This window comes from Paraburkholderia podalyriae, assembly GCF_014397785.1.
GTDB classification, from domain to species: domain Bacteria; phylum Pseudomonadota; class Gammaproteobacteria; order Burkholderiales; family Burkholderiaceae; genus Paraburkholderia; species Paraburkholderia podalyriae.
In genome coordinates this window covers 1-111,665 of the sequence record NZ_VZQQ01000017.1, presented here as the reverse complement: position 1 = coordinate 111,665, position 111,665 = coordinate 1, and the positions used below count along the sequence as shown (strand labels likewise).

Annotated in this window: 111 protein-coding genes, 1 tRNA gene, 2 pseudogenes and 1 riboswitch (1 of these 115 running past the window's edge); of the genes and pseudogenes, 71 read left to right on the top strand and 43 right to left on the bottom strand. The window is 64.5% G+C overall.

Annotation, left to right across the window (positions count from 1 at the left end):
• Positions 1–284: the beginning of a penicillin-binding protein 1A gene (locus F6X42_RS21225; RefSeq protein WP_187636095.1), read on the bottom strand. It extends 2,113 nt beyond the left edge of the window; only the first 284 of its 2,397 coding nucleotides appear in the window; it begins with the start codon at positions 282–284; its stop codon lies off the left edge, out of view.
• A gap of 270 nt (positions 285–554) precedes the next feature.
• On the opposite strand from F6X42_RS21225, the gene pilM reads away from it, so the two are divergent.
• The 7 genes from pilM to F6X42_RS21190 all read left to right on the top strand — a co-directional run bounded on the left by pilM (position 555) and on the right by F6X42_RS21190 (position 7,969).
• Positions 555–1,544 carry a pilus assembly protein PilM gene (gene pilM, locus F6X42_RS21220; RefSeq protein WP_187636094.1) on the top strand — a complete coding sequence of 330 codons (990 nt, stop codon included), beginning with the start codon at positions 555–557 and terminating at the stop codon, positions 1,542–1,544.
• Entirely contained in the window at positions 1,541–2,236 is a 696-nt protein-coding gene (locus F6X42_RS21215) for a fimbrial assembly protein (RefSeq protein ID WP_187636093.1), read from the top strand. Before pilM ends, F6X42_RS21215 begins: the two co-directional genes overlap by 4 nt.
• On the top strand, positions 2,233–3,165 hold the full coding sequence (locus F6X42_RS21210) for a hypothetical protein (protein ID WP_187636092.1): 933 nt from the start codon (positions 2,233–2,235) through the stop codon (positions 3,163–3,165). Before F6X42_RS21215 ends, F6X42_RS21210 begins: the two co-directional genes overlap by 4 nt.
• The gene (locus F6X42_RS21205) at positions 3,162–4,880 is read left to right on the top strand and encodes a type IV pilus secretin PilQ (RefSeq protein ID WP_187636091.1); all 1,719 of its coding nucleotides are present in this window, start codon (positions 3,162–3,164) and stop codon (positions 4,878–4,880) included. The genes F6X42_RS21210 and F6X42_RS21205 overlap by 4 nt, the downstream gene beginning before the upstream one ends.
• A 114-nt stretch (positions 4,881–4,994) precedes the next feature.
• Complete coding sequence (locus F6X42_RS21200; protein ID WP_090802131.1) at positions 4,995–5,546, top strand: shikimate kinase; 552 nt, start codon at positions 4,995–4,997, stop codon at positions 5,544–5,546.
• Entirely contained in the window at positions 5,546–6,631 is a 1,086-nt protein-coding gene (aroB, locus tag F6X42_RS21195) for a 3-dehydroquinate synthase (RefSeq protein ID WP_187636090.1), read from the top strand. Before F6X42_RS21200 ends, aroB begins: the two co-directional genes overlap by 1 nt.
• A gap of 114 nt (positions 6,632–6,745) precedes the next feature.
• Positions 6,746–7,969 carry a deoxyguanosinetriphosphate triphosphohydrolase gene (locus tag F6X42_RS21190; protein ID WP_187636129.1) on the top strand — a complete coding sequence of 408 codons (1,224 nt, stop codon included), beginning with the start codon at positions 6,746–6,748 and terminating at the stop codon, positions 7,967–7,969.
• Between the two features lie 112 nt (positions 7,970–8,081).
• On the opposite strand, the gene F6X42_RS21185 is transcribed toward F6X42_RS21190, so the two are convergent.
• Positions 8,082–8,462 (bottom strand): ElaB/YgaM/YqjD family protein, encoded by a 381-nt coding sequence (locus F6X42_RS21185; RefSeq protein ID WP_187636128.1) that lies wholly within the window; start codon positions 8,460–8,462, stop codon positions 8,082–8,084.
• 365 nt (positions 8,463–8,827) lie between these two features.
• Positions 8,828–9,553 (bottom strand): OmpW/AlkL family protein, encoded by a 726-nt coding sequence (locus F6X42_RS21180; RefSeq protein ID WP_187636089.1) that lies wholly within the window; start codon positions 9,551–9,553, stop codon positions 8,828–8,830.
• Positions 9,554–9,739: 186 nt separating this feature from the next.
• Here F6X42_RS21180 and F6X42_RS21175 point away from each other — a divergent pair, with 186 nt between their 5' ends.
• The 4 genes from F6X42_RS21175 (at position 9,740) to F6X42_RS21160 (ending at position 18,367) form a co-directional block, all read left to right on the top strand.
• Entirely contained in the window at positions 9,740–10,447 is a 708-nt protein-coding gene (locus tag F6X42_RS21175) for a transposase (protein WP_013090727.1), read from the top strand.
• Between the two features lie 340 nt (positions 10,448–10,787).
• Positions 10,788–15,491: a glutamate synthase-related protein gene (locus F6X42_RS21170; RefSeq protein ID WP_187636088.1), complete on the top strand. Its 4,704-nt coding sequence runs from the start codon at positions 10,788–10,790 to the stop codon at positions 15,489–15,491.
• A gap of 107 nt (positions 15,492–15,598) precedes the next feature.
• Positions 15,599–17,068, top strand: a complete 1,470-nt coding sequence (locus F6X42_RS21165; protein WP_187636087.1) for a glutamate synthase subunit beta — start codon at positions 15,599–15,601, stop codon at positions 17,066–17,068.
• Between the two features lie 423 nt (positions 17,069–17,491).
• Positions 17,492–18,367, top strand: a complete 876-nt coding sequence (locus tag F6X42_RS21160; RefSeq protein ID WP_187636127.1) for a tyrosine-protein phosphatase — start codon at positions 17,492–17,494, stop codon at positions 18,365–18,367.
• A gap of 212 nt (positions 18,368–18,579) precedes the next feature.
• Here F6X42_RS21160 and F6X42_RS21155 read toward each other — a convergent pair whose 3' ends face one another.
• Both F6X42_RS21155 and F6X42_RS21150 read right to left on the bottom strand, forming a co-directional pair.
• A complete protein-coding gene (locus F6X42_RS21155) occupies positions 18,580–19,887 on the bottom strand; it encodes an ATP-binding protein (RefSeq protein WP_187636086.1) in 1,308 nt (435 codons plus the stop codon).
• Positions 19,884–20,624, bottom strand: coding sequence for a response regulator (locus F6X42_RS21150; protein ID WP_187636085.1), 741 nt, complete (start codon positions 20,622–20,624; stop codon positions 19,884–19,886). Before F6X42_RS21150 ends, F6X42_RS21155 begins: the two co-directional genes overlap by 4 nt.
• A 393-nt stretch (positions 20,625–21,017) precedes the next feature.
• On the opposite strand from F6X42_RS21150, the gene F6X42_RS21145 reads away from it, so the two are divergent.
• The 4 genes from F6X42_RS21145 to F6X42_RS21130 all read left to right on the top strand — a co-directional run bounded on the left by F6X42_RS21145 (position 21,018) and on the right by F6X42_RS21130 (position 22,930).
• Positions 21,018–21,215 (top strand): hypothetical protein, encoded by a 198-nt coding sequence (locus F6X42_RS21145; protein ID WP_187636084.1) that lies wholly within the window; start codon positions 21,018–21,020, stop codon positions 21,213–21,215.
• A gap of 54 nt (positions 21,216–21,269) precedes the next feature.
• The gene (locus F6X42_RS21140; protein ID WP_187636083.1) at positions 21,270–21,428 is read left to right on the top strand and encodes a DUF6726 family protein; all 159 of its coding nucleotides are present in this window, start codon (positions 21,270–21,272) and stop codon (positions 21,426–21,428) included.
• A gap of 3 nt (positions 21,429–21,431) precedes the next feature.
• On the top strand, positions 21,432–22,145 hold the full coding sequence (locus tag F6X42_RS21135; RefSeq protein WP_187636082.1) for a hypothetical protein: 714 nt from the start codon (positions 21,432–21,434) through the stop codon (positions 22,143–22,145).
• Between the two features lie 113 nt (positions 22,146–22,258).
• Positions 22,259–22,930, top strand: a complete 672-nt coding sequence (locus F6X42_RS21130; protein WP_187636081.1) for a flagellar basal body L-ring protein FlgH — start codon at positions 22,259–22,261, stop codon at positions 22,928–22,930.
• A gap of 130 nt (positions 22,931–23,060) precedes the next feature.
• Here F6X42_RS21130 and F6X42_RS21125 read toward each other — a convergent pair whose 3' ends face one another.
• The 4 genes from F6X42_RS21125 to F6X42_RS21110 all read right to left on the bottom strand — a co-directional run bounded on the left by F6X42_RS21125 (position 23,061) and on the right by F6X42_RS21110 (position 27,251).
• The gene (locus F6X42_RS21125; protein WP_187636080.1) at positions 23,061–23,804 is read right to left on the bottom strand and encodes a response regulator; all 744 of its coding nucleotides are present in this window, start codon (positions 23,802–23,804) and stop codon (positions 23,061–23,063) included.
• 100 nt (positions 23,805–23,904) lie between these two features.
• Positions 23,905–24,582 (bottom strand): hypothetical protein, encoded by a 678-nt coding sequence (locus tag F6X42_RS21120; protein ID WP_187636079.1) that lies wholly within the window; start codon positions 24,580–24,582, stop codon positions 23,905–23,907.
• 64 nt (positions 24,583–24,646) lie between these two features.
• Positions 24,647–25,120: a hypothetical protein gene (locus F6X42_RS21115; RefSeq protein ID WP_187636078.1), complete on the bottom strand. Its 474-nt coding sequence runs from the start codon at positions 25,118–25,120 to the stop codon at positions 24,647–24,649.
• 379 nt (positions 25,121–25,499) lie between these two features.
• On the bottom strand, positions 25,500–27,251 hold the full coding sequence (locus F6X42_RS21110; protein ID WP_187636077.1) for an ABC transporter ATP-binding protein/permease: 1,752 nt from the start codon (positions 27,249–27,251) through the stop codon (positions 25,500–25,502).
• 431 nt (positions 27,252–27,682) lie between these two features.
• Positions 27,683–27,806, top strand: a riboswitch (TPP riboswitch).
• A gap of 222 nt (positions 27,807–28,028) precedes the next feature.
• Here F6X42_RS21110 and F6X42_RS21105 point away from each other — a divergent pair.
• The 28 genes from F6X42_RS21105 (at position 28,029) to tatC (ending at position 49,823) form a co-directional block, all read left to right on the top strand.
• Positions 28,029–29,159, top strand: coding sequence for an FAD-dependent oxidoreductase (locus F6X42_RS21105; RefSeq protein ID WP_187636076.1), 1,131 nt, complete (start codon positions 28,029–28,031; stop codon positions 29,157–29,159).
• A gap of 65 nt (positions 29,160–29,224) precedes the next feature.
• On the top strand, positions 29,225–29,422 hold the full coding sequence (thiS, locus tag F6X42_RS21100; protein ID WP_187636075.1) for a sulfur carrier protein ThiS: 198 nt from the start codon (positions 29,225–29,227) through the stop codon (positions 29,420–29,422).
• A 110-nt stretch (positions 29,423–29,532) separates the two neighbouring features.
• Positions 29,533–30,348, top strand: a complete 816-nt coding sequence (locus F6X42_RS21095) for a thiazole synthase (RefSeq protein WP_187636074.1) — start codon at positions 29,533–29,535, stop codon at positions 30,346–30,348.
• A complete protein-coding gene (gene thiE / locus F6X42_RS21090) occupies positions 30,345–31,448 on the top strand; it encodes a thiamine phosphate synthase (protein WP_187636073.1) in 1,104 nt (367 codons plus the stop codon). Before F6X42_RS21095 ends, thiE begins: the two co-directional genes overlap by 4 nt.
• Positions 31,449–31,539: 91 nt before the next feature.
• The gene (locus F6X42_RS21085; RefSeq protein ID WP_222945662.1) at positions 31,540–32,364 is read left to right on the top strand and encodes an ABC transporter ATP-binding protein; all 825 of its coding nucleotides are present in this window, start codon (positions 31,540–31,542) and stop codon (positions 32,362–32,364) included.
• The gene (mlaE, locus tag F6X42_RS21080) at positions 32,361–33,128 is read left to right on the top strand and encodes a lipid asymmetry maintenance ABC transporter permease subunit MlaE (protein ID WP_187636071.1); all 768 of its coding nucleotides are present in this window, start codon (positions 32,361–32,363) and stop codon (positions 33,126–33,128) included. The genes F6X42_RS21085 and mlaE overlap by 4 nt, the downstream gene beginning before the upstream one ends.
• An 88-nt stretch (positions 33,129–33,216) precedes the next feature.
• Positions 33,217–33,747: an outer membrane lipid asymmetry maintenance protein MlaD gene (mlaD, locus tag F6X42_RS21075; protein ID WP_187636070.1), complete on the top strand. Its 531-nt coding sequence runs from the start codon at positions 33,217–33,219 to the stop codon at positions 33,745–33,747.
• A 19-nt stretch (positions 33,748–33,766) separates the two neighbouring features.
• Positions 33,767–34,825: an MlaA family lipoprotein gene (locus tag F6X42_RS21070; RefSeq protein WP_187636069.1), complete on the top strand. Its 1,059-nt coding sequence runs from the start codon at positions 33,767–33,769 to the stop codon at positions 34,823–34,825.
• Between the two features lie 114 nt (positions 34,826–34,939).
• Positions 34,940–35,572, top strand: coding sequence for an MlaC/ttg2D family ABC transporter substrate-binding protein (locus F6X42_RS21065; protein WP_187636068.1), 633 nt, complete (start codon positions 34,940–34,942; stop codon positions 35,570–35,572).
• A complete protein-coding gene (locus F6X42_RS21060) occupies positions 35,569–35,889 on the top strand; it encodes an STAS domain-containing protein (RefSeq protein WP_187636067.1) in 321 nt (106 codons plus the stop codon). The genes F6X42_RS21065 and F6X42_RS21060 overlap by 4 nt, the downstream gene beginning before the upstream one ends.
• Positions 35,890–36,079: 190 nt before the next feature.
• The gene (locus F6X42_RS21055; RefSeq protein WP_187636066.1) at positions 36,080–37,012 is read left to right on the top strand and encodes an ABC transporter ATP-binding protein; all 933 of its coding nucleotides are present in this window, start codon (positions 36,080–36,082) and stop codon (positions 37,010–37,012) included.
• The gene (locus tag F6X42_RS21050) at positions 37,009–37,773 is read left to right on the top strand and encodes an ABC transporter permease (RefSeq protein ID WP_187636065.1); all 765 of its coding nucleotides are present in this window, start codon (positions 37,009–37,011) and stop codon (positions 37,771–37,773) included. The genes F6X42_RS21055 and F6X42_RS21050 overlap by 4 nt, the downstream gene beginning before the upstream one ends.
• 15 nt (positions 37,774–37,788) lie before the next feature.
• On the top strand, positions 37,789–38,028 hold the full coding sequence (locus F6X42_RS21045) for a BolA family protein (protein ID WP_187636064.1): 240 nt from the start codon (positions 37,789–37,791) through the stop codon (positions 38,026–38,028).
• 111 nt (positions 38,029–38,139) lie between these two features.
• Positions 38,140–39,402 (top strand): UDP-N-acetylglucosamine 1-carboxyvinyltransferase, encoded by a 1,263-nt coding sequence (gene murA, locus F6X42_RS21040; RefSeq protein ID WP_187636063.1) that lies wholly within the window; start codon positions 38,140–38,142, stop codon positions 39,400–39,402.
• Entirely contained in the window at positions 39,399–40,100 is a 702-nt protein-coding gene (gene hisG / locus F6X42_RS21035) for an ATP phosphoribosyltransferase (protein ID WP_187636062.1), read from the top strand. Before murA ends, hisG begins: the two co-directional genes overlap by 4 nt.
• Before the next feature lie 58 nt (positions 40,101–40,158).
• Positions 40,159–41,493 carry a histidinol dehydrogenase gene (gene hisD / locus F6X42_RS21030; protein ID WP_187636061.1) on the top strand — a complete coding sequence of 445 codons (1,335 nt, stop codon included), beginning with the start codon at positions 40,159–40,161 and terminating at the stop codon, positions 41,491–41,493.
• A gap of 135 nt (positions 41,494–41,628) precedes the next feature.
• On the top strand, positions 41,629–42,699 hold the full coding sequence (hisC, locus tag F6X42_RS21025) for a histidinol-phosphate transaminase (RefSeq protein ID WP_187636060.1): 1,071 nt from the start codon (positions 41,629–41,631) through the stop codon (positions 42,697–42,699).
• A gap of 102 nt (positions 42,700–42,801) precedes the next feature.
• Positions 42,802–43,389, top strand: a complete 588-nt coding sequence (gene hisB, locus F6X42_RS21020; protein ID WP_187636059.1) for an imidazoleglycerol-phosphate dehydratase HisB — start codon at positions 42,802–42,804, stop codon at positions 43,387–43,389.
• Between the two features lie 160 nt (positions 43,390–43,549).
• Positions 43,550–44,191 carry an imidazole glycerol phosphate synthase subunit HisH gene (hisH, locus tag F6X42_RS21015; RefSeq protein WP_187636058.1) on the top strand — a complete coding sequence of 214 codons (642 nt, stop codon included), beginning with the start codon at positions 43,550–43,552 and terminating at the stop codon, positions 44,189–44,191.
• 181 nt (positions 44,192–44,372) lie between these two features.
• A complete protein-coding gene (hisA, locus tag F6X42_RS21010) occupies positions 44,373–45,125 on the top strand; it encodes a 1-(5-phosphoribosyl)-5-[(5-phosphoribosylamino)methylideneamino]imidazole-4-carboxamide isomerase (RefSeq protein WP_027199018.1) in 753 nt (250 codons plus the stop codon).
• Positions 45,126–45,372: 247 nt separating this feature from the next.
• Positions 45,373–46,146 carry an imidazole glycerol phosphate synthase subunit HisF gene (gene hisF, locus F6X42_RS21005; protein ID WP_187636057.1) on the top strand — a complete coding sequence of 258 codons (774 nt, stop codon included), beginning with the start codon at positions 45,373–45,375 and terminating at the stop codon, positions 46,144–46,146.
• Position 46,147: 1 nt separating this feature from the next.
• Positions 46,148–46,558, top strand: coding sequence for a phosphoribosyl-AMP cyclohydrolase (gene hisI, locus F6X42_RS21000; RefSeq protein WP_187636056.1), 411 nt, complete (start codon positions 46,148–46,150; stop codon positions 46,556–46,558).
• On the top strand, positions 46,555–46,950 hold the full coding sequence (locus F6X42_RS20995; protein WP_187636055.1) for a phosphoribosyl-ATP diphosphatase: 396 nt from the start codon (positions 46,555–46,557) through the stop codon (positions 46,948–46,950). Before hisI ends, F6X42_RS20995 begins: the two co-directional genes overlap by 4 nt.
• A gap of 90 nt (positions 46,951–47,040) precedes the next feature.
• On the top strand, positions 47,041–47,436 hold the full coding sequence (locus tag F6X42_RS20990) for a DUF4870 family protein (protein WP_187636054.1): 396 nt from the start codon (positions 47,041–47,043) through the stop codon (positions 47,434–47,436).
• 93 nt (positions 47,437–47,529) lie between these two features.
• Positions 47,530–47,895 carry a histidine triad nucleotide-binding protein gene (locus tag F6X42_RS20985; RefSeq protein ID WP_187636053.1) on the top strand — a complete coding sequence of 122 codons (366 nt, stop codon included), beginning with the start codon at positions 47,530–47,532 and terminating at the stop codon, positions 47,893–47,895.
• Positions 47,896–48,166: 271 nt separating this feature from the next.
• Positions 48,167–48,412, top strand: coding sequence for a Sec-independent protein translocase subunit TatA (gene tatA, locus F6X42_RS20980; protein ID WP_187636052.1), 246 nt, complete (start codon positions 48,167–48,169; stop codon positions 48,410–48,412).
• A gap of 48 nt (positions 48,413–48,460) precedes the next feature.
• Positions 48,461–49,006, top strand: coding sequence for a Sec-independent protein translocase protein TatB (tatB, locus tag F6X42_RS20975; protein ID WP_187636051.1), 546 nt, complete (start codon positions 48,461–48,463; stop codon positions 49,004–49,006).
• 34 nt (positions 49,007–49,040) lie between these two features.
• Positions 49,041–49,823 (top strand): twin-arginine translocase subunit TatC, encoded by a 783-nt coding sequence (gene tatC, locus F6X42_RS20970; protein WP_187636050.1) that lies wholly within the window; start codon positions 49,041–49,043, stop codon positions 49,821–49,823.
• A gap of 91 nt (positions 49,824–49,914) precedes the next feature.
• Here the strand turns inward: tatC and F6X42_RS20965 are convergent, their stop codons facing one another.
• Positions 49,915–51,135 (bottom strand): Do family serine endopeptidase, encoded by a 1,221-nt coding sequence (locus tag F6X42_RS20965; RefSeq protein WP_187636049.1) that lies wholly within the window; start codon positions 51,133–51,135, stop codon positions 49,915–49,917.
• A gap of 19 nt (positions 51,136–51,154) precedes the next feature.
• Between F6X42_RS20965 and F6X42_RS20960 the strand changes: the two genes are divergently transcribed.
• The 8 genes from F6X42_RS20960 (at position 51,155) to F6X42_RS20925 (ending at position 57,789) form a co-directional block, all read left to right on the top strand.
• Positions 51,155–51,901: a Nif3-like dinuclear metal center hexameric protein gene (locus tag F6X42_RS20960; protein ID WP_187636048.1), complete on the top strand. Its 747-nt coding sequence runs from the start codon at positions 51,155–51,157 to the stop codon at positions 51,899–51,901.
• A 220-nt stretch (positions 51,902–52,121) separates the two neighbouring features.
• Positions 52,122–52,742: a ubiquinol-cytochrome c reductase iron-sulfur subunit gene (petA, locus tag F6X42_RS20955; protein WP_187636047.1), complete on the top strand. Its 621-nt coding sequence runs from the start codon at positions 52,122–52,124 to the stop codon at positions 52,740–52,742.
• A complete protein-coding gene (locus F6X42_RS20950; RefSeq protein ID WP_187636046.1) occupies positions 52,742–54,121 on the top strand; it encodes a cytochrome b in 1,380 nt (459 codons plus the stop codon). Before petA ends, F6X42_RS20950 begins: the two co-directional genes overlap by 1 nt.
• A gap of 23 nt (positions 54,122–54,144) precedes the next feature.
• Positions 54,145–54,900 (top strand): cytochrome c1, encoded by a 756-nt coding sequence (locus F6X42_RS20945; RefSeq protein WP_187636045.1) that lies wholly within the window; start codon positions 54,145–54,147, stop codon positions 54,898–54,900.
• Positions 54,901–54,994: 94 nt separating this feature from the next.
• On the top strand, positions 54,995–55,606 hold the full coding sequence (locus F6X42_RS20940) for a glutathione S-transferase N-terminal domain-containing protein (RefSeq protein WP_006052302.1): 612 nt from the start codon (positions 54,995–54,997) through the stop codon (positions 55,604–55,606).
• Between the two features lie 66 nt (positions 55,607–55,672).
• Positions 55,673–56,170 (top strand): ClpXP protease specificity-enhancing factor, encoded by a 498-nt coding sequence (locus F6X42_RS20935; RefSeq protein WP_187636044.1) that lies wholly within the window; start codon positions 55,673–55,675, stop codon positions 56,168–56,170.
• A gap of 19 nt (positions 56,171–56,189) precedes the next feature.
• A tRNA-Thr gene (locus F6X42_RS20930) sits at positions 56,190–56,265 on the top strand.
• Between the two features lie 399 nt (positions 56,266–56,664).
• The gene (locus tag F6X42_RS20925; protein WP_187636043.1) at positions 56,665–57,789 is read left to right on the top strand and encodes a methyltransferase; all 1,125 of its coding nucleotides are present in this window, start codon (positions 56,665–56,667) and stop codon (positions 57,787–57,789) included.
• Between the two features lie 15 nt (positions 57,790–57,804).
• Here F6X42_RS20925 and F6X42_RS20920 read toward each other — a convergent pair whose 3' ends face one another.
• The gene (locus tag F6X42_RS20920; protein WP_187636042.1) at positions 57,805–59,076 is read right to left on the bottom strand and encodes a TIGR03862 family flavoprotein; all 1,272 of its coding nucleotides are present in this window, start codon (positions 59,074–59,076) and stop codon (positions 57,805–57,807) included.
• 453 nt (positions 59,077–59,529) lie between these two features.
• On the opposite strand from F6X42_RS20920, the gene F6X42_RS20915 reads away from it, so the two are divergent.
• Positions 59,530–59,739: a DUF1059 domain-containing protein gene (locus tag F6X42_RS20915; RefSeq protein WP_187636041.1), complete on the top strand. Its 210-nt coding sequence runs from the start codon at positions 59,530–59,532 to the stop codon at positions 59,737–59,739.
• Between the two features lie 40 nt (positions 59,740–59,779).
• Here F6X42_RS20915 and F6X42_RS20910 read toward each other — a convergent pair whose 3' ends face one another.
• Entirely contained in the window at positions 59,780–60,100 is a 321-nt protein-coding gene (locus F6X42_RS20910; protein ID WP_026225718.1) for a type II toxin-antitoxin system HicA family toxin, read from the bottom strand.
• A 388-nt stretch (positions 60,101–60,488) separates the two neighbouring features.
• Between F6X42_RS20910 and F6X42_RS20905 the strand changes: the two genes are divergently transcribed.
• Positions 60,489–61,331, top strand: a complete 843-nt coding sequence (locus tag F6X42_RS20905) for a class I SAM-dependent methyltransferase (RefSeq protein WP_187636040.1) — start codon at positions 60,489–60,491, stop codon at positions 61,329–61,331.
• An 8-nt stretch (positions 61,332–61,339) separates the two neighbouring features.
• On the opposite strand, the gene F6X42_RS20900 is transcribed toward F6X42_RS20905, so the two are convergent.
• Both F6X42_RS20900 and F6X42_RS20895 read right to left on the bottom strand, forming a co-directional pair.
• Positions 61,340–61,894: a DUF1415 domain-containing protein gene (locus tag F6X42_RS20900; RefSeq protein ID WP_187636039.1), complete on the bottom strand. Its 555-nt coding sequence runs from the start codon at positions 61,892–61,894 to the stop codon at positions 61,340–61,342.
• A gap of 58 nt (positions 61,895–61,952) precedes the next feature.
• Positions 61,953–62,600, bottom strand: a complete 648-nt coding sequence (locus F6X42_RS20895) for a TetR/AcrR family transcriptional regulator (RefSeq protein ID WP_187636038.1) — start codon at positions 62,598–62,600, stop codon at positions 61,953–61,955.
• A gap of 164 nt (positions 62,601–62,764) precedes the next feature.
• Here F6X42_RS20895 and F6X42_RS45940 point away from each other — a divergent pair.
• Together F6X42_RS45940 and F6X42_RS20885 are read left to right on the top strand one after the other, a co-directional pair.
• Positions 62,765–64,047, top strand: a pseudogene (locus tag F6X42_RS45940) (MFS transporter).
• Between the two features lie 191 nt (positions 64,048–64,238).
• A complete protein-coding gene (locus tag F6X42_RS20885; RefSeq protein ID WP_187636037.1) occupies positions 64,239–64,832 on the top strand; it encodes a nitroreductase family protein in 594 nt (197 codons plus the stop codon).
• A 102-nt stretch (positions 64,833–64,934) separates the two neighbouring features.
• Here F6X42_RS20885 and F6X42_RS20880 read toward each other — a convergent pair whose 3' ends face one another.
• Complete coding sequence (locus F6X42_RS20880) at positions 64,935–66,428, bottom strand: MFS transporter (RefSeq protein WP_187636036.1); 1,494 nt, start codon at positions 66,426–66,428, stop codon at positions 64,935–64,937.
• A gap of 187 nt (positions 66,429–66,615) precedes the next feature.
• On the opposite strand from F6X42_RS20880, the gene F6X42_RS20875 reads away from it, so the two are divergent.
• Positions 66,616–67,866: an Hsp70 family protein gene (locus F6X42_RS20875; protein ID WP_187636035.1), complete on the top strand. Its 1,251-nt coding sequence runs from the start codon at positions 66,616–66,618 to the stop codon at positions 67,864–67,866.
• A 133-nt stretch (positions 67,867–67,999) separates the two neighbouring features.
• Here F6X42_RS20875 and F6X42_RS20870 read toward each other — a convergent pair whose 3' ends face one another.
• Complete coding sequence (locus F6X42_RS20870) at positions 68,000–68,203, bottom strand: cold-shock protein (RefSeq protein WP_007180251.1); 204 nt, start codon at positions 68,201–68,203, stop codon at positions 68,000–68,002.
• A gap of 429 nt (positions 68,204–68,632) precedes the next feature.
• On the opposite strand from F6X42_RS20870, the pseudogene F6X42_RS20865 reads away from it, so the two are divergent.
• Positions 68,633–70,228 (top strand): annotated as a pseudogene (locus F6X42_RS20865) (APC family permease).
• A gap of 113 nt (positions 70,229–70,341) precedes the next feature.
• Here F6X42_RS20865 and F6X42_RS20860 read toward each other — a convergent pair.
• The 7 genes from F6X42_RS20860 to F6X42_RS20830 form a co-directional block, all read right to left on the bottom strand.
• Entirely contained in the window at positions 70,342–71,127 is a 786-nt protein-coding gene (locus tag F6X42_RS20860) for a DODA-type extradiol aromatic ring-opening family dioxygenase (RefSeq protein ID WP_187636034.1), read from the bottom strand.
• Between the two features lie 133 nt (positions 71,128–71,260).
• Complete coding sequence (locus tag F6X42_RS20855; RefSeq protein ID WP_187636033.1) at positions 71,261–71,863, bottom strand: UbiX family flavin prenyltransferase; 603 nt, start codon at positions 71,861–71,863, stop codon at positions 71,261–71,263.
• Positions 71,864–71,903: 40 nt separating this feature from the next.
• Entirely contained in the window at positions 71,904–72,215 is a 312-nt protein-coding gene (gene grxD, locus F6X42_RS20850; protein ID WP_187636032.1) for a Grx4 family monothiol glutaredoxin, read from the bottom strand.
• 112 nt (positions 72,216–72,327) lie between these two features.
• Positions 72,328–73,215, bottom strand: coding sequence for a peptide chain release factor N(5)-glutamine methyltransferase (gene prmC, locus F6X42_RS20845; protein ID WP_187636031.1), 888 nt, complete (start codon positions 73,213–73,215; stop codon positions 72,328–72,330).
• Positions 73,216–73,224: 9 nt separating this feature from the next.
• Positions 73,225–74,307, bottom strand: a complete 1,083-nt coding sequence (gene prfA / locus F6X42_RS20840) for a peptide chain release factor 1 (protein ID WP_187636030.1) — start codon at positions 74,305–74,307, stop codon at positions 73,225–73,227.
• Positions 74,308–74,426: 119 nt separating this feature from the next.
• The gene (hemA, locus tag F6X42_RS20835; RefSeq protein ID WP_187636029.1) at positions 74,427–75,713 is read right to left on the bottom strand and encodes a glutamyl-tRNA reductase; all 1,287 of its coding nucleotides are present in this window, start codon (positions 75,711–75,713) and stop codon (positions 74,427–74,429) included.
• A 78-nt stretch (positions 75,714–75,791) separates the two neighbouring features.
• Positions 75,792–76,502: a response regulator transcription factor gene (locus tag F6X42_RS20830; protein WP_187636028.1), complete on the bottom strand. Its 711-nt coding sequence runs from the start codon at positions 76,500–76,502 to the stop codon at positions 75,792–75,794.
• Between the two features lie 230 nt (positions 76,503–76,732).
• On the opposite strand from F6X42_RS20830, the gene F6X42_RS20825 reads away from it, so the two are divergent.
• From F6X42_RS20825 to F6X42_RS20815, 3 genes are read left to right on the top strand one after another with little or no spacing between them, the layout of a single operon-like run.
• Complete coding sequence (locus F6X42_RS20825) at positions 76,733–77,011, top strand: hypothetical protein (RefSeq protein WP_187636027.1); 279 nt, start codon at positions 76,733–76,735, stop codon at positions 77,009–77,011.
• Between the two features lie 18 nt (positions 77,012–77,029).
• The gene (locus F6X42_RS20820) at positions 77,030–78,844 is read left to right on the top strand and encodes an aminopeptidase P family protein (protein ID WP_187636026.1); all 1,815 of its coding nucleotides are present in this window, start codon (positions 77,030–77,032) and stop codon (positions 78,842–78,844) included.
• Between the two features lie 34 nt (positions 78,845–78,878).
• Complete coding sequence (locus F6X42_RS20815) at positions 78,879–79,502, top strand: HAD family hydrolase (protein ID WP_187636025.1); 624 nt, start codon at positions 78,879–78,881, stop codon at positions 79,500–79,502.
• Between the two features lie 8 nt (positions 79,503–79,510).
• Here the strand turns inward: F6X42_RS20815 and F6X42_RS20810 are convergent, their stop codons facing one another.
• From F6X42_RS20810 to ugpB, 6 genes are all read right to left on the bottom strand, one after another.
• On the bottom strand, positions 79,511–80,635 hold the full coding sequence (locus tag F6X42_RS20810; RefSeq protein ID WP_187636024.1) for a DUF748 domain-containing protein: 1,125 nt from the start codon (positions 80,633–80,635) through the stop codon (positions 79,511–79,513).
• Between the two features lie 201 nt (positions 80,636–80,836).
• Entirely contained in the window at positions 80,837–82,501 is a 1,665-nt protein-coding gene (gene ettA / locus F6X42_RS20805; protein WP_187636023.1) for an energy-dependent translational throttle protein EttA, read from the bottom strand.
• Positions 82,502–82,734: 233 nt separating this feature from the next.
• Positions 82,735–83,823 (bottom strand): sn-glycerol-3-phosphate import ATP-binding protein UgpC, encoded by a 1,089-nt coding sequence (locus F6X42_RS20800; protein WP_187636022.1) that lies wholly within the window; start codon positions 83,821–83,823, stop codon positions 82,735–82,737.
• 50 nt (positions 83,824–83,873) lie between these two features.
• Entirely contained in the window at positions 83,874–84,719 is an 846-nt protein-coding gene (gene ugpE / locus F6X42_RS20795) for a sn-glycerol-3-phosphate ABC transporter permease UgpE (RefSeq protein WP_187636021.1), read from the bottom strand.
• The gene (gene ugpA, locus F6X42_RS20790) at positions 84,716–85,600 is read right to left on the bottom strand and encodes a sn-glycerol-3-phosphate ABC transporter permease UgpA (RefSeq protein ID WP_187636020.1); all 885 of its coding nucleotides are present in this window, start codon (positions 85,598–85,600) and stop codon (positions 84,716–84,718) included. The genes ugpE and ugpA overlap by 4 nt, the downstream gene beginning before the upstream one ends.
• 72 nt (positions 85,601–85,672) lie before the next feature.
• Positions 85,673–86,998 carry a sn-glycerol-3-phosphate ABC transporter substrate-binding protein UgpB gene (gene ugpB, locus F6X42_RS20785; RefSeq protein WP_187636019.1) on the bottom strand — a complete coding sequence of 442 codons (1,326 nt, stop codon included), beginning with the start codon at positions 86,996–86,998 and terminating at the stop codon, positions 85,673–85,675.
• Between the two features lie 467 nt (positions 86,999–87,465).
• Between ugpB and F6X42_RS45935 the strand changes: the two genes are divergently transcribed.
• From F6X42_RS45935 to F6X42_RS20770, 3 genes are read left to right on the top strand one after another with little or no spacing between them, the layout of a single operon-like run.
• Positions 87,466–88,026, top strand: coding sequence for a PAAR domain-containing protein (locus F6X42_RS45935; RefSeq protein ID WP_187636018.1), 561 nt, complete (start codon positions 87,466–87,468; stop codon positions 88,024–88,026).
• An 11-nt stretch (positions 88,027–88,037) separates the two neighbouring features.
• On the top strand, positions 88,038–88,760 hold the full coding sequence (locus F6X42_RS44125; RefSeq protein WP_246530164.1) for a peptidoglycan recognition protein family protein: 723 nt from the start codon (positions 88,038–88,040) through the stop codon (positions 88,758–88,760).
• Positions 88,757–89,068: a hypothetical protein gene (locus F6X42_RS20770; protein WP_187636017.1), complete on the top strand. Its 312-nt coding sequence runs from the start codon at positions 88,757–88,759 to the stop codon at positions 89,066–89,068. Before F6X42_RS44125 ends, F6X42_RS20770 begins: the two co-directional genes overlap by 4 nt.
• A 526-nt stretch (positions 89,069–89,594) precedes the next feature.
• Here F6X42_RS20770 and ychF read toward each other — a convergent pair.
• Entirely contained in the window at positions 89,595–90,689 is a 1,095-nt protein-coding gene (gene ychF / locus F6X42_RS20765; protein ID WP_187636016.1) for a redox-regulated ATPase YchF, read from the bottom strand.
• Between the two features lie 263 nt (positions 90,690–90,952).
• Between ychF and F6X42_RS20760 the strand changes: the two genes are divergently transcribed.
• The 5 genes from F6X42_RS20760 to F6X42_RS20740 all read left to right on the top strand — a co-directional run bounded on the left by F6X42_RS20760 (position 90,953) and on the right by F6X42_RS20740 (position 96,285).
• A complete protein-coding gene (locus tag F6X42_RS20760; protein WP_246530163.1) occupies positions 90,953–91,321 on the top strand; it encodes a hypothetical protein in 369 nt (122 codons plus the stop codon).
• Positions 91,322–91,487: 166 nt separating this feature from the next.
• Positions 91,488–92,660 (top strand): UbiH/UbiF family hydroxylase, encoded by a 1,173-nt coding sequence (locus F6X42_RS20755; protein ID WP_187636015.1) that lies wholly within the window; start codon positions 91,488–91,490, stop codon positions 92,658–92,660.
• A 215-nt stretch (positions 92,661–92,875) separates the two neighbouring features.
• Complete coding sequence (locus F6X42_RS20750) at positions 92,876–93,601, top strand: DsbC family protein (protein ID WP_187636014.1); 726 nt, start codon at positions 92,876–92,878, stop codon at positions 93,599–93,601.
• A 142-nt stretch (positions 93,602–93,743) separates the two neighbouring features.
• Entirely contained in the window at positions 93,744–95,534 is a 1,791-nt protein-coding gene (locus F6X42_RS20745) for a M61 family metallopeptidase (RefSeq protein ID WP_187636013.1), read from the top strand.
• A gap of 154 nt (positions 95,535–95,688) precedes the next feature.
• Positions 95,689–96,285, top strand: coding sequence for an FMN-dependent NADH-azoreductase (locus F6X42_RS20740; protein ID WP_187636012.1), 597 nt, complete (start codon positions 95,689–95,691; stop codon positions 96,283–96,285).
• Between the two features lie 121 nt (positions 96,286–96,406).
• Here F6X42_RS20740 and F6X42_RS20735 read toward each other — a convergent pair whose 3' ends face one another.
• The 8 genes from F6X42_RS20735 to rpe all read right to left on the bottom strand — a co-directional run bounded on the left by F6X42_RS20735 (position 96,407) and on the right by rpe (position 103,787).
• Positions 96,407–97,228: a uracil-DNA glycosylase gene (locus tag F6X42_RS20735; RefSeq protein ID WP_187636011.1), complete on the bottom strand. Its 822-nt coding sequence runs from the start codon at positions 97,226–97,228 to the stop codon at positions 96,407–96,409.
• Between the two features lie 98 nt (positions 97,229–97,326).
• A complete protein-coding gene (locus F6X42_RS20730) occupies positions 97,327–97,953 on the bottom strand; it encodes a CYTH domain-containing protein (protein WP_187636010.1) in 627 nt (208 codons plus the stop codon).
• A 69-nt stretch (positions 97,954–98,022) separates the two neighbouring features.
• Positions 98,023–98,808 (bottom strand): indole-3-glycerol phosphate synthase TrpC, encoded by a 786-nt coding sequence (trpC, locus tag F6X42_RS20725; protein WP_187636009.1) that lies wholly within the window; start codon positions 98,806–98,808, stop codon positions 98,023–98,025.
• 18 nt (positions 98,809–98,826) lie between these two features.
• Positions 98,827–99,858: an anthranilate phosphoribosyltransferase gene (trpD, locus tag F6X42_RS20720; RefSeq protein WP_187636008.1), complete on the bottom strand. Its 1,032-nt coding sequence runs from the start codon at positions 99,856–99,858 to the stop codon at positions 98,827–98,829.
• A gap of 19 nt (positions 99,859–99,877) precedes the next feature.
• On the bottom strand, positions 99,878–100,495 hold the full coding sequence (locus F6X42_RS20715; protein WP_187636007.1) for an aminodeoxychorismate/anthranilate synthase component II: 618 nt from the start codon (positions 100,493–100,495) through the stop codon (positions 99,878–99,880).
• 13 nt (positions 100,496–100,508) lie between these two features.
• On the bottom strand, positions 100,509–102,002 hold the full coding sequence (gene trpE / locus F6X42_RS20710; RefSeq protein WP_187636006.1) for an anthranilate synthase component I: 1,494 nt from the start codon (positions 102,000–102,002) through the stop codon (positions 100,509–100,511).
• Positions 102,003–102,379: 377 nt separating this feature from the next.
• Positions 102,380–103,096, bottom strand: coding sequence for a phosphoglycolate phosphatase (locus F6X42_RS20705; protein ID WP_187636005.1), 717 nt, complete (start codon positions 103,094–103,096; stop codon positions 102,380–102,382).
• 7 nt (positions 103,097–103,103) lie between these two features.
• Positions 103,104–103,787 carry a ribulose-phosphate 3-epimerase gene (rpe, locus tag F6X42_RS20700; protein ID WP_035494955.1) on the bottom strand — a complete coding sequence of 228 codons (684 nt, stop codon included), beginning with the start codon at positions 103,785–103,787 and terminating at the stop codon, positions 103,104–103,106.
• 325 nt (positions 103,788–104,112) lie between these two features.
• Here rpe and apaG point away from each other — a divergent pair, with 325 nt between their 5' ends.
• A complete protein-coding gene (apaG, locus tag F6X42_RS20695; protein WP_187636004.1) occupies positions 104,113–104,487 on the top strand; it encodes a Co2+/Mg2+ efflux facilitator ApaG/CorD in 375 nt (124 codons plus the stop codon).
• Positions 104,488–104,627: 140 nt separating this feature from the next.
• Here apaG and F6X42_RS20690 read toward each other — a convergent pair whose 3' ends face one another.
• The gene (locus F6X42_RS20690; protein ID WP_187636003.1) at positions 104,628–104,789 is read right to left on the bottom strand and encodes a hypothetical protein; all 162 of its coding nucleotides are present in this window, start codon (positions 104,787–104,789) and stop codon (positions 104,628–104,630) included.
• A 28-nt stretch (positions 104,790–104,817) separates the two neighbouring features.
• Between F6X42_RS20690 and mltA the strand changes: the two genes are divergently transcribed.
• Entirely contained in the window at positions 104,818–105,936 is a 1,119-nt protein-coding gene (gene mltA / locus F6X42_RS20685; RefSeq protein ID WP_222945661.1) for a murein transglycosylase A, read from the top strand.
• Positions 105,937–106,050: 114 nt separating this feature from the next.
• Here the strand turns inward: mltA and paaK are convergent, their stop codons facing one another.
• The 4 genes from paaK to paaN form a co-directional block, all read right to left on the bottom strand.
• Entirely contained in the window at positions 106,051–107,355 is a 1,305-nt protein-coding gene (gene paaK / locus F6X42_RS20680; RefSeq protein ID WP_187636002.1) for a phenylacetate--CoA ligase PaaK, read from the bottom strand.
• 112 nt (positions 107,356–107,467) lie between these two features.
• The gene (gene paaI / locus F6X42_RS20675; protein ID WP_187636001.1) at positions 107,468–107,929 is read right to left on the bottom strand and encodes a hydroxyphenylacetyl-CoA thioesterase PaaI; all 462 of its coding nucleotides are present in this window, start codon (positions 107,927–107,929) and stop codon (positions 107,468–107,470) included.
• A 1-nt stretch (position 107,930) separates the two neighbouring features.
• Positions 107,931–108,722 (bottom strand): 2-(1,2-epoxy-1,2-dihydrophenyl)acetyl-CoA isomerase PaaG, encoded by a 792-nt coding sequence (paaG, locus tag F6X42_RS20670; protein WP_187636000.1) that lies wholly within the window; start codon positions 108,720–108,722, stop codon positions 107,931–107,933.
• Between the two features lie 169 nt (positions 108,723–108,891).
• Complete coding sequence (gene paaN, locus F6X42_RS20665) at positions 108,892–110,592, bottom strand: phenylacetic acid degradation protein PaaN (protein ID WP_187635999.1); 1,701 nt, start codon at positions 110,590–110,592, stop codon at positions 108,892–108,894.
• Positions 110,593–110,726: 134 nt separating this feature from the next.
• Between paaN and F6X42_RS20660 the strand changes: the two genes are divergently transcribed.
• Positions 110,727–111,503 carry an enoyl-CoA hydratase gene (locus F6X42_RS20660; RefSeq protein ID WP_187635998.1) on the top strand — a complete coding sequence of 259 codons (777 nt, stop codon included), beginning with the start codon at positions 110,727–110,729 and terminating at the stop codon, positions 111,501–111,503.
• The last annotated feature ends 162 nt before the right edge of the window (positions 111,504–111,665 follow it).

Sequence of the window (111,665 nt, the reverse complement as noted above, 5' to 3'; positions counted from 1 at the left end):
ACGTCCTGGATGTGCACGATGTCGCGCCGCTCCTCGCCGAATTCGCCGATCAGCACATGGTCGGCCGTGTAGATTCGCAGCGGCACCTTGGGCTGATAGTCGGTCAATGCGTCGAGCGACGGCAGGTTCGGCGTCGCGACGACGAGCGCATAGCCGAGCAGCAGCGCCACGCAAACGATGCCCGCGACGATCAACCCGACAAAGCCGAGGATGAGCTTCAGCCACAACGGGCGTTTGGGCTTTTTCGGCGCGGGCGGCGGGGACGTAGCAGACGTGGCTTGCATAGGAGTACCGGAAAAACAGTCCCGCGATTATAGCCGCCAGGGTTTTCCTGCTTTCGACAAGCTTACGAATGACGTGCAATCAGCGCACGCCGTGCGGCGCGGAAACGACTTCGCTGTAGTCCCAACTGTAGTCGCTTTGATATCGCTCGGGGCGGCTTCGCATCTGCGCTAGCCATTCGGCTGAATGTCGCTAGGACGTGCGTCTGCCGACAATGATCCCTCGTTACTCGCGTTCGAATGGTTCGTCGCGTGAGTCTGAGGGAGGGAGTAATGGCCAATAAAAATTCATGGCTTCAGGCGGTGCGGGAGGGCCGGCAGCGTTTTGCCGCCGGCATCGACGTCGGTTCGCACAACGTGCGTCTGGTGGTACTGAGTCAACGCGCACGGGGCGCGCTGCATCTCGAATATGTGAGCACGGTGGCGCTCGCGGCCGGCGCAATGGCGGGCACCGAGATCGTCGACCGGCAAGCCGTCGGGCGTGCGTTGCGCGATGCGTTCGCCGATTTGCCGCGGGTATGCGCGACGCACGCGCTGCGCTGCGCGATGGCCGTGCCCGCGTCGGCCACGCTGACGGCCACTGTACCGCTCGCGCGGCTCGCCGCGCAGAGCGACTGCGACGAAGAGGACGGCGGCGTCGCGCTCGCCGGACTCGCACCCGCGGTGATGGGAGAGGCGGAGCGCATCGCCGGGCTCGAGCGTCATGCGCTCGCGGTCGACTGGTATGTCGACGAGACACCGTCGCCGGTGCGCTCGGTGAAGATCGCCGCGACCGCGCGTCAGCATCTCGAAGCTCGGATCGAATGCGCGGCGACCGCCAGCATTTCGCTGTCCGCGATCGATGGCGAGCCTCATGCGGCATTACGCGCGCTGCGCTTCGCAGCCAGCCGCGAGCTCGACCCGAACGAGCCGTACGCGGCGGTGTGGGTCGGTACGGACGGCGTGTACGGCTGGAGCGTCGTCGATGGCGCGAGCGTCGGCGAGGTGCGCTATCCGGCGCCCGAGCATGCCGATCTCGGCGACGCGTTGCGCGATCTCGTGCGGGGTCCGGAGTTCGACTGCGCGCTGATCGGCGGCGAAATCGGGCTGCTCGACGGCGTCGGCTTTTCGCTCGCCGATATGGGCGACGTGCTTGGCTGCTCGGTGCTGCCGTTCGAGTGCACGCTGCTGGGCAGCCACGCGCGGCCGCTCGACGACGCGTTGCTGCACGAGCCGGCTGGCGCGGTCGCTTTCGGGCTAGCGTTACGCGGGGTGCTGGAATGATGCGCGGTCTGTCGTTTTCCCCGGGCGCGGCCGCGAGTCTGGATCGGTGTGATCTGCGAGCCACTGTGGGGTGGCTCGGCGGCTTCAATCTGCTGCCGTATCGGCAACGCAATGCGCGACTCGCGCGACGCCGCTGTATGCGCGACTGGGCTGTGGCGACTTGCGTCGGCGCCGCGGGGGTGTTGCTCGTCGCGGGCTGGCAGACCTTCGCCGCAGCGCGGCTCGATGCGCGGCGCGCGGCGGCCGGGCAGGCGCTGACGCGGCTTGCCGCGCCGCTCGCGGAGCACGCGAAGCTGTCGCGGGCCGAGCAGGAGCAGCGCGAAGCCGCGGCGCGCGCAGCGGACCTCGCGACGCCGCTCGCGCATCTGCGCGATCTGCTCGAAGCGCTGAGCTTCGAGCCGGGCGATCGCGTCGTGTTGCGGCAGTTGCGCCAGCGTGAGTACGAGACCGAACTGCTGGCGACTTCGAGCGGCCATCTCGCGTCGGCTGAATGGCTCAAGCGGCTCGGCGCGATTCACGGGATGCAGGGCGCGGAGATGCGCGATCTGCATCGACCGCAGCAGAAGGGCGGCCCGTCGACGGAACCAGCGATTGGCGGACCGGTGGAATTCGATGCGCGCCTGCGCTGGGGCGATCCTCCGCCCCAAGCGACGCGCGCCTTGAAGGCCGCAAGACCGGGAGGAGCACGATGAGCACGACTTTTTTCGAGCCGCGCGGCGCGGCGCACGTGTCCGCCGGTTTTTCGCGCTGGGTCAAGTGCGCGCGTACGCCGTTCGAGGCCTGGAGCCGGCGCCGTCGCTGGCTCGTCGCGGTGACGCTTGCCGTGCTCGTGTTCGGCCTCGGCGCGTACGGCTGGACCGCGGCCGATCTCGCCGGACTGGTAGCGAGCCGCGCGGCGCTCGCCGTGAGCACGCAGCGTCTCGCCGATGCGCGGCACGCGCTCGCGCAGCTGCCGTCGCTGCGCCGCGCAACCGAGGCGATGCCGGCCACGGCGTCGAGCGCTGTGCCGTGGAATTCCGCCGACGACGTGCGCATCGTCTCCGAGCTGGCCACGCAGAGCGGCGTCGCGTTGCTCGCGGTGGAACCGGGCACGGCGAGCGGCGAGGGCGTCGAGCGGATGCGCGCGCTGCAACTCACCGCGCGCACGGACTTCGTTCACCTGATGGCATTTTTCCATGGGCTCGCGCAACTGCCGGTGCTGATCGTTCCCGGCGACGTGACCGTCAAGCAGGATGGCAAAGGGCTGGCGGTGGCCGCGACGCTGCAGGTGTACGACGCGCTGCGGCCGGCGCCCGAGATCGCGCTGACGAGCGCCCACGCGAGCCCTGACGCCGACGAGGCCGCCAACGATGACGACGAAGATGTCGTATTCTTCGATCCGTTTGCGAAACCGCGAATCTCCACGAGCGGCGAGCCGGGCGATGGGTCGCAGTTGCGGCTTGTCGGCTTGCTGCGCGATCGCACCCGCGGGCTCGCATTGATCGATACGCCGGATGGCGCAACGACGGTCGCGGCCGGGCAGCAACTGGGCGTCGAGCGGGTTACGCAGCTCGACGCGCTCGGCATTACGCTCGCGAATGGCGGCGCGACGCGCCTGCTGACGCTGACGGAGGCGTCATGATGCGCCCGCTCGAGCGATGGAGCACGGCAACGTCGGGTGTCGGACGTGAGATCCGCGTCGGCTTCGGGCTGTGTGTCGGGCTCTACGTCGCTGCGACGCTGGGCGCCGGGCTCGCGCAGGCAGCGACGCCACCGCTGCTGCCGCCGTTGCCGGCTTACGCGGCGCTCGACGACCTTCCCGCATCGGCCAATCCCGCCCACGAGATCGCGCCGCTGCCGGGCGGCAGCGTCGGGCAAGCGGCGAATCCGTTCGGCGACGTTTCTGCGCAAAACGCGGCCCAGGATTCGGACGCCCTGCCCGGGACCCCGCATTCCGCGACAGCGCCCGACGCTTCCGCGGACGACGTCGCGAGCGACCCGATCCCGCCGCCGTCGCCTAAGCAACCCGGCGCCACGGCTCGCGACGACAGCGCCGGCACGCCCAGTCTCGAAGGCCCGCCGGTCCCGCTGCCGCCGCAGCGGCGCCTCGCCGACGCGTCGGCCAGTGCCGACTCGGGCCTTCCCGCGGGCAACAAGCCGATCTCGTTGAACTTCCAGCGCGCGCAACTCGGCGCGGTCCTGAAAGCCTTCGCCGAGTTCACCGGCCTAAACATCGTCGCCAGCGACAAAGTGCGCGGCGCCGTGTCGATACGTCTCGACAAGGTGCCGTGGCGCACCGCGTTCGACACCTTGCTCGACGTCAACAATCTGGCGATGGAGCGCCACGGCAACGTGATCTGGGTTGCGCCTGCCGCCGAACTCACCGCGCGCGAACGTCAGCGCTTCGAAGCCCACGCCCGCGCCGCGGACCTCGAGCCGCTCGCGAGTCGCACGTTCGAGCTGCACTACGCGCACGCCGAGGACGTGCGGCGTCTGCTGACCGGTTCCGGCACCCAGCGCGTGCTGTCCAAACGCGGCGCAGTCACTGCGGATCCGCGCACCAACCTGCTGTTCGTCACCGATCTCGCGGGGCGGCTCGAGCAGATCGCGGCGCTGATCGCTTCCGTCGATCGTCCGACCCGCCAGGTGCTGATCGAGGCTCAGATCGTCGAAGGCGACCAGGGCTTTTCACGCAATCTCGGCGTACGGCTGTCGCTCGCTGGCACGAGCGCGGACGGTACGGCGAGGGGGCTGACGGGAGGAACGGACGGCTCCGTGTACGATCTGTCGGCCCGTCCGATCTCCGGGTTCGATGCCGCGACCGCCGGCCTCACGCTGTTCGCGGCGCGCGCGACGCGGCTGCTGAATCTCGAGCTGTCGGCGCTCGAGTCCGAGGGACATGGGAAAATCGTGTCGAGCCCGCGAGTCGTCACCGCGGACCGGATGAAGGCGATCGTCGAGCAGGGCACCGAGCTGCCGTATCAGGCGAAGGTCGGGCAGGGCGTATCGGGCGTGCAGTTTCGCCGCGCGACGCTCAAACTGGAGGTCGAGCCGCAGATCATGCCGGATGGCCGCGTGGTGCTCGATCTCGATGTCGCGAAGGACAGCGTCGGCGAGCAGACCGACGCCGGGCCCGCGATCAACACCAAGCACGTGCAAACGCGCGTCGAGGTCGAGGATGGCGGTACGGTGTCGATCGGCGGAATTTACGAGACCGACGACCGGGACGACGTCGAGCGCGTGCCCATCCTCGGCAAAATACCGGTTCTGGGCGCGTTGTTCCGCCATCGGACTCATCGCGACACGCGCAGCGAACTGGCTGTTTTCATCACACCTCGCGTGGTGCGAGAGAATTAGGGCGCATAGGGCGAGATGGCGCCGCCCTTCCCCGGTGGCGCGCAGGCTCGACAAGGCAGCCGCTTTGCCAGTAAGCTGCGGCACGAACTACACCGGATTAGCCAGAGGACACCGTTGCAAGCGCGGGACGCACACGCCAATGTTTTTTTCGTAGGGCTCATGGGGGCAGGAAAAACCACTGTGGGTCGGGCGGTTGCGCGCCGTCTCGAGCGCCCGTTCTTCGATTCCGATCATGAAATCGAGGCGCGCACGGGCGCGCGCATTCCCGTGATCTTCGAGCTGGAGGGCGAAGCGGGCTTTCGCGATCGCGAAGCGAGCGTGATCTCCGAGCTGACCGGGCGCGACAATATCGTGCTCGCGACGGGCGGCGGTGCCGTGCTGCGGCCGGAAAACCGCGAAGCGCTGAAAAGCCGCGGCCTCGTGATCTATCTGCGCGCCAACCCGCATGACTTGTGGCTGCGCACGAGGCGGGACAAGAATCGCCCGCTGCTGCAAACGGAAGACCCCAAGGCGCGTCTCGAAGCGCTCTATGAAGTGCGCGACCCGCTGTACCGCGAATGCGCGCACTTCGTGATCGAAACCGGCCGGCCCTCGGTCAACGGGCTCGTCAACATGGTTCTCATGCAGCTCGAGATGGCCGGCGTCGCCAAACATCCTGCGTCATAATGGACCGTATGATTACCGTCAACGTCGAACTGGGCGAGCGCGCCTATCCCATCCATATCGGTGCCGACCTGATTGGCCAGACCGAGTTGTTCGCGCCGCATATCGGCGGCAACTCGGTCACGATCGTCACCAATACCACCGTCGATCCCCTCTACGGCGACAAGCTGCGCGCGGCGCTCGCGCCGCTGAACAAGCAGGTCTCCACGGTCGTTTTGCCGGACGGCGAAGCGCACAAGAATCTGCATACGCTGAACCTGATCTTCGACGCGCTGCTCGGCTCGCGCGCCGACCGCAAGACTACGCTGATCGCGCTCGGCGGAGGCGTGATCGGCGACATGACCGGGTTTGCCGCCGCCTGCTACATGCGCGGTGTGCCGTTCATCCAGGTGCCGACCACGTTGCTGTCGCAGGTGGATTCGTCGGTCGGCGGCAAGACCGGCATCAATCATCCGTTGGGCAAAAACATGATCGGCGCGTTCTACCAGCCGCAGGCGGTGATCGCTGACATCGGCGCGTTGCGTACGTTGCCCGGACGCGAACTCGCGGCGGGCATCGCCGAGGTCATCAAGACCGGCGCGATTGCCGACGCCGGTTTCTTCACCTGGATCGAGGCCAACATCGAGGCTTTGAACCGCTGTGAATCGAAGGTGTTGGCCGAGGCGGTCAAGCGCTCATGCGAGATCAAGGCGTCGGTGGTGGCGCAGGACGAGCGCGAAGGTGGTCTGCGCGCGATCCTCAACTTCGGTCACACGTTCGGCCACGCGATCGAGGCTGGGCTCGGCTACGGCGAGTGGCTGCACGGCGAGGCGGTCGGCTGTGGGATGGTGATGGCCGCGGATCTGTCCGTGCGCCTCGGCCATCTCGACGAAGCGTCGCGCAAGCGGCTCGTCGATGTGGTGCTTGCCGCGCGTCTGCCAACTCGTGCACCTGCGCTCGGCGCGGACCGCTACGTCGAGCTGATGCAGATCGACAAGAAAGCGGAAGCCGGCGCGATCAAGTTCATTCTGCTGAAGCGTTTCGGTGAGACACTGATCACCCGGGCGCCCGACGCCGACGTGCATGCGACGCTGGCCGCCGCCGTCTAGATCCTCGACGGCCCTGCAGCCACGCTTCACGCACCTGCGTCACGCGGCGCCGCCCATGTTTCGGAGAACCCGGTGACTGACAGGCGCAGCGACGATATCCAGCATGACCCGAGCTTGCGCGCAGCCGCCGGGAATGGTGCCATCGCCCCGGATGCCGCTGCCGCCGCACCCGCCGTCGCCGCGCCCGCGGTCGCCGTGCCGACCCAGCAGGCGCTCGAAGTGCATCTCGCGCCGTACGCCGCGCATTCGAGCCAGTCACGCGGGCGTCGCTATGCGGAATCCGCGCCGAGCGCGCGCACCGAGTTTCAGCGCGACCGCGACCGCATCGTCCACTCGACCGCATTCCGGCGGCTCGAATACAAGACTCAGGTATTCGTCAATCACGAGGGCGACCTGTTTCGCACGCGCCTCACTCATAGCCTCGAAGTTGCGCAGATTGCGCGCTCGGTCGCGCGTAATCTGCGCGTCAACGAAGATCTCGTCGAAGCGATTTCGCTCGCGCACGATCTCGGCCATACGCCGTTCGGCCATGCCGGCCAGGATGCGTTGAACGAATGCATGCGCGAGCATGGCGGCTTTGAGCACAACCTGCAGAGTCTTGCGGTCGTCGACGAACTGGAAGAGCACTACGGAGCTTTCAATGGCCTGAACCTGTGCTTCGAAACGCGCGAGGGCATTCTCAAGCATTGCTCGCGTGATAACGCGCGCCGGCTCGGCGCGTTGGGCGAGCGTTTTCTCGAAGGACGGCAGCCGTCGCTCGAAGCGCAGATCGCCAACGTCGCCGACGAAATCGCGTACAACAATCACGACGTCGACGACGGTTTGCGCTCCGGCCTGTTGTCGCTCGAGCAACTCGCCGAAGTAGAACTCTGGCAGACGCACTGTGAGGCGGCGCGTGGCGACTATCCGCGGATCGAAGGGCGTCGGCTGATTCACGAGACGGTGCGGCGCGTGATCAATACGCTGATCGTCGATCTGATCGAGACGACGCGGACCAATCTCGCGCGCTACGCGCCGGCGTCACTCGACGATGTGCGCGCGGCGCCCCCGCTCGTCGCGCACAGCGATGCGATCGCCGCGCAGGCCGCGGCGCTCAAGCGCTTTCTGTTCAGGAACATGTACCGGCACTATCGCGTGATGCGCATGGCCAACAAGGCGCGCCGCGTCGTCGTCGGCCTGTTCGACGCGTTCACCGACGACCCGAGGCTGCTGCCGCCGGACTATCAGTCCGCGGATGCGGCGCGCCAGCCGCGTCTGATCGCGCATTACATTGCGGGGATGACCGATCGCTACGCGCTGAAGGAGTATCGGCGGCTGTTCGTAATCGACGAAAACTAGGCGCTAGCGGTTAGCCGCGTGCGAGGCGCGGCAAGGAGTGACGTTCGGCCGCGCGGCATCGAATGCGGCCGTCGAGCCCCCTGCCAGCACCGTCAAGCCGCGCCGGCCCGTGTCACCGCGAGCGGGACGCCAGCAGCGCCCCCACCACCAGCGCAAGTCCGCCGACGATCGCAATCGTCTGCCAAGGATTTTCATGCACGTAGTGGTCGGCGTCCGAGATCGCGACGCCCGCACGGTCGCGCATTGCATCACGCGTGTCGTTCAGCCGCTCGCGCGCGGCGTCCAGCTGTTTACGCAGCTTGCCGCGCAGCGCCACGGCATCGGCCTGCGTGCCGTCGGTCAACGTCGATTCGAGTTCCGACAGCAGGGTGCGCAACTCGACCGCGATATCTTCTGCCGCATGGCGGCTATGGCGAGCGATGCGCCGCGCGCGGCGACTCGCGCTGGTCCAGGATTCGCCGAGGGCGTCTCGCGTATTTGGAAGTGCTGTCATGGTCGCTCCGTCGATGAGTTGAAAGGCCCCGCGCATCGTCGCGCGGACACGCTATGCGCAGACGCGGGATTACGCTGCAGCACAGGAAACGCCATCTAAACGCAACTTCGATGCCAAGCGCTGCATCGCCCGCAACGTTGCACGCGCGCGGCTCGCGCCAGCACGGGTGGACGCGTATCGTCGCCAGATTTTGCACACAGGCGAGCCGAATCCGCGTCAAATTTACAAACGCTCACGTCGCATGGCGCGGCCATCCCGATGCAACAGAGACGCCAAATCAAAACGCCGTCATCGACTCGATGACGGCGTTCCCCAAGGCGCGAAATTCGACTACCCTAATTCAAGCCACCCGCTCTCGCGAGGCGTTAGAAACGGTAACCGACGTTGACGTAAGTGACGATCGGGTTCAGCTTGATCTTGGTCTGCGATTGCACGGTCAGCGTGCCGACCGGCGTCGTCGACGCCGAACTGAGCTTTGCGGTCGTGCTGAGCGGCAGGTATGAGATCGACACGCCGGCGAACCAGTGTTGATTGAAGGCGTACGTGAAGCCCGCATTAAACACGGGTTCCCACGAACTATCCGTCGACACACTGGTCGGACCATGCAGAACGTTGGCTTCGAATGCGCTGTTGGAAATGTGTTCGTCGGTGAACCAGATGCGGCTCACACCGACACCGAGATACGGGCGGAACGAAGCGGTCGGCGCGTTGAAGTAGTACTTGAAGAGCAGCGTCGGGCTCCACTGTTTGGCCTGCCCGAGCTTGCCGAACTGCTCGAAGCTGCCCGTGCCGTACAGGTCGAAAGTAGGGGGGACGCCAATGACGAACTCGGCTGCGATGTGGTCGGTGACAAAATAGCCGGCGGTAAAACCGATGGTATCGGCCGAACTCAGCGAGGCGCCGGTGTTGGGTTCGGTGATGTTGGTTGGGCTACCGCCAATGCTGGTCACTCTCAGCGGGTCGCTGCTCGATTGGGGCGCAAGATGGAACCAGCCGGTCGTGAAGTAAATGGTGCCGGCCGATTGGGCGTGCGCTGCCGTACTCATGCAGGCTAGCACCGCCATCCCCGTTACGGCCTGTTTTAATTTCATATGTGCTCTCCAAAAAAGGCCCGCTCATTATGACTACAACGTTTGAAACAAACCAGACGCGGCGGTTAGAGTTTTCTCCCTAAGCGCCGCGTGGTTTCTGGCTTGGCCGCATGGCGCCGAACCTTGCGCCCATGCGGCTCTTCGGACCTTCGGGTATATACCAACGCGACTATTGGACACTCCAGCATGGCACGGCTTGCACGTCTTTATGTCCCCGACCAGCCGCAGCACGTCATCCTCCGCGGGCTCGACCAGCAGCCCGCCTTCGTCGACGACCAGGACTACGAGCTTTTCATCGACTGTCTGAAGGCGGCTTCCCGGGACCATCACCTCTCCATCCACGCTTATGCCCTGATGCCGGGCGCCGTGCAACTGCTCGTCACGCCCACCGAGGAGTCGAGCCTGCCCAAGGCGATGCAGGCTGTCGGGCGGCGCTACGTCGCGCACTTCAACCGGCGCTATGCGCGTCGCGGCACCTTGTGGGAAGGCCGTTACCGGGCGACGGTGATCGAAGGTGAGCGCTACTTTCTGCTTGCGAGCCGGGTCGTCGAAATGTGTCCGGTGCGTTTGCAACTGGTGAATGCGGCCGAGGATTATCGCTGGTCGAGCTATCGTCATCACATCGGCCTTACTCTTGACAGCTTGATCACGGATCATCCTCTGTATTGGTCGCTCGGCAACACGCCGTTCGAGCGACAGCGCGCTTATCGCGAACTGTGCGAGCAGCCACTCGACGAGCGCGAGGCGAGTCAGCTCCAGCAAGCTACGTTGAAAGGCTGGGTGCTGGGCAGCGACACCTACCGCGAATGGGCGGCGCGAGCCGCGAACCGGCGTGTGTCGCCGCTGCCGCGTGGCCGGCCTCGCAAGGTGCGCGAGACGCCGCATACGCAGTGAGGCGCCGCGAGGTGACACCTGCCCCGCATTAGCGCTGCTTCAGATCGGAAGAAAGAGTTTTACATCAAGGGACTGTATGAAGACGGCATCTGAAATGCCGTTTTCTTTGCCCCAAAATAGATATGACACCAATAAAAATTAGCCGCAATGCACCAATTTGATAATCGGTGTCAGATCATCACGTTTTATTTGCTATTTCATTGATTCGTCGCGTATATTCCGATTTCCGACGCATTTCGCCCTGCGCTGCAAGAAGAGCGTCGTCGTGGTTGCGAAGCGCACTGCGGCAAAAAAACAATGGTTTAACGGCCTGTCCGGCCTCCTCACAGACGGTGTCCCTATGAACGACCACCAGCAACCGATTCACCCGGTTCCCGCCGCCCAAGGTCTGTACGACCCGCAAAACGAGCATGACGCCTGCGGCGTCGGCTTCGTCGCCCATATCAAGGGACACAAGAGTCATGAAATCATCCAGCAGGGCCTGAAGATTCTCGAGAACCTCGACCACCGGGGCGCCGTCGGCGCTGATCCGCTGATGGGCGACGGCGCGGGCATCCTGATCCAGATTCCGGACGGCTTCTATCGCGAAGAGATGGCCAGGCAGGGCGTGACGCTGCCGCCGGCTGGCGAATACGGCGTCGGCATGATTTTCCTGCCGAAGGAGCACGCGTCGCGCATCGCCTGCGAACAGGAGCTCGAGCGAACGGTGAAGGCCGAGGGCCAGGTCGTGCTCGGCTGGCGCGATGTGCCGGTCGACCACGCCATGCCGATCTCGCCGACCGTGAAGGCGAGCGAGCCGCTGATCCGCCAGATCTTCATCGGCCGCGGCAAGGACATCATGGTGACCGACGCGCTCGAGCGGAAGCTGTATGTGATCCGCAAGACCGCGAGCCATCGCATCCAGGCGCTGAAGCTCAAGCACGGCAAGGAATACTTCGTGCCGTCGATGTCGGCGCGCACCGTCGTCTACAAGGGTCTGCTGCTCGCGGGCCAGGTCGGCGTGTACTACCGCGACCTGCAGGACGACCGCACTGTCTCGGCGCTCGCGCTTGTGCACCAGCGCTTCTCGACCAACACGTTCCCGGCGTGGGAACTGGCTCACCCGTACCGTATGATCGCCCACAACGGCGAAATCAACACGGTGAAGGGCAACGTCAACTGGCTGAACGCGCGTACCGGCGCGATCGCCTCGCACGTGCTCGGCGACGACCTGCCGAAGCTGTGGCCGCTGATCTATCCGGGCCAGTCGGATACGGCCTCGTTCGACAACTGTCTCGAACTGCTCGTGATGGCCGGCTACCCGCTCGTCCACGCAATGATGATGATGATCCCGGAAGCCTGGGAACAGCACACGCTGATGGACGATAACCGCCGCGCATTCTATGAATACCACGCCGCCATGATGGAGCCGTGGGACGGCCCGGCCGCGATCGCGTTCACCGACGGCCGCCAGATCGGCGCAACGCTCGATCGTAACGGCCTGCGTCCGGCGCGCTACATCGTCACCGACGACGACCTCGTCATCATGGCGTCGGAGGCCGGCACACTGGCGATCCCCGAATCGAAGATCGTCAAGAAGTGGCGTTTGCAGCCGGGCAAGATGTTCCTGATCGACATGGAGCACGGCCGCATCATCGACGACAAGGAACTGAAGGACAACCTCGCGAACGCCAAGCCGTACAAGAGCTGGATCGACGCGGTGCGCATCAAGCTGGACGAGATCGAGGCGAAGGCCGAAGACGTCGTGACGGAACGCCGCGAAGCGGCTGCTTTGCTGGATCGCCAGCAGGCGTTCGGCTACACCCAGGAAGACCTGAAGTTCCTGATGGCGCCGATGGCGCAAGCAGGCGAGGAAGCCGTCGGTTCGATGGGCAACGACTCGCCGCTCGCGGTCATGTCCAACAAGAACAAGACGCTCTATCACTACTTCAAGCAGCTGTTCGCGCAGGTCACGAACCCGCCGATCGACCCGATCCGTGAAAACATGGTGATGTCGCTCGTGTCGTTCATCGGCCCGAAGCCGAATCTGCTCGACACGAACAACATCAACCCGCCGATGCGTCTCGAAGTGTCGCAGCCGGTGCTCGACTTCAAGGACATCGCGAAGATCCGCGCGATCGATCAGTACACCGGCGGCAAGTTCAGTTCGTACGAGCTGAACATCTGCTATCCGGTCGCTTGGGGCAAGGAAGGCATCGAGGCACGCCTCGCGTCGCTGTGCGCAGAAGCCGTGGATGCGGTCAAGTCCGGCTACAACATGCTGATCGTGTCGGACCGCAAGACCGATCGCGACAATGTCGCGATTCCAGCGCTGCTCGCTACCGCCGCGATCCACACGCACCTCGTGCAGCAGGGTCTGCGCACGAGCACGGGTCTCGTCGTCGAAACCGGTTCGGCGCGTGAAACGCACCACTTCGCGCTGCTCGCGGGCTATGGCGCGGAAGCCGTGCACCCGTACCTCGCAATGGAAACGCTGAGCCAGCTCGCGGCAGGGCTGAAGGGCGACCTGTCGGCGGAGAAGGCGGTCTACAACTTCACGAAGGCAGTCGGCAAGGGCCTGCAGAAGGTCATGTCGAAGATGGGCATTTCGACCTACATGTCGTACACCGGCGCGCAGATTTTCGAAGCGGTCGGTCTCGCCGCGGATCTCGTGTCGAAGTACTTCCACGGCACGTCGTCGAAGGTCGGTGGCATCGGTCTGTTCGACGTCGCGGAAGAAGCGATCCGTCTGCACCGCGATGCGTTCGGCGACAACCCGGTCCTCGCCAATATGCTCGACGCGGGCGGCGAGTACGCCTACCGCGTGCGCGGCGAAGAACATATGTGGACGCCGGATGCGATCGCCAAGCTGCAGCACTCGGCGCGCAGCAACTCGTACCAGACGTACAAGGAATACGCGCATCTGATCAACGATCAGACCAAGCGTTACATGACCTTCCGCGGCCTGTTCGAGTTCAAGTTCGATCCGACCAAGGCGATCCCGCTCGACGAAGTCGAGCCGGCGAAGGAAATCGTCAAGCGTTTCGCGACCGGCGCAATGTCGATGGGTTCGATCAGCACCGAAGCGCACGCCACGCTCGCCGTCGCGATGAACCGGATCGGCGGCAAGTCGAACACCGGTGAAGGCGGCGAAGATGCGAACCGTTACCGCAACGAACTGCGCGGCATTCCGATCAGGAACGGCGACACGATGAAGTCCGTGATCGGCGACGAAGTGGTCGTCGACATTCCGCTCAAGGAAGGCGATTCACTGCGCTCGCGCATCAAGCAGGTCGCGTCGGGCCGCTTCGGCGTGACCGCGGAGTACCTCGCGTCGGCCGATCAGATCCAGATCAAGATGGCGCAAGGCGCGAAGCCGGGCGAAGGCGGTCAGCTGCCGGGCCACAAGGTGTCGGACTACATCGGCAAGCTGCGTTACTCGGTGCCGGGCGTCGGCCTGATCTCGCCGCCGCCGCACCACGATATCTACTCGATCGAAGACCTGGCGCAGCTGATTCACGACCTGAAGAACGTGAACGCGTCGTCGAGCATCTCGGTGAAACTCGTGTCGGAGTCGGGCGTCGGTACGGTTGCCGCCGGTGTCGCGAAGGCGAAGGCCGATCACGTCGTGATCGCCGGTCATGACGGCGGCACCGGTGCGTCGCCGCTGTCGTCGATCAAGCATGCGGGCACGCCGTGGGAACTGGGTCTCGCCGAAACGCAGCAGACCCTGGTGCTGAACCAGCTGCGCGGCCGTATCCGCGTGCAGGCCGACGGTCAGATGAAGACCGGCCGCGACGTCGTGATCGGCGCGCTGCTCGGCGCGGACGAGTTCGGCTTTGCGACGGCGCCGCTCGTCGTCGAAGGCTGCATCATGATGCGCAAGTGCCACCTGAACACGTGCCCGGTCGGCGTCGCGACGCAAGATCCGGTGCTGCGCGCGAAGTTCCAGGGCCAGCCCGAGCACGTCGTGAACTTCTTCTTCTTCGTTGCCGAAGAGGCGCGCGAAATTATGGCGCAACTCGGTATCCGCAAGTTCGACGACCTGATCGGCCGCGCGGAACTGCTCGACACGAAGAAGGGCATCGAGCACTGGAAGGCGAAGGGCCTCGACTTCTCGCGTGTGTTCTACCAGCCGCAAGTGCCGGCGGAAGTCGCGCGCAAGCACGTCGACGTGCAGGATCACGGCCTCGACCGCGCGCTCGACCACACGCTGATCGAGAAGGCGAAGGCCGCGATCGAGAAAGGCGAGCACGTGTCGTTCATCCAGCCGGTGCGCAACGTGAACCGCACGGTCGGCGCGATGCTGTCGGGCACGATCGCGAAGAAGTACGGCCACGAAGGTCTCGCGGACGACGCGATCCACATCCAGCTGAAGGGCACCGCGGGTCAGAGCTTCGGCGCGTTCCTCGCGAAGGGCATCACGCTGGATCTGGTCGGCGACGGCAACGACTATGTGGGCAAGGGCCTGTCGGGCGGTCGCATCATCATCCGTCCGACCAACGATTTCCGCGGCAAGTCGGAAGAGAACATCATCTGCGGCAACACGGTGATGTACGGCGCGATCGAAGGCGAAGCCTTCTTCCGCGGCGTGGCCGGCGAGCGGTTCTGCGTGCGTAACTCTGGCGCGACGGCGGTCGTCGAAGGCACGGGCGACCACGGTTGCGAATACATGACGGGCGGCACGGTCGTCGTGCTCGGCGAGACGGGCCGTAACTTCGCGGCCGGTATGTCAGGCGGCATCGCGTACGTGTTCGATCCGGACGGCATGTTCGCGAGCAAGTGCAACAAGTCGATGGTCGCGCTCGAACCAGTGCTGCAACAGGCCGAACAGGAGCGCACGATCGACCAGGGCGTATGGCATCACGGCACGACCGACGAAGCGCTGCTCAAGGGGATCATCGAGCGTCACTTCCAGTTCACGGGCTCGACGCGTGCGAAGGCGCTGCTCGAAAACTGGGACGCGGCGCGCCGTCAGTTCGTGAAGGTGTTCCCGACCGAATACAAGCGCGCGCTCGGCGAACTCGCCGCGAAGAAGGCGAACAGCGAAGTGCTCGCCGCCTGAGCTGCTTTCACGGAAGTCACCTTTAGACGACGTACCCGCCGCGTTCCGACCAATCGACGCGCGGCGGGTCCAGATTACCCCTAGATACAGATAGAGAAGAGAACCACATGGGCAAGGCAACCGGTTTTCTCGAGTTCGAACGTCGCCACGAGACGTACGAGGCTCCGCTCACGCGTGTGAAGCACTACAAGGAATTCGTCGCGGCACTGACCGATGACGAAGCGAAGATTCAAGGCGCGCGTTGCATGGACTGCGGCATTCCGTTCTGCAACAACGGCTGCCCGGTCAACAACATCATCCCCGACTTCAACGACCTGGTGTTCCGTCAGGACTGGAAGAACGCGATCGAAGTGCTGCATTCGACCAACAACTTCCCCGAGTTCACGGGCCGCATCTGCCCGGCACCGTGCGAAGCGGCATGCACGCTCGGCATCAATGACGACCCGGTCGGCATCAAGTCGATCGAGCATGCGATCATCGACAAAGCCTGGGCCGAAGGCTGGGTCGCGCCGCAGACGCCGAAGCACAAGACCGGCAAGAAGGTCGCCGTGGTCGGCTCGGGCCCGGCGGGTCTCGCGGCCGCGCAGCAGCTCGCGCGCGCCGGCCATGACGTGACCGTGTTCGAAAAGAACGACCGCATCGGCGGCCTGCTGCGTTATGGCATCCCCGACTTCAAGCTGGAGAAGTGGCAGATCGATCGCCGCATGCGGCAGATGGAGGCCGAAGGCGTGACGTTCCGCACCAACGTGTTCATCGGCAAGCCGGACTCGCTGCCGGCGCACATCGGCAACACCGCGAAGGAAACCATCACGCCGGTGGAGCTGAACGAGCAGTTCGACGCGGTCGTGATCGCCGGTGGTTCGGAAACGCCGCGTGATCTGCCGGTGCCCGGCCGCGAACTCGAAGGCGTGTACTACGCGATGGAATTCCTGCCGCAGCAGAACAAGGTCAACGCCGGCGACAAGATGCCGAACCAGTTGGTCGCGAAGGGCAAGCACGTCGTCGTGATCGGCGGCGGCGATACCGGTTCGGACTGCGTGGGCACGTCGAACCGTCACGGCGCGAAGAGCGTCACGCAGTTCGAATTGCTGCCGCAGCCGCCGGAAGAAGAGAACAAGCCGCTCGTGTGGCCGTACTGGCCGATCAAGCTGCGCACGTCGTCGTCGCATGAGGAAGGCTGCGAGCGCGATTGGGCGGTTGCGACCAAGCGCCTCGAAGGCAAGAACGGTAAGGTCGAGAAGCTGATCGCCGCGCGTGTCGAATGGAAGGACGGCAAGATGGTCGAAGTGCCGAACTCCGAATTCGAAATGAAGGCCGACCTCGTGCTGCTCGCGATGGGCTTCACGCAGCCGGTTTCGCCGGTGCTCGAAGCGTTCGGCGTCGACAAGGATGCGCGCGGCAACGTGCGCGCCGCAACCGAGGGCGACAAGGCGTACTGCACATCGGTGGACAAGGTGTTCACGGCGGGCGACATGCGCCGCGGCCAGTCGCTGGTGGTGTGGGCGATCCGCGAAGGCCGTCAGTGCGCGCGTTCGGTCGATGCGTTCCTGATGGGTCATTCGGAACTGCCGCGTTAAGCGTCTTCAGCGGGTGCGTGCGCAGCGTGTTCCAGGTCGCGCGCTCCGGCCACGATTTGCAGGAAGACGTGGAGACGACAAGGCGCCCCATGAAGGGCGCCTGTAGCGGTAAAGCGATGCGGTAAAACGAGAAGCCGGGCTCGCCTGTCAGGGGAGCCCGGTTTTCTTTTGCCTCGTCGCCGGATGGAAATCGGCGCCGCGGCCCGATCCTTTCGGCATTCATTGGCGGGCAAACCGTCCCTCTTTTTTCTTACTAACCCCTACGATGTAATGCAAAACTTATCCGGTCAACGTTAAACTGCGTCTGCAGCCCGGCTGCCCAACCATTCCTCCTATGCACCCGTCGCCCCGATGTCCGTTACCGCGAAAAACCGTTCGCCTTTCCGCGCCCTTGCGAGCACGACCGTGCCCGTGGAACGCGGCATGCCGGGCGAACCGTCGGCGGCGCGGCGACGCTTTCTGAGGAACTCGGCGGGTGCAATGCTGGCCGCGGGTTTCGGCAGCTCGCTGCTGTCCGCGTGTGGCGGCAGTCTCGAAGCCGATCAGCCGAACACGCCGCGCCTCGTGTCGGTCAGCAATTTCCGCGATGTCGGCGGCGCGGGCGCCGGCTATCTGACCGTCGACGGCAAGCAGATGCGGCGCGGCGTGTTCTATCGCGCGAACGCGCTGACGCTGAGCGGCACGGACGCGGCGACGCTCGACAAGCTCGGCATCGTGTCGGTCTACGACCTGCGCACGCCCGCCGAAATCGCGCGCACCGCCGACGTGCTGCCGGGCGGCGCGACATCCTCCACGCTGAACGTGCTCGGCACGAACGACTTCGTCGCACCCCCGTTCGATGCGGCCGCCGACGCCGTCGCGTTCATGCAGGCCGAGGCGCGCGCGTATGTGACGGGCGGCCCGCAGCGAGCCGCGTATGGCGGCTTGCTCGGCGCGCTCGCCAATGGCACGGGCGCGCAGCTATTCCATTCGAGCGCGGGCAAGGATCGAGCGGGCTGGGTCGCGGCGCTTTTGCTCAGCATCGCCAATGTGCCGCTCGACGTGATCATGCAGGACTATCTGCTGAGCAACGTCTACCTCGCGCCATCGATTGCCGCGCAAACCACCAGCTTGCGCGCACAGGAAGGCGCTGCCATCGCGACGGCGAGAGCGCCGTTGTTCGACGTCGACGACAATTATCTGCAGGCGGGCTTCGACCAGGTGCAGGCGAGCTACGGCACGATGGCGAGCTACCTGACGCAAGGCCTCGGCCTTTCTACCGCGACGGTCGACGCGCTGCGCAATCGGCTCGTGCATTGACGCGCTTTGCTGTCGCGCTTCACTGCCGCGCTTCACTGCCGCTTCGCTCGCCTTGCGACAGCAAAAAAAAAGTCCGCCCCAGGGGCTGGCGGACCGAGAAGGGCGGCATCGAGAAATGCCAGGCGCGACTATAAGGCCGCTGCCCGCGCGATAGAGGGTGCGGTAAGGGCGGGTAAGTGGCCCGGTCCGCGCACCGTTGCCTGCACGCATCCTCACGTCAGCGCCGGGTCCACCGGCAATTCGATGCGTACTTCGAGCCCGCCCCGCGCATGATTGCGCACGAGGCAGCGTCCGCCGCGATCGTGCGCGAGCCGCGCGACGATCGCCAAACCGAGCCCGCAATGGCCCTCCCCGCCGCGCGCGGCGTCGAGCCGCACGAACGGCTTCATCGCCGCGGCGATCCGATCGTCGGGAATGCCGGGGCCGTGGTCGCGCACGCTGATCGTCCAATGACGGTCGTTGCATGCGGTTGAGATTTCCACCGGCGACATGCCGTGTTCGAGCGCATTGTCGACGAGGTTCGTCACGAGCCGGTCGAGCAGCGTGCGCGGCAGCGTGAACGAAGGTCCGGCGCGCAGGTCGAGCGCGAACAGCGGGGTGTCGGCGGGGTCCGCGGTTTCAGTGGTTTCAGCGGCCTGCGCGTCATCGCCGGAGGAAAACTGCTCGCGTAGAAACTCGTCGACTTCGACAGGCGGTCCGGCGTCCGCCGATTGGCCAGCAAATTCGAGGAACTGCTGGACGATGTTGGTCAGCGAATCGACGTCGCGGATCAGGCCCGCGCGCTCGTTTTCATCGACCAGCACGCTCGCGCGCAGCTTCAGGCGCGTGAGCGGCGCCTTCAGATCGTGCGCGACGCCGGCCAGCATCACCGCCTGGTCGTCGCCGGCTTCGTTCAGTCGCCGCATCATGTCGTTGAACGAGCCGATCAGATCGCGCAGTTCGCGCGGGCCCTGCACCGGCACGGGTTCGGGCCGCCCGCCCGAGCCGAACGCGCGCGACGCATCGGCGACGCGCGACAGCGGCCGCTGCATCTGCCACACCGCGAACAGCGACAGGATCAGCCCCGCGATCAGCATCGATACCGATTCGATCAGAAAGCGCGGCGGCGGCGGTAGGTCGACCGGCACGACGACCCAATTCGATTTGCCCGGAAACAGCACCCACAGTTGCGTCGGACGCAGATCGTCGACGGCGATCTGCGTACCGGCCGGCAGGTTCTGGCGCAGATGCCGGCTCAGCTCGACCAGCATATGCTCGCGCGGCTCGCGCAGATGCACGCTGGTCGGCATGTTCCACGTGGGCACCAGATGCACGCGCATCGCGGGCGCGAGCGCGGCACCCTTCATCGGCTCACCGTTGATCGCCTGCAGCACGAGCAGAATGCCGCGCGCGAAGCCGTCGATTTCATGACGCGGCGGCTGCATCGTCACCAGCACGAACCAGCTCGCCTGAATCGCGAACAGCACCGCCGCCGACAGCAACGCCATTCTGCCGAACAGTGTGTTCAGCGGATTCTTCATGCGCTGGGTGCGGCCTCGTCCTCGAAGGGCGCGCCGTTGGCGTCGGGTACGAACACGTAGCCCTTGCCGCGCACCGTTTGCACGTAGCACGGGTTCGACGGGTCGTCCTCGATCACGCGGCGCAGGCGCCAGATCGGCACGTCGAGGCTGCGGTCGCGGAACGCGAGGTTGTCGCGATGCACGAGATCGTGAATCAGCACGCGCGACAGCACCTTGTACGGATTGTTGACGAAGATCTTCAGCAGCGCGAATTCGCTGTCGCGCAGCGGCAGCTTGGCGTCGTCGCGGCTCAGCGAGCGCGTGGCGAAGTCCAGTTCGAACGGACCGAAGCGATAGCGCTTGCGTGCTTCGGGCGCGCTCGTGGTGGACGGCCCGCGCCGGCGCAGCACGGTCTGGATGCGCACGAGCAACTCGCGCGGATCGAACGGCTTGGTCAGGTAGTCGTCCGCGCCGAGCGACAGACCGACGATGCGATCGGCCACCGTGCCGCGCGCGGTCACGAAGATCACCGGGATGTCGTCGCCGGCGGCGCGCAACGCGGTGAGCGCGCGCAGGCCGTCGGTGTTCGGCATCATGATGTCGAGCACGACGACCGACGGCCGCTCACGCTCGAGACGACGCTGCAAATGAGTGCCGTCATGCAGCACGGACGCATCGAAGCCGTTCGACTGCAGGAACTTGCAAAGCAGATCGCGTACGACCGGATCGTCGTCGACGATAAGGACCTGTGGATTCATGGCGAAATTCTAGACTGGCGGGCCCGATGCGCGACCGCGGATTTCCTTACCAACGCTTACTGTGTGCCGCGTGGCGCTGGCGGGCTCGCGCCGGAGGCAGGTCGACAAAGGTTTAGCGGCTACTTTAGCACTGCCTGATCCGGCGATCCGCAACGACCGGCACGCGATGACAACAGTTGGCAAGCACTCGAAAGCGCCCGCAAGCGCGCGGAACGGTTCGTAACAACCGCGCGAAAGCGTGCTTTGCTTCGCCCATCGTCGGCACTTGCGCGGCGCGATGATGCGTTCCGCAGCACGTCGCGCCGCGCGCCGAACGAGGCCCGTAGCCTCGGGCGACGGCGCGCGGCGTTCAACCGACACCGGTGCGCAGTGCGCGCCTTCGCGAGGCCCATCATGACGATCCACAATACGCTCAGTTCCACGCCTTTCTCCACGTTGGCGAATACGCCGGCCACCGAGAAGCCCGCCAGTTCTGGCTCCAGTTCCACCGGCGCCGCGCCGAAATCGCAGAAGAACGCCGCGCTTGCGCAACCCGCGCAACCCGCAGCGGGGACGGGGCTGGTCGGCCATCTGGTCAACACGACCGCGTGAGCTGACGAGGTTCGCGTGCCGTTATCAAGAACCCCTGAGCATCGGTGGCGTGTCGTGGCATGGCTCGTTGTCGGCTCGTTGCTATTGCCGCTCGGTGGCTGCGGCGCCGCGGCGCTGCCGTGCCGGATCACAGCAGCGACCCTGAAAGTGCTGCCGGTCGCCGGCCATGCCGCGGCGACGCCTTTCGACATGTGCGCTTCCGCGATCGATTGAATCATGAGGCGCACCCGGATGGTTTGTGCACTGGTGCTGCTAAGCGGTGCGCTGTCGTGCGACGCGCATGCGCAGCCCGTCGCGCGCAGTGCGAAGGCGGCTAGCGCGGCATCGAATAGCGTTGCCACCGACACGCGCCGGCGCTCGCGGGACGCACCGTTTTCCTTTCGCGGCGTCGCGCTCGGCATCACGATCGACGAATTCCGCGCGGGCTCGAGCGTGCGCGCGACGCCGGTCGGCAGCGTGCCGATCTGCGAGACGGACGTGCAGGCCGGTGCGCTCGGCATGCGGCTGAAGTCGCACGATAGCCTGAGCGTCGCGTGCCGCTGGGCGCATCGCGACGATGAGCGCTGGGCGGTGTCGCAGGCGGTGGTCGATGGCACGCCGGCGCTCGAACATGTGATGCGCTTCACGCGCATCGACGGCCAGGGCGCGCTGCGTCTCTACGAGATGTCGTTCGTGATCGACGAGCCGACCGCCGAGGATCTGCGTGACGCGCTCGAGGACCGTTACGGGCCGCCGCGTCTCGCGACGCGCAACGCGGCGGCGCCGGGCGCGATGCCGATGTACGTATGGGAGAACGCGGTGAGTTCGATCACGCTGTGCTTCCTGCCGGGCAGCCGCAACGGCACGCTCACGTATCTGCTGAAGGGCTCGGATGCGTGGATGAAGGCGGTCGTGCGGCAGTGGCAGGCGAGCGGCGCCGACGCGGGCTGACGATTGCCTGGCAGGTCTGATCATCGGTGCGATTCCAACGCCGAAACCGGGTGGTGTCCGGCTGGCGCCGCCTTGCTTCAATTCCATTTCATCCTTATCGCCACGGAGCCCGCATGACCGCGCTACGTCTCATCCTCGTGCTCGGCGCCGCGAGTTGTCTCGCGGCCTGTTCGAGCACGCAGACCAGGTCGATCGTCGAAACGCCGATGGCGCCGCCGTTGGCGTCCGCGCCGTTGAACGTCAACACGCAAGGCGCGATCTATCAGGCGGGCGCCCCGCTGCTGTTGTATGAGGCGCCGCGCGCGCAGCACATCGGCGACGTACTGACGATTCGGCTCTCGGAATCGTATAGCGGCAACAACAGCGCGAGCGCATCGGCGAACCGCGCGAGCAGCATCACCGCGACCGCGGCGGACCAGTCGACGAATGCCGCCGCGCGGCTCGCGAAACTGTTCAACATCGGCTCGGCCAGCACCGACTACAAAGGACAGGGCAGCCTGAGCGACATCAGCGGCATGACGGGCACGCTCGCCGTGACCGTGATCGGCACGGTATCGGGCGGCAATCTCGTCGTGTCGGGCGAGAAGCTGATCGCGATGAGCGGGACCCGCGACCGGTTGCGGCTGTCGGGCATCGTCAATCCCAAGGATATCGAAGCAGGCAATTACGTCGCGTCGAGCAAGGTCGCGAACGCGCGCATCGAACAGGCGGGCCTCGGCATGGTGAACGATGCGACGACGATGGGCTGGCTGCAGAGGATGTTTCTGAGCGCGCTGACGTTTTGAGCGTCAGCCGCGTCAGTGCGGTGCGCGCGGCGCCGCGTTGCCCGTTCCGTGCGACGCACGGGTCGCGCGGGTCGCGCGGGTCGCGTGCGACGCGTGGGCCGCATCAACCGGCTTCGACCATCAGGCGCCGCTAACCGAGCGGCGGCGCAAGCCCGCGTTCGGCCGCGCCGATCTCGCCGTCCGGCACGAACACGTAGCCGCGTCCCCACACGGTCTGCACGTAGCGCGGTTCCGACGGGTCCACTTCGATCAATCGGCGCAAACGCCAGATCGACACGTCGAGGCTGCGATTGCGATGCGCTTCGCTATTGCCGTGCAGTTTTTCGAGCAGTTGCGCGCGCGTGAGCACGGTCATCGCGTGCGTGACGAACACCTTCAGCATCGCGAATTCGCTCGAACGCAGCGTGATGCGTTCGCCGTCGCGACGCAGCTCGCGCGCGGGGAAGTTCACTTCGAAGCGGCCGAAATGGTAGGGCGCGCGCTGTTCTGGCGCGCCCGGCGCGATCGAGCCGCGACGCCGCAGCACGGTGCGAATCCGCGCGACGAGTTCACTCGGTTCGAAAGGCTTGCCGAGATAGTCATCGGCGCCGAGTTCGAGGCCGATCACGCGATCGATCGGATCGGCGCGCGCGGTCAGCAGGATCACGGGAATGTCGTCGCCGGCGACACGCAAGGCGCGCAGCGCGCTGATGCCGTCGAGCTCCGGCATCATGATGTCGAGCACGACGAGCGCGGGACGCTGCTGCTGCAATCTGCGCTGCAACGCCAGGCCATTTTCGAGCGTGGCGACCTTGAAGCCGCGACCGTGCAGATATTCACTGACGAGTTCGCGTACGACGGGATCGTCATCGACGATCAGGATGGTCTGGTTCATTCAGGTCATCTTAGTGATGCGCGCGGGCCGCGCAAAGCGCATACCGCTTTCCAATCCTTTCCGGTGAAAGGCGGTGCAAGCGAAAACAAGGCCGTGGGTATCAGTTGGTTGGCGGGAAGGCCTGCGAGGTTTGCAGCGTCTGCTGTTGCTGCTGTGGCCGCGCAAAAACGGTACGGTCGACGACCATCCGCTCGATCAGTCCGCCGAGCTTCACCGAGGCCGACGAAAAACGGTCGGTGTTCAGGCCGCCGGTCTGATAGCGCGCGGTGACCAGAATGCGGCCACTCTGGATCAGTGTCAGATCGATGATCGACAGATACTGGATCGATTCGTCGCTGAACGAGCGGCGGCCATAGTCGATCGCGGCGTTGTAGACGAGCCGCGCTTCGCAGCCAGCCGGTGAGGTGCCCGGATTGTAGACGTCCGAACGAATGCCGCGCCGCTCGAGCGCGAGCTGCAGCGCTGGCACGAAATCGCCGACCGACACCGTCGGGTTCACTTCGATGCATACGTGCTGCACATCCACGGGCCGGCCGTTGACGAAGGTCGGCGACGAGTAGTTCGACGCAATCGCGTAGCCGGCCTGGATCACGGAGCCGGTGGCGTCGGCGGCCTGGATCAGCGTCCAGGCACAGCCATCGAGCGCGAGCGTCAGCGTCGCGGCGAAGGCGGCGACGGCGGCTCGCGCGCAACGGCGCCGGCATATCGCCGCCGCAATCGGGCACAGGCGCGAACGCCTGGTTGCCGCTGGCGCGCGCACGGTCGGCGACGAGGTCATGAGGCAGCGCCCGATCCCGGTCACAAAAAGCGATGGGTCATCAAGGGCAGCGACGGCCGCGCGCTTAGCGCGTCACGCGCAGTCGCAGTTCGTTCTGCCTTTGCACGCTCGCAGTGACGTTCACGCGGCGCGCGTCGGTAGTCACGACGAAATGCTGGCGCACCGGTGTATTGACGTCGTGCACGACCCGCGGAAAGCAGGCGGCGATGTCGGCGCCGAGTTCTTCGAGCGGATCGTTGATCATGCCGTCGGCTTGCCAGTGCGCGCGCCAGTGGCAGTCGTACGCGTGGGGGCTGGCGCGGCAATCGTCGGTATTGGAGACGCCCGGCAATTGCGCGGCGCTCTCGCGCGGCAGTTGCCGGAAATCGCTCGCATCGACGATGCGCGTGAGCGCGGCGCAGATGTCGGCGGGCTGGTTCTGCTCGGTCGTTTGCGCGGCATCGACGGCATTCGTGAACAGCAACGCGGCGCCGCAGGCGAGCGCGATGCGCGGGAGCAAAGACGGGAGCAAAGGTGAAACACGGCGAGCGAGTGACATGGGCGTGGAGTCCGGAGAGCGGTTGCGATGAAAGACGTGACTGACATCAACGAAGGCCGGCGCATCGCGCGGCCCGTACGGCTATCGTCGCCGCTCGCGGGCATTTTCAAAGCGCGGAACAGCTTGCACGCTTCGCAAATGCTTTCGAACTCTTCTCGTGTCTTTCCGGATGTTGCCCCGGCTGGTCCCCCGGCGCCAAGGTGATGCTTAACCGGGCGTCAAGCGGCCATCGACGTGAATCACCTGGCCGGTGACGTGGCGAGCTTCGACGTACGCGGCCGCGCGAGCGCTGCGCCGATGCCGGAACCCTCGCCGGTGATCAGCGCGGCGCGAGGAGCGGCGCCGTGCGCCGCGCTGACGTGGGCGCCGCTCGCGTCGCTCACGCCGCTACCGCTTCGGACGAACGCTCGACGTCGAGCGTTTCGTCATGGAACGCCGCAAGCGATTCGCGATGCGCAACGCTGACGATCGCAGCCTTCGGCAGTCGCTCCGTGAACAGCCGATAGAGCCGCGCCTCGTTTTCCGCGTCGAGCGCGCTGGTCGCTTCGTCGAGGAACAGGTAGTCGGGCTTGTGCAGCAGCACGCGCGCGGCGGCGAAGCGCTGCTGCTCGCCCGGCGACAGCACGCGGGTCCAGTGCCCCGATTCCTGCAGACGGTCCGCGTATTCCGATAGATGGCAGGTGACCAGTGCGTCGCGGCATTCGTCGTCGCCATAGGCCTTCGCCGCCGACGGATATGCGAGCGCCGCCTTCAGCGTGCCGATCGGCATGTAGCTGACCTGCGGAATGAACATCATGCGCGCGTTGACCGGCGCGTCGATCGAGCCGTCGCCGAACGGCCACAGGCCCGCCAGCGCGCGCATCAGCGTGCTCTTACCGGCGCCCGACGGACCGCGCACGAGCCAGCGCGAGCCCGGCCGGATCGCGATATCGCGGATGCGCGACAGCGGGTTGCCATTCGGCAGCGCGAGCTTGAGGCTGTCGGTAGTCAGCGTATTGCTGTCGACGAAATGCAGGTTGATGCCGCCATGCTCGGTGGCCGGCGACACCGACTCTTTCAGACGCGGCGAATGCACGACGCGCTTGAATTCGCGCAACCGGTTCACGGTCGCGCGCCATTCGACGAGGCTCGTATAACTGTTGATGAACCACGAGAACGAATCGCTGACGGTGCCGAACGCGCTCGAGATCTGCATCAGCACGCCGAACGTGAACGCGCCCGCGAAGTAGCGCGGCGACGCGACGACGATCGGGAAAATGATCGCGATCTGGCCGTAGAAGCTCAGCACGAAGGTCAGGCGCTTCGTGTACTTCATCACCTGCCACCAGTTATCGCGGATGCGGCCGAACAGCGTGCGCGCATTCGTCTTCTCGGTTTCCATGCCGTCGTAGAACGCGATCTGCTCGGCGTTCTCACGCAGCCGGATCAGACCGAAACGGAAATCGGCCTCGACTTTCTGCGCCTGATAGTTGATCGACACGAGCGGATGGCCGACCTTCTGCGTGATGAGCGAGCCGACCACCGCGTACAGCGCGGCGGCCCACACCATGTAGCCGGGGATTTGCAGCGGCATGCCGCCGAGCGAGATGCTCAACGCGCCCGCGAGCGACCACAGGATCGTGATGAACGACACGAGCGTGACGACGGTCGACAGCAGATCGAGCGTCAGCGACAGCGTGGTGGTCGCGAACGACTGCAGGTCGTCGCTGATCCGCTGGTCGGGGTTGTCGGCGAGACGGTCGCGCTCGATGCGGTAGAACGCGCTGTCGTCGAGCCACTCGTTCAGGTAGCGGGTGGTCAGCCACTGGCGCCAGCGAAAGCCGAGCATCTGGCGCAGATAGCGCCCATATACAGCGAGGATGATGAAACCGAACGCGAGCCCGGTAAAAATCATCAGCAGGTGCGGGAAGTCGTGGACGTTCTTCGCCTGCAGCGCGTTGTAGAAGTCCCTGCTCCAGCTATTCAGGCGCACGTTGATCCAGACGACGAGCAGGTTCATCACGATGATCGTGACGAGCAGCCCCCACGCGATGCCTCGTTCCTCGGAAACCCAGTAAGGCTTGATCAGGCTCCAGGCGGAGACCCTTTCGTCGGGCGGCAGCGCGGGGCTGGCGGAAGTATGTGGTGTCATGAGCGTCCTGATGAAGTGCTGACCCGAAGTGCCGATCCGGCGTGCGGGTCCGATCTGGTTGACCCATGTCGGGCGATCCCGCGAACAGCCGCCCCTTTTGCGGGGCCACCGCTGCGGCGGGTCTGCGATGCCTGGCCGGGCATCGCGCCATCGCGCTCGATGAACGCGAGTCCGGACGGGCGCCCGATTCTGGCGTGACGCCCTTAAGCGAAAATTAATTTTCGGGGCCGGTGCCCGCCCGGGTGCCGCCGCCACGCATGCGGCCACCAGCGCCGCGCGCGCCGCGTTTTCGCGGCACCGATCACGGCATTGTGCCAGAGCGCCGGCCCGCTTCGCATCGGCATCACGGTGGACGGTGCCAGGTCGAAATCGCGCCAGCGACGGCGGACCGCTGGTTTGCGGGCGCTGCGCCTTTTATGGTCTAATGACCTGCGACGAAACAGGGGTGCTTCGCCCACAGGCGGCATGACTTTCATGCCGGGGCGGCGAGGCTGAGAGACACCCTTTGCACCCGATCCGGGTAATACCGGCGCGGGAAGTTTCCGGAAGCAACCGTCTTCCATTCCCCGCCGGGCGGCGAGCGCATCTGACATGCGCGCGCCGTGACCGGCCGGCTTCACCCGCCGGTTTCGTCCTGGGTACGTGCGTTTTTTGGCCGTACGGAAAGGACTCGATGACCGCCTATTCTTCAGACATGCATTCTTCTCTTCGTCACGCCGCCTCGTGCGTGCCGTGCCGCTCCCGGCTTGCCCGCCGTAATCGAATGGAGCGCACGCGATGAACCGTTCCCCCCGACCCGATTTCGCCGTGCTCGGCGGCGGCCTGTGCGGCCGGCTGGTCGCGTGGCGCCTCGCGGGCGACGGGCATCGCGTGGCGCTCTACGAGCGCGGCGATGCCACCGGTTCGCAGGCTGCGGCGTGGGTCGCCGCGGCGATGCTCGCGCCGCTGGCCGAAGCTGCAAGCGCCGAACCGTTGATCACGCGGCTCGGCGCGAGTTCGCTCGAAAGCTGGCCGCGTGTGCTTGCCGAACTGCCGGAGCCGGTGTTTTTCCAGCGCAACGGCACGCTCGTCGTCTGGCATCACGCGGACCGCACCGAGGCGCCGCTGTTTGAGCGCCGCGTGCGCGCGAACGCGCCGGCCGAGTTGCTCGACGGCGGCTTCATCGCGCTCGCGGGTGCGCAGCTCGGCGCCGCCGAACCCGCGTTGGCCGGCCGCTTCAACCAGGGGTGGCTGCTGCCGCGCGAAGGCCAGCTCGACAACCGCCAGGTGCTGTCCGCGCTCGCGGCGGGGCTTGCCGAGCGCGGCGTCGACACGCACTGGAACACGCCGATCGACGACGCATCGCTGCCCGAGGCCGGCATCACCATCGATTGCCGCGGGCTCGGCGCGAAGCCGGTGCTGCCGACGCTGCGCGGCATCCGCGGCGAAGTTGCGCGCGTGCATGCGCCTCACCTGCAGCTGACGCGCCCGGTGCGGCTGCTGCATCCGCGCTACCCGCTGTATATCGCGCCGAAGCAGAACGGTCTTTACGTGATCGGCGCGACGGAGATAGAGGGCGAGGACATGTCGCCCGTCAGCGTGCGCTCGGCGCTCGAGTTGCTGAGCGCGGCGTTTTCGGTGCATCCGGGCTTCGGCGAGGCGCGCATCCTCGAGCTGAATTCGCAATGCCGGCCGACTTTGCCCGATCACCGTCCCGCGCTGCTGTGGGACGGCGCGCGCACGCTGCGTGTGAACGGCCTGTACCGTCATGGCTATATGATCGCGCCCGAAGTCGCCGACGAAGCCGTGCGCTTCGCCAGCGCGCTGCTCGACGGCCGCGTCGGTGACGCCGACGCATTCGCCGGCTGGCGGCGCGACGCGTGCTGGAGCGAGCTGTTCCAGCAGGAATTCGCGCGGGAGCCGGCCTGAGCGTGGCGGCCTTCGTGCCGCACACGATGCCGCTTTCGCCATCGATTGAACCGTATTCGAACACCATGGACATTCATATCAATCAGAAGCCGTTGTCGCTGCCCGAGGGCGCGACTGTCGCCGATGCGCTCGCCGCCTTTGGCGCGCGTCCGCCGTTCGCGGTCGCGCTGAACGGTGATTTCGTCGCGCGTACGCAGCATGCGGCGCGCGCGTTGCAAACGGGCGACCGGCTCGACGTCGTGCAGCCAGTCGCGGGCGGCTGAGCGCGCTCGCGCCAGCCTGTCGCCCACCGGACGCCAAAAAACCGTCGCCGAAAACCCGTTGCCGCAACACTGTCGGCGCAAGGCCGCGGCGGCAAACCAGGATGATGCAAATGACTTCTCACGAAACCGCCGACGCGCTGACGCTATACGGTCAAACTTTCGCGAGCCGCGTGCTCCTCGGCACGTCGCGCTACCCGTCGCTGCAGTCGCTGTCCGATTCGATCGACGCCGCGCGTCCCGGCATGGTGACCGTCGCACTGCGCCGTCAGATGAACGAGGGCCACGCCGAAGCCGGCTTCTTCGATCTGCTCAAGCGCCACGGCGTGCCGCTGCTGCCAAACACGGCGGGCTGCCTGAGCGTCGGCGAAGCGGTGACGACCGCGCACATGGCGCGTGAAATCTTCGAGACCGAGTGGATCAAGCTCGAACTGATCGGCGACGACTACACGCTGCAGCCCGACCCGGTCGGCCTGATCGAGGCCGCCGCGCGGCTCGTCAAGGATGGCTTCAAGGTGCTGCCGTACTGCACCGAAGACCTGGTGATCGGCCGCCGTCTGCTCGATGCCGGCTGCGAGGCGCTGATGCCGTGGGGCGCGCCGATCGGCACTGGCAAGGGCGTGATCAATCCGTACGGGCTGCGCGTCCTGCGCGAGCGGCTGCCGGATGTGGCGCTGATCGTCGACGCCGGTCTCGGCGTGCCGTCGCACGCGGCCCAGGTGATGGAGTGGGGCTTCGACGGCGTGCTGCTGAACACGGCCGTATCGCAGGCAACGCATCCCGACGCAATGGCGCGGGCGTTCGCGCTGGGGGTCGAGGCGGGCCGGCAAGCGTACCTCGCGGGCCCGATGGCCGAGCGCGAGAGCGCGCACGCGAGCACGCCGGTGGTCGGCATGCCGTTCTGGCATCAGGATGGAGGTGCCGCATGACTCAATCGTTGACGCTGAAGAATCGCGATCTATTCTGGCCGACGGCCGACGAACTCATCGAGGCCGCCGAGCGCATCCGCGCGCGACTCGGCGACTGGCCGCCGATGCACGCGCCGTGGCGCATCTGCCTGACCGCGCCCGATGAACCGAACGGTGGCGACCTGATCGTCATCGCCGACGCGCAGCAGCACGGCGAGCAGATCGCGCGCTGGCTGACGCGTGGCGCGGGCGTGATCGTCGCCGCGGAAAACCGCGCGACGCTGCATCTGGGCGGCGAGAAATACGGCCTCGAAGGGCATCTGGCGGAAGACTGGATCCCTGCGCTGGCCGCGTTCCTCGACTGCGGTTTCGATCCGCACGACGCGCTGGTGCTCGCGCTCGCGTGGCGCGACGGCGACGAAACCCGCGCCGACGACGCGTTCCCTGCCGACCTCGCGCGCTTTCCACGCGTTGCCGGCCTGCCGGAGGCGCCCGTCCAGGTGTTCCCGCGCTGCTCGGAAAAGCTCGGCCTGTATCCGGTGCTGCCGACCGCGGACTGGGTCGAACGGGTGGTCGGCTTCGGCGTGAAGACGGTGCAGTTGCGCCGCAAGTCGGCCGAACCCGCCGACGCGCTGAAGCGCGAAATCACCCGCTGCGTGGCGGCCGGCCGCGCGCACGACGCGCAGGTGTTCATCAACGACCACTGGCAGGCGGCGCTCGAGGCGGGCGCGTACGGCGTACACCTCGGCCAGGAAGACGTGCATATGGCGGATCTGTCCGCGCTGGCCGAGGCGGGCATCCGGCTCGGTCTGTCGACTCACGGCTTCTACGAGATGCTGAAGGCGCTGCATTTCCGTCCGAGCTATATTGCGTTGGGCGCCGTGTTCCCGACCACCACCAAAGTGATGCCGACCGCGCCGCAGGGCTTGCGGCGCCTCGCACGCTACGTGCGGCTGCTCGACGGTGTGGTGCCGCTCGTCGCGATCGGCGGGATCGATCTGCAGGTGCTGCCGGACGTGCTCGCGACGGGCGTCGGCTGCGCGGCCGTGGTGCGCGCGGTCACCGAAGCGGCCGATCCGGCCGCCGCCGTCTCCGCGTTGCAACACATGTTTACGCAATAATCGTCAGGCATAGTCAAGGAACGGGGCACCTCACGGCAGCTTTTGCACGATGGCCCTATAATTCGGCCTTCCCTGTAAAAGGATCGTCAGTTTGGTGCCTTCCTATCCCGAGACCTTACTCGAGCTGCGCGACGTCGACTTCGGTTACGGCGACCGGCTCGTCCTGTCGAATCTGAATCTGCGCTTTCGTCGCGGTCAGGTCGTCGCGGTCATGGGCGGCTCGGGTTGCGGCAAGACCACGGTGCTGCGGCTGATCGGCGGCCTCGTGCGTGCGCAGCGCGGCCAGGTGCTGTTCCACGGCCAGGACATCGGCGAGCAGACGCGCGAAGGCCTTTACGCGCTGCGCCGCAAGATGGGCATGCTGTTCCAGTTCGGCGCGCTGTTCACCGACATGTCGGTGTTCGAAAACGTCGCCTTCTCGCTGCGCGAGCACACCGATCTCCCCGAAGAACTGCTACGCGACCTAGTGCTGATGAAGCTCAACGCGGTCGGGCTGCGCGGTGCGCGCGACCTGCCGCCGTCGGAAATTTCGGGCGGCATGGCGCGGCGCGTGGCGCTTGCGCGCGCAATCGCGCTCGACCCCGAACTGATGATGTACGACGAGCCGTTCGCCGGTCTCGACCCGATCTCGCTCGGCATCACCGCGAACCTGATCCGCACGCTGAACCGGGCGCTCGGCGCCACGTCGATTCTCGTCACGCACGACGTGCCGGAATCATTCGCAATCGCCGACTACGTGTACTTCCTGTCAAACGGCGGTGTGCTCGCCGAGGGCACGCCGGACGAACTGCGCGCGTCGACCGATCCGACCGTGCGGCAGTTCATCGACGGCGCGCCAGACGGCCCGTTCAGATTCCACTATCCGGCCAAGACGCCGCTCGCGGCGGACTTCGGCATCGGCGGAGGCCAGTCATGACCAGTGCGATCGGTCGCTCGGTCATCACCGGGCTCGGCAACGCCGGCTACGCGACGCGCTTCTTCCTGCGCCTCGTGCTCGAATTTTTTCCGCTGCTGCGCCGCCCGCGTCTTGTCACGAAGCAGATCCACTTCGTCGGTAATTATTCGCTGGTGATCATCGCGGTGTCGGGGCTGTTCGTCGGTTTCGTGCTCGGGCTGCAGGGCTATTACACGCTGAACCGCTACGGCTCCGAGCAGGCGCTTGGGCTGCTGGTCGCGCTGTCGCTCGTGCGTGAGCTCGGGCCCGTCGTGACCGCGCTGCTGTTCGCCGGGCGCGCGGGCACGTCCCTCACCGCCGAAATCGGCCTGATGAAGGCGGGCGAGCAGCTCACCGCGATGGAAATGATGGCCGTCGATCCGGTCAAGGTCGTGATCGCGCCGCGCCTGTGGGCGGGCATTGTGTCGATGCCGATCCTCGCGGCGATCTTCAGCGCGGTCGGTGTCCTCGGTGGTTACGTGGTGGGCGTGCTGCTGATCGGCGTCGATGCCGGCGCGTTCTGGTCGCAGATGCAAAGCGGCGTCGACGTGTGGCGCGATGTCGGCGCCGGGGTCGTCAAGAGTGTGGTGTTCGGCCTCGCGGTGACCTTCATCGCGCTGTTTCAGGGCTACGAGGCGAAGCCGACGCCGGAAGGCGTGTCGCGCGCGACGACCCGCACGGTCGTGTACGCGTCGCTCGCGGTGCTCGGGCTCGATTTCCTGCTGACCGCACTGATGTTCAGCTAAGACCGCGCAGCGCGCCGGCTGCCGGCGGCGCATCATGCGCCGCGCACGGCTGGAGGCGGCGGCGCGGCGGATTCACTTTAGGATGACGATGAAAAAGAATGCTCTCGACTTCTGGGTCGGCCTGTTCGTGGTGCTGGGTTTCGTGGCGTTGCTGTTTCTTGCGCTGAAGGCCGGCAACATGAGCTCGTTGTCGTTCCAGGCAACCTACCCGGTCAAGCTGAAGTTCGACAACATCGGCGGGCTGAAGCCACGCGCGCCGGTGAAGAGCGCCGGCGTGACGGTCGGGCGGGTCGCGTCGATCGGCTTCGATAGCAACGCCTACCAGGCGCTCGTCACGATCGACATCGACAAGCAATACCAGTTTCCGAGAGACACCTCGGCGAAGATCCTGACCTCGGGTCTGCTCGGCGAGCAGTACGTCGGACTCGAGCCGGGCGGCGACTCGGAAATGCTCAAGGCGGGCGATACGATCTCGATGACGCAATCGGCGATCGTGCTGGAAAATCTGATCGGCCAGTTCCTGTACAGCAAGGCCGCGGATTCCGGCGCGGCAAAGCCCGCTGCGTCGGCCCCCGCACCGGCGCCGGGCGCGCCGGCTTCCGGCTCTGCCGCCCAGTAAGGCCAACAAGGAGAACTAGATGCAGACGACACTGCAGACCCCGCGCAGCGGCGCGCGCGTCCTACAGTTCGGCAAGGTCGCCGTGGCGGCTGCGCTGCTCGCCGGTTGCACGACCGTGCAGACGCCTACCAAGGGCGACCCGTTCGAAGGGCTGAACCGCACGATCTTCACCGTCAACGACAAGATCGACCAGTACGCACTGAAGCCGGTTGCGCAGGGCTATGTTCGGGTCACGCCGCAGCCGGTTCGGGACAGCGTGACGAACTTCTTCTCGAACATCGGCGACGTCTACATCGCGGCGAACAACCTGCTGCAACTGCGCATCGCGGACGGCGTGTCCGACGTCATGCGGATCGTGATCAACACGCTGTTCGGCGTCGGCGGTCTGTTCGACGTCGCGACGCTCGCGAAGCTGCCGAAGCACGACAACGACCTCGGCCTGACGCTCGGTCACTACGGCGTGCCAGCAGGACCCTACCTGGTGCTGCCGCTTTTCGGGCCGAGTACGGTGCGCGACGCGGTCGGCTCGATCGGCAATTACTACGTGAACCCGGTCAGCTACATCAGTCCGTCGGGCCTGAGCTGGGCGCTGTATGGCCTGAACATCGTCAACACGCGCGCGAATCTGCTCGGCGCGAGCAACCTGCTGGAAGCCGCGGCGCTCGACAAATACTCGTTCGTGCGGAATGCGTATCTGCAGCGCCGTCAGTATCTGTTGTCGGATAACCGCCGGCGTCCGCAGGAACTTCCGAGCTATGACGAGGAAGCGCCGCTGCCGAAGTACGAGGAAGGCGACACGGGTGCCGCGACGGGCGCGGCTACGGGTGCGGCAGGCGCGCCGGCCGGCGCCGTAACCGGCGCGGCAGGCGCCGCCGCGGGTACGCAGGGTGCTGCGGCCAAGGCGGTTCCTGCATCCGGCGCGGCCGTGGCCACGCCACAGGGCGCGTCGGCACCCGAGGCCGCGTCGGGCACCGCAGCACCGCCGCTCGACCTGAACGGCAGCCCCGAAACCCAGATTCCGGCCGGTCAGTTTGTGCCGCCCACGCGCTTCAACTTTCCGTCCTTAAGATTGCATTGAACGTGCAGCCGTAACAGATCGATACGACTCTCGCAGTTTGCGCATGGATCGCCGTCGAACTCGCGTGATAAGGTCGGTTCAAACCGTTGCACTATTTTTGAGGCAAAGCTCGATATGAAAAAATTCTTCCTGATTCCGTTGTTTGCCGCGTTGTTTTCGTTCGTCAGCGCCGGTGCTTCGGCGCAAACCGTCGACACCAACTCGCCCGACGCGCTGATCAAGACCGTCACCCAGCAGGTAATCGACGCGATTCGCGGCGACAAGTCGATCCAGCAGGGCGACATCACGCACATCACGGCGCTCGTCAATGAAAAGATCCTGCCGTACACCGATTTCCGCCGCACCACGCAGCTCGCGATGGGCCGCAACTGGCGCACCGCGACGCCCGAGCAGCAGAACCAGGTGGTCGAACAGTTCAAGATGCTGCTGATCCGCACGTACTCGGGCGCGCTCGCGCAGGTGCGCGACCAGCAGATCCAGTACAAGCCGTTCCGCATGAACCCGGACGACACCGACACGGTGGTGCGCTCGGTCGTGATGAACAACGGCCAGCCGATCGAACTCGACTACCGCCTGTACAAGACGCCGCAAGGCTGGCGCGTGTATGACATCAACGTCCTCGGCGCGTGGCTGATCCAGGCGTATCAGCAGCAGTTCAACGAGCAGATCCAGCAGAAGGGCGTGGACGGACTTATCCAGTTCCTCACGCAGCGCAATCAGCAGCTCGCCGCGGGCAAACAGTCGTGAACGACGTGCTGAACGCGGTCGCGAACCGCTTCGACAGCGGCGCGACGCTGACCCACGAGAGCGCGAAGGCCACGCTCGCGGCGGGTCTGCAACGCATCGCGGCGGGCGCGGGCGGCGTCGACTGTGCGCCGCTCACGCAATTCGATTCGTCGGCGCTCGCCGTACTGCTCGCGTGGGTGCGGGCCGCGGCGGCGCGTGGCGGCAAGTTCGAAATCGTTAATCTTCCGGCTGGTCTCGCCAGTCTCGCGCAGGCCTACGGCGTCGATACACTTCTCTCTGCAGTCGCCTCCGGCATGGTTGCGTCAGCACGACATTGACGCTCCTCTAGCGTCGTCTCCCTCCTTTCGGCCAAGCCGGGGGTGCCAGTTTTTGCCCTATAATCAAACGTTTTTTTGGGGCGTTGAACTGGCCCCCTAATCGGCCCCGGTTCCGTTTCTTCCAGCATTTGCTCGTCCCCAGGCTCCATCGGGGCTACTTGAGGCGCCGCGACGCACGCGGCCCATAGTCATGTCAGCCATAGAAATTCGTAACGTCAAGAAGCGCTACAAGGATTTGCAGGCGCTCAAGGGCGTCAGCCTCACGGTCGAAGAAGGCGAGTTCTTCGGACTGCTTGGTCCGAACGGCGCGGGCAAGACGACGCTGATCAGCATTCTCGCGGGTCTCGCGCGCGCCGACGAAGGCAGCATCGCGGTGCGCGGTCATGACGTCGTCGACGATTTCCGCAACGCGCGCCGCGCGCTCGGCGTGGTGCCGCAGGAGCTGGTGTTCGATCCGTTCTTCACTGTGCGCGAAACCTTGCGCATCCAGTCGGGCTACTACGGGCTGCGCAACAACGACGCGTGGATCGACGAGATCATGGCCAATCTCGATCTCACCGAAAAAGCGGATGCCAACATGCGAGCGCTGTCGGGCGGCATGAAGCGTCGCGTGCTGGTCGCGCAGGCGCTCGTGCACCGTCCCCCGGTGATCGTGCTCGACGAACCGACCGCCGGTGTCGACGTCGAGCTGCGCCAGACGCTGTGGAAGTTCATCTCGCGCCTGAATCGCGAAGGCCACACGATCGTGCTGACGACGCACTACCTGGAAGAGGCCGAATCGCTGTGCGACCGCATCGCGATGCTGCGCCGTGGCGAGGTCGTTGCGCTCGATCGCACCAGCACGCTGCTGCAGCGTTTCGCCGGCATGCAGCTGTTCGTGCGGTTCGCGCAGGGTGTGCTACCTGCCGAGCTGCGTCCGCTCGAGGCGGAAAGCGGCGCGAGCAACGGCAATGGCAGACAGCATCTGCTGCGCCTGACGAGCTACGACGACGTCGAGCGTATCCTCGCGCAATGCCGCGCGGCCGGTTGTACATTCGAAGAAATCGAGGTCCGCAAGGCCGACCTCGAAGACGTATTCGTTCAGGTGATGAACGGTCCGGAAGTGATCGAGGGGCTTGCATGAGCGGCTACAGTGGATTTGGCACGCTGTTCTATAAAGAACTGCTGCGCTTCTGGAAGGTGTCGTTCCAGACCGTACTCGCGCCGGTCATCACCGCGCTGCTTTACCTGACCATCTTCGGCCACGCGCTGCGCGGCCACGTGCAGGTCTATCCGGGCGTCGAATACACGAGTTTCCTGATTCCGGGCCTCGTGATGATGAGCGTGCTGCAGAACGCGTTCGCGAATAGTTCTTCTTCGCTGATTCAATCGAAGATCACCGGCAACCTCGTGTTCGTGCTGCTGCCGCCGCTGTCGCACTACGAGATGTTCGCGGCCTACGTCCTCGCGGCCATGGCGCGCGGCCTTTGTGTCGGCTTCGGCGTGTTCATCGTGACCATCTGGTTCGTGCCGCTCGCGTTCACCGCGCCGCTCTACATCATCGTCTTCGCGATGTTCGGCGCGGCGATCCTCGGCACGCTGGGTCTGATCGCCGGCATCTGGGCCGAGAAGTTCGACCAGCTCGCTGCGTTCCAGAATTTTCTGATCATGCCGCTCACGTTCCTGTCGGGCGTGTTCTACTCGACGCATACGCTGCCGCCGGTGTGGCGAGAAGTATCGCGGCTCAATCCGTTTTTCTACATGATCGACGGCTTTCGCTATGGCTTTTTCGGCGTGTCGGATATCGACCCGCTGGTGAGCCTCGCGATCGTCGCCGGTTTCTTCGTGGTGCTGGCCGTCGTGGCGATGCGCATGCTCGCTACCGGCTACAAGCTGCGCCACTGACGAGGAGCTTCTCTCATGTTGCCGACTCCCGAACAGGTCAAACAGTACATTTCAGCTGGACTCGCGTGCGAGCATCTTGAAGTCGAAGGCGACGGTCAGCATTTCTTTGCGACGATCGTCTCGCCGAACTTCGAAGGCAAGCGCCTGATCCAGCGTCACCAACTCGTGTATGCGGCGCTCGGCGACCGCATGCGCGAAGAAATCCACGCGCTCAGCATGAAGACGCTGACGCCCGCCGAATGGCAGAACGCGTAATCTGGAAATTTAGTGCGAATTACTCAGGAAGGGCGCGACACCGCTAGCGGCGCGCCGAACACAGACAAGGCAGGTCCGGACGCGAACCGGGCCGATCAGGAACCGACAGGCATGGATAAACTCATCATTGAAGGTGGCTACCCGCTCTCCGGTGAAGTTGTCGTCTCGGGTGCGAAAAACGCGGCATTGCCGATCCTGTGCGCGGGTCTGCTGAGCGCCGATCCGGTGCATCTGGAGAACGTGCCCGATCTGCAGGACGTGCGCACGATGCTCAAGCTGCTCGGCCAGATGGGCGTGCGGATCGAAGCGGGCGAAGGGCGCGTCGCGCTCGACGCGTCGAAGGTCGACAACCTCGTCGCGCCGTACGAGATGGTGAAGACGATGCGCGCGTCGATCCTCGTGCTCGGTCCGCTCGTCGCGCGCTTCGGTCATGCGCGCGTGTCGCTGCCGGGCGGCTGCGCGATCGGCGCGCGTCCGGTCGATCAGCACATCAAGGGTCTGCAGGCGATGGGCGCCGAGATCACGATCGAGCACGGCTTCATCGAAGCGCGCGCGAAGCGTCTGAAGGGCGCGCGCATCGTCACCGACATGATCACCGTGACCGGCACAGAGAACCTGCTGATGGCGGCGGTGCTCGCCGATGGCGAAACGGTCATCGAGAACGCCGCGCGCGAACCCGAAGTGGTCGACCTCGCGCATCTGCTCGTCGCGATGGGCGCGAAGATCGAAGGCATCGGCACCGACCGTCTGGTGATCCATGGGGTCGACAAGCTGCACGGTGCGAAGCACACGGTGATTCCGGACCGCATCGAAGCGGGCACTTTCCTGTGCGCGGTCGCGGCAGCCGGCGGCGACGTCACGCTGCGCAAGATGCGTCCGCTGCTGCTCGAAGCCGTCACCGAAAAGTTGCGCGAAGCGGGCGTCACGGTCGAGGAAGGCGACGACTGGATGCGCGTGCGCATGGACAAGCGCCCTAGCGCGGTCACGTTCCGCACCTCCGAATACCCGGCGTTTCCGACCGACATGCAGGCGCAGTTCATGGCGCTCAACACGATCGCGGACGGTACGTCGCAAGTCGTGGAGACGATCTTCGAAAACCGTTTCATGCACGTCCAGGAGCTGAACCGTCTCGGCGCGAGCATCACGATCGACGGCAACACGGCGCTCGTAACCGGCGTCGAGAAACTGTCCGGCGCGAAGGTGATGGCCACCGATCTGCGCGCGTCCGCGAGTCTCGTGATTGCCGCGCTGCGCGCCGAGGGTGAGACGCTGATCGACCGGATCTATCACCTCGATCGTGGCTACGATCGCATGGAAGCGAAGCTCAACGCGATCGGCGCGAAGGTGCGTCGCGTTTCCGGGAGCGAGGCATGAGCTCGATGCCGCAAACGTCGTCGTCGCCGGCGGTGCGCGCGCCGCTCACGCTCGCGTTGTCGAAAGGGCGTATCTTCGAGGAAACGCTGCCTCTGCTCGCGGCGGCCGGCATCGAGGTGGCGGAAGATCCGGAGAGCTCGCGCAAGCTGATCCTGCCGACCACCGACCCGAACCTGCGCGTGATCATCGTGCGCGCAACCGACGTGCCGACCTATGTGGAGTACGGCGCGGCCGACTTCGGTGTGGCCGGCAAAGACGTGCTGCTCGAGCATGGCGGCGGCGGCCTGTATCAGCCGGTCGACCTCGACATCGCGCGTTGCCGGATGTCGGTCGCGGTCGCGGCGGGTTTCGATTATGCGAACGCGGTGCGCCAGGGCGCGCGTCTGCGTGTCGCGACCAAGTACGTTGAAACCGCACGTGAGCATTTTGCCGCCAAGGGCGTTCACGTCGATCTGATCAAGCTGTACGGTTCGATGGAACTCGCGCCGCTGGTCGGCCTCGCCGACGCGATCGTCGACCTGGTCAGCTCGGGCAATACGCTGCGCGCGAACAATCTCGTCGAGGTGGAGGAGATCATGCAGATTTCGTCGCGCCTCGTGGTGAACCAGGCAGCGCTGAAGCTCAAACGCGCCGCGTTGCGGCCGATTCTCGACGCGTTTGCCAATGCGTCGTCGAATGCCGGCGCCCCGGCGGCCTGACTGACGATGGCAACGTGACGTCGCCCTGATAGCGCGCCTTACCGAAACGGATACCCGTATGTCTACCAAGATTCGCAAACTCGATTCCACCGCTCGCGACTTCCACAAGTCGCTGCACGCGGTGCTCGCGTTCGAGGCGAGCGAAGATGAAGCCATCGAGCGCGCGGTCGCGCAGATTCTGAACGACGTGAAGGCGCGCGGCGACGACGCCGTGCTCGAGTACACGAATCGCTTCGATCGCATCGATGCGAAAAGCGTGGCCGAACTCGAGCTGCCGATGTCGGAGCTCGAGGCTGCGCTCGAAAGTCTCGAGCCGAAGCGGCGTGCGGCGCTCGAAGCGGCGGCGGCGCGTGTGCGCGGCTATCACGAGAAGCAGAAGATCGAGTGCGGCAGCCATAGCTGGCAGTACACCGAGGCCGATGGCACCGTGCTCGGCCAGAAGGTCACGCCGCTCGATCGCGCGGGGATCTATGTGCCGGGTGGCAAGGCCGCGTATCCGTCGTCGGTGCTGATGAACGCGATTCCGGCGCGCGTGGCCGGCGTGCGCGAAATCGTGATGGTGGTACCGACGCCGGACGGCGTGAAGAATCCGCTCGTGCTCGCGGCGGCTCTGCTGGGCGGCGTCGATCGTGTATTCACGATCGGCGGCGCGCAGGCGGTGGGCGCGCTCGCGTACGGCACGCAGACCATCCCCGCGGTCGACAAGATCTGCGGCCCTGGCAACGCGTATGTCGCGTCGGCGAAGCGGCGCGTGTTCGGCACGGTCGGCATCGACATGATCGCCGGGCCGTCGGAAATCCTCGTGCTGTGCGACGGCACGACCGATCCGCGCTGGGTCGCGATGGACCTGTTCTCGCAAGCCGAGCACGACGAGCTCGCGCAGTCGATCCTGCTGTGCCCGGACGACGCGTTCATCGCGCGCGTGCGCGAAGCGATCGACGAACTGCTGCCCGCCATGCCGCGCCACGAAGTGATCCGTACATCGCTCGAAAACCGCGGCGCGCTGATCAAGGTGCGCGACATGGCCGAGGCCTGCGCGATCGCCAACGACATCGCGCCGGAGCACGTCGAAATCTCGGCGCTGGAGCCGCATCAGTGGGCGCAGCAGATCCGTCACGCAGGCGCGATCTTCCTTGGCCGTTACACGAGCGAGAGTCTCGGCGACTACTGCGCGGGCCCGAACCACGTGCTGCCGACGTCGCGTACCGCACGGTTTTCGTCACCGCTCGGCGTCTATGATTTCTTCAAGCGTTCGAGCCTGATCGAGGTTAGCGCGGACGGTGCGCAGACGCTCGGCGAGATCGCCGCGGAACTCGCATACGGCGAAGGTCTGCAAGCGCACGCACGCAGCGCCGAATACCGGATGCGGCAGAACAACCACGAACGCGGCTGACGCGGATCGCGTGATAACGCTGGCGCGCGGCGGAGCCCAACGCCCGTTCAATAACGACGACAGAGACCAACCCCGAGCGGCCCTGCGCCGACGACGCCGTCCCGGCGTTCTTCGCACGGCCCGGCCCCCGAAGCTATGACGAGACCTCAAGACATCATCCGCAGCGACGTGCTCGCAATGACGAGCTACCCGGTTCCGGACGCCACCGGCTTCATCAAGCTCGACGCGATGGAAAACCCGTTTCCGCTGCCGCCGGAACTTGCCGCGCATCTCGGCGAGCGCCTGGCCGGCGTCGCGCTGAACCGTTATCCGGCGCCGCGTCCCGAGCAGCTGATCGAGCGCATCCGTCACGTGATGGGCGTGCCGGCGGGTTGCGACGTGTTGCTCGGCAACGGCTCGGATGAAATCATCAGCATCATGTCGGTCGCGTGCGCGAAGCCAGGCGCGAAGGTGCTCGCGCCGGTGCCGGGCTTCGTCATGTATCAGATGTCGGCGAAGCTGGCGAATCTGGAATTCGTCGGCGTGCCGTTGAAACCCGACTTCACGCTCGACACCGACGCGATGCTCGCGGCGATCGCCGAGCACGAACCGGCGATCGTCTATCTCGCGTATCCGAACAACCCGACCGGCACGCTGTTCGATGACGCCGAAATCGAGCGCATCATCGCCGCGGCGAGCAAGAGCCTGATCGTCATCGACGAGGCGTATCAGCCGTTCGCGCAGAAGAGCTGGCTGCCGCGCGCCGATCAGTTCGACAACGTCGTCGTGATGCGCACGGTATCGAAGCTGGGCCTCGCCGGCATCCGCCTTGGTTACCTGGTCGGCAAGCCCGCGTGGCTGACCGAGTTCGACAAGGTGCGCCCGCCGTACAACACCAACGTGTTGACGCAGGCCGCCGCCGATTTCCTGCTCGACCACATCGGCGTGCTCGACGCGCAGGCCGCGCAATTGCGCGACGAGCGCACGAAGCTCGCGCGGGCGGTAGCGGCGCTACCGGGCGCCGAAGTGTTCCCGAGCGCGGGCAACTTCCTGCTCGTGCGCGTGCCGGATGCGTCGGTGCTTTTCGAAACTCTGCTAACGGCGCGGATTCTGATCAAAAACGTGAGTAAAATGCATCCATTGCTGGTCAATTGCGTGCGTTTGACCGTCGGTTCGCCGAAAGAAAACGCCCACTTGCTCGCCGGGCTGAAACTCGTGTTGCGGTAATCCGCCGCGCCGAGCGGCGGCATAAAAGCGGCTGCACTGTGCAGCCCGCCATTTTTCCACCCCACATTACTAGCGCTTTCAAGCCAGATTCGAGGAATTGCCATGCGCCTTGCGGAAGTCGTTCGCAACACTAGCGAAACGCAGATCCGTGTGAAGATCAACCTGGATGGCACCGGCCAGCAGAAGCTGGCCACCGGTGTGCCTTTCCTGGACCACATGCTCGACCAGTTCGCCCGCCACGGGTTGTTCGACCTCGAGATCGAAGCGCATGGCGACCTGCACATCGACGACCACCACACGGTCGAAGACACCGGCATCACGCTCGGCCAGGCAGTCGCGAAGGCGATCGGCGATCGCAAGGGCATCCGCCGCTATGGTCATTCCTACGTGCCGCTCGACGAAGCGCTGTCGCGCGTCGTGATCGATTTCTCCGGCCGTCCGGGCCTCGAATTCCACGTGCCGTTCACGCGCGCGCGCATCGGCACGTTCGACGTCGACCTGTCGATCGAATTCTTCCGCGGCTTCGTGAACCATGCCGGCGTGACGCTGCACATCGACAACCTGCGCGGCATCAACGCTCACCATCAGATCGAAACGGTATTCAAGGCGTTCGGGCGCGCGCTGCGCATGGCCGTCGAACTCGACGAGCGCGCAGCCGGGCAGATTCCGTCGACCAAGGGCAGCCTCTAACGCAACGGCCGTAACAGGCTTTAACACGGGTTTCAACGCCTCCAACGTCTTCAGCCACCCGCCTTCAGGCGACCCATCGGACATGACCGTCCATGCCGGCACGTCGTTCGACGCGGCGCGGCGGTATCGATGGATCGGGGGCAGAGCGGCCAAACTTGAAATGAAAACTTCGATAGCGATTGTGGATTACGGAATGGGCAACCTGCGCTCGGTTGCCCAGGCACTGCGCAAAGCCGCGCCGGAAGCGGACGTGGCGATCGTCGATCGTCCGGAAGCGATCCGCGCGGCCGACCGCGTGGTGCTGCCGGGCCAAGGCGCGATGCCTGACTGCATGCGCAGTCTCGGTGCGTCCGGTTTGCAGCAAGCGGTCGTCGAGGCGTCCCGCAGCAAGCCGCTGATGGGCGTGTGCGTCGGCGAGCAGATGCTGTTCGACTGGAGCGCCGAGGGCGACACGCCGGGTCTGGGTCTGTTGCCCGGCAAGGTCGTGCGTTTCGAGCTAGAAGGCCAGGTGCAGGACGACGGCTCGCGCTTCAAGGTCCCGCAGATGGGCTGGAACCGCGTGCGTCAGGCGCAGCCGCATCCGCTTTGGGACGGCGTCGCCGACAACGCGTTCTTCTACTTCGTGCACAGCTACTACGTGGTGCCGGACGACCCGGCGCATACGTCGGGCGAAACGGTCTACGGCGCGCCCTTTACCTCGGCGGTAGCGCGGGATAACATCTTTGCCACCCAATTCCACCCTGAAAAGAGCGCCGACGCGGGTTTGCGCGTGTATCGCAACTTCGTGCACTGGAACCCGTGAACGCCTTTTTTCATCCCGTTGCCGCGCGCGCGTCGCGCGGTGTCCCGGTCCCGCATCCGACCGGCGCCCCACTGGAGCGCCGAACGAGTTGTACTAAACTAGCGAGACGGTATTGCGGCGGGCTGACTCGCCAGCCGCTGCCGCCGACCTTCAATCCACTCCCAGATAACACCCGATTGCTATGCTGCTGATTCCCGCCATCGACCTGAAAGACGGTCAGTGTGTACGCCTCAAACAGGGCGATATGGACCAGGCGACGATTTTCTCCGAGGAACCGGCGGCCATGGCCCGACATTGGGTCGACCGCGGCGCGCGTCGACTGCATCTGGTCGACCTGAACGGCGCGTTTGCCGGCAAGCCGAAAAACGGCGATGCAATCCGCGCGATCATCGATGAAGTGGGCGGCCAGATTCCGGTTCAGCTGGGCGGCGGCATCCGCGACCTGAACACGATCGAGCGCTATCTGGACGACGGTTTATCGTACGTGATCATCGGCACCGCGGCGGTGAAGAACCCCGGCTTTCTGCAGGACGCGTGCACCGCGTTCGGCGGTCACATCATCGTCGGTCTCGACGCGAAAGACGGCAAGGTCGCCACCGACGGCTGGAGCAAGCTGACCGGTCACGAAGTGGCCGACCTCGCGCGCAAGTTCGAGGACTACGGCTGCGAGTCGATCATCTACACCGACATCGGCCGCGACGGCATGCTGCAAGGTATCAACATCGAAGCGACGGTGCGCCTCGCGCGCGCGGTCAAGATTCCGGTGATCGCGAGCGGCGGTCTGTCGAACCTCGCCGACATCGAATCGCTGTGCGAAGTCGAAGGCGAGGGCATCGAAGGCGTGATCTGCGGCCGCGCGATCTATTCGGGCGACCTCGACTTCGGGGCCGCGCAAACGCTCGCGGACCGGCTGCGCGAAGCGGACGACGCTTAAGCGCGGCGTCGGCTGCGCGCGCCGGGCAGGTTGCGCTGGCCGCCTGCGTGGTGCTCACCTCGGCTTGCGGCGCTCGCTCGAACGGCGGCAGAGTGGTAGACGGCGTCGCACGATCACGCGCCCGGAATCTCGCCAGCTTGCGGCCGGCACCTCACTCGCGGCGCGACGCAACCGCTCGCGCCGGCCACCGTGCCGCTTGCCCGCAAGCGAGCGGCCTCATCAGCGGTATTGGCAAAATTGCACGATCATGGCTCTAGCTAAACGCATCATCCCCTGTCTCGACGTCACCGCGGGCCGCGTGGTCAAGGGCGTCAACTTCGTCGAACTGCGCGACGCGGGCGACCCGGTCGAAATCGCTCGCCGTTACGACGATCAGGGCGCCGACGAACTCACGTTCCTCGACATCACCGCGACCTCCGATCAGCGCGATCTGATTCTGCCGATCATCGAGGCGGTCGCCTCGCAGGTGTTCATTCCGCTGACGGTCGGCGGCGGCGTGCGCGCGGTTGAAGACGTGCGGCGCCTGCTGAACGCGGGCGCCGACAAGATCAGCATGAACTCGTCGGCGATCGCGAATCCGCAACTCGTGAAGGACGCGACCGACAAATACGGCTCGCAGTGCATCGTCGTGGCGATCGATGCGAAGCGCGTCTCGGCCGACGGCGAAACGCCGCGCTGGGAAGTCTTCACGCACGGCGGGCGCAAGGCCACCGGCCTCGACGCGGTTCAATGGGCGCGCAAGATGGCCGAGCTCGGCGCCGGCGAAATCCTGTTGACCAGCATGGATCGCGACGGCACTAAGAGCGGCTTCGACCTCGCCCTCACGCGCGCGGTGTCGGACGCAGTGCCGGTGTCCGTGATCGCTTCGGGCGGCGTCGGCAATCTGCAGCATCTCGCCGACGGCATCACGAGCGGTCACGCGGACGCGGTGCTCGCCGCGAGCATCTTCCACTATGGCGAACACACGGTCGGCGAGGCCAAGCGCTTCATGGCCGACCAGGGCATTTCGGTGAGGTTGTGACGTGACGAATTCCTCGGCAGTGAACTGGCTCGACAAGGTCAAGTGGGACGCGAACGGCCTCGTGCCGGTGATCGCGCAGGAAGCGTCGACGAACGACGTGTTGATGTTCGCGTGGATGAACCGCGAGGCTCTCGCGAAGACCGTCGAGACCGGCCGCGCGGTGTATTTCTCACGCTCGCGCCAGCGCCTGTGGTTCAAGGGCGAGGAGTCGGGCCACGTGCAGCATGTGCATGAAGTGCGACTCGATTGCGACGAAGACGTCGTGCTGCTGAAAGTCGAGCAGGTATCGGGCATCGCGTGCCATACCGGCCGCCACTCGTGCTTTTTCCAGAAATTCGAAGGCTCGGTGGACGACGGCGACTGGCAGGCCGTCGATCCCGTGCTGAAAGACCCCGAACACATCTACAAATGACGCAATCCACGCAAAACCCGTCGCCCGCCACGGCTTCCACGCTCGACACGCTGCTGCGCCTCGCGGCGGTGATCGACAGCCGCAAGGGCGGCGATCCGGACATCTCGTACGTATCGCGCCTGTTCCACAAGGGCGACGACGCGGTGCTGAAGAAGATCGGCGAAGAGGCCACGGAAGTCGTGCTGGCCGCGAAAGACGCGCGCCACGGCGGCGCGCCTAAGGCGCTGGTCGGCGAGGTCGCGGATCTGTGGTTCCACTGCCTCGTGATGCTGTCGCATTTCGATCTAAGTCCCGCTGACGTGGTCGCCGAGCTCGAGCGACGCGAAGGCCTGTCGGGCATCGAGGAAAAGGCGCTGCGCAAGAGCCGCGAGCGCGACGAGAACGGCGACTGAGCAAGCGGAGCGGAAATCTGGCGCTTCCGCTTGAAGTCGCGCGCGCCGGCACCTATATAGCGGTAACCGCACCTTCGGGAGGACGCAAGCATGGAACAGCCGCAAGAAAGCTATCCGCCGCCGGTCTACCGCCACGCGATGGAGCCCGAACGCGAGCGCAGCCTGCGCACGCTCACACACGTGCTGTATGCGCTGTATGCGGTTCACTGGCTGACCGGCGGGCTCACCATTCTGATCGCGATCATCATCAACTACGTCAAACGGCCGGACGTGGCCGGCACGCCGTACGAAGCGCACTTCGAATGGCAAATCCGCACGTTCTGGCTGGGCCTCGTCGGTTACGCGATCGGTGCGTTGCTGTTGCTCGTCGTGATCGGCATTCCATTGCTGTGGGCCGTCAGCATATGGATGTTGTACCGTATTATCAAAGGCTGGCTGTATCTGTACGATAACAAGCCGTTCGCGAATCCGGCCGGCTGGGTCTGAACGCTCGCCGGTCCGCATGGGCGGGCCGGCTTTCGGGTCGAACCTCGTCGCGCGCGGCTTCGCTCGCCCAAGTCATACCGCGTCAGGAATACGATGAGTCACGATCCGAACTGTCTTTTCTGCAAGATCGCCGCTGGCGAAATCCCGTCGACCCGAGTCCACGCAGACGACGAGTTCGTCGCCTTCCGCGACATCCGGCCGGCGGCCGAAACGCATGTGCTGGTGATTCCTCGCCAGCACATCGCGACGCTGTCGAACTGCGTCGAAAGCGACGCGCCTCTGCTTGGTAGAATGCTTGTGCTGGCCGCGCGACTGGCCGAGCAATTGGGGGTCGCATACAGCGGCGGAGAAACGGGCTTTCGCACGGTCATCAATACCGGTCCGGGCGGTGGTCAGGAGGTGTATCACCTGCACCTGCACATTCTCGCGGGACCGCGCCCCTGGCAACGCATGGGCTGAGTGCCGGCTCGCGTGTCATGCGCGCTGCGTGAAATGCGCAAACCGGCGCGAGTTTTGGTCGAGGACAATAGCGCCACCGTTGTTTTTACCGCTGTAATAACGTCGACGCGATCGTCTCGCCACAATGACATCGGTGGAGACCACGGGCGTATCGCCAGCGAGGCGTGGCGACGTGCGGTAACGTAGAGTGAGATGGAGACGAAGCGCACGCGCTTCAGGTTATGCAAATTTGCCGCATCGAGATGCGGCGCCGGGGTTAAGGAGAGTAGTCATGGGTTCGTTGAGTATTTGGCATTGGTTGATCGTTCTGTTGATCGTCGCGCTCGTGTTCGGCACGAAGAAGCTGCGCAACATCGGTGGCGATCTGGGCGGCGCGGTAAAGGGCTTCAAGGAAGGCATGAAGGATGCCGATTCGCCGTCCGCCGACGCGCAACAGCAGCAGCGCGAGTTGCCGCGCAACGGCGCGGTGGACGTGGACGCGAAGGAAAAGACGCAGCAATCGAGCGACTACCGCTAAGCCGCGGCGTTCGCGCCGTTCCCGCGTTTCTGACGGACACCCCATTTCATGCTGGACCTCGGTCTAACCAAGATGGCGCTGATCGGCGTCGTCGCGCTGGTCGTCCTCGGGCCTGAGCGCCTGCCACGTGTGGCTCGCACGGCCGGCGCGCTGTTCGGCCGCGCACAACGGTACATCAATGACGTGAAGGCCGAGGTCACGCGCGAAATCGAGCTCGACGAATTGCGGCGCATGAAGACCGAGTTCGAGAAGGCCGCGAGCAATGTCGAAACGGCGGTTCAGGACAATCTGCGCAAGCATGAGAATGAACTGAACGAAGCATGGAATAGCGGTACGTCGGTGTCGCCGAGCATCGCCGGCGGCGCGCTCGAAGACGCTGGCAGCGGGGGCAGCGGCAGCACCGGTGGTGCCACCTCGTGGCCAGTTAGTACGCCGGCCGCCGCGCCCAAACGCAAGAACTGGCGCGTCCAGCAGAGCGCCATGCCCACCTGGTACAAACGTGCGAGTCTGCGCCGCACGCGCGTGCAGTCGGGCGCCGCGCGCGTTGCGCGGCACACACCTGCCAACCTGCGTCGTCCGACGCGGTTTTTCTGATGTTCAGATCGACAATCCCTAACCGAGGGCCGGTGTGAGCGACCCCCAGCAATCCCAGAACGAAGGCACTGAAGAGACCTTCATTTCCCACCTCGTCGAACTGCGTGACCGCATCATCCGTGCGGGGCTTGCCGTCATCGTCGTGTTCATCGGGCTCGTGTACTGGGCGCCGGACATCTTCAAACTGCTCGCGCGTCCGCTGATGATGAATCTGCCGAAGGACGGCAAGATGATCGTCACCGACGTCACCGGCTCGTTCTTCGTGCCGATGAAGGTGACGATGCTGGTCGCCTTCGTGCTCGCGCTGCCGGTCGTGCTGTACCAGATCTGGGCGTTCGTCGCGCCTGGGCTCTATCAGCACGAGAAGAAGCTGGTCGCGCCGCTGGTTGCGAGCAGTTACACGCTGTTCCTGTGCGGCATGGCGTTCGCGTACTTCGTCGTGTTTCCGACCATTTTCCGCGTGATGGCGCACTACAACGCGCCGCTAGGCGCGGAGATGACAACCGATATCAACAATTACCTGAGCTTCGTGCTGACGATGTTCATCGCGTTCGGCGTCACGTTCGAGGTGCCGATCGTCGTCGTGCTGCTGGTGCGGATGAACGTGGTGACGCTGAAGAAGCTGAAGGAAATCCGGCCGTACGTGATCGTCGGCGCGTTCGTGGTATCGGCCGTCGTCACGCCGCCGGACGTGTTTTCGCAGTTGATCCTCGCGGTTCCGCTGATCGTGCTGTACGAAGCGGGCATCATCGCGGCGCGGCTGATCGTCGGCAAGCAGCCGGTGGTCGTGGAGGATGCGAGTCCGCCGTCGAGTTGAGGTATCGCGAGCCGGTGTCGTGCATCAAATAAAAAGGGCAGTTCATCGCGGACTGCCCTTTTTCGTTGCGCGGAAGCCGCAAGCCTTAACCTCAGCCGCCCTCGTCGTCCGGGTGATCGCCGCCGTTTTCGTCTTCCGCCTGTTTCGGCGGCGGTGGGCGTTTGCCGATCATCACATCGAGATCGATCTGATGACCCTTGCGCACCAGGTGCACCTTTGCCGCCGTGCCCGGCTTGATCTGCGCGATCACGTTCAATAGACGCGTGGTATCGGTGATCTGCTGGCCGTTCACGCTGGTCAGGATGTCGCCGGGCTTGATGCCCGCGCGGTCGGCCGGACCGCTCTTCAGCACGCCCGCGACGATCGCGCCCGACTTCTGGTCGAGTCCGAACGACTCTGCGATTTCCGGCGTCACGTCCTGCGGTTCGACGCCGATCCAACCGCGCGTGACCGTGCCGGTCGTGATGATGCTTTCGAGCACGCTGCGCGCGGTCGACACGGGAATCGCGAAGCCGATACCGAGCGAGCCGCCAGAGCGCGAGTAGATGGCTGTGTTGATGCCGAGCAGGTTGCCGTTCACGTCGACGAGCGCACCGCCCGAGTTGCCGGGGTTGATCGGTGCGTCGGTCTGGATGAAGTTTTCGAACGTGTTGATGCCGAGGTGGTTGCGGCCCAGCGCGCTGACGATGCCCATCGTCACGGTCTGTCCGACGCCGAACGGATTGCCGATCGCGAGCACGACGTCGCCGACGCGGGTCTGGTCCATCCGGCCGAGCGTGATGGTGGGCAGATTGGTCATGTTGACCTTGAGCACGGCCAGATCGGTTTCGGGGTCGATACCGATGACCTTCGCGCTGGCGGTGCGGCCGTCGGCGAGCGCGACTTCGATCTGATTGGCGCCGTCGACGACGTGCTGGTTCGTTAGAATGTAACCTTCCGAACTCACTATCACGCCTGAGCCGAGATTCGAGGCAGGCTGCTCCTGCTGCTTGCGATTGTTCCTGTCGCCGAAGAAGTAGCGGAACAGCGGATCTTTGGCGCGCGGGTCGGGAGGCAGTGAGCCATCCTTACTGGAGAACACGTTGACGACCGCGGGCATGGCCTTTTGCGCCGCTTCGGCATAGGACGTTTCGGCGTGGCCAGTGCCGATGCCCGGCGCCACTTCCCGCAGCGCGACGATCGGTTCGACGAGTTGTCTGCCGAACTGTCCTTGACGCTGCAGCCACTGCGGTTTGAGGGTCGCAATGATGAACATCAGCGCCAACAGCACCGTCACCGCTTGGGCAAATAACAGCCAGAAGCGTCTAAGCATCTGAAGACTAGGGGTCTATATGGATCGGATCGAACTTGAATTGTACTTGAACAATCTCCTTGAAACCGCGCGCTTCAAGGACTATTGCCCGAACGGATTGCAGGTCGAGGGGCGCCGCCGGATCAACAAACTCGCGACCGGCGTGACCGCGTCGGTGGCCTTTCTGGAGGCCGCGCTGGACTGGGGCGCGGACGCCGTTCTGGTCCATCACGGCTACTTCTGGCGCAACGAGGCACCGCAGATCACCGGCCGCAAACATGCTCGTTTGAAGCTGCTGCTCGCCAACGACCTGAACCTGTTCGCCTTTCATCTGCCACTCGACGATCACCCCGAATTCGGCAACAACGCGCAGATCGGCGAGAAGATGGGCTGGATCAGCGACGCGCGTTTTGGCGACAACGATCTTGGCTGGCTCGCCACCTTGCCGATGCGGATCACGTTGTCGCACCTGACCGCGGAAATCGCGCAGACGCTGGGCCGCACGCCGCTCGTGTTCGGTGATCCGGATCTCGAACTGCGCCGCGTCGGCTGGTGCACGGGCGCCGCGCAAGGCATGTTCGACGCGGCGATCAACGCGGGCGTCGACGTCTACGTGACCGGCGAGGTTTCGGAGTCGGTCATGCATACGGCGGCGGAAAGCGGCGTCGCGTTTCTGGCCGCCGGCCACCACGCGACCGAACGCTTCGGCGTGCAGGCAGTGGGCAAGCATCTGTCCGAATCGTTCGATATCGAACACCTGTTTATCGACATCCCCAATCCCGTTTGAATTGCGAATTGCATTAACGAAGAAAAAGGTAGGAATACCGTAGAAGGCACTTAAAAGGGGGCACGAAAAAGTTTGCGATCGGTACGGACAAACCCTGAGTTATCAAGGGCTTCGCACGGTTTTTGGCAATCGGCCCTTGTAAATGGCGACTCCATTCGAGCAAACTAGCAGCGGTAGAAGCGACGTGAAGGAAAAATCCAACTCAGAAGTGGGGCGTGTAATGCGAGACAAAGAAGAGGAACGCGTCGATGGCAGCCGCCGTAACTGGCTGGTAGCGACGACCGTAGCAGGCGGCATAGGAGGTGTTGCCGTTGTCGTACCCTTTGTTAGTTCGTTTGCACCATCCGAAAAGGCCAAGGCCGCAGGTGCGCCGGTCGAAGTCGATATCAGCAGTCTGAAGCCCGGCGACATGATGACGGTCGCCTGGCGTGGCAAGCCGGTGTGGATCATCAACCGCACGGACCGCATGCTCGCCGATGTTCAAAAAGCCGACAGCCAGGTAGCGGACCCCCACTCGCTGAATCCATTCTCGATGCCGCTGCCGGAGTACTGCAACAACGAATTCCGTTCACGCGCCGAGAATAAGCGTCTGCTCGTCGCTGTCGCCGTTTGCACGCATCTGGGCTGCACGCCGACGCCGCGCTTCCAGGAAGGCCCGCAGCCCAACCTGCCAGACGACTGGCCCGGCGGTTTCCTGTGTCCTTGCCACGGCTCGACATACGACATGGCCGGCCGCGTCTTCAAGAACAAACCCGCTCCGCAGAACCTCGACATCCCGCGCTTCATGTTCACGTCGGCGACGGCCCTCGTGATCGGGAAGGACGAAAAAGGAGAAGCGTAATGGCGAGCGAACACGAAGTAGAGACGACCGGGCTGGCGGGTTGGATCGACCAGCGCTTCCCAATGACTGCCACGTGGAAGAAGCACGTTTCCGAGTACTACGCGCCGAAGAACTTCAACTTCTGGTACTTCTTCGGTTCGCTTGCGTTGCTGATGCTGGTCAATCAGATCGTCACCGGCATTTTCCTGACGATGAACTACAAGCCCGATGCGACGCTCGCGTTTTCGTCGGTCGAGTACATCATGCGCGAGGTGCCGTGGGGCTGGCTGATCCGCTACATGCACTCCACGGGCGCGTCGATGTTTTTCGTGGTCGTGTATCTCCACATGTTCCGCGGGCTCATGTACGGCTCGTACCGCAAGCCACGCGAGCTCGTGTGGATTTTCGGCTGCCTGATCTTCCTGAGCCTGATGGCCGAGGCGTTCTTCGGCTACCTGCTGCCGTGGGGCCAGATGTCGTTCTGGGGCGCGCAGGTGATCGTGAACCTGTTCTCGGCGATTCCGTTCATCGGGCCGGATCTGTCGCTGTGGATTCGCGGTGACTACGTCGTGTCCGACGTCACGCTGAACCGCTTCTTCGCATTCCACGTGATCGCGATTCCGCTCGTGCTGGTCGGCCTCGTGATCGCGCACGTGGTCGCGCTGCACGAAGTCGGCTCGAACAACCCGGACGGCATCGAGATCAAGGCGAGGAAGGGGCCGGATGGCGTGCCGCTCGACGGCATTCCGTTCCACCCGTATTACTCCGTGCACGACTTCATGGGCGTGTGCATCTTCCTGCTGATCTTCGCGGCGATCATCTTCTTCGGGCCGGAAATGGGCGGGTACTTTCTCGAAGCGAACAACTTCATTCCCGCGAATCCGCTGCAGACGCCGTCGGAAATTGCGCCGGTGTGGTACTTCACCGCGTTCTACGCGATGCTGCGCGCCACCACCGATCCATTCAAGATCGTGCTGATGATCGTCATCGCGCTGCTCGGGCTGCTCGCGCTCGTGCGAGCGCGCGGCAAGTGGCGGATCGGTCTGCCGGTGCTCGCCGTGCTGGTGATCGTCGCGATGGTGTTCACCGAATCGAAGTTCTGGGGCGTCGTGGTGATGGGCAGCGCGGTGATTTCGCTGTTCTTCCTGCCGTGGCTGGACCGGTCGCCGGTCAAGTCGATCCGCTACCGGCCGTTCTTCCACAAGGTTTTCTTCGGGATCTTCGTGATCGCGTTTCTGACGCTCGGCTTCCTCGGCACGCGGCCGCCATCGCCGGCGGCGACGCTGATCGCGCAGATTTGCGCGCTGATCTACTTCGCGTTTTTCCTCGGCATGCCTTTCTGGACGCGGCTTGGCAAGTTCAAGCAGCCGCCGGAACGGGTGCGGTTCAAGCCTCACTAATCGCGAGCCAGGAGAACACGAAGATGAAAAAACTGCTTTCGTTGTGCGCGCTGCTCGGCGTGACCGTGCTCGCCCTGTTGGCCGCTCCGGTCCACGCGGACGAGAATTTCCCGCTCGACCGCGCGCCGGACAACACGAACAATTTCGCTTCCTTGCAGCGCGGCGCGCAATTGTTTGTAAACTACTGCCTGAATTGCCACAGCGCGAACCTGATGCGCTACAACCGCCTGACCGATCTCGGCATTACGCCGAACGAAATCCAGGCGAACCTGCTGTTCACCACCGACAAGGTCGGCAACACGATGACCGTGGCGATGCGCCCGGAGGATGCGAAAGCGTGGTTCGGAGCGACGCCGCCGGATCTGTCGGTGGAGGCGCGGGCGCGCGGCACGGACTGGCTGTACACGTATCTGCGCAGTTTTTACCGCGACGATACGCGCCCGACTGGCTGGAACAATCTGGCGTACCAAAACGTGAGCATGCCTCACGTGCTGTGGCAGCTTCAGGGGCAGCGCGCGGCGAAATTCGGCGACGAAACCGACGAAAGAACCGGCGAAACGGTTCACAAATTCCTCGGCTTCCAGCAACTGACTCCGGGGACGATGTCGCCGGTAGATTATGATTCTGCTGTGGCCGACCTCGTGTCGTACCTGTCATGGATGTCCGAACCGACTCAGCAAACTCGCAGGCAACTTGGCGTGTGGGTGCTGTTGTTCCTCGGTATCCTGAGCTTTTTCGCCTGGCGACTGAACGCCGCGTACTGGAAACATATCAAATAATCACGTCGTTACACGGCGTGGGGCCGGCGCCAGGAAAGACTGCTGAACGGTTTTTCCGCGCGCTGGCCCTTCAGCTTTTTGAGGAAACGTAAACATGATGGTTCTGTATTCCGGCACTACTTGCCCGTTCTCCCAGCGTTGCCGGCTGGTGTTGTTCGAAAAGGGCATGGACTTCGAAATCCGCGACGTCGACCTGTTCAACAAGCCGGAAGACATCGCCGTGATGAATCCGTACGGTCAGGTACCGATTCTCGTCGAACGGGACCTGATTCTGTACGAATCGAACATCATCAACGAGTACATCGACGAGCGCTTCCCGCACCCGCAGCTGATGCCGGCCGATCCGGTGCAGCGTGCGCGCGCCCGCCTGTTCCTGCTCAACTTCGAGAAAGAGCTGTTCGTCCACGTCGGCACGCTCGAAAACGAGAAGGGCAAGGCTGCGGAGAAGAATCACGAGAAAGCGCGCCTCGCGATCCGCGATCGCCTCACGCAGCTCGCGCCGATCTTCCTGAAGAACAAGTACATGCTCGGCGAAGAGTTCTCGATGCTCGACGTCGCGATTGCGCCGCTCTTGTGGCGCCTCGACCATTACGGTATCGAGCTGTCGAAGAACGCCGCGCCGCTGATGAAGTACGCTGAGCGCATTTTCAGCCGCCCGGCCTATATCGAAGCGCTGACGCCGTCGGAGAAGGTGATGCGTCGTTGAGTTTGGCTTTGGAGCGCGGGCGCCGCATCGCTTTGAGGCGCGCCCGCGCCCGCAAGAGGACTGTTGATGCAAGAGATTTCCACCAAGCCTTATCTGCTGCGCGCGCTTTACGAGTGGTGCACGGATAACGGCTACACGCCGCACATCGCGGTCCGGGTCGACAATCAGACGCGTGTGCCGCGTCAGTTCGTGCGTGACAACGAAATCGTGTTGAACATCAGCTTCGAGGCGACCAGCCAGCTGCAGATGGGCAACGAGTGGATCGAGTTCAACGCGCGGTTTTCCGGCAAGTCGCACAAAATCGAGGTGCCGGTCGCCAATATTCTCGCGATCTACGCGCGCGAAAACGGCCAGGGCATGGCGTTCCCGGTCGAATCGGCGGGCGGCGAGGCTCAGGATTCGGGCGCGGATGCCGCGGACGAAGCCGATACGCCGACGACTCCGCACGCGGTCGAAACCGCACCGGCCGACCCGGCCGCAGCGACGGAAGCCAGCGACAAACCGCAGCCCGACGACGATGGCTCGAAAGGCGGCGGCAGGGCTCGCCTTAAGATCGTGAAATGAAGTAGAATCACCGCCTCATGCCGGCTTAGCTCATCAGGTAGAGCGCTTGACTTGTAATCATGAGGTGGCGGGTTCGAGTCCTGCAGCCGGCACCAGATTGGAAAACCCCGTCGAAGCGCACGCTTCGGCGGGGTTTTTCTTTTCCGGTGGAAGACGCCCGAATCGTTGCGGAAGCCGATGACGGAAGCCTCGGTCAGGCTTATTGCGCGGATTTCACGCACGTCAAAGCGTGCGAAGGCAGCGTGAGGTGAGCCGCTCGATGGCTCAAAAATCACGATATCTCTTTCACCTTGTCGATCGTGGACTTGTTTGTCTACATTCGGTGCGTCTAAACTCCCTTGATCACCTTCACCGACGCATACCGCGCCGCGAATCCGCACGATGGCGGTACGGTACTATTCGGGCGTCGCCCGGAATGACCGGCAGCCACCGAGTATGCTGGTCCGCTGCCGCGGTCCTCGTCGCCGGCGACGTCACATCGACTCCATTGCGCCATGACCAGCCCCACAACTCTCACCTGGCCCGAAGCCGACGGCCCGCGCACCGCACGCTGGCGTTCCGAAGCGGCCGTGCCGCCGCCTAAGCGCGTCGTCGTCGCCGACGACCGCACCACCGCCGATTCGGCCTACCGCCTCGCCTGCGAGGGCATCGCGCTGCTGTGGCACGGCGATTTCCAGAATGCGCGCCAACTGCTGCAGGCGGTCACGCGCCGGCTCGAACGCAAGCCCCGCAAGCAGGGCGCGACACCGCTCGACGCGTTCAACCTGCATCGGCAGGCGCAGTCGCAGCGCGCGCGCACGCTCGGCATGATCCTGATTCCGCTCGATGCCGACTACGGCATTCCGCTGCGCCGCGCGCCCGACGTGCGGCAGGCCTGTATCGAAGCGTATGGCCCGGCGACCGGTGAGGCGTCGGTCGTGTCGTTGCGCGAATTGCTGGGCTTGATCGGCGCGCACGAATGGCGCAAGAAAGGTGTTGAGATTGCCGCGCTCGGCGAGCGCGTCTATCCGCACTATGGCGTGTTCTCACCGGTACGCGGCGAGTATGTCGATCTCGTCGCGCGCACGGCGCTGCCGTCGCTCGACCTTGCGTTCGATATCGGCACCGGCACCGGCGTGCTGGCCGCTCTGCTGGCCAAACGTGGCGTGCGCAAGGTCGTCGCGACGGATCAGGATTCGCGCGCGCTTGCATGTGCTCGTGAAAATCTGGTGCGCCTCGGCTACGGCGAGCAGGTCGAGATCGTGCAAGCCGATCTGTTTCCGGACGGACGCGCGCCGCTAGTCGTCTGCAATCCGCCGTGGGTGCCGGCGCGGCCTGCGTCGCCGCTCGAATACGCGGTCTACGATCCGGACAGCCGTATGCTGCTCGGCTTCCTGAACGGGCTTGCGGCTCATCTGACGCCGGGCGGCGAGGGCTGGCTGATCATTTCGGATTTCGCCGAGCACCTCGGCCTGCGCACGCGCGAGTGGCTGCTGGCGGCGATCGAGCACGCGGGGCTGAGTGTCGTGGGACGTGAGGACATTCGCCCACGGCATCCGAAGGCCAGCGATCAGAACGATCCGCTGTACGTTGCGCGAGCGGCCGAGGTCACGTCGTTGTGGCGGCTCAAGGTTCGATGACGGCGATTGCGCGCGTCACGCCGACGCGCCGCGCGCTTCCAGATACGTGCATGCGCCTTGGCCAGCCACCAGCCCGCTGGCAAAACAGGCAGTCAGCAGATAACCGCCGGTCGGCGCTTCCCAGTCCAGCATTTCGCCCGCGCAGAATACGCCTGGCATCCGGTCGATCATCAGATGCGCGTCCAGTGCCTCGAACGGGATCCCGCCCGCCGTGCTGATCGCTTCGTCGATCGGTCGCGCGCGCAGGAGCCGCACCGGCAGCGCTTTGGTCGCGTGAGCGAGGCCGCGCGCATCGGCGAATGCTTCCTTCGACAGAATCTCGTGCAATAACGCCAGCTTGACCCCGCCGATCCCGATTCGCCCATGCAGATGACTCGCGATCGAGCGCGAGCCGCGCGGCCGCGTCACTTCCTCGACGACCCGCTCGAGCGTCAAGCCCGGCGCGAGATCCAGCGCGATCGTGACCTCGCCGTCGGCGAGAATGCGCTCGCGGATAAGCGCCGACAACGCGTAAATCAGGCTCCCTTCGAGGCCCGTTTCGGTCAAAAGTATTTCACCTTGTCGATTGTGGACGTTTTCGTCTACACCGGTCAGCGAAATCGCGACGGGCTTGATCGGCTGACCGGCGAAACGCTCGCGCAGATACGGGCTCCAGTCCGCGTCGAAGCCGCAGTTCGCGGGACGCAGCGGCATCACCGGGACGTCGTGCGGCGTCATCAGCGACACCCACGCGGCGTCCGAGCCGAGACGCGGCCAGCTGGCGCCGCCGAGTGCGAACACGACCGCGTTGCAGCTCACCGTTTGTTCACCGGCGGGCGTGTCGAAGCGCAGCACCTGCGCGGCGTCGTCTCCGGGCATTGACGCCCAGCCGCTCCACTTGTGACGCATATGGAATTGCACGCCCGTTTCGCGCAGCCGATGCAGCCACGCACGCAGCATCGGCGCGGCCTTCATGTCGGACGGGAACACGCGCCCCGAACTGCCAACGAATGTCTCGACGCCCAACTCATGCAGCCATGCGCGCAGTGCGTCGGGACCGAACGCGTCGAGCCATGGCGCGATGTGCGCGCGGCGCGCGCCGTAGCGTGCGAGAAACGGCTCGAGGGGTTCCGAATGCGTGATGTTCATGCCGCCTTTGCCCGCCATCAGGAATTTGCGACCAACCGACGGCATCGCGTCATACACGTGGACCCGCACGCCGCGCCGGGCAAGCGTTTCGGCGGCCATCAGGCCGGCGGGGCCGCCGCCGATCACGGCGACGCGGGCGGAATCGAGCGAGGATGGCATGCGGTTCAGCGGATCAGCGGGGAAAAATGGCGGTGCGCCGCGGCCAGCGAGCGGACGGGCGACGCGAAGGGCGCTATTGTCACACCGCGCGCGGTGCGCGGCAAACGCCGTCGCAGGCTACCGAACATTGCAGAACACTGCCCGGTGCAGGCAAGCAGGCGGCTATTCAGCCAGGCAGCGAGGCTCGGCCGCCCCGGGCCGGAAACACTGGATTCAGTCTTTCCCCCGGCCGTTGCGCATCGCGTTCACCGCTTGGCTCGCGCGGCACGCGACCTATACTTTTCAAACCCCTTCCATCGGACGCCGTTCGCGTCGTTGCTCGCGTCAATCCCCGATCACGTCATTTCCGACGCAGCCGCTGCGGCGCGCTTCACTGCCGCGCGCCGACAGCCGACGCACCTCGCGTGTTGAATCGGTGGAAGGGTCCATCTTGTCTGGTTCAAGGAGGTTGCCATGACCCGCAAATATATCGACTGTCGCGAGTTTCCGAGCGAAACGAACTGCACTGTCGCGCTGTCCGCCGACAGCGACAGCGAACTGCTCGAAGCCGCGGTCCAGCATGCCGTCAGCGTTCACCAGCACGCGGATTCGCCGGAGCTGCGCGCGCAGCTCAAGACGCTATTTCACGAAGGAACACCGCCCGTCGAGGCGCCGCGCGCTTGAGACGAGCGTGGAGGGGGAGTGCGGAAGCCCGCGTCGCGCGCTAACCCGGATAGGCTTCGTCGACCTTCAGCCCGGCGAGCTTGAAGATCACCCGTAGCGTCTGCGGCTTGATGTCGCGTCGCGACGCGAGTGTCGTCATCACGAAGTCGAGCACCTTGGCGTATTTGAGCATCGTCAGGCAGGTTTCGAGATCGACGTTGCCGTCGCGCATGACTTCGGCGAGCCGCAGCATTTCCGTGGAGATATCGCGTGCCATCTCGAGTTCGAGTTGCTGCTTCTCCGACCATGCCGGCGCGGCGGTGAGCTTCGCCAGCATTTCCTGAAACTTCTGCTCGACATTTCCGTTGGGTACCGTATCCATTGCCGCCTCTTCTGTGATCATCCGAGCGCGCGAGCGGTGGCTACGCCGGCTCGCTGCTGGTTCCGTAACGTTCGGCCCGCTCCCGGGACCGCTCTCCCCACATCCTCCGGCCCGCGTGTCCGAATCGCACGGCCGGACAGCGTCCTGTTTTCGGCAACACGGCTTGCATCTGCAGGCTCAGCCGGCGCGTAAGCTCTTTTCAGCCATTATCGAGACACTTTCGCGCACCGCCTTTTGAGCAGGAAATGTTCCCAGCGGACTGCCCGTCCCGCGTGTTCCGCGCGGCGTGCTCGCTGGGAGTGCGGCACTTTGGGTAAACTGGCAGCAACTCTTCTCTTTTTCCGTCATCTGTCGCACGTTCGCACGGCAATTGATGGCGGCCCACACGATGTCCGGCAAAACCCACGAAATCCGTCCCAACCAGTCCGTCGAACTGCTCAAAGAGCTCCACATCCTCACGCGCGACGGCAAGATGAATCAGGACAGCCGTCGCAAGCTGAAGCAGGTCTACCATCTGTTCCAGTTCATCGAGCCGCTGCTCGAGGACCTGAAGGCACAGCAGGGGTCGCTGACGCTCGTCGATCACGGCGCGGGCAAGTCATACCTCGGTTTTATCCTGTACGACCTGTTTTTCAAGGAGTTTCAGGACACCGCAGGTGGGCCTTCGCACATTTACGGCATTGAAACGCGCGAAGAGCTGGTGACGAAGTCCGAAGAGCTGGCGGCGCGGCTCGGCTTCAGCGGGATGTCGTTTCTGAATCTGTCGGTGGCGGAGTCGATCACGTCGACGCGCCTGCCCGCCGAAATCGACATCGTGACCGCGCTGCACGCGTGCAATACCGCCACCGACGACGCGATTCGCTTCGCGCTCGAAAAGCACGCGAAGCACATCGTCGTCGTGCCTTGCTGCCAGGCCGAGGTGGCCGGCGTGCTGCGCCAGAACAAAGGCCGGGCGCTGAAGAGCGCGCTGACGGAAATCTGGCGTCACCCGCTGCACACGCGCGAATTCGGCAGCCAGATCACGAACGTGCTGCGCTGCCTGCAGCTCGAAGCGCATGGCTATCAGGTCAGTGTGACCGAACTGGTCGGCTGGGAACACTCGATGAAAAACGAGCTGATCATCGCGCAGTACAAGGATTTGCCGCGGCGCCGGCCGGCCGAGCGGCTCGGCGAAGTGCTGGACACCCTCGGACTCGATGCGCTGAAGGAGCGGTTCTTCGTGCTGGGCTGAGGCGCGACTCAGCGCTTCATCAACGCATCCCAGCCGGCGACGCCAATGCGCCGCAGCGTTTCCTGATTGCGCTCGTAAATCTGCTGCGCGTCGGGAAAGGCCTGCACCGCCCGCGCGATGCTGTCCTCGCGCAGCAGATGCAGGATCGGATAGGGCGCCCGATTCGTGTAGTTTTCGATATCGTCGGGCTCGCTGTCTTCGAACTGGTAATGCGGATGAAAGCTCGCGATCTGGATGACGCCTTCGAGCCGCAGCTGCTGGATCAGCCGGTCGGCAAAGAACAGGCAATCGTTGAAGTCGAGAAATTCGCCGAACGCGCGCGGCAGGATCAGCAGCGTCGTGTCGATGGCGGCGGGGTCGGCAGCGGCGAGCGTCTGCAGTTCGCCTTCCAGATCGGTCAGCACCGCTTCGAGTGTGTCAGCTTCGGTGACCGCGTAGCGGATCTGCCCCTTCACATGCACGGCCTTCGCGAACGGACACAGGTTCAGGCCGATTACGGCCTCGGTCAGCCAATGACGGGTCGCGGCGATGACGGCATCATGGGATTCGGAGGGGAACGGCATGGCGGACGGACGCGGTGGGAAAAAGCGCAATTTTAATGGACCCGGCTGACGGATTGGCTCAGCGTGCCCGCGTCTGCCCGCAAGCGGCCGCGATCAACTGCGCGGCGACTTTCGGCGCGGCGAGGATCGGCCCGCAGCCCGGCCCATAAGTCTGGCTCGCCGCGTACACGCCCTCGATCAGCAGCCCGAGCGCATCGGCGAGCGCTTGCGGATCACCGGCGCCGGCCGCCGTCGACAGTTCGAGCAGGCGCGCCATCAAGCGCTGCTTGTTGCGGAACACGAATTGCCGCGCCGGATGCGCGGTATCGGAAAACTCCACCGACACGTTCACGAACGGGCAACCGCGGTAATCGTCGACCGAGGCACGCACCGCGAGATCGTCGAAGTACTGCTGAAGCTGCTTCGCCGGCTCGCCCGGATGCTTCGCGAAACTCTTCTCGACGTAGCGGAAGAACTGCTCGTCCTTCTGCTCCAGATACGCCATCACGAGCTCGTCCTTCGACGAAAACTGCCGGTACAGGCTCATTTTGTTCACGCCCGCGCGTTCGACCACCGCATCGACGCCGACCGTACGCACGCCCTCGCGATAGAACAACTCGCTGGCCGCGCGCAGCAGATGCTGCTGCGCCTGCGGCCCGGCGGTCTGCGCGCCGCGCGCGCGCCGGGCGCGAGTAGGCGCGGGCTTGAGAGTTTCGCTGTCGGACATGGCAAGTCACCCGAATGAAATTGCTACCTTGATTGCTACCTTGACATGTTACCGACCAGTAACTAACATCGCAACACCATTGTGACCGATCTGTCACAAGTCATTCACCGACGCCGTAATCACACGAACGACGCCGCCATCCGGGCGCGTCGATGGGAGAACCGATGAACTGGGCTGCGCGACTGATAGGCGGACGATTCCACTACGGCTGGTTGACCGTCGCCGTGGTGTTCCTGGTTTTGCTCGCGGCGGCGGGTACGCGCGCGACACCGAGCGTGATGATGGTGCCGCTCGAGCACCAATTCGGCTGGAGCCGCGCGACGATCTCGCTCGCGATCTCCGTGAACATCGCACTGTACGGGTTGATGGGGCCGTTCGCGGCCGCCGCGATGCAGCGCTTTGGCGTGCGTCCGACGCTGCTCGCCGCGCTCGGCACGATGGCCGCGGGCGTCGCGCTGTCGTCGCTGATGATGCATCCGTGGCAGATGGTGCTGATCTGGGGCGTGATGGTCGGCGGCTCGACCGGGGTGGCGGCGCTGTCGCTGTCGGCGACCGTCGTGACGCGCTGGTTCACCACCCGCCGCGGTCTCGTAATGGGTATCCTGACTGCCAGCTCGGCGACCGGCCAACTGGTGTTCCTGCCGCTGCTCGCGGCCATCGCCGAGCATTACGGCTGGCGCCAGGTCGTGTGGGTCGTCGCGCTCGCGGCGGGCGTCGTGATTCCGCTCGTCGCGTTCCTGCTGCCGAGCATCCGGCCAGCATGCAACTGCGCCCGTACGGTGAACCCCACGACGCGCCCATCACCACGACCGTCACGAAGCAGAACCCGCTTGCAATCGCGTTCGGCACGCTCGCGTCGGCGAGCAAAACGCGCGACTTCTGGCTGCTGTTCTTCAGTTTCTTCATCTGCGGCGCGAGCACCAATGGCTATGTCGGCACCAATCTGATCGCGATGTGCGGCGACTACGGGATGACGGAAGTGCAGGGCGCGTCGCTGCTCGCGGCGATGGGCGTATTCGACCTGTTCGGCACGACGATGTCGGGCTGGCTGTCGGACCGCTTCAATAGCCGCGTGCTGCTGTTCTGGTACTACGGGCTGCGCGGCCTGTCGTTGATGTATCTGCCGCATGCGTTCGGCATCGACTTTTTCGGGCTGCCGCTGTTCGCGGTGTTCTACGGCCTCGACTGGATCGCCACCGTGCCGCCGACCGTGCGTCTCGCCACCGACGTCTACGGCAAGGAGTCGGCACCCATCGTGTTCGGCTGGGTGGTGGCGGGACACCAGCTCGGCGCGGCATTCGCGGCGCTCGGCGCGGGCATGCTGCGCGCAAGCCTTGGCACTTACACGGTTGCGTCGATGATTTCCGGCGGCTTGTGTCTCGTCGCCGCGGTGATCGTGCTGCGCATCAACCGCCCGGCCAAAGTGCCGACGCCACAGGCAATCTGACGCGCCTTCGCGAGCCGCGCGGATTCACCGTCCCCGAAGCGACGACGCACGGCCCCGAAGCGGACCGTGCGCGTTTTGCTGCCAGCGCGCATAGCGTCGCGCGGCAACTTGGAGCGCGCACCGAAAGCCCGTTATCCTATGTGGCCTTGGGCAGCCGCCCAGCGATGATGAATTTCTACCGAGAGAAGCGCATGGCCAACAAACCCGCCTCAACCGAAGTTGCCATTCACGAGCTGATTGCAGGTCGCTGGAGCCCACGTGCGTATTCGAGCGAGCCGGTGAGCCGCGATCAGTTGCGCGTCGTGCTCGAAGCGGCGCGCTGGGCACCGTCTTCGTATAACGCGCAGCCCTGGCGTTTTGTCGTCTTCGATCGCAGCGTCGACGAAATCGCGTTCAAGAAGGCTTTTGCCACGCTGGTGCCGTTCAACCAGGGCTGGAACGCGCCCGCGCCGGTGCTGATCGCGGTGACCGCGCACACGCTGACCAACAAGGGCGACGTGAACCGCTGCGCGTTCTACGACGCGGGCGCGGCGGCGATGTCGCTGGTGCTGCAGGCGCACGCGCTGGGTCTCGCCGCGCATCAGATGAGTGGCTTCGACGTCAACGCGTTCCGCACCACGTTCGAGTTGCCGAAGGACGTCGAACCGATCGCGATGATCTCGCTCGGCCATTACGGCGACGTCGACAAACTGGACCCGGTTCTGCGCGAACGCGAGAAGGCGCCGCGTCAACGCGCGGCGTTCGCGGATATCGCGTACGGCGGCGGCTGGAAGAAAGCGTTCTGAACGACGGCTTCGCGTCGCTCGCCGCCTGAGTTCCGCGCAGCGAAAAAAGCACTCGACGAGCGACGAAGCAGTCACGCACGCGCGGCATGGTCCGCGCGTTTTTCATTCGGCGCGGTCTGCGCCGTTCTCATCGTCCGCCACGCTCGACAGCGGCGCCGCCACGTGTTCGAGCGGCCTGCGCTCCGCGTCGACACCCCAGATCGCCGCGACGAGCGCCGCCGCGAGCATCAACGCCGACCCGACCAGATAGCCCGAAAACACCGCGCTGCGCTGATGCGTATCGATCAGCCGACCGAAAAACGCCGGCCCGATGATGCCGCCGAGCGCGGTGCCGAACGCATAGAAAACCGCGATCGCGAGCGCGCGGATTTCGAGCGGAAACGATTCGCTCACGGTCAGATAGGCGGAACTCGCGGCCGCCGACGCGAAGAAGAAAATCACCATCCAGGCGACCGTCTGCGTGACGACGGTGAGCAATTGCTGCTCGAACAGATAGCCGGACAGCGTCAGCAGGATCGCCGACATCGCGTACGTCGCGGCGATCATCTTGCGTCGGCCGATCACATCGAATAGCCGCCCGAGCACCAGCGGTCCCAGGAAATTGCCGAGCGCGAAGGGCAGCAGATACCATCCGATGTCACCACCGGGCACGTGATAAAAGTCCGTGAGGACGAGCGCGTAGGTGAAAAAGATCGCGTTGTAAAAGAATGCCTGCGCGGTCATCAACGTCAGACCGACCAGCGCGCGGCGTCGGTGCAGGTTGAATAGCGCGTGGAATACCTCGCGCAACGGCGTATGGTTGCGTGCCCGCAGGCGCAGCCGTGTGAGGGCGTGGTCGGCGAGCGCGTGGCCGGCGTCGCGAAAACGCGTCTCGATCCCCTCGACGATCGTGCGCGCGTCGCGCTCGTCGCCATGCGTGAGCAGCCAGCGCGGGCTTTCGGGTAACCAGATGCGCATCGGCAGAATTGCTAGCGCGAGCACGGCGCCGATGAAAAAGCACGCGCGCCAGCCCCAGTCGGCCGGCAGCAGATGCGGATCGAGCAGCACCAGAGAGCCCGCCGCGCCGATCCCCGCGCCGACCCAGAAGGTGCCGTTGATGCCGAGGTCGGTCCAGCCGCGCACGCGCGCCGGCGTAAATTCCTGGATCGTCGAGTTGATCGCCGTGTATTCGCCGCCGATACCCGCGCCGGTCAGAAAGCGAAACAGCATGAAGCTCATCAGATTCCACGACAACGCGGTCGCTGCGGTCGCGGCCAGATAGAGCGTCAGCGTGATGAAAAACAGCTTGCGGCGGCCAAGCCGATCGGTCAACCAACCGAAACCGAGCGCTCCGAGCACCGCGCCGGCAATGTATGCGCTGCCCGCGAGGCCGACGTCGGCATTTGAAAAGCGCAGCGCCGGGCTCGTTTTGAGCGCGCTCGCGACCGCGCCCGCGAGCGTCACTTCGAGCCCGTCGAGCAGCCACGTCACGCCGAGCGCGACGACGATCAGCGTATGAAAGCGGCCCCACGGCAGGCGGTCTAATCGCGACGGCAGATCGGTTTCGATCAGCGTGGCGTGGCGGTCATCGACGGCGGCAGTGGGCGGCACGCTCATGGCGCGAACTCTCCTCGATGGCGAAATGGGGCGGCATATTCGGTCGGACGCAGCAAGATCCATTCCGCGGCATCATTTCAAACGATCTGACGGCCATTCCGCCAGCTTCAGTTGATGCTGTCGGAGTTTTCGTGATACAAAGCCGCTCCCCTTCTGTGCGCGCCAGCCGTGAGCGGCCATTCCTGCCATGAACTATTGCGCGATTGACTTCGGTACTTCCAATTCGGCCGTCGCTGTTCCGACCGGCCCGCAGCTGAAGCTGGCGCCGGTCGAGGGCGCGTACACGACGCTGCCCACCGCGGTCTTCTTCAATACCGACGAAAACACCAGCGAATTCGGCCGCGCGGCGCTCGCCGCCTACATCGACGGCTTCGACGGCCGGCTGATGCGCTCGATGAAAAGCATTCTCGGCTCGCCGCTCGCCGAGAATACAACCGATCTCGGCGACGGCAGTGCGATCAAGTACACCGATGTGATCGCGACTTTCCTGGCTCACCTGAAGCGCGCGGCCGAGGCGAGCGTCGGTGGCGCGATCGACCGCGCGGTGCTCGGCCGACCGGTCTTCTTCGTCGACGACGACCCGCGCGCCGACCAGATGGCGCAGCATCAGCTCGAAGCCGCTGCGCGCACGGTCGGCTTGCGCGACATCCACTTTCAGTATGAGCCGATCGCGGCAGCGTTCGACTACGAATCACATCTGAGCGCCGAGGGGCTGGTGCTCGTCGCGGACATTGGCGGCGGTACGTCGGACTTTTCGCTCGTACGTGTGGGGCCCGACCGGACGAAGCGCGTCGAGCGCAAGGACGACGTGCTCGCGCACCACGGTGTGCACGTCGCGGGCACGGACTTCGACCGCCGCGTCGAACTCGTGACGATTCTGCGCGAGCTCGGCTACCAGTCGCTCGATCCGCAAGGGCGCGAAATCCCGAACCGGATCTATTTCGATCTCGCAACCTGGCACCTGATCAACACCGTCTACACGCCGAAGCGCGTCAGCGAACTCGCGCTAATGCGGCACCTTTTCACGGAAACGAAGCACCACGACCGGCTGATGCGCGTAGTGGAGCAGCGTTTCGGGCACGCGCTCGCCGCGCATGCGGAAGAGGCGAAGATCGGGGTGGCGGCGGGCGGCGAGACCGTGATCGATCTCGAGGAGGTGGAAGAGGATCTGCGTCTCGCGTTCGACGAAGCGCAACTCGTCAAGGCCGGCGAGGAAGAAACGCGACGTATCGTGCAGGCTGCGCGCGACACGGTGCAGGCGGCGGGTGTCGCGCCGCGCGACGTCGACGCCATCTATTTCACCGGCGGCTCGACCGGCCTCGCGTTTCTGTCGGGCGCGCTGGCCGCGGCGTTTCCGGACGCGAAAGCGGTATTCGGCGATCGTCTCGCGAGCGTGGCGACCGGCCTGGGTATTCATGCGCGGCGCGTGTTCCGATAATCGCGAATATTCAGCAGATAATCCGCCGCGAATTGCGAACACGCGATTTTAATCGGCCGATTTGAATTGGACGCCGGAAATAAAAAACCCCGCCGAGGCGGGGTTTTTTTGCGTCCAGAAGGAGGCGCGGAGCTTACACCGGCTTGATGTTAGCCGCTTGCTTGCCCTTCGGGCCCGTCTTCACTTCAAACGTGACCTTCTGGTTTTCTTGCAGCGTCTTGAAGCCTTCCGTGCGAATTTCCGAGAAATGCGCGAACAGATCTTCACCGCCGCCGTCAGGAGTGATGAAGCCAAAGCCCTTAGCGTCGTTGAACCACTTGACGGTACCGGTTTCCATATTACTTTTTCCTAAAGATGGTGAATAAGGCCGAAGCCCGGGGGTGCATGAAAATCAAGGAAGGGGGTAATGGGACCAACCGGAGTACCGTTGATGGGCGAACTACGAAAGAACCACTTCACTCGCCGCTTGAAATCCTGCCCGAACGTTATACGGCGAATTGAGACAAAGGTCAACTGTCTGCCGAAACTTTGCCAGACGGATGCAAAGATTCCTTACAAAGCTTGCGCACCAGTCTAACCTTTTGCTAGGGAGAACCCTTAGTCGGGCCGCAGTTCCGCTGCAGCAACATGGTGCAACCGTTAAACTACGCGCCGCGCGTCGGTTGCACCTATTCCGCATCTGGACGCGCTCACATGCACGTCACCGTCCCCACCGCCACGAGCGATGTCACGCGGTGCCGACATGGTTCTGATTTTAGGAGAAGACGTGAAAAGTTCTATACAACGGGACATCGGGCCATTCGCGCTGATGCTGACCGGTCTGGGTTCGATTATCGGATCGGGTTGGCTGTTCGGCGCGTGGAAGGCTGCAAAAATTGCCGGTCCCGCCGCGATTTGTGCATGGATCATCGGGGCGGTCATGATTCTCGCGATCGCGCTGACCTACGCGGAGCTCGGCGCGATGTTTCCAGAATCCGGCGGGATGGTGCGCTATGCGCGCTACTCGCACGGCGCGCTGGTCGGCTTCATCAGCGCATGGGCCAACTAGATCGCAATCGTGTCGGTGATCCCTATCGAGGCCGAAGCATCGATTCAATACATGAGTACGTGGCCCTATCCCTGGGCGCATGCGCTCTTTGTCGGCGGCTCATTGAGCACGAACGGCCTGCTGTTGTCCGCAGGGCTCGTAATCATCTACTTCCTGCTCAACTATTGGGGAGTGAAGCTGTTCGCGCGCGCCAACTCGGCGATCACGATCTTCAAGTTCCTGATTCCCGGCGCAACGATTCTCGGTCTGATGCTGACGGGCTTTCACAAGGAAAACTTCGGCCAGGTGAATACGTTCGCGCCCTATGGCTGGTCGTCGGTGCTCACGACGGTGGCGACGAGCGGCATCGTGTTCGCGTTCAACGGCTTCCAGAGCCCGATCAACCTTGCTGGTGAAGCGCGCAATCCGGCCAAGAGCGTGCCGTTCGCGGTGATCGGCTCGATCCTGCTCGCGCTCGTGATCTATGTGCTGCTGCAGATCGCATATATCGGCGCCGTGAACCCGGCCGAAGTGATGCAGGGCTGGGGACATTTCAGCTTCGCTTCGCCGTTCGCGGAACTGGCGATCGCGCTGAACCTGAACTGGCTGGCGATCCTACTGTACGTGGATGCGTTCGTGAGCCCGAGCGGCACCGGTACGACCTATATGGCGACCATGACGCGGATGATTTACGCGATGGAGCGCAACGACACGATGCCGAAGATTTTCGGCCAGGTGCATCCGTTCTACGGCGTGCCGCGTCCGGCAATGTGGTTCAACCTGATCGTGTCGTTCATCTTCCTGTTCTTCTTCCGCGGCTGGAGTTCGCTCGCGGCGGTGATCTCGGTCGCAACCGTGATTTCGTACCTGACCGGTCCTATCAGCCTGATGGCACTGCGCCGCGCGGCAACCGATCTCGAGCGCCCGCTGCACATTGCTGGTATGAAGGTGATCGCGCCGTTCGCGTTCGTCTGCGCGTCGCTGATCCTGTACTGGGCGAAGTGGCCGCTGACCGGCGAAATCATTCTGCTGATGATCGTCGCGCTGCCGGTGTACTTCTACTTCCAGGCGAAGTCGGGCTTCGAGGGTTGGGGCCGTGACCTGAAGGCCGCGTGGTGGCTGGTCGCGTATCTGCCGATCATGGCGCTCCTTTCGCTGATCGGCAGCAAGGAATTCGGCGGCGTCGGCATCCTGCCGTACGGCTGGGACATGCTCGTCGTAATCGCCTTCTCGCTGGTGTTCTACTTCTGGGGCGTGAACAGCGGCTATCGATCGGAGTATCTGGATGAGCGGATCGTGCACGACGAAGTGCTCGAAGGCATCGGCGCGCACTGAGCGCCGAAACCGACGGATCCGCTCGACGCGGGTCTTTCGCGTTAGACAAAAGCCCGCCTGATCGATGATCAGGGGGGCTTTTTGTTGGCCTTTGTGCGCGACCCTGCGCCGGATCAGGCCGTGCCGAACACGTAGTTCGTCATCGCGAGCGAACGCTGGTAGGTGCCCAGCGACTGGATCGCGAGCGAATAGTCGTCGTCGGCGGCGCCGAGTGCGGCGAACACCGGCAACAGATGCTCGTCGGTCGGGTGCATCAGCACCGCATGCGGCGCCTGCCGGCGATAGTCGAGCAGCGCGTCGATATCGCGCGCGACGAGCTTGTCCTCGAACCAGTCGGTGAATTCGCTCACGCGCGGATCGGCGTCTTCCGGGCGCGCGGAGAAATCGGCGACGCGCAGATTGTGCGTGATCTGGCCGGAGCCGATCACCATCACGCCTTCGTCTTTCAACGCGCGCAGTGCCCGGCCGAGGCGGAAATGATGCGCGGCGTCCTGGTGCGGCTGGATCGACAGTTGCGCGATCGGCACGTCCGCTTGCGGGAACATCAGCAGCATCGGCACCCATGCGCCGTGGTCGAGTCCGTGCGGCTGCACGTCCGCGGCGATGCCGCTCGCGCCGAGCAGCGCGGCGGCGCGGCGCGCGACGTCGGGCGCGCCCGGCGCAGGGTATTGGATTTCATACAGCTGGCGCGGAAAACCGTAAAAATCGTGGATGGTTTCAGGCGCCGTCGCGATGCTCGCGAGCGGCCGCGCGGTGCCCCAGTGCGCCGACAACATCAGGATGGCTTCGGGACGCGGCAATTGCTTGCCGAGCGCGCCGAACTCGGCGGACGGCATCGATGGATCGATCGGCAGCGTAGGTGCGCCGTGGGACAGAAAAAGCGAAGGTAGGCGGTTCATGACGGCGACGCGGCCGTGGAGACACGGCACGAAAAATTGGGTTGCTACCAATATAGGTCCGCACGCTCGCTTGATAAATGGGTTGGAGCGGAATTGATTGTGTCGCGGATGTTGTTAATACGCGCGATCGGGTTCACTCCTGCGCGCCTCGTAATCCTTGCCACGCGGGCGACAGGGCCGGCCCCAGCGCAAAAAGATCGAGAACGCGCGCGACCGTGTGATCGACCATCTCGTCGATCGAAGCAGGCTGGTTGTAGAACGCGGGCAGTGGCGGGAAAATCACACCGCCCATTTCCGTGACGGCCGTCATATTGCGCAGATGCGCGAGGTTGAACGGCGTTTCGCGCACCAGCAGCACGAGGCGGCGGCGCTCCTTCAGTGTGACGTCGGCGGCCCGGGTGATCAGGTTGTCGGCGAAACCGTGCGCGATGCTCGCGAGCGTTTTCATCGAGCAGGGCGCGACGATCATGCCGTCGGTCGCGAACGAGCCCGACGCGATGCTCGCGCCGACGTCGCGCAGTGAATGGACGACATCCGCAAGCGGATGCACGTCTTCCTTGCCCAACTGGAGTTCGTGCTGGATGTTGAGCCAACCCGCGCTCGAGATCAGCAGGTGACTCTCGACGCCGCCCAGCCGGCGCAGCGTCTCGAGTAGCCGGATGCCGTAGATGGCGCCGGTGGCGCCGGTGATCGCGATGATCAGCCGGCGGGGCGCCGCGGTGCGTGCTTGCTGCATGGCTTGCGGCGCCTGATGAAGCGAACGGAGCGGAGAACGCTCAGGCCGCGGCGAACAGCTGCTGCAACTCGCCCGATTCGTACATCTCCATCATGATGTCCGAGCCGCCGACGAATTCGCCCTTCACGTACAGTTGCGGAATGGTCGGCCAGTTCGAGAACTCCTTGATGCCCTGACGGATTTCGTCGTCTTCGAGCACGTTGACGGTCTTGATTTCACCGACGCCGCACGCCTTCAGAATCTGGATGGCGCGGCCGGAAAAACCGCACATCGGGAACTGAGCCGTGCCCTTCATGAAGAGAACGACGTGGTTGCCGTCGACGATTTGCTTGATGCGTTGTTGCGTATCCATGACTGACCTTGCGGTTCCGATAAAGGAAGGGAATAGGCTGAAATGATAGCGGATTTCGCTACGGGCGGCCGCAGCCGCGTCGCGCCTGGGGTTTTAGCCGCGACGACCGCGCTCACGCCCCGGCGCCACGCAGCACGCCGCCGCTGATCCGCGCGATGCCGGCGAGATCGCGCTCGGAGCGGACCCCGGCAAAACCGCGCGCGCTCAGCAACGCGCGCACCGCTTCAGCCTGGTCGTAGCCATGTTCGATCCATAGTGCGCCGTCGTCGGCGAGACGCTCGGGCGCACCGGCTACGATCGCGCGGATCGCGCTGAGGCCGTCGGCTTCGTCGGTGAGCGCGCCGCGCGGCTCGAAGCGCAGATCACCTTCGCCCAGATGCGGGTCGCCGCTCGCAATATAGGGCGGATTGCTGACGATCGCATCGAAGCGCAGCGCGGCGTCGAGTGAGCCGTACCAGTCGCTATGCAGGAAAGCGACGGCGCCGCCCGGGCGCTTCGCGCTGAGAAGGCGCGCGCCGTTGCGCGCGGCGACCGCAAGCGCGTCCGTCGATCGGTCGAGCGCCCAGACTTGCGCGTCGGGCCGCATGGACGCAATCGCCACCGCGATTGCGCCGGTTCCGGTGCCGAGATCGAGCACACGCGGACGCGGCCGGTGTTCGATCGCCGCGAGCACGGTCTCCACCAGCAACTCCGTTTCGGGACGCGGAATCAGCACCTGCGGCGTGACCTCGAACTCGAGCCCGAAAAATTCGCGCGCACCGACGAGCTGCGCGACCGGCTCCCCGACCACGCGCCGCGCCTCGAGCGCGCGATAACGCTCGACGCTCGCCCGCTCGAGCGGCTCCTCGCCGCGCGTGATCAGCTGCGTGCGCCGCCAGCCGAGCACGTGCGTGAGCAGAATCCGCGCTTCGAGCGGCGGCAGCGGCGATGCGCGCAACAGCGCGTCGGCCGTGGCGGGCAAAGCGGTGGGATCGAGCGGAGCCGGGGAGGTGTCGATCATTGTCGGGCGTCAGTCCGCGTCGCCGAGGGAGGCCAGCAACTCGGCCTGATGCTCGCTGACGAGCGCCGCGATCAGTTCTTCGAGATCGCCGTCCATGATCGCGTCGAGGCGATACAGCGTCAGGTTGATGCGGTGATCGGTGAGCCGCCCCTGCGGGAAGTTGTAGGTGCGGATGCGCTCGGAGCGATCGCCCGAGCCGATCAGATTCTTGCGCGTCGCCGCTTCCTTCGCCTGCTGCTCGTGCGCCTGCTTGTCCTTGATGCGCGCGGCGAGCACCTTCAGTGCGCGATCCTTGTTCTTGTGCTGCGAGCGGTCGTCCTGACATTCGACGACGATGCCCGTCGACAAGTGTGTGACGCGCACCGCCGAGTCGGTCTTGTTGATGTGCTGACCGCCCGCGCCCGACGCGCGGAACGTGTCGATACGCAGATCGGCCGGATTGATCTCGACTTCGCCGATGTCGTCCGCTTCCGGCATCACCGCGACCGTGCACGCCGATGTATGGATGCGGCCCTGCGTTTCGGTGGCCGGCACGCGCTGCACGCGATGGCCGCCCGACTCGAATTTCAGCTTCGAATACGCCGCGTCGCCGGCGATCCGCACGATGACTTCGCGATAGCCGCCAAGATCCGATTCGCTCGCCGACATCATCTCGACCTGCCAGCGATTGCGTTCGGCATAGCGCAGATACATGCGCAGCAGATCGCCCGCGAACAGCGCGGATTCGTCGCCGCCGGTGCCCGCGCGGATTTCGAGGAAGATGTTGCGGTCGTCGTTCGGGTCTTTCGGCAGCAGCATTTTCTGCAGATCGACGCCGAGCGTCTCCATGCGATCCCGCGCCGCGCGGATCTCCTCTTCGGCGAAATCACGCATCGACGCGTCGGCGAGCAGTTCCTGCGCGGTGGCCGCGTCGTTCCGCGCCTGGCGCCAAAGCCCGTACTGCTCGACGACGGGGCCGAGCTCCGCGTGTTCGCGCGTGAGCTTGCGGTACTGGTCGAGGTTGGCGGTGATGTCCTCGCGGCTCAACAGGTCGTTCAGTTCGGCCAGCCGGGTGGTCAACTGGTCGAGCTTGCGTTGCATGCTCGTTTTCATCGGGCGGGTAGCGGAGCGGACTCCGGAAGGATGCGGCCAGGGGAACGGGCGAATGCCCGGGGCGGAAGAACGTCGCGAGCCACGGTGGTGGCGCGCGGGGTGCGGCGAGCACAACGCCGCTAACGCTCGGAGGAGCCGGGGTGTTTGTAGAAGCCGCTCATCAGCTCGATCAGCTTGTCGCGGTTGTCGCTGCTCGCGCGATTCAACGCGTGCGTGGGACCATGGATCAGCTTGTTGGTGAGCGATTGCGACAGTGCTTCGAGCACCGCGGCCGGATCGTCGCCGCGCGCGAGCATTTTCTGCGCACGTTCGACCTCTGCGCGGCGCAGCGTATCAGCCTGCGTGTGCATGTGGCGGATCACCGGCACGATGCTGCGCGCGTCGAGCCACTGCATGAAGTTCTGCACCCGCGTTTCGATGATTGCTTCGGCCTGCGCGACCGCGGCCTGGCGCGACGCATTGCCTTCGCGGACGATTGCGCCGAGGTCGTCGACGGTGTACAGGAATACGTCTTCGAGCTGGCCGGCTTCGGGCTCGATGTCGCGCGGCACCGCGAGGTCGACCATGAAAATCGGCCGGTGACGGCGCGCCTTGACCGCGCGCTCGACCGCGCCAAGACCGATGATCGGCAATGTGGACGCCGTGCACGACACGATGATGTCGAATTCGTGCATTCGAGCGGGTAGCTCGGAGAGCGGAATGGCGCGGCCGTTGAAGCGCTCGGCGAGCCGCGTGCCGCGTTCGGCGGTGCGGTTCGCGACGACGAGTTCACGCGGGAACTGCGCGGCGAAATGCGTCGCGCAAAGCTCGATCATTTCGCCAGCACCGATGAACAGCACCCGCTGATTCGCGATCTTGTCGAAAATGCGTTGGGCGAGGCGTACCGCAGCAGCGGCCATCGACACCGACTGCGCGCCGATTTCGGTCGTGCTGCGCACTTCTTTCGCGACGGCGAAGGTGCGCTGGAATAGCTGGTTCAGATAGGTGCCGAGGGCGCCGGCTTCGGAAGCAGTGCGCACCGCGTCCTTCATTTGTCCGACGATCTGCGTTTCGCCGAGCACCATCGAATCGAGCCCCGACGCGACGCGGAACGCATGCCGCACCGCTTCGGACTGCGGCAGCGCGTAGACATGCGGTGCGAGTTCGTCGATGGGCAGATTATGGTACTTCGACAGCCACTGGACCGAAGCTTCTCGTGCGGCGAGGTCGTGGGTCGCGCAGTAGAGTTCAGTGCGGTTGCAGGTGGACAGAATTGCCGCTTCCGGTGCATTGGGGGCCACACGGCCCAGCCAGATGCCTTTGAACGTATCCAGCGCGGGCTTGATTTGTTCGAGCGGAAACACCACGCGTTCGCGCAGGGCGACAGGCGCAGTGTGATGGTTGATTCCGATCGTTAGAAGCTGCATTTGGGGGGCTATCGTTCAGTTCTATATTATAGCGTTTCCACGATTATCACATCCTGCCCGCCATATATCCCGCATGCGTCAGATCGCGCCTGTCAGGGTCTCCGGCGGAATCGCGTCGAGCTGGTAACCGTAACCATAGACCGGCGTCAGCGTGTAGCCAAGCTCCGGGCGCAGTTGCAGCTTGCTGCGCACGCGCGACGCGTGGGTGTCGATGGTGCGCGACTTTACGTCGCGACGGCACGCCCACACGGTTTCGAGAATATGCGCGCGCGACACCGGCCGCGCGAGATTGTTGAACAGCACCAGCGCGAGGCGGAATTCCTTCGGCGTCAGGATCACGGTCAGGTCGCGGAAGGTTACGGCGAAATGCGCCGCATCGAACGTATAGCCGCCGATCACGTCGCGCCGCCGGTTAGGCGGCCGCCGCAGGCCCGCGCGGCGCTGCAGCGCCTCGACGCGTGCGAGCATTTCGGGGCCGCGCACTGGCTTGCTCAGGCAGTCGTCGGCGCCGGCGTGCAGCGCGGCGACGATCTGGCATTCACGCGGCGCCGCAATCAGCATCATGACAGGCAGGCCCGGCAAAATGGAGCGCGCGCGTGGGATCACGTCTTCGGCGCAATGGTCGCCGGCCCAGCTTTCGGTGATCAGCAGGTCGAAGAATTCGTCGGTGGCGCGCTGCAGGAAGGTGGCGCTGGTGGTGAAGTGCTGGCACACGTGGCCGCCGGCGAAAATCAGCCGGTCAACCAGTTTGGCGTGGTGCACGTCGGGTTCGATAAGGGCGATGCGCATGGGCGCGGCGTCAGCCTGGCAACGGGCGGAGCGTGAGGCGTTTTCGTCAGACTTGCAACTTGCCTAAGCACACCCCGACCCCTAAACTCAACCGCTATGCGGAAAGCGCCGTGCTGAACTTGTATAGTTGAGGAGGCAAAAATGCTAGCGTTGGCGGCTCCTTTCGCCTATGAGACGAATCCGAAATTGATTTTGCCGTGTTTGAGCGCCCAGTCTGGAGTCCACGCCTGATGGGTTGGCCAGGCATTCTCGTACTCGGCGCGGTGATCGGCCTCGCGGGCTGGTGGCTGCATCCGCAGCGGCGGGCGAGCTGCGCCCGCTGGTGGGCGGCGCTGTTGGCCGGCGTGCTCGGCGCGAGCGTCGCGCGGATGGCCGGCAATGTGACAGGTCTTTTCCATGACGGTGACATGCTCGAATGGCCGGTATGCACCGCCGTCGCGCTCATCGCCGTCGCCGTGACGGTCGGCCTCTTTTCGCGTCAATCAACGCGCAGGTCGATCCGTCGATGAATCCTCGCAGGTAATCCCATGAACGCCCGACTTCCCGAAACCTCCTCCATTCCCGAGCGCCTCGCGAGCCTGCGCGCCGCGATGGCGCGCGAAGGCATCGCCGCTTACCTCGTGCCGTCGGCGGATCCGCATCTGTCCGAGTATCTGCCCGGGCGCTGGCAAGGCCGCCAGTGGCTGTCAGGCTTCACCGGCTCGGCCGGAACGCTGATCGTGACCGCCGATTTCGCCGGCGTCTGGACCGACAGCCGCTACTGGGAGCAGGCGAGCGCGCAGCTCAACGGCAGCGGTGTCGAGCTGATGAAGATGATGGGCGGCCAGCAGACCACACCGCATTTCGAATGGCTCGCGCAGCACGTCGCGAGCGGCGGCATCGTCGGTGTGGACGGCGCGGTGCTCGGGGTCGCGGCCGCGCGCGCGTTGAGCGCCGCACTGAACGCGCGCGGCGTGCAGCTGCGTACCGACGTCGACCTGTTCGACTCGATCTGGGCGCAGCGTCCCGCGCTCCCCGCCGACCCCGTCTTCGAGCACATCGCGCCGCAAGCGGGCGTCGCGCGCGCGGACAAGCTCGCGCAGGTGCGTCGCGCGATGGCCGACAAAGGCGCGCAATGGCACTTCATCTCGACGCTCGACGACCTCGCCTGGCTGCTGAACCTGCGCGGCGCCGACGTCAGCTACAACCCGGTGTTCGTCGCGCACGCGCTGATCGGCGTGGAGAGCGTGTCGCTCTTTATCGCGGACGGCAAGGTGTCGGCGGCGCTCGCCGAAGTGCTCGCACGCGACGGCATCAGCGTCGAGCCGTACGCGAAAGCCGCCGAGGCGCTCGCCGCGCTGCCGGCCGGCAGCACGTTGCTGATCGATCCGCGTCGCATCACGTACGGCTTGCTGGAGGCGGTGCCGTCGGCGGTCAAGGTGGTCGAGGCGGTCAATCCGTCCACCTTCCTCAAGTCGTGCAAGACCGCCGCCGACGTCGCGCACGTGCGCGGGACGATGGAGCAGGACGGCGCGGCGCTCGCCGAATTCTTCGCGTGGTTCGAAAGCGCGCTGGGCCGCGAGCGCATCACCGAGCTGACGATCGACGAACGTTTGACGGCCGCCCGCGCGCGCCGTCCCGGCTTCGTGTCGCTGAGCTTCGCGACGATTGCGGGCTTCAACGCGAACGGCGCAATGCCGCACTATCGCGCGACCGACGAGTCGCATGCGGTGATCGAAGGCAACGGCCTGCTGCTGATCGATTCGGGCGGCCAGTACCTGAGCGGCACGACCGACATCACGCGCGTCGTGCCGGTCGGCACGCCGAGCAACGAACAGCGCCGCGATTTCACCGTCGTGCTGAAGGGCATGATCGCGCTGTCATGCGCGCAATTTCCGCGCGGCATCCGCTCGCCGATGCTCGACGCGATCGCGCGCGCGCCGATCTGGCAGGCCGGCGCCGACTATGGCCACGGCACCGGTCACGGGGTCGGCTACTTCCTGAACGTGCACGAGGGCCCGCAGGTGATCTCGCACTACGCGCCGGCCGAACCGTGGACCGCGATGGAGGAGGGCATGATCACGTCGAACGAGCCGGGTCTGTATCGGCCGGGCAAGTGGGGCGTGCGCATCGAAAACCTCGTGCTGAACGTGGCCGCCGAAAAAACCGAATTCGGCGATTTCCTGAAGTTCGAAACGCTGACGCTGTGCCCGATCGACACGCGCTGCATCGAGTTGTCGCTGCTGCGCGACGACGAGCGCGCATGGCTCAACGCCTATCACGAAACGGTGCGCGCGCGCCTCGCGCCGCATGTGTCTGGCGACGCGAAGGCATGGCTCGAACTGCGCACGCAACCCATCTGAGCATAGCGACGACCTGCGAAACGGAGCGTGGTACATGGCGATCAAGGCAGTGGTGTTCGATTTCGGCGGCGTGCTGATCGATTGGAGTCCCGAGTACCTGTACCGCGAGCTGATTCCCGACGAGTTCGAGCGCCGCTGGTTCCTCACGCACGTCTGCTCGATGGACTGGGTGATTCGCCAGGACGGCGGCCAGCCGATTGTCGAAGCCACCGACGAGTTAATCGCACAGTTTCCCGGCCACGAGCCGCTGATCCGCGCGTTCTATGAGCGTTGGCACGAGATGGTGGCGGGCGTGCTCGACGACGGCATCGCGCTGATGGAAAAGCTCGAAGCGGCCGAGGTGCCGCTTTTCGGACTCACCAACTGGTCGGACGAGACTTTCCCGTATGCGTGGCAGCACTATCCGGTGCTGCAGCGGTTTCGGGACATCGTCGTGTCGGGGCGCGTGAAGCTCGTGAAGCCCGACCCGGCGATCTTCGCGGAAATGCACCGGCGTATCGAGTTGCAGATGCCCGGCATCGAGTCGGCCGAACTCGTCTTCATCGACGACAACGCGAAGAACGCCGAAGCCGCGACGGCGCTCGGCTGGCACGGTGTGCATCACACGAGCGCCGCGCAAACGGAAGCAAAGCTGCGCGGGCTGGGCTTGCCGGTTTGAGCTGACCGCTACTGTCCCAACAGATTCTTCAACGCATTGCCGAGACCCTTGACGGTCTCGCCCGCGCCCTTCGCGACGCCTTCGACACTGACCCCCAGCGCCTGCGCAAACCCGGCGCCGATGCGCTTGAAGAGTCCTTCGCGCACCGAGAACTTCGGATCGCGCAGATCGCCGTCGAGCACGAAATGCAGCGTGATGTCGCCGTTGTGCGTACGCAGCGCCGCAACGGCGGCGCGGGTCGGAATCGACATGAACGTCTCCAGCGGATTGTCGGTTTCAGCGAGCTGCAGATTGTGGACGGTCACCGTGCCAGGCGCGCGCAGGTGATAGTTGCGCACCGTCGATTCGATTGTCAGATCGACCGTGCCGCCCGTCACCTGTGCGCGCGTGCCGGCCTTCTTCAGAAGATACGGATCGAGCATCGCGATGTCGACGCCGCGCAGCGTGCTCGTCGTCTGCGAATCGCGGGTGGCAACCTTGATCCAGCCGTCGAACGTCATGGTGCCCGTATGCGCCGGACCCTTCAGCGAGCCGCGAACGCTGACATTGGTCGGCTCGGCGAGCGACGGCAGATGCAGATTGTCGACGGTCGCGTTCGCGTTGCTGACCGTGACCTTGAACGGCTGCGGCCCGACAGTCATGTCGTAGAAATGGAAGTTACCCTGCTCGAAGCGGATATGGTCGACCCGCTTTTCGCGCGGGATCGGCGGAGCGGTGCCGGTGCCGCCCTGGTGATCGCTGCGGTTCAGCGATTCGCGCAGGTTCGGCAGCAGATTGAGCGCGCCGTCCTTCGTGCGTAGCACGGCCATGTCGAAGCCACGCACGACGACCTCACGGATATGCATACGCCGCGCGATCAGATCGCGCACATCGGGGGTGATCGTGATTTCGTCGGCGCGTAGCGGTTCGCCCGCCGGCCAGCCGGGCGGCGCATTCAGCAGAACGTGGGTGAGGTGAACCGAGGTGAGACCGACATCGATGCGCTCGGCGCTGCCGAGCGGCCCGAGCGCCGCGCTGACGCGATTCTTGACTTCCTGTTGCGCGAATTGCATCGCGCCGATCGCGATCAGAATCAACGCCAATAACGTTGCACCCACGACGACGATCCAGCGCTTGCCCCTCGACATCGCCATGTCTGTCTCCTGTCGACCCGAGTTAGCGCTTCAGCGCTTACTCGGGTCCCATGCAAGGCCGTCACCGCATCGCGCGGCGTGGTGTTGACCGTGTGTCGCGCGCGCGAGACTTTCATGCGCCTCCACCATGCGGCGGCCAGCAACGCACATGCCCCGCGACCCGTCCGGCATTGCGACAGACGGGCCGTCGTCCGCTGCCTGTCAGCGCGAGATCGGCTTGTAGCGCAGGCGCTTCGGCCGCGCGCCTTCCTCGCCGAGACGCGCTCGCTTGTCCGCTTCGTATTCCTGGTAGTTGCCGTCGAAGAACGTGACTTGCGAGTCGCCTTCGAACGCGAGGATATGCGTGGCGATGCGATCGAGGAACCAGCGATCATGCGAGATCACGAGCACGGAACCCGCGAATTCGAGCAGCGCGTCTTCGAGTGCGCGCAGCGTTTCGACGTCGAGGTCGTTCGACGGTTCGTCGAGCAGCAGCACGTTGCCGCCCGCGATCAGGGTCTTCGCCAGATGCAGACGACCGCGCTCGCCGCCGGACAGATTGCCGACGATCTTCTGCTGGTCGCCGCCCTTGAAGTTGAAGCGGCCGATATACGCGCGCGACGGCGTTTCGTACCTGCCGACTGTCAGCACGTCCGCGCCGCCCGAGATTTCCTCGAACACGGTCTTGGTGCCTGCGAGCGCCTCGCGGCTCTGGTCCACGCAAGCGAGCTTGACGGTCGGGCCCTGCACGATTTCGCCCGAATCGGGTTGTTCGCGACCGGTCAGCATCCGGAACAGCGTCGACTTGCCGGCGCCGTTCGGACCGATGATGCCGACGATCGCACCGGCCGGAATCTTGAAGCTGACGTTATCGAGCAGCAGACGATCGCCGTACGACTTGCTGACGTTCTTGAACTCGATCACTTCGTTGCCGAGGCGGTCGCCGACCGGAATGAAGATTTCCTGCGTTTCGTTGCGCTTCTGGTAGTCCTGGCTGTTCAGTTCCTCGAAGCGGGCAATACGCGCCTTCGACTTCGCCTGGCGTCCCTTCGGATTCTGGCGCACCCACTCCAGCTCCTTCTTGATCGCCTTCTGGCGCGCCGACTCCGACGCTTCTTCCTGCTTCAGGCGCTCTTCCTTCTGATCGAGCCAGCTGCTGTAGTTGCCCTTCCACGGGATGCCGTGGCCGCGGTCGAGTTCGAGAATCCACTCGGCGGCGTTATCGAGGAAGTAGCGATCGTGCGTGACGGCGACCACGGTACCCGGGAAGCGTGTCAGGAACTGCTCGAGCCATTCGACCGATTCCGCGTCGAGGTGGTTGGTCGGCTCGTCGAGCAGCAGCATGTCCGGCTTTTGCAGCAGCAGTTTGCACAGCGCCACGCGGCGCTTTTCGCCCCCCGACAGATGCTCGATCTTCGCGTCCCACGCCGGCAGGCGCAGCGCGTCGGCGGCGATTTCGATCTGCTGCTCGGCGCTGCCGTCGGTCGTTGCGAGAATCGCTTCGTACTTCGCCTGCTCGGCGGCCAGTGCGTCGAAGTCGGCGTCCGGCTCGGCGTAGGCCGCGTAGATTTCGTCGAGCTTCTTCTGCGCGTTGAACACGTCGCCGAGGCCTTCCTCGACCGCTTCACGCACGGTTTTCTGCGGATCGAGTTGCGGCTCCTGCGGCAGATAGCCGATGTTCAGGTTCGGCATCGGCGTCGCCTCGCCTTCGATCTCGGTGTCCACACCGGCCATGATGCGGATCAGTGTCGATTTGCCCGAGCCGTTCAGGCCGAGCAGGCCGATCTTCGCGCCGGGGAAGAACGATAGCGAAATGTCTTTCAGGATCTGGCGCTTGGGCGGCACGATCTTGCCGACCCGGTTCATGGTGAAAACGTATTGGGCCATTTGCTTGCAGTAGACGTTGACGACGCCGGCCGCGTGCGGGCGGGCAGTCGGGGGTGAATGGGTAATCGGTGTGAGGGCCGGACGGAACACCCGGCGCCGGCTGGCGCGGCGTCGGATTCGACGACGCTGCCGCGCCCGGCATATGGTTCAGGTGGCATTGTACTTCGGGGCGGAGGCCGGGCGGCAGGGGAGTTCCGGCGGCGGGCCGCCGTCGCGGCACTCCGGGGGGCGTCTCAGTTCGCGCGCTGTCCCGTCGCCGGATCGAAGAAGTGCAGATGCTGCGCGGGCAGCGCGACCTGCAGCGCTTCGCCCGCCGCCGGACGATGCGCATGCGGCAGCCGCACGGTCACGTCGTGCTTGCCCCAGCGGCCATGCGCGAGATTGTCCGCGCCGAGCAGTTCGCACGAGTCGACGCTCAGCGTCGCGTGCGGTGCGTTGGCCGTGCCCGGGCTCAGGTGCTCGGGGCGGATGCCGAGCGTCCATTCACGGCCTGTCGCGACTTCGCGGCCGATCGACGGCACGCCCGCGAGCGGCAGCTTCGGGCCGTTGCCGGCGACGTCGAACGTCGAGCCGTCGTCCGAAACACGGCCTTCGAGCAGGTTCATCCCCGGCGAGCCGATGAAGCTCGCGACGAACACCGTGGCGGGCCGCTCGTAGACTTCGGTCGGCGCGCCGATCTGTTCGGCCTGGCCCTTGTGCATCACGATCACGCGCTGCGCCAGCGTCATCGCTTCGATCTGATCGTGCGTGACGTACAGGCTCGTGGTCTTGAGTCGCGCATGCAGGCGCTGGATTTCGAGGCGCATTTGCACGCGCAGACGCGCATCGAGATTCGACAGTGGTTCGTCGAACAGAAACACCGCCGGCTCGCGCACGATCGCGCGTCCCATCGCGACGCGCTGCCGCTGCCCGCCCGACAGCTCGCGCGGCTTGCGCTGCAACAGCGCGCCGAGTTCGAGAATCTGCGCGGCGGCTTCGACGCGCTGCGCGATCTGCGCGCGATCGACGCCCGCGATCTTCAACGCGTAGCCCATGTTTTCGGCCACGCTCATATGCGGATACAGCGCGTAGTTCTGGAACACCATCGCGATGTTGCGGTCCTTCGGCTCCAACTCGTTGACGACTTTGCCGGCGATCGAGATGCTGCCGTCGGAGATGCGCTCGAGCCCGGCGACCATCCGCAGCAACGTCGATTTGCCGCAGCCGGACGGCCCGACCATCACGACGAATTCGCCGTCGGCGACGTCCACGTCGATGCCGTGCAACACGAACTGTTTGCCGTCGTAAGTTTTCTTAACGCTTTGCAGGGTCAGTGCAGCCATGCCGTTCTAGCCTTGTCTTTTGAGTGCTTGTCGCCGTCCGCCACAGCGGATCATTTTTCCGAATCCACGAGGCCGCGCACGAACCAGCGCTGCATCGTCAGCACGACGACGAGCGGCGGCAGCATCGCGAGCAGCGTGGCCGTCATCACCAGATGCCATTCGGTCGCGGTATCGCCCGACGCGATCATCCCCTTGATGCCGATCACCGCGGTGGTCAGCGACTGCTGGCTCGTGATCAGGATCGGCCACAGATACTGATTCCAGCCGTAGATGAACGTGATCACGAAGAGCGCCGCCATCGTGGTCCGTGACAGCGGCAACACGACGTCCCAGAAGAAGCGCAGCGCGCCCGCACCGTCGATGCGCGCGGCTTCCATCAGCTCGTCCGGCAGCGTCTTGAAGAACTGACGGAACAGGAACGTCGCGGTCGCCGACGCGATCAGCGGCAACGTCAGACCGGTGTACGTATTGCTCAGATGCATCGACGACACCACCTGCACGGTCGGGAAAATCCGCACTTCGACCGGCAGCATCAGCGTGATGAAAATCAGCCAGAACGCGAGCGTGCGAAACGGAAAGCGGAAGTAGACGATCGCGTACGCGGAGATCATCGACACGGCGATCTTGCCGATCGCGATCACGAGCGCCATCACGAGGCTGTTGAACAGCATGCGATTGAACGGCGCCGCCGCATTGCCGGTGCCGTGCGTCCAGATCGTGGCGATGTTCTCCAACAGATGCGTGCTCGGCACGAGCGACAGCGGCACCGTGAACACTTCGTGCTCGCTCATCGTCGCCGCGCAGAACGCGACGTACACGGGAAACACCACCAGCGCGACGCCCGCGATCAGCACCGCGTGACAGAACAGGTCAAAACCGCGTCGGTTCTCGATCATGAGTATTGAACCCTGCGTTCGATGAAGCGGAATTGCACGACGGTCAGCGCCACGACGATGATCATCAGCACGACCGACTGCGCGCCCGAGCTGCCGATGTCGAGCCCCTGGAAGCCTTCGGCGAAGATCTTGTAGATCAGCGTGCGGGTGGCCTGGCCGGGACCGCCGCCGGTCGCCGCGTCGATCACGGGGAAGGTGTCGAAGAACGCGTAGGTGATGTTGATCACCAGCAGAAAGAACGTGGTCGGCGACAGCAGCGGCAACGCGATGCCGAAGAAGCGGCGCACCGGACCCGCGCCGTCGATCGCGGCCGCTTCGATCAGCGAGCGCGGAATTGCCTGCAGGCCCGCATAGAAGAACAGGAAGTTATAGCTGACCTGCTGCCAGACCGACGCGAGCACGACGAGGAACATCGCCTGAGCGGGGTTCAGCGCGTGATTCCACACGATGCCGTATCTTGCGAGCGCATAGGTGACCAGGCCGATGCTCGGGTTGAACAGGAACGACCACAGCACGGCGGCGATCGCGGGCGCGACCGCGTATGGCCAGATCAGCAGCGTTTGATAGGCCTTCGCGCCGCGCGTCACGCGATCGGCGCAGACCGCGAGCAGCAGCGAGATCACGAGGCCCGACACGGTGACGAGCGTGCAGAACACGATCGTCGTGTTGAACGACGCCAGATACAGCGGGTCGGCGAACAACTGTTTGAAGTTCGCGAGTCCGACGAACTCGCTCGACGTACCGAACGCGTCCTGAGTCTGCGTCGATTGCCAGAGCGCCACGCCTGCCGGCCACACGAAGAACACCAACGTGATGAGCAACTGCGGCGCGACGAGCAGGTAGGGCAGCGCGCTGGTGCCGAAGTAGGAGCGCTTTTCCATCGGGATTTCCAGAGTGTGCTGTAACGACGGGTTCCCGCGCGGGAGCGCCGGAACCCTGCCAGCAGACGATGCTTAGTTACCGGCCTTTTCGAAGCGGCGCAGCAGGTCGTCGCCGCGCGCGACGGAGGAGTCGAGCGCCTGCTGCGGCGTCTTCTTGTCCGCCCACACCTGCTCGAGTTCTTCGTCGATCACGGTGCGGATCTGCGGCATGTTGCCTAGACGCAGGCCCTTCGTGAACGGCAGCGGCGGCTTGTTCAGCATCTGGCGGATCGCGGTGTCGCTGCCGGGGTTCTTGTCGTAGAAGCCCTGCTGGCGCGTCAGATCGTACGCGGCGGTCGTGACCGGCAGATAGCCCGTGTCCTGATGCCACTTCGCGGCGACCGGTGCCGTGGCCAGGTACGCGAGGAACTTCGCGACGCCCTTGTAGACGGCCGGGTCCTTGCCCGACAGCACCCACAGACTTGCCCCGCCGATGATCGCGTTCTGCGGCGCGCCCTTCACGCTGTCGTCGTACGGCATCATGCCGGTGCCGAAGCTGAACTTCGCGTATTTCTTGATCGTCGCGAGCGAGCCCGACGAGTTCGTGATGATGCCGCAGTCGCCGCTATAGAACTTCGACACCGGTTCGTCCTTGCGGCCGACATAGGTGAACGTGCCGTCCTTCGCCATGTTCTGCAGGAACTGGATGTGCGCGACCTGCAGCGGCTTGTTGAATTCGAGCTGCGCGTCCATGCCATCGAAGCCGTTGTTACGCGACGCAAACGGCGCCGCATGCCACGCGCTGTAGTTCTCGAGCTGAATCCAGCTCTGCCAGCCCGACGAGTAGCCGCAGGACATGCCTGACGCCTTCAGCTTTTGCGCGTCGGCGCGCAGCTCGGCCCAGGTCTTCGGCGGCTGGTTCGGATCGAGTCCGGCCTTCTTGAACGCATCCTTGTTGTAGTACAGCACCGGCGTCGAGCTGTTGAACGGCATCGAGATCAGCTCGCCGGTTTTCGAGTCGCTGTAATAGCTCGCGATGGTCGGCACGAAGGCTTTCTGGTCGAGCGGCACGCCCGCGCTCTTGAATACCTGCGTCACCGGGACGATGGCTTTCTTGGCCTGCATCATCGTCGCGGTGCCGACTTCGTAGACCTGCAGGATGGCCGGCGCGTTGCCGCTGCGATAAGCGGCGATGCCGGCGGCGAGGGTCTGGTCGTAGGTGCCCTTGAACACGGGCACGATCTCGTAGTCGCTCTGCGATTTGTTGAAGTCGTTCGCGATGTCGTTCAGACGTTCGCCCAGTGCGGCTTCCATTGCATGCCAGAACTGGATTTCGGTCGCGGCGTGAGCCGCCTGGCCGACGCCGATGCTTAATACGGCGGCGAGGGAAAGTGAACGGAACAGCGGCTTGTAATTCATCGATTTGTCTCCTGTTCGGAAGGGCGCGGACGCGAATCGCGCGATTCTATTTGTGTTCGATGACATTCCGGCGGCGGCGCGCCGGAAGCCGAAATTTAGCATTGGCTGTCGGGGAAAGGAAATAAACGGGAGGGGACTCGGGTGGGCTCGGGCGATGCAGGTCGTGGTGCGGTGCCGCGTGGATGCGCTCGTCGGACCTTCACCACTTTTGACATTCGCCCATGTGCTAATGCCGTAAGCTCAGTCTCTCGACTTGATACGAAGGTGTCAACAATGACGTGGACATACCTCGAAGCGATGGACCATTGGTCGAGAGCGCACATGCTGAAACGCGCGAGCTGGCGCTTATGTGGATGCCGTCGAGGACACCTGTTGACCGGCTCGCAAAGGAATCGGCGATCAAGGCGCGGTGTACGACCCGGAGTCGGGCGATCGGCTGTTTGTGAATTGTGACTGAAGGAGTATGCATGAGGCGGTATTTCATAGTACTCGGCGACAAGACAACGGCCGGTGGTGTCGTGATTCAGGCGGAAGAAAGGTTCACAAATCACGGTAAGCCCTTGGCCTATCACGGTGCGCAGATATATTGTCATGCGTGCAAGTCGACCGGTCATATTTGTAACGTGCCTCCGTATCGACCGATGACGCTCCACGGAAAGCAGATCGCGCTGGAGAACGATATCTGCATCTGCAAGTGCGACCCACCGCCACGCCTGATTGCGTCTCAGAACAATGCGTCGATGTCGTTCGAGTCTCGCGAGCTGGCCGGCACGGGACATATGCGTCAAGGCGCACAGAGGAGCAAGAACGCCCAAACGGCACGGCGGCACCTGAAACGCATTTATGTGTCCGACAGCTCGACAGGTGAGCCGCTGACGAATCGACCATTCATAGCTGACGTAGAAGGGCGCGAGCAGTCCGGTCGCACTGACGACAATGGGTATGCGACGATCGAGACCGATGGATCCAGGTCGTTTCGCATCCACGTGATTTTTGCGTCCCCGAAGCGGAACCTCACATACAGTTAAGGGCCGTGAGCATGGCTGACTATAAAAATCAACACTGGACGTCCAGCCATACCACCGCGGATGGGAATGCTGGCGACGTCATATCGGTTTCCGTCAATGACCGAGCCGCGACGCGGCAGGCGATCATCAATCGGGTGCGCCAAGGCGGCATGAACTTTGTCGAGCGGTCGGATTGGGCTGCACACAAGAATCGCTCAGAGCGTATGCATGACGATTGGAACTACAAAAGGATCGCCATTCATCATGCAGGACGTAGCTTTTCGTGCGGCCCTGCCGCGCTTCAGTTGCAAGACATTCAAGAAATGCAGATGGACAAGAGCATTGCACCCAGCGATGACATTGGCTATCACTACGCGCTTGACTGCTTCGGAAACGTCTTCGAAGGGCGAGATATCCGCTTCAAGGGTGAAAACGTGCACAACTACAATACGGGTGTTATTGGCATCGTATTGCTGGAAAACTTGACCGAGCCTGGTGAGGGGCACGACGGCGTCGCCAAGCTTCAAAAATTCTTGGGCGCGGTGGGCTTCGCCCGTCCACCAAAGGTCGACGAACGCCAGGTTCAATCGTTGACGGCATTCGTCGGAATCCTCCGAGAATTTTTTCACGTTGACACTCTCGGCGGACACCGCGAGTTTCCCGGGCAACTTGGTGAGGGGAAGATTTGTCCCGGCAACTTTGGACTTGAGATCGTCAGGGAATTGAGGAAATCGATGGGACTAGGCGCACCATGAAAGCGGGCAAATGCTTGGCAGCAGTTGCCTGCGCAGCCTGCGTCATGTTGGCAATCGCCTATACGGGATACGTCCATTCTTACCTCGATCACGAGGTCCAAACGACGTTCTTTTTAAAGCGATATCCGACTTTGCAACTTCAATTCTACGACCCGTACGCCAATGAAGGCGATGACGCGCCCGTCGACCGTCTGCCACCGTTGGACCGATCACGCTTTGCCGACTATTGCAAGTATCGCTTCGGCATAACAGATCCGAGTACGGAGATATTAGAAGCCTGTAAAGCAAAGATTCCCACTTATTTATAGGCCTGCAGGTAGGCGACGCCTTCCTTGGCGACCGGTGCAGCTTTCCGAGGTCTCGGCGTGTGTTGGCAATGGAGTCACGGGCTCGCGGCGCTTTTTCAGTTTGCGGGTAGCTGCCAATGGCGTAGCGGTTTTCTTTGCCACGCAAGGCGATATTTCCAGCGCCAGAGCTCGGAACCTTGCGGAGCCACTTTCAGATAAAGCCATTCGCCGACCGAATACTTGTACGGCTTTTCCGCGGGTTTCAGTGCACGCAGTGCGACATCACTGACCCGCGGCTTCGTAGAGCGCTGCGGTGAAGTGGTGCTGCGGGATTGCGCTTTCTCTGTATTGTCAGGAGCATCCGAACGATGTGGGGGCATGACTACTTGAGAGCATCGGGCATGGTCCTGCGTGCCTCATATGATGTCCCACATCGCCAGAATAGCAACGAACGGTCACGAACACTGGTGAACTGAAAGCCCTCGTGCTAAAAGGAGGTAACTGAATTCGAGAATGTCGGCGAACACCCGAGAACAACAGTTCATGCTTACACGTTGAACAAAAAGTTCATCACGTCGCCATCGTGCACGACGTACTCCTTGCCTTCGGCGCGCATCTTGCCGGCTTCCTTTGCGCCTTGCTCGCCCTTGTAGGTGATGTAGTCGTCGAAGCTGATCGTCTGCGCCCGGATGAAGCCGCGCTCGAAGTCGGTGTGGATCGCGCCGGCTGCCTTCGGCGCCGTATCGCCGACGTGGATCGTCCACGCGCGCACTTCCTTCACGCCGGCCGTGAAGTAGGTCTGCAGGCCGAGCAGCTTGAAGCCCGCGCGGATCACGCGGTTCAAGCCCGGCTCATGCATGCCCATGTCGGCGAGGAAGACTTCCATGTCGGCTTCGTCGAGGTCGGCGATGTCCGCTTCGACGGCCGCGCACACGGCCACCACCGGCGCGCCTTCAGCGGCCGCGAACTTCGTGATCGCGTCGAGGTGCGGGTTGTTCTCGAAGCCGTGTTCCTTCACGTTGGCGACGTACATCGTCGGCTTGGCGGTGATCAGGCAGAACGGCTTGAGCGTGGCCTTTTCTTCATCGGTCAGGTCGAGCGCGCGGACCGGCTTCGCCTGGTCGAGCTGCGCGCGGACCTTCTCCAGCACCGCCGCGTTCTTCGCGGCTTCCTTGTCGTTGCCCGACTTGGCCGCCTTGGAATAGCGCGCGAGCGCCTTCTCGACGGTGGCGAGATCGGCAAGCGCGAGCTCGGTGTTGATCACCTCGATGTCCGACAGCGGATCGATCTTGTTCGCGACGTGAATCACGTTGTCGTCTTCGAAGCAGCGCACGACGTGCGTGATCGCGTCGGTTTCGCGGATATTCGCGAGGAACTGGTTGCCGAGGCCTTCGCCCTTGCTCGCACCGGCCACCAGACCAGCGATGTCGACGAACTCGACCACGGCCGGCAGGATGCGCTCCGGCTTGACGATTTCGGCGAGCGCCTTCAGACGCGCGTCCGGCACCTCGACGATGCCGACGTTCGGCTCGATCGTGCAGAACGGATAGTTTTCCGCGGCGATGCCCGCCTTGGTCAGCGCGTTGAACAGGGTGGACTTGCCGACGTTGGGCAGGCCGACGATGCCGCATTTGAGGCTCATGGAAATCCTTCAGTCAATCAGTAGGTTGTGTGATGCGCTCGACGCTGTGCGCGGATTCGGCAAGCCTTCGCGTAGGGCGGGGCAGGCTCAGCGGAGCGGACAAGTCACCGAATCGGGGCGTTGGCTCGACGATTGAGTGCGAGTTTTCACGGAAAGCGCAATTGTAACCCGTTCGCCCGAGCGGACCGGCCGGCGCATTTGCGCGAAGCCACTGTAGAATCGTCAGCTCAGAGCCGGCAGAGCTCAATTTCCGGGGGAGCAGCGTGCGAATCATCAGATGGGTCGGGATCGGCATCGTTGGCGCGATCGTGGTAAGCGTAGTCGCGACGTGGGTCGCGCCGAATTTCGACGAGGCGCAGGCCACCACGGACCGTCAGACGATCGATTGCCTGACGGCCCACCTCGCGCGCGAAGACCGTGCCAATATCGCGCAGTTCGCTGACAAGAACGACTACGACTCGCTGTGGCACGCGTACGACCGCGTATTCCCCGACTGCGCGGTGCGCGGCGATCAGCGCGATCGCAAGGCGGAGCTCGAGGCAGCCGCGTGGCGCATCCTCTCGTCCGATCCCGATTTCATGCGCACGCGCGAGGCGAATGCGGCGCTCGCGGCAAGCGCCGCGACGCATTAGCAGCACGCATCGAGGACGCGCGGCAACGCGCTTCGCCCGCAGACAACCCCGGGCCGCGACCCCCATCACACCGCGTCCGGCACGAGCCCGCGAGGCCCCGTGCACCGAGCCCAAATGCCCCGCCGATCGATCCGTCCCCCGCACCCCCCGCGGCTATAATGCGCGCATGAACGCACACCACCAGACCTTTGATGCCGCCGTGATCGGCGGCGGGCTCGTCGGCAAGACCGCGGCGCTCGCGCTCACGCAAGCGGGACTGCGTGTCGCACTGCTCGCGCAGCCTTGCGCGGCGCTGGCCGCCGGTGCTGTCTTCGACTCGCGCGTCTATGCGTTGTCGTCGAGTTCGCAGGCCTTGCTCGAACGGCTGCGGGTCTGGCAGGCGCTGGATCAGACGCGGCTCGGTCCCGTCTACGACATGCGCGTCTACGGCGACGCGCATGCCGAGCTGCATTTCTCCGCGTTTCAGGCATCGGTGCCGCAGCTTGCATGGATCGTCGAGTCGTCGGTGATCGAGCGCGCGCTCGATGCCGCGCTGCGCTTCCAGCCGAATCTCACGTGGATCGACACGCGCGCGCAGGCGCTCGACTTCTCCGTCGACAGCGCGAGCGTTGGCCTCGCGAACGGCAGCGTGCTCGAAGCGGACCTGGTAGTCGGCGCGGACGGCGCGTACTCGTGGGTGCGCGCGCAGATCGGCTCGAAGATGGTGCGCCGCGACTACAGGCAGGTTGGCGTGGTCGCCAATTTCAAGGCCGCGAAGCCGCACGGTGAATCCGCGTATCAGTGGTTCCGCGACGGCGAGATCATCGCGTTGCTGCCGATGTCGGACGGCCACGTGTCGCTGGTCTGGTCGGCCCGCACCGAACACGCCGAGCAGTTGCTCGCGCTCGATCCCGAGCGGCTCGCCGCCGAAGTCGAGCATGTGAGCGGTGAGCAATTCGGCGCGCTCGACTGCGTGACGCCCGCACAGGGCTTTCCGCTCGCGCTGCAGACCGTGGACCGGCTCGTCGCGCCGCGTGTCGCGCTGGTGGGCGATGCCGCCCATCTGATCCATCCGCTGGCAGGGCAGGGCATGAACCTCGGCCTGCGCGACGTCGCCGCGCTCGCGAGCACGATCGGCGGCAAGGAGTCATTCCGCGATCTCGGCGACATGGTGCTGCTGCGTCGCTATGAACGCGCGCGCCGCGAAGACATCCGAGCGCTGATGATCGCCACCGACGGGCTGCAGAAACTGTTCTCGGTGCCCGGTCCGCTCGCACGCGCCGTGCGCAATACCGGCATGGCGTTCGTCGGCGCGCAGCCATTCATCAAGCGCTGGCTGGTGTCGGCCGCGCTGGGGTGAACCGCAACGAGGCGTCGCGCGGATAGCCGGTGGCCGGTCACGGGCGCCCGGGACAGGTATCATGACCGCATCGACGCGCTGCGATCCGGCCCCTATCCGATCCCGATCGAACCTGATCGAACCTGATCGAACCTGATTCAACCGATCGGCGGCCGAAACGCGCGGCCTGAACGTAAAAAACGCGCACAGTGCGCGACTGAACCCAGGACTCCAGCATGAAAAAGACCTTCCGCATCGCCGCCGCCGCGCTCGCGATCGCTGCCGCTACACTCGGCTGCTCGGCGCAGGCCGATCAGGCCACCGACAAACTCAAAGCCACGCTGCAAACACGTCTTTCCGACGTGACGATCAAGAGCGTGTCGAAGACGCCGATCGCGGGCCTGTATGAAGTGAATCTCGGCACGCAGATCGTCTACAGCGATGCGAGCGGCGACTACCTGGTGCTCGGCGATCTGGTGGACTCGAAGACACGCAAGAACCTGACCGAAGCACGCCTGTCGGAAACCAACCGCATCGACTTCGCGAGCCTGCCTTTGGGCAACGCGGTGAAGGTCGTGCGCGGCAACGGCGCGCGCAAGATCGCCGTGTTCTCCGACCCGAACTGCCCGTACTGCAAGCAGCTCGAAAAGACGCTGCTGTCGATCGACAACGTGACGGTCTACACGTTCCTATACCCGGTGCTGTCGCCGGATTCGACGGCCAAGTCGAAGTCGATCTGGTGCTCGGCCGATCGCGCGAAAGCGTGGGAATCGTGGATGCAGGACCGTCAGGCGCCGACCGCCGCCGCCACCTGCGACACCGCCGCGATCGACAAAAACCTCGCGCTCGGCCGTTCGATGAACGTCGAAGGCACGCCGACGGTGTTCCTCGCCGACGGTCGCCGCCTGCCCGGCGCGGTGCCGGCCGATCGGCTCGACACGGAATTGTCGGCGGTGCACTGAACAGCGCGCCGCAAGCAGCGCCACGCCCGCCGCGGGCGCAACCGATGCAACGTTCAAAAGAAAGGAGGCGCACGCGGCGCCTCCTTTCGCATCGAGCCCGAACTTCCCCGCCTCACTCTCCTGACACTCCCAAGCGCCGCCGATGAAGCCGATCCGCTACACCATCGTTCCGGGTAACCCCGCCGCCCACCTGTTCGAAGTCACCGTGACCGTCGCCGATCCCGATCCGGCCGGCCAGCGTTTCAAGCTGCCGGTGTGGATTCCGGGCAGCTACATGGTGCGAGAGTTCGCGCGCAACATCGTCACGCTGCGCGCGGTGAACGACGCGGGCCGCAAAGTGCGCGTCGAGAAAATCGACAAGCACACGTGGCAGGCTGCGCCGGTCAAGGGAGCCTTGACGCTGCGCTACGAGGTGTACGCATGGGACCTGTCGGTGCGCGCCGCGCATCTGGACGATACGATCGGCTTTTTCAACGGCACCAGCGTGTTCCTGTCGCCGCTCGGTCATGAAGACGCGCAATGCGTGGTCGATATCCAGAAGCCGCAGGGCGCCGCGTATCGCGGCTGGCGCGTCGCGACCGCGCTGCCGGAAGCGCGCGGCACCAAGCGCTACGGCTTCGGCGAATACCGCGCGCAGAACTACGACGAATTGATCGACCATCCTGTGACGCTCGGGGAATTCGCGCTCGCGACGTTCAAGGCGCACGGCGTGCCGCACGACGTCGTGATCGGCGGTCGCGTGATCGGGCTCGACATCGAGCGTCTTTGCAAGGACCTGAAGCGCATTTGCGAAGCGCAGATCGCGTTGTTCGAACCAAAGTCGAAGAAGGCGCCGGTCGAGCGCTACGTGTTCATGACGCAGCCGGTCACCGACGGTTACGGCGGGCTCGAGCATCGCGCGTCGACCGCGCTGATCTGCAATCGCACCGATCTGCCGGTGCAGGGCCGCGAGGCGATGAGCGAGGGCTACCGGACCTATCTCGGTCTGTGCAGCCACGAGTATTTCCACACGTGGAATGTGAAGCGGATCAAGCCGGCCGTGTTCGCGCCGTATGACCTCGGCGTCGAAAACTACACGTCGATGCTGTGGCTGTTCGAGGGCTTCACGTCGTATTACGACGACCTGATCCTCGTGCGCAGCGGCGTGATCTCGTCCGACGACTATTTCGGCCTGCTCGGCAAAGTGATCGGCGGCGTGCAGCGCGGCAGCGGGCGTCTGAAGCAGAGCGTCGCCGAGAGTTCGTTCGATGCGTGGGTCAAGTACTACCGGCAGGACGAGAACGCGCCGAACGCGATCGTCAGCTATTACACGAAGGGCTCGCTGCTCGCGCTCGCCTTCGATCTGACGATCCGCGCGCAGACCGGCAACCAGAAATCGCTCGACGACGTGATGCGTCTGCTGTGGCAGCGCTTTGGCCGTGACTTTTATCGAGGCCAGCCGGTCGGCGTCGACGAAAGCGAGATCGAGGCGATTTTCGCGGAAGCGAGCGGCGCGCAACTGGCCGAACTGTTCGCCGAGGGCGTACGCGGTACGCACGATCTGCCGCTCGACGCGCTGCTCGCGCCGTTCGGCGTCTCTCTCGCACCGGACCTCGACAAAAACGGCAAGCCGTCGCTTGGCGTGCGGCTTCGCGGCGGCGCGGATTGCACGCTCGCGACGGTGCACGAGGGCAGCGCCGCGCAGAAGGCGGCCCTTTCCGCCGGCGACGTGCTGATTGCGCTCGATGGCCTGCGCCTGACCGGCGGGAATATCGATGCTCTGCTGTCGCGCTATCAGCCGGGCGCGAAAGTCGAGGTGCACGCGTTCCGCCGCGACCAGTTGCGCGTCACGCAGGTGAAGCTCGACGGTCCCGAAGTGGCGCGCTACAAGCTCGCGGTCAGCGATCGCCGTCCCGCCGCTCGCAAAGCCCGCGAGCGCTGGCTGGCGAAGTGATCGTCGCCCGTCGCATCATCAATCGGCGAAGGAGGTCGGTGGATTGTTCTACCCCTGCAACAATCCGTCGCCGCTGGATGGCTTTTTCGCCGGCCGGTAAAAAAACACAATGACTCCACTCGCGCAACACTGCGCGCCCCTACTGGAGTCAACGATGACCACGATCCTGCAAATCAACTCGGCAGCCCGTTCGCAAGGCGCGAACTCGACGCTTCTCGTCAACGAGCTGACCGCAAAGCTGCAACAATCGAATCCGGGCGCGCAAGTCGTCGTCCGCAACCTGCAAGCCGAGCCGCTGCCGCACCTCGACGACGCCGTGCTCGGCGCGTTCTTCACGCCGGCCGACCAGCGCACGCCGGAACAGGCCGCGATCGCCGCGCGCAGCGAAGCGCTGATCGCCGAACTGCAAGCCGCCGACGTCGTCGTCATCGGCGCGCCGATGTATAACTTCGGCATTTCGTCGCAACTGAAGACGTACTTCGACTTCATCGCGCGTGCGGGCATCACGTTCCGTTACACCGCGAACGGTCCCGAAGGCCTCGTGACCGGCAAAAAGGTCCACGTCGTGTCGGCGCGCGGCGGCAAGTATCTCGGCACGCCGAACGATAGCCAGACGCCGTATCTGAAGAGCTTCCTCGGCTTCCTCGGCATGACCGACGTGAACTTCATCTACGCCGAAGGCCTGAACCTGGGCCCGGACGCCGCGAACGCCGCGCTGAGCTCGGCGCGCGAAGCGATCGCCGCGGTTTAAGCGGGTTCGTTGTGCCGCATTGCGCCGCTTCGATGCGGCCCAAGCGGTGAAAGAAAAACGCCACGGATTCACCCTCCGTGGCGTTTTCGTTGTGTATCGCAATCTTCTGACGACGACGCTCTCACGCAAGCATTTGCGCGTCGTCCGGTAGACGCCAGTCGATCGGTTCCCGGCCGTGCTGCAACAGATATTCGTTCGCCTTCGCGAAATGCCCGCAACCGAGAAAGCCGCGATGCGCGGACAGCGGCGACGGATGCGGCGCCTCCAGCACATAGTGCGACTTGCCGTCGAGCAGCGCGCGCTTTGCCTGCGCATGCGCGCCCCACAGCATGAACACCAGGTTCCGATGCCGCGTCGCGAGTTCGTGGATCAGCGTGTCCGTGCATTTCTCCCAGCCGCGTTTTGCGTGGCTCGCGGCGCTGCCGCGCTCGACGGTCAGCACGGTGTTCAGCAGCAGCACGCCCTGTTTGGCCCAGCTGTCGAGACAGCCGTGCTGCGGCGTTTCGTGACCGAGACTCGCGGCGATTTCCTTGAAGATGTTGCGCAGCGAAGGCGGCGGCCGCACGTGTGGCGCGACCGAAAACGCGAGACCGTGCGCCTGCGGCGTGCCGCGGTCTTCGCCGTGGTACGGGTCCTGGCCGAGGATCACGACTTTCACTTCGTCGGGGCTCGTCAGGCGCAACGCGCGGAACACGTCGGCCGGGTAGATGGTTTTGCCGGCGGCGCGCTCGCCGTCGACGAAGAGGCACAGCGGTGCGTAGGTGTCACTGTCGATGAAGGGTTTCAGGTGCGCGCGCCAGGCCGCCGACAGCCCGGCGAATTGGGCTTCGAGCGTGGGGGCGGCGGCGGTCGTGTCGGCCGAGGCTTCGGCGGGGACTGGCGCGGCATCGTCGAACAACGATGCCTGCGGCGAACTGGAGCGGGTACGGGAAGCGGAGGTCATGGCGGGAAAGTGTCGCAGCAAACGCTGACTAGCTCAAGTTGCGCGGAGCGAGCGCATGAGACGCCGAGGGTTTCGCGCAATCCGCGCCCAACCCGCACTCAACTCGCGCGCAACCGATACCCGCGCTGCGCCTTGCTGATGTCGTCCGGCGCGAGGCCGGCAATCCGTTTGCCGAGTTCGGCGGCGAGCGTGTGAAGCGCCGCTTCGTCGCCCGACTTCAGCTCGAGTTCGATCTCCGAGATCGGCGCGCGGCGCGCTTCACCGTCGACTTCCGCAAGCACGTCGCCCTGGTCGATCGCCGCTTCGATCTGCGCACCGTCGAGGTCGATCAGCCATAGCGTGCGCGTGAAATTCGTGCGGAACAGCGCGATCAGCACCGGCGCGGCCTGTTTCAAAGCGTCCGCGGCGGCGGGTTCGTCGCAAGCGCTCAGCAACCCGTCGATGTCGAGCTTCGCGTCCGCGACCGGTAATTCCCATTCGTGCCGGCTATGCAAACCGTTCGTCGCGTGACCAACCGTCTTGAAGGTCTGCAGCCAGCCGTCCGGCGTCTGCCGCAGACGCAGCGCGCTCCTCGACGACGCCAGCGTCAACTGCGGCGTGTCGAAGTAAATGTTCACGAGCTTGATCGCATGCCCGTCGTTGCCGGCGCGTTCGACGAACCACCGCGTCGCCGCCTGCACCTGCGAAGCCGGCAGCGCGAGCTTGATTTCGCGTTCCATGCCCATGAGGTGATTCCTTGTTGCGAGTGTTTGTCCGCGCCGATGCGTCGGTGCGTCGTTGCTTCGATACCGCGCTCAGAAAAACATCCGCGCGAGTTCCACGCCCGGCTCGTCCGCGCGCATGAACGCCTCGCCGACGAGGAACGTATGCACGTCGCGCGCGCGCATGCGCTCGACGTCGTCGCGCGACAGGATGCCGGACTCGGTCACGACGATGCGATCGTCGGGAATCGCGTCGAGCATGCCGAGCGTCGTGTCGAGCGAGGTTTCGAACGTGCGCAGATTGCGGTTGTTGATGCCGATCAGCGGCGTCTTCAGCGTTAGCGCTTCCTTGAGTTCATCGCTGTCGTGCACTTCGACGAGCACCGCGAGACCCAGCGAATGCGCGAGCGCTTCGAGGTCCTGCATCTCGGCGGTTGCGAGCGCGGCGGCAATCAGCAGGATTGCGTCGGCGCCCATCGCGCGTGCTTCGACGACCTGATACGGATCGACGATGAAGTCCTTGCGCAGCACCGGCAGCTGGCACGCGGCGCGCGCTTGCTGCAGATACGCGACACTGCCCTGGAAGAACTGCACGTCGGTCAGCACGGACAGACACGCCGCGCCGTGCTTCTCGTACGAACGCGCGATGTCGGCCGGCACGAAGTGCTCGCGCAGCACGCCCTTCGACGGGCTCGCCTTCTTCACTTCTGAGATCACCGCAGCGAGACCCGCAGTATGCTTTGCGCGCAACGCGCCGACGAAGTCGCGGATATCGCGCGACGACGCTTCGAGCCGCAGTTCTTCGAGCGGCACGCTTTGTTCGGCCGCCCGGACTTCTTCGCGTTTGACCGCGATGATGCGGTCGAGGATGTCGCTCATAAATGTCTCGCTACGTGATTACTGTTTGAATTGCTGGGTGAAGCGCACCAGTTCGTCGACCTTCGCGCGCGCCTTGCCGCTCGCGATCGCTTCGCGCGCGAGCTCGATGCCGTCCGCAATCGTGGCCGCGACGTTCGCCGAATAGAGTGCCGTGCCGGCGTTCAGCGTGACGATTTCGCGCGCGACACCGGGCTTGTTGCTGAGCGCGTCGAGCAGCATGACCTTCGATTCGCCCGCGTCGGCCACTTTGAGCGTACGGTTCGACACCATCTGCATGCCGAAGTCTTCCGGATGGATCTCGTACTCGCGGATCCCGCCGTCGCGCAACTCGCCGACCAGCGTGGCACCGCCGAGCGACACTTCGTCCATGCCGTCCATGCCGTACACGACGAGCACGTGCTTTGCGCCGAGGCGCTGCATCACGCGTACCTGAATGCCGACGAGGTCGGGGTGGAACACGCCCATCAGCTGATTCGGCGCGCCGGCCGGATTGGTGAGCGGGCCGAGGATATTGAAGATCGTGCGGATGCCGAGTTCGCGGCGCACCGGCGCGACGTTTTTCATCGCCGGATGATGGTTCGGCGCGAACATGAAGCCCATGCCCGTTTCCGCAATCGATGCCGCGACCTGCTCCGGTTGCAGATCGATGTTGACGCCGAGCGCTTCGAGCACGTCCGCGCTGCCCGACTTGCTCGACACGCCGCGATTGCCGTGCTTCGCGACCTTCGCGCCCGCCGCGGCCGACACGAACATCGTCGCGGTGGAAATGTTGAACGTGTGTGCGCCGTCGCCGCCGGTGCCGACGATATCGACGAAGTTCGAGTTGTCCTGCACCTCGACGTGCCGGGCAAATTCACGCATCACCGTGGCGGCCGCGGTGATTTCGCCGATGGTCTCTTTTTTGACGCGCAGGCCGGTGATGATCGCCGCCGACATCACGGGCGAAAGCTCGCCGCGCATGATGAGGCGCATCAGGTGCAGCATTTCGTCGTGGAAAATCTCGCGGTGCTCGATCGTCCGCTGCAAGGCTTCCTGGGGCGTAATGGACATGATCTCATCTCTCCGTGTGTCAGGCATTGCGGGACGCCGCGTGGTGCGAGGCCTTGCCGGCGACGGCGAGCTTCGACTGCTTGACGAAGTTTTCGAGCAGCGCGTGGCCGTGTTCGGACAGGATCGATTCCGGATGGAACTGCACGCCTTCGACCGCGAGTTCCTTGTGGCGCACGCCCATGATTTCGCCGTCATCGGTCCATGCCGATACTTCGAGGCAGTCGGGCAGCGATTCGCGTTCGATCGCGAGCGAGTGGTAGCGCGTTACGGTGAAATGCTTCGGCAGGTCCGCGAATACGCCCTTGCAGTCGGTTTCGATCGTGCTGACCTTGCCGTGCATGATGGTCTGCGCGCGCACGACGCGGCCGCCGAACGCCTCGCCGATCGCCTGATGGCCGAGGCATACGCCGAGAATCGGCGTCTTGCCGGCGAATTCGCGCAGCACGTCGAGCGTGATGCCCGCGTGCTGCGGATTGCTCGGGCCCGGCGACAGGCAGATGCGCTCGGGGTTCAGCTTCGCGATTTCATCGAGCGTGATTTCGTCGTTGCGGTAGGTGCACACGTCTTCGCCGAGTTCGCCGAAGTACTGCACCAGGTTGTAGGTGAACGAGTCGTAGTTGTCGATCATGAGCAGCATGGTGTGTCTCCGGTCAGAAGTCGCTATCGAGGCCGTCCTGGACCTGCTCGGCGGCGCGCATTACGGCGCGCGCCTTGCTCTCGGTCTCCTGCCATTCGGATTCGGGCACCGAATCGGCGACCACGCCCGCAGCCGCCTGCACATACAGATTGCCGTTGGCGATCACGCCGGTGCGGATCGTGATGGCCAGATCCATCTCGCCGGTGAACGACAGGTAGCCGACCGCCCCGCCGTACAGGCCGCGCTTGACGGGTTCGAGCTCGTCGATCAGCTCCATCGCGCGGACCTTCGGCGCACCCGACAGCGTGCCGGCCGGAAAGGTGGCGCGCAGCACGTCGAAATTGGTCATGTCGTTTTTGAGCTTGCCTTCGACCGAACTGACGATGTGCTGCACGTGCGAGTACTTCTCGATCACCATCTTGTCGGTGACGACCACCGAGCCGATCTGCGCGATGCGGCCGACGTCGTTGCGCGCGAGGTCGATCAGCATCACATGCTCGGCGATTTCCTTCGGATCGTTCAGCAGTTCGGTCGCGAGCGCGGTATCGCGCTCGGGCGTGTTGCCGCGCGGACGGGTGCCGGCGAGCGGGCGGATCGTGACGATACGGTCCTCGCCGCGCTTTTCCTGGCGCACCAGAATCTCCGGCGACGCGCCGACCACGTGGAAGTCGCCGAAGTTGTAGTAGTACATGTACGGCGACGGATTCAGCGAGCGCAGCGCGCGATACAGCGACAGCGGATTGTCGCGGTACGGCTTGATCAGGCGCTGGCCGACTTGCACCTGCATCAGTTCGCCGGCGGCGATGTATTCCTTCGCCTTGCGCACGGCGGCCAGGTAATCGTCTTTCGCGAATTCGCGGTAGATCTCGGTGCGCACGCTGGCCGACACGACGGGCGGCTCGACGGTGACGCGCAGCCGCTGGCGCAGTTCGCGCAGACGGTGCTTCGCTTTCGTGTAGGCCTCAGCCTGGGCCGGGTCGGCGTAGACCACCAGATAGAGCTTGCCGGCGAGGTTGTCGATGACGGCGACTTCCGCGGTCAGCAGCAGCTGGATGTCGGGCAGATTGAGGTCGTCTTTCGGCGCGCTGTGCGCGAGCTTCTTCTCGATGTAGCGCACCGCGTCATAGCCAAAGTAGCCGGCGAGACCGCCCGTGAAGCGCGGCAGCCCCGGGCGTTGCGCGACCTTGAAGCGTGCCTGGAATTGCTGGATGAACGCGAGTGGATCGCCGTCGTGCGTCTCGACGATCTTGCCGTCGCGGACCACTTCCGACACGCCGTTGCGCGTGCGCATGAGAGTCCGCGCCGGCAGGCCGATGAACGAATAACGCCCGAAGCGTTCGCCGCCGACCACCGACTCCAGCAGGAACGAGTTCGCGCCGTTGCGCTCGGTCTGCGCGAGCTTCAGGTACAGCGACAGCGGCGTCTCGAGGTCGGCGAGCGCTTCGGCGATCAGCGGGATGCGGTTGAAACCCTCGTTGGCGAGGGACTGGAATTCGAGTTCGGTCATGTTCCGATCCTGTACGGTGGTCCGGCGGCAGCAAGCGTCGGGCAAAGCGGGGCTAAGCGCCTCCGGTCAGGGCGTGGGTCGACGTTCTCGACACAATGATACCGACCGGCGCGGGTCTCCCAACGGCGCGTGCAAGCGGTGCGGGAGAGCAACGGTACCTTTGCGGGTACGCGCAGGCCCAATCAGCCGATGCAGCAGCGCAAAAACAGAACGATGGAAAAAGCGCGTAAGCGCAGCGAAGTAAAAAACGGTTGCCGAAGATGAGCTCCAGCGTACCTCAAGCGAGGTTAGCGCGACCAGCGACGCCAGGGCCAGGCTCCCCGGTCGATGCTAATCAGACTCCGTTTTTTATTCAGAAACATGAGGATGAAGGACTGTTAAATCGTGGATTGGTGCGCTGCAATCGCCTTGGCGGCGTCGAGCAGCGAGGCAACTATACCATCGGATTTTATTGTTTGTATAGCTTGCCCATGGTTGTATCCGTAGGGCACAGTAAGCGTCGCCATGCCGGCCGCGCGGCCCGCCAACGCGTCGTTTTCCGAGTCGCCGATCGCGACCGTGGCACGCGGCTCGACGCTGAGTTGCGCGGCGGCGGTCAGCATCGGCAACGGGTCCGGCTTCTTCTTCGCGAGACTATCGCCGCCGAGCACGACACTGAAATACGGGGCAAGCCGGTACTGCTGCAGCAATTCGAGCGCGAAGCGGTGCGGCTTGTTGGTCACGCAGGCGAGCTTCAGGCCCGCGTCGCGCAGCGCGCGCAGACCGGCTTCGACGTCCGGATAAAGCCGCGTGTGCACGCCGTTGATCTTCGCGTACTCGGCCTGATAGATCGCGAGCGCTTCGTCGAAGCGCTGTTGCGCGTGCTCGGCTTCGAAGCGCGGCGCGAGCACGCTGCGGATCAGATGCTCCGAACCCTTGCCGACGTAGCCCACCACTTCCTCGCGCGTCGTTTCTTCCGCGTCGAGCTGAGCGAGCATGCCGTTCAGGCCGGCGGTGAAGTCGTCGGCGGTGTCGATCATCGTGCCGTCGAGGTCGATGATCGCGGCTTCGACGCGCGGGCCGGTGAAGGTCGGGGCAGGGTATGGAGCCGTCATCGTCGGATTAGCGCTGGACGGTGGCGAGGGCGGCGCGCATCTTGTCGATCACGACCTTGTGATCGGGCTGGCCGAAGATCGCCGAGCCGGCCACGAACGTGTCGGCGCCGGCCGCCGCGATTTCCGCGATGTTGTCGACCTTCACGCCGCCGTCCACTTCGAGGTGGATGTCGCGGCCGGTGCGCTCGTTGTACGCGTCGATGCGCTTGCGCGCTTCGCGCAGCTTGTTGAGCGCCTCGGGGATGAACGACTGGCCGCCGAAACCCGGGTTCACCGACATGATCAGCACGAGGTCGACCTTGTCCATCACGTGATCGAGATAGTTCAGCGATGTCGCCGGATTGAACACGAGGCCGGCCTTGCAGCCGTGGTCGCGGATCAGCGACAGCGTGCGGTCGATGTGATCCGACGCCTCCGGGTGAAAGCTGATCAGGTTCGCGCCGGCTTTCGCGAAGTCCGGCACGATGCGGTCGACGGGGCGCACCATCAGGTGCACGTCGATCGGGACATCCACGTGCGGGCGGATCGCTTCGCAAACGAGTGGGCCGATGGTCAGGTTCGGCACGTAGTGGTTGTCCATCACGTCGAAATGGATCCAGTCGGCGCCGGCGGCGACGACGTTGCGGACCTCTTCGCCCAGACGGGCGAAATCGGCGGAAAGAATGCTGGGGGCGATGCGAAATTGCGTCATGGCGGGGAAAATGCAAGCGGGAAAGCGCCATTTTACCGTTTTTGCGCGTGCTGACCGGGGTTCGGGCCGCGGTTGGCGTGGCCGAATCGCGCGATGAAAGTCACAAAGTGCCCGTGCAAAAACAGCTGAGAGAAACGGCGCGGCAACGCAGTCGTGTCCGAACTTCTTAGGCGTTCCTGGCCGAAAGGCGTGTCCGGTTGCGGCCATGCCGCGCATCAAGCAGAATGCCATTTCATGAGCGCCGCATCGCCGCTGCACCTGCAGATCATTGGCGTTCGGGCCTTCCACGATTTTTCACAGCCAGTTTGATCAGACCGGAATCAGGATGAGCCAGTACGAATTCAGCGTCTCGGCGCAGGTGCAATACCTGCCCGAAGAATCGGACCCGGAGCGCCGCCAGTACGCGTTTGCCTACACGCTGACCATCCGTAACACCGGCCAGGTGCCCGCACAGTTGATCGCGCGTCACTGGATCATCGCCGACAGCGAAAACACGGTGCAGGAAGTCAAAGGCCTCGGCGTGGTCGGTCATCAGCCGCTGCTCAAACCGGGCGAGCATTTCGAATACACGAGTTGGGCAGTGATCGCGACGCCAGTCGGCACGATGCGCGGCGATTACTTCTGCGTGGCGGAGGATGGCGAGCGCTTCGAGGCGCCGGTGCCGGAGTTTGTGTTGCGCATGCCGCGAACGTTGCATTGAACCGGCGCGGTGCTACGCGGTCTTTAATGAGTTCGCATGGGCGCGCGGCGCAGCGGGCAGTTGAGTGGGGGGTGGATGGGCGCTTGGGCGAGCGCTTGACGCGGTGAAGGGTGCGGTTGTGGGCAGTTCGCAGGCCAGGGTCACTGCGGCTTTTGCTGTTGGGAGCGTTCCGCCGACCTGGCACGCAGGGCTTTTTTCTTGCCAGACGAGGTCCACACAACGATAAAGACGAGCAGGAACAGCGCGAGCAGCGATTCCAGCGCGAAGATGAGCATCGGGTATTCGTCGAACAGATCGGACATGGCGGTTTCCATCAATAAAGAACATTGTATGCGTTTTGTCGGCCGGGCCGGCGCCTGGCTCGGTGCATTGTCGGTTGCGGTGTTGCTTGCGTCCTGCGGTGGCGGCGGCGCGATCCGGCCTTCACCGCCGAGCGGCGCGGCGATCATCCCCGGCCAGTTCGCCGCGACGCGCTTGACCGCGGTGGCGTGGCAGCAGGTGCCGGGTTGGCAGGACGACTCCCTGATCGGCGCGACGGCCGCGTTGCGGCAAAACTGCGCGAGGCTCGCGCGTCAGCCAAACTGGTCGCGTGCATGCGCGGCGGCCGCGCAAATCGACGATCTCGACGTCACCAGCGCGCGGGCCTTCTTCGAAGCCTACTTCACGCCGTTCCAGCTCGCGAATAGCGATGGCACACTCGACGGTCTGGTCACCGGTTACTACGAGCCCCTGCTGCGGGGTTCGCGCACGCGGCATGGCGTGTATCAGACCGCGCTGTACCGTTGGCCCGCTGGCTATCGCGCCGGGGCGCCGATGCCGGCGCGCGGCCAGCTCGAACGCTCGGGCGCGCTCAGCGGCAACGAACTTGTCTGGGTCGACGATCCGATCGAAGCGTTCTTCCTGCAGGTGCAGGGTTCCGGGCGCATCGTGATGGAAGACGGCAGCGTGATGCGGGTCGGCTTTGGCGGCACCAACAATCAGCCGTACAAGTCGATCGGGCGCTGGCTGCTCGATCATGGCGAGATCACACCCGCGCAGGCGACGATGCAGGGTATCAAGGCATGGGCACGCGCGAATCCGACGCGCGTCGATGGTCTGCTCGACACCAATCCTCGCTTCGTGTTTTTCCGCGAGATGCCGTCGGCCGAAAGTATGCCGAGCGGCGGCGCGGACGGTCCGATCGGCGCGCTCGGCGTGCCGCTGACGCCAGAGCGCTCGATTGCGGTCGACCCAAGCGCGATTCCGCTCGGCACGCCGGTGTTCCTGCAGACCACACGGCCGCTGACGAACTCGCCGATGAACCGCCTCGTGTTCGCACAGGACACAGGCACCGCCATCAAGGGCGGTGTGCGCGCCGACTACTTCTGGGGTCTCGGCGACGATGCCGGCGACCTGGCTGGCAAGATGAAGCAGGGCGGCCGGATGTGGTTGCTGCTGCCGAATTCCTGAGGCGGTGGGGCGCAGACGGGTGCGTGACAGCCGTTTCGGGTACAGCGGTTTTCGCGAGACGCGTTTGACGCTGCCGCGCTGACGCTGAGCGTTGCCGGTTGGCCGTCGCCCGGGTCAGAGCCCCGACCTGCGCTTGTCCACCACGCGCCGCGCCTTGCCCACCGAGCGCTCGATTCCATTCACCGCCAGCACGTTCACCACCGCGCTCACGCCAATCAGCGCCTTGATGTCATAAGCCAACGCGTTTTTCGCGGAGTTCAGCGCGGAAGTATCCGGCGCGCTTTCGGGGCACGGTTCGACGTTCAGCGTCAACACGTCGAGCGGCCCTTCCTTCGTCAGCACGATCTGATAGTGCGGCGCGAGCGCGTGCTGCTTGAGCAGCAGTTCTTCGATCTGCGTCGGGAACACATTGACGCCGCGTACGATCATCATGTCGTCCGAGCGGCCGGTGATTTTTTCCATCCGCCGCATCGTGCGGGCGCTGCCCGGCAGCAGGCGCGTGAGATCGCGCGTGCGGTAGCGGATGATCGGTAGCGCTTCTTTCGTCAGAGACGTGAACACGAGCTCGCCGAGTTCGCCATCGGGCAGCACCTCGCCAGTTTCAGGGTCGATGATCTCGGGATAGAAATGGTCTTCCCAGATCGTCGGGCCGTCTTTGGTCTCGACGAACTCCGAGGCGACGCCCGGGCCCATTACTTCAGAGAGACCGTAGATGTCGACCGCGTCGATGCCCATGCGTTTTTCGATTGCCTCGCGCATGTCGTTGGTCCACGGCTCAGCGCCGAAGATGCCGATGCGCAATGAGCAGCTCGCCGGGTCGATACCCTGGCGTTCGAGTTCGTCGGCGATCGACAGCATATAGCTCGGCGTCACCATGATGATGTCCGGCCGGAAGTCCTGGATCAGTTGCACCTGCTTCTCGGTCTGGCCACCGCCGAACGGAATGACGGTGAGCCCCGCGCGCTCGGCGCCGTAGTGCGCGCCTAGGCCGCCCGTGAAGAGGCCGTAGCCATAGCTCACGTGCACCTTGTCGCCGCGCTTCGCGCCGGCGGCGCGCACCGACCGCGCGACGAGATTCGCCCACGTGTCGATGTCGCGCGCCGTATAGCCAACGACGGTCGGCTTGCCGGTCGTCCCGGACGACGCGTGGATTCGCGAAATCTGCTCCTGCGGTACAGCGAACATCCCGAACGGATAGTTGTCGCGCAAATCCTTCTTCGTCGTGAACGGAAATCGCGTGAGGTCCGCGAGCGACTTGACATCGCCCGGATGAACGCCGGCTCCGTCGAACTTGCGCCGATACACCGGCGAATTTTCATACGCATGGTTCAGCGACCATTTGAGCCGTTCAAGTTGGAGCGTGGCGAGCTCGTCGCGGCTGGCGGTCTCGATCGGATCGAGCGGAAGGACGGTGCTCATCGAATGTCTCCTTGCTGCCTCAGTATCTGAGTCTGATATGTGACGCGTTGATGCCAGAAAACCACGCGGCCGGTTGTCCGCGTGGGCGGCACTGGTTTGCCGCCGCTAGCTGTTAGTCGCCGGGGGGAATCAGGTTGCCCTTGGTTTGCGCCGACTTGCCGCGAAACATCGCGACAGTCTCGCCGGCCCGATTCGTCACGCGGATATCGTAGATGCCTGTGCGCCCGCTCAATGTCTGTTCGACCGCCTCGGCGCTCAGCACGTCGGCGCCGTAGACCGGCCGGAGATACTCGATCGAGCAGCCGGCCGCGACCGTATTGATGTTGTAGGTATTGCAGGCGAACGCGAAGGTCGAATCGGCGAGCGTGAAGATCAAGCCACCGTGGCAGATCTGATGGCCGTTAAGGAAGTCGTCGCGCACCGCCATGCGCAGCCGCGCATAGCCGGGACGCACTTCGAGAATTTCGAGCCCGAGCGCGCGGCTGCAGGCATCGTTTTCGTACATCGCGGCGGCCGTTGCGCGGGCGAGTTCGTCGGGTGTCATCTGGTCGGGACGGGTGGTTTGCGTCGACATCTCAACGCCCCTCGAAGCGAGGTGCGCGCTTTTCGATAAATGCCTGAACGCCTTCCGCGTAATCGTGCGAGGTGCCGAGTTCGCGCTGCAGATCACGCTCGAGATCGAGTTGCTGGGCGAGCGTTTGCGTCGCGCTGGCACGCATCGCCTGCTTGATCGCGGCGATCGCGCGGGTTGGTTGCTGCGCGAGCCGCGCCGCAAGTTTCGCTGCGGCCGGAGCGACTTCGCCGTCGTCGAGCACTTGCCAGATCAAACCCCAGCTTTCGGCTTTGTCGGCGCTGAGCTTGTCGCCGGTGATCGCGAGCCCGAGCGCGCGTGCCATGCCCACACGCTGCGGCAGAAACCACGTGCCGCCCGAATCCGGCACGAGCCCAATCTTCACGAACGCCTGGATGAAGCTCGCTGAGCGCGCCGCGAGCACCAGGTCGCAGGCCAACGCGAGATTGGCGCCCGCGCCGGCGGCCGTGCCATTGACCGCCGCGATCACTGGAAGCGGCAGCGCCTGCAGACGGCGGATCAACGGATTGAAGTATTCATGGATCACCGCGCCGAGGTCGGTCATGGCGCCGGGCGTGAAATCGAGGTCAGCGAGATCCTGACCGGCGCAGAAGCCGCGGCCCGCGCCGGTAAGCACGAGCGCACGGGCGCTGGACGTTTCGACCTGTTCGAGCGCCGCGCCGAGTTCCTGATGCATCGCGCGCGTGAAGCTGTTGAGCTTGTCCGGGCGGTTCAGTGTGATGGTGGCGACGTGGCTCGATGAGTCGATGTCCAGCCGGATCGCTTCATATGACATGGGGTGTCTCCTCAAAGTCTCGTTGACCGACGGGCACGGCGGCTCGGCTAGCGTCGACGTGTGATGCCGGTCCGATGTTTTGATGTTAGTGACATCGCACGACCCGGTCCATCCGCCGAAAGGCATAGGACGAAGTCGTGCTGTCTGCGGACGCTGCTTCCTATGCCTTTCAGCCGGCTACCACCGGAGGCGTTTTCGGTTCAACATGAACGCGGCTTTGCACGACACGGAAGCGGTTGGCGACGAAAGCGGCATCGGCCAGCGCGGCATTGGCGGCCGGGTTGGCACCGGTGCCGTGAAAGTCCGAAAAAGCCGCGGACTGGTTGACGAACACGCCGCCGGTCAGGTTGATCGACAGCGCGACGCCGCCGCGAATCGAAGCTTCGTGCGCGGCGTCGAGCACCGCGTCGTCCGTGCTGTAGACCGATAGCGTCAGCGCGCCGTGCTCGGCGGCGATGTTGCCCGCGAGATCGAGCGACTGCGCGGTCGAGTCCGTCGCGATGACGAACGAGATCGGCCCGAACCATTCTCTCGCGAACTGGGTGCGGTCGGTCGCGGCGTCGAGTTGCAATACGAGCGGTGTGCGCACGCGAGCGCCCGGAAAGGACGGATGCTCGAGCGTCTGGCTCGCGACGAGAACGCGGCCGAGCCTGGCTGCTTCGTCGATGCGCTGCACGACACCTTCGTTCTGAATCGCGCCGAGCAGTTCAACCGCGCGGGCCGGATCGGCGACGAGCTTTTGCACAGCGCCGGCAAGCGTCTGGGCGACATCGTCAAAGCCGAGCGTGCCGTCCGCGGTGCGAATGCCCTCTCGTGGCACGTAGATGTTTTGCGGCGCGGTGCACATCTGGCCCGAGTACAGCGCCAGCGAGAACGCGATATTGCGCGCGGCCGCTTTGATATCGTCGACCGAGTCGATCACGATCTGGTTGACGCCGGCTTTTTCGGTGTAGACCTGCGCCTGATGCGCGTTGCGCTCGAGCCAGGTGCCGTTCTGGGTGCTGCCCGTGAAATCGATCAGTTTGATCTCGGGCCGCTGGGCCAGTTGCTGGACGAGGGCGCCGTCGTTCGGGTCGGTGGCCAGCAGCGTGACGACGTTCGGATCGAAGCCCGCTTCGCGCAACACGTCACGCGCGATGCGCACGGTCAGCGCGAGCGGCAGAATCGCGCCGGGATGCGGCTTGACGATCACCGTGTTGCCGGTGGCCAGATCGGCGAACAGACCCGGATAGCCGTTCCACGTCGGAAATGTGCAGCAGCCGAGCACGAGGCCGATGCCACGCGGCACGACGGTGTAGCGCTTGTGCATCGCGAGCGGCGGGTTTTTGCCTTGCGGTTTTTCCCAGTGCGCTTCGGCGGGAATACGGCGCAGCTGATCCCAGGCGTACGCGACCGCTTCGAGCGCGCGATCCTGCGCGTGCGGGCCCCCTGCCTGGAAGGCCATCATGAACGCCTGACCGGTCGTGTGCATCACGCTGTAGCCGAGCTCGAAGCTGGCGTGATTCAGGCGCGCGAGGATTTCGAGGCTCACGCCGATCCATGCCTGCGGGCCGGCCGCGCGCCAATCGCGTTGCGCCGCGTCGGACACGGTGATGAGCGCGCTGGGGTCGGCTTTCGGGTAACGCACGCCGAGTGGAAAGCCGAACGGCGAGACTTCCGTGCCGACGGTTTCGCCGGTCGACGGTTGGTCCAGGTCGAACGTCTTGTCGAGAAGGTCCTTGAACGCGGCTTCGCCGTCCGCGTTGGCTGCTTCCCCGTACACTTTCGGACTGGGCATCTCGACGAACGGGCTCCAGTAGCCGCGCGCTTCGAGCGCGGCGAGCGCTTTGTGCAGCGTGTCCTTGTGCTTGGTGAATAGCGGTTGTGTCATGGCAAAGAGGACTCGGCTGTGCGTTGGGAAGAACCTGTCGAATAATTGACCGACCGGTTGGTTGGTGAATGGTAGCATCACTATGAACGATGCGCGAAGCGTTTTCGCGTGCAATTAACTCTTGCGGAGGCGGCATGGCTTACGAAAACATTTTGGTTGAGACACGGGGGCGGGTCGGATTGATTACGCTCAATCGTCCGAAGGCTTTTAATGCGCTCAACGACGCGCTGATGGACGAACTGGGCGCCGCGCTGCGGGAGTTTGACAGCGACGAGGCGATTGGCGCGATCGTCGTGACGGGCAGCGAGAAAGCGTTCGCTGCCGGCGCGGACATCGGCATGATGGCGTCCTACACCTATATGGATGTCTACAAGGGCGACTACATCACGCGCAACTGGGAAACGGTTCGCTCGATCCGTAAGCCGATCATTGCCGCGGTGGCGGGCTTCGCGCTCGGCGGCGGCTGCGAATTGGCGATGATGTGCGACATCATTTTCGCCGCTGATACGGCGAAGTTCGGTCAGCCGGAAATCAAGCTCGGCATCATGCCGGGCGCGGGCGGCACGCAGCGCTTGCCGCGCGCGGTGTCGAAAGCGAAGGCAATGGACCTCTGTTTGACCGCCCGCTTCATGGATGCCGCCGAAGCGGAGCGCGCCGGACTGGTTTCGCGGGTGATCGCGGCGGCATCGCTGCTTGACGAAGCAGTCAGCGCGGCCGCCACCATTGGGGAGTTCCCGCTGCCGGCTGTGATGATGATCAAGGAGTCGGTCAACCGCGCCTATGAAACGACGCTCGCGGAGGGCGTGCATTTCGAGCGCCGCCTGTTTCATTCGCTCTTCGCCACCGAAGACCAGAAAGAGGGCATGGCCGCGTTCGTGGAGAAGCGCAAACCGGTTTTCAAGCACCGTTAATACGCTTGTCAAAATATCGCTTGCAAGTCCCGATCGCGGCGACTAGAATTCCGCTCTTTCGTGCTCCGGACGCCGGGGCACGGAGAAGCGGGAAGCCTTGGATGGCGGGGGTTTCAGCGGCGTGGGCAGGTCAGGCGAGTGATAAAAACCTGTTGACGATCC

Bases quoted from the DNA above. Each gene is read 5' to 3' on its own strand.
- pilM (WP_187636094.1), top strand. From the start codon at position 555: ATGGCCAATAAAAATTCATGGCTTCAGGCGGTGCGGGAGGGCCGGCAG.
- F6X42_RS21215 (WP_187636093.1), top strand. From the start codon at position 1,541: ATGATGCGCGGTCTGTCGTTTTCCCCGGGCGCGGCCGCGAGTCTGGAT.
- F6X42_RS21210 (WP_187636092.1), top strand. From the start codon at position 2,233: ATGAGCACGACTTTTTTCGAGCCGCGCGGCGCGGCGCACGTGTCCGCC.
- F6X42_RS21205 (WP_187636091.1), top strand. From the start codon at position 3,162: ATGATGCGCCCGCTCGAGCGATGGAGCACGGCAACGTCGGGTGTCGGA.
- aroB (WP_187636090.1), top strand. From the start codon at position 5,546: ATGGACCGTATGATTACCGTCAACGTCGAACTGGGCGAGCGCGCCTAT.
- F6X42_RS21185 (WP_187636128.1), bottom strand. From the start codon at position 8,462: ATGACAGCACTTCCAAATACGCGAGACGCCCTCGGCGAATCCTGGACC.
- F6X42_RS21180 (WP_187636089.1), bottom strand. From the start codon at position 9,553: ATGAAATTAAAACAGGCCGTAACGGGGATGGCGGTGCTAGCCTGCATG.
- F6X42_RS21175 (WP_013090727.1), top strand. From the start codon at position 9,740: ATGGCACGGCTTGCACGTCTTTATGTCCCCGACCAGCCGCAGCACGTC.
- F6X42_RS21170 (WP_187636088.1), top strand. From the start codon at position 10,788: ATGAACGACCACCAGCAACCGATTCACCCGGTTCCCGCCGCCCAAGGT.
- F6X42_RS21165 (WP_187636087.1), top strand. From the start codon at position 15,599: ATGGGCAAGGCAACCGGTTTTCTCGAGTTCGAACGTCGCCACGAGACG.
- F6X42_RS21160 (WP_187636127.1), top strand. From the start codon at position 17,492: ATGCCGGGCGAACCGTCGGCGGCGCGGCGACGCTTTCTGAGGAACTCG.
- F6X42_RS21155 (WP_187636086.1), bottom strand. From the start codon at position 19,887: ATGAAGAATCCGCTGAACACACTGTTCGGCAGAATGGCGTTGCTGTCG.
- F6X42_RS21150 (WP_187636085.1), bottom strand. From the start codon at position 20,624: ATGAATCCACAGGTCCTTATCGTCGACGACGATCCGGTCGTACGCGAT.
- F6X42_RS21145 (WP_187636084.1), top strand. From the start codon at position 21,018: ATGACGATCCACAATACGCTCAGTTCCACGCCTTTCTCCACGTTGGCG.
- F6X42_RS21135 (WP_187636082.1), top strand. From the start codon at position 21,432: ATGAGGCGCACCCGGATGGTTTGTGCACTGGTGCTGCTAAGCGGTGCG.
- F6X42_RS21130 (WP_187636081.1), top strand. From the start codon at position 22,259: ATGACCGCGCTACGTCTCATCCTCGTGCTCGGCGCCGCGAGTTGTCTC.
- F6X42_RS21125 (WP_187636080.1), bottom strand. From the start codon at position 23,804: ATGAACCAGACCATCCTGATCGTCGATGACGATCCCGTCGTACGCGAA.
- F6X42_RS21120 (WP_187636079.1), bottom strand. From the start codon at position 24,582: ATGACCTCGTCGCCGACCGTGCGCGCGCCAGCGGCAACCAGGCGTTCG.
- F6X42_RS21115 (WP_187636078.1), bottom strand. From the start codon at position 25,120: ATGTCACTCGCTCGCCGTGTTTCACCTTTGCTCCCGTCTTTGCTCCCG.
- F6X42_RS21110 (WP_187636077.1), bottom strand. From the start codon at position 27,251: ATGACACCACATACTTCCGCCAGCCCCGCGCTGCCGCCCGACGAAAGG.
- F6X42_RS21105 (WP_187636076.1), top strand. From the start codon at position 28,029: ATGAACCGTTCCCCCCGACCCGATTTCGCCGTGCTCGGCGGCGGCCTG.
- thiS (WP_187636075.1), top strand. From the start codon at position 29,225: ATGGACATTCATATCAATCAGAAGCCGTTGTCGCTGCCCGAGGGCGCG.
- F6X42_RS21095 (WP_187636074.1), top strand. From the start codon at position 29,533: ATGACTTCTCACGAAACCGCCGACGCGCTGACGCTATACGGTCAAACT.
- thiE (WP_187636073.1), top strand. From the start codon at position 30,345: ATGACTCAATCGTTGACGCTGAAGAATCGCGATCTATTCTGGCCGACG.
- mlaE (WP_187636071.1), top strand. From the start codon at position 32,361: ATGACCAGTGCGATCGGTCGCTCGGTCATCACCGGGCTCGGCAACGCC.
- mlaD (WP_187636070.1), top strand. From the start codon at position 33,217: ATGAAAAAGAATGCTCTCGACTTCTGGGTCGGCCTGTTCGTGGTGCTG.
- F6X42_RS21070 (WP_187636069.1), top strand. From the start codon at position 33,767: ATGCAGACGACACTGCAGACCCCGCGCAGCGGCGCGCGCGTCCTACAG.
- F6X42_RS21065 (WP_187636068.1), top strand. From the start codon at position 34,940: ATGAAAAAATTCTTCCTGATTCCGTTGTTTGCCGCGTTGTTTTCGTTC.
- F6X42_RS21055 (WP_187636066.1), top strand. From the start codon at position 36,080: ATGTCAGCCATAGAAATTCGTAACGTCAAGAAGCGCTACAAGGATTTG.
- F6X42_RS21050 (WP_187636065.1), top strand. From the start codon at position 37,009: ATGAGCGGCTACAGTGGATTTGGCACGCTGTTCTATAAAGAACTGCTG.
- F6X42_RS21045 (WP_187636064.1), top strand. From the start codon at position 37,789: ATGTTGCCGACTCCCGAACAGGTCAAACAGTACATTTCAGCTGGACTC.
- murA (WP_187636063.1), top strand. From the start codon at position 38,140: ATGGATAAACTCATCATTGAAGGTGGCTACCCGCTCTCCGGTGAAGTT.
- hisG (WP_187636062.1), top strand. From the start codon at position 39,399: ATGAGCTCGATGCCGCAAACGTCGTCGTCGCCGGCGGTGCGCGCGCCG.
- hisD (WP_187636061.1), top strand. From the start codon at position 40,159: ATGTCTACCAAGATTCGCAAACTCGATTCCACCGCTCGCGACTTCCAC.
- hisC (WP_187636060.1), top strand. From the start codon at position 41,629: ATGACGAGACCTCAAGACATCATCCGCAGCGACGTGCTCGCAATGACG.
- hisB (WP_187636059.1), top strand. From the start codon at position 42,802: ATGCGCCTTGCGGAAGTCGTTCGCAACACTAGCGAAACGCAGATCCGT.
- hisH (WP_187636058.1), top strand. From the start codon at position 43,550: ATGAAAACTTCGATAGCGATTGTGGATTACGGAATGGGCAACCTGCGC.
- hisA (WP_027199018.1), top strand. From the start codon at position 44,373: ATGCTGCTGATTCCCGCCATCGACCTGAAAGACGGTCAGTGTGTACGC.
- hisF (WP_187636057.1), top strand. From the start codon at position 45,373: ATGGCTCTAGCTAAACGCATCATCCCCTGTCTCGACGTCACCGCGGGC.
- F6X42_RS20995 (WP_187636055.1), top strand. From the start codon at position 46,555: ATGACGCAATCCACGCAAAACCCGTCGCCCGCCACGGCTTCCACGCTC.
- F6X42_RS20990 (WP_187636054.1), top strand. From the start codon at position 47,041: ATGGAACAGCCGCAAGAAAGCTATCCGCCGCCGGTCTACCGCCACGCG.
- F6X42_RS20985 (WP_187636053.1), top strand. From the start codon at position 47,530: ATGAGTCACGATCCGAACTGTCTTTTCTGCAAGATCGCCGCTGGCGAA.
- tatA (WP_187636052.1), top strand. From the start codon at position 48,167: ATGGGTTCGTTGAGTATTTGGCATTGGTTGATCGTTCTGTTGATCGTC.
- tatB (WP_187636051.1), top strand. From the start codon at position 48,461: ATGCTGGACCTCGGTCTAACCAAGATGGCGCTGATCGGCGTCGTCGCG.
- F6X42_RS20965 (WP_187636049.1), bottom strand. From the start codon at position 51,135: ATGCTTAGACGCTTCTGGCTGTTATTTGCCCAAGCGGTGACGGTGCTG.
- F6X42_RS20960 (WP_187636048.1), top strand. From the start codon at position 51,155: ATGGATCGGATCGAACTTGAATTGTACTTGAACAATCTCCTTGAAACC.
- petA (WP_187636047.1), top strand. From the start codon at position 52,122: ATGCGAGACAAAGAAGAGGAACGCGTCGATGGCAGCCGCCGTAACTGG.
- F6X42_RS20950 (WP_187636046.1), top strand. From the start codon at position 52,742: ATGGCGAGCGAACACGAAGTAGAGACGACCGGGCTGGCGGGTTGGATC.
- F6X42_RS20945 (WP_187636045.1), top strand. From the start codon at position 54,145: ATGAAAAAACTGCTTTCGTTGTGCGCGCTGCTCGGCGTGACCGTGCTC.
- F6X42_RS20940 (WP_006052302.1), top strand. From the start codon at position 54,995: ATGATGGTTCTGTATTCCGGCACTACTTGCCCGTTCTCCCAGCGTTGC.
- F6X42_RS20935 (WP_187636044.1), top strand. From the start codon at position 55,673: ATGCAAGAGATTTCCACCAAGCCTTATCTGCTGCGCGCGCTTTACGAG.
- F6X42_RS20925 (WP_187636043.1), top strand. From the start codon at position 56,665: ATGACCAGCCCCACAACTCTCACCTGGCCCGAAGCCGACGGCCCGCGC.
- F6X42_RS20920 (WP_187636042.1), bottom strand. From the start codon at position 59,076: ATGCCATCCTCGCTCGATTCCGCCCGCGTCGCCGTGATCGGCGGCGGC.
- F6X42_RS20915 (WP_187636041.1), top strand. From the start codon at position 59,530: ATGACCCGCAAATATATCGACTGTCGCGAGTTTCCGAGCGAAACGAAC.
- F6X42_RS20910 (WP_026225718.1), bottom strand. From the start codon at position 60,100: ATGGATACGGTACCCAACGGAAATGTCGAGCAGAAGTTTCAGGAAATG.
- F6X42_RS20905 (WP_187636040.1), top strand. From the start codon at position 60,489: ATGTCCGGCAAAACCCACGAAATCCGTCCCAACCAGTCCGTCGAACTG.
- F6X42_RS20900 (WP_187636039.1), bottom strand. From the start codon at position 61,894: ATGCCGTTCCCCTCCGAATCCCATGATGCCGTCATCGCCGCGACCCGT.
- F6X42_RS20895 (WP_187636038.1), bottom strand. From the start codon at position 62,600: ATGTCCGACAGCGAAACTCTCAAGCCCGCGCCTACTCGCGCCCGGCGC.
- F6X42_RS20885 (WP_187636037.1), top strand. From the start codon at position 64,239: ATGGCCAACAAACCCGCCTCAACCGAAGTTGCCATTCACGAGCTGATT.
- F6X42_RS20880 (WP_187636036.1), bottom strand. From the start codon at position 66,428: ATGAGCGTGCCGCCCACTGCCGCCGTCGATGACCGCCACGCCACGCTG.
- F6X42_RS20875 (WP_187636035.1), top strand. From the start codon at position 66,616: ATGAACTATTGCGCGATTGACTTCGGTACTTCCAATTCGGCCGTCGCT.
- F6X42_RS20870 (WP_007180251.1), bottom strand. From the start codon at position 68,203: ATGGAAACCGGTACCGTCAAGTGGTTCAACGACGCTAAGGGCTTTGGC.
- F6X42_RS20860 (WP_187636034.1), bottom strand. From the start codon at position 71,127: ATGAACCGCCTACCTTCGCTTTTTCTGTCCCACGGCGCACCTACGCTG.
- F6X42_RS20855 (WP_187636033.1), bottom strand. From the start codon at position 71,863: ATGCAGCAAGCACGCACCGCGGCGCCCCGCCGGCTGATCATCGCGATC.
- grxD (WP_187636032.1), bottom strand. From the start codon at position 72,215: ATGGATACGCAACAACGCATCAAGCAAATCGTCGACGGCAACCACGTC.
- prmC (WP_187636031.1), bottom strand. From the start codon at position 73,215: ATGATCGACACCTCCCCGGCTCCGCTCGATCCCACCGCTTTGCCCGCC.
- prfA (WP_187636030.1), bottom strand. From the start codon at position 74,307: ATGAAAACGAGCATGCAACGCAAGCTCGACCAGTTGACCACCCGGCTG.
- hemA (WP_187636029.1), bottom strand. From the start codon at position 75,713: ATGCAGCTTCTAACGATCGGAATCAACCATCACACTGCGCCTGTCGCC.
- F6X42_RS20830 (WP_187636028.1), bottom strand. From the start codon at position 76,502: ATGCGCATCGCCCTTATCGAACCCGACGTGCACCACGCCAAACTGGTT.
- F6X42_RS20825 (WP_187636027.1), top strand. From the start codon at position 76,733: ATGGGTTGGCCAGGCATTCTCGTACTCGGCGCGGTGATCGGCCTCGCG.
- F6X42_RS20820 (WP_187636026.1), top strand. From the start codon at position 77,030: ATGAACGCCCGACTTCCCGAAACCTCCTCCATTCCCGAGCGCCTCGCG.
- F6X42_RS20815 (WP_187636025.1), top strand. From the start codon at position 78,879: ATGGCGATCAAGGCAGTGGTGTTCGATTTCGGCGGCGTGCTGATCGAT.
- F6X42_RS20810 (WP_187636024.1), bottom strand. From the start codon at position 80,635: ATGGCGATGTCGAGGGGCAAGCGCTGGATCGTCGTCGTGGGTGCAACG.
- ettA (WP_187636023.1), bottom strand. From the start codon at position 82,501: ATGGCCCAATACGTTTTCACCATGAACCGGGTCGGCAAGATCGTGCCG.
- F6X42_RS20800 (WP_187636022.1), bottom strand. From the start codon at position 83,823: ATGGCTGCACTGACCCTGCAAAGCGTTAAGAAAACTTACGACGGCAAA.
- ugpE (WP_187636021.1), bottom strand. From the start codon at position 84,719: ATGATCGAGAACCGACGCGGTTTTGACCTGTTCTGTCACGCGGTGCTG.
- ugpA (WP_187636020.1), bottom strand. From the start codon at position 85,600: ATGGAAAAGCGCTCCTACTTCGGCACCAGCGCGCTGCCCTACCTGCTC.
- ugpB (WP_187636019.1), bottom strand. From the start codon at position 86,998: ATGAATTACAAGCCGCTGTTCCGTTCACTTTCCCTCGCCGCCGTATTA.
- F6X42_RS45935 (WP_187636018.1), top strand. From the start codon at position 87,466: ATGAGGCGGTATTTCATAGTACTCGGCGACAAGACAACGGCCGGTGGT.
- F6X42_RS44125 (WP_246530164.1), top strand. From the start codon at position 88,038: ATGGCTGACTATAAAAATCAACACTGGACGTCCAGCCATACCACCGCG.
- F6X42_RS20770 (WP_187636017.1), top strand. From the start codon at position 88,757: ATGAAAGCGGGCAAATGCTTGGCAGCAGTTGCCTGCGCAGCCTGCGTC.
- ychF (WP_187636016.1), bottom strand. From the start codon at position 90,689: ATGAGCCTCAAATGCGGCATCGTCGGCCTGCCCAACGTCGGCAAGTCC.
- F6X42_RS20755 (WP_187636015.1), top strand. From the start codon at position 91,488: ATGAACGCACACCACCAGACCTTTGATGCCGCCGTGATCGGCGGCGGG.
- F6X42_RS20750 (WP_187636014.1), top strand. From the start codon at position 92,876: ATGAAAAAGACCTTCCGCATCGCCGCCGCCGCGCTCGCGATCGCTGCC.
- F6X42_RS20745 (WP_187636013.1), top strand. From the start codon at position 93,744: ATGAAGCCGATCCGCTACACCATCGTTCCGGGTAACCCCGCCGCCCAC.
- F6X42_RS20740 (WP_187636012.1), top strand. From the start codon at position 95,689: ATGACCACGATCCTGCAAATCAACTCGGCAGCCCGTTCGCAAGGCGCG.
- F6X42_RS20735 (WP_187636011.1), bottom strand. From the start codon at position 97,228: ATGACCTCCGCTTCCCGTACCCGCTCCAGTTCGCCGCAGGCATCGTTG.
- F6X42_RS20730 (WP_187636010.1), bottom strand. From the start codon at position 97,953: ATGGGCATGGAACGCGAAATCAAGCTCGCGCTGCCGGCTTCGCAGGTG.
- trpC (WP_187636009.1), bottom strand. From the start codon at position 98,808: ATGAGCGACATCCTCGACCGCATCATCGCGGTCAAACGCGAAGAAGTC.
- trpD (WP_187636008.1), bottom strand. From the start codon at position 99,858: ATGTCCATTACGCCCCAGGAAGCCTTGCAGCGGACGATCGAGCACCGC.
- F6X42_RS20715 (WP_187636007.1), bottom strand. From the start codon at position 100,495: ATGCTGCTCATGATCGACAACTACGACTCGTTCACCTACAACCTGGTG.
- trpE (WP_187636006.1), bottom strand. From the start codon at position 102,002: ATGACCGAACTCGAATTCCAGTCCCTCGCCAACGAGGGTTTCAACCGC.
- F6X42_RS20705 (WP_187636005.1), bottom strand. From the start codon at position 103,096: ATGACGGCTCCATACCCTGCCCCGACCTTCACCGGCCCGCGCGTCGAA.
- rpe (WP_035494955.1), bottom strand. From the start codon at position 103,787: ATGACGCAATTTCGCATCGCCCCCAGCATTCTTTCCGCCGATTTCGCC.
- apaG (WP_187636004.1), top strand. From the start codon at position 104,113: ATGAGCCAGTACGAATTCAGCGTCTCGGCGCAGGTGCAATACCTGCCC.
- F6X42_RS20690 (WP_187636003.1), bottom strand. From the start codon at position 104,789: ATGTCCGATCTGTTCGACGAATACCCGATGCTCATCTTCGCGCTGGAA.
- mltA (WP_222945661.1), top strand. From the start codon at position 104,818: ATGCGTTTTGTCGGCCGGGCCGGCGCCTGGCTCGGTGCATTGTCGGTT.
- paaK (WP_187636002.1), bottom strand. From the start codon at position 107,355: ATGAGCACCGTCCTTCCGCTCGATCCGATCGAGACCGCCAGCCGCGAC.
- paaI (WP_187636001.1), bottom strand. From the start codon at position 107,929: ATGTCGACGCAAACCACCCGTCCCGACCAGATGACACCCGACGAACTC.
- paaG (WP_187636000.1), bottom strand. From the start codon at position 108,722: ATGTCATATGAAGCGATCCGGCTGGACATCGACTCATCGAGCCACGTC.
- paaN (WP_187635999.1), bottom strand. From the start codon at position 110,592: ATGACACAACCGCTATTCACCAAGCACAAGGACACGCTGCACAAAGCG.
- F6X42_RS20660 (WP_187635998.1), top strand. From the start codon at position 110,727: ATGGCTTACGAAAACATTTTGGTTGAGACACGGGGGCGGGTCGGATTG.